The organism is Micromonospora phaseoli (genome assembly GCF_900109115.1).
GTDB lineage: Bacteria > Actinomycetota > Actinomycetes > Mycobacteriales > Micromonosporaceae > Micromonospora > Micromonospora phaseoli.
The window spans coordinates 112,706-228,048 of record NZ_FNYV01000004.1; the positions used below are offsets into that span (position 1 = coordinate 112,706).

A 115,343-nucleotide genomic window follows, 5' to 3' on the forward strand; every position below is an offset into this window, starting at 1 on the left:
CCGCTGCCGTCGCAGGCGCTCCTGCGCCGGCGTACGCCCGGTCATCCGCAACCTCCCGCGGTGTCGGTGTCGAAGGCGGCGCCCGCCAGCACCGCGGCGGGCACGGCCGTCGTCGGGCCCGCCGGGGTACTGGTGTCGGTACGCCAGGCGGCCAGGAAGTGATCGACCCGGTCGAGCCCCCAGAACCGGTGACGGCCCCAGCGCAGGTACGGGATGCCGAACACGTCGTCGTCGTACGCGGCGGCCAGGCAGTCGATCCCCTCCGCCCGGATCTCCGCGTCCTCCGGGGCGGCCTGGGCGGCTTCGGGGTCGACCCCGGCCACCACGGCGGCCCGGGCGATCACCTCCGGGGTGCAGATGTCCTCCCCGCGCTCCCAACGGGCCGCCACCAGCGCGTCGTAGAACGCCACCGCCCGTCCCTCGCGGCGGGCCCGCAGCCAGGCCAGGTGCGGCAGTTCCCACCACGGGTCCACGTCGATCGGCCAGGCCATCGCCAGGCCGGCCCGCTGGGCCAGCCGCTTGGTGTCCAGCAGGATGTAGCGGTGCTTGGCCCGGCTCATCTGCACGTAGTGCAGCTCCGCGCCGCGCTCCGCCAGCCCCGCGGTGGTCTTCGCGTCCGGATCCCAGTACGGATAGCAGTCGACCCGGTCGAGGATGTCGGGTACCTCGCGACGCAGTCGGTGCACGGTGAGCCAGCTGTACGGGCTGCGGAACGAGAAGTACAACCGGGGCCGACGCTTCACGCCACACCCCCGGACAACGCGCGCAGCACCTCGTCGTCGAACTCGGCCAGCTCACCGGCGTGCGGGCCGGCGCTGATCGCGTACCCGTGCAGGATGTTCGCGGTGGCGGTGTGCACCAACCGGTCGCCCCGGCGCACGTAGCAGTCCATCCGGGCGTCGAACATGACGCCTCGCAGGATTCCGGTGACGGTCAGCACGGTGTGCACCTCCTCCTCCATCTGGGCCGCCTCGACCAGCCGTACCCGGGCCCGGGAGACCACCGGGATCCAGGACCGCTCGCGAACCAGCCGGCCCACCGAGATGCCCCGGTCGGCCAGGAAGCGGTCCACCACCTCCTCCAGCGCCCGCACGTAGCCGGAGTGCTGCACCCGGTCGGAGAAGTGGCAGTAGAAGTACGGCGCCCGCCAGGTCCACAGGAACGCGTTCGACCCGACCGGGGCCAGCACGTCGGCGACCGTCTCGCCGGCGCCGATCGGCCGGTGGCCGGGTCGGGCGACCACCCCGGCCGCACCGACCGTCGGCACCACCAGGTCGGCCAGGTGCGCGGGCGCGGGCGCCGACGTCGTCGCTGCGGGCTCGGTCACCAACGCGACGCGTACCCGACCCCGCAGCACCACCTGGTCCCGGCCGTCCCGGTACACCGTCATCAGCACCGCCAGCCGGCCGCCGGACTCTCCGGTCACCTCCACCCGCACCTCGTCGTCGACCTCCAGCACCGCCGGCAGCTGCACCGAGCAGTCGACGAACTCCACGCCCAGGCCGTGGTCGTGGAAGAGGTCCCGGGCGCCGGGGCCCCGATCGCGCAGCCACTGCAGCACCGCCTCCTCCACCAGGTAGACGAAGTGCTTGAAGCCGATCCAGGTACGGATGTTGGCCCCCTCGTACCGGGGCCGCCCGACCAGGACGGTCAGCGGGGCGGTGGGTGCACTGGTCATCTGTCAGCTCCTGTCGTCAGGGACGTACCGTCACCCGGCTCGCCGCACCGACGAACCGGGCGGCCTGCTCCGCCACCTCGGCGGCGTGGCGTACATGGCAGAAGTGGTCGTAGTGCTCGTGCACGAGCAGGGTCGCCCGGGGCATGTCCCGGCCCAGGGTCGCCGCGGCGGCCGGAGAGAGGGTCGGGTCGGCCCCGCCGGCCAGGATCAACGTCGGGATGTCCACCGTGCTCAACGCGAGCCCGCCGCTGGCGACGAACTGGTCGAAGACGGTGAGGAAGCCGGCCGGACCGATCCGGTCGATGGCCTTGGCGATCATCGAGTCGAGCACGGCGACGTCCAGCGTGCGCAGCCGTTCACCGATGCGCAGCCGCAGCCCGTCGTGGATGTGCCGGTCGAAGGTGCGCCGGGCCCGGTCGAAGACCTGCCAGGTGATCGGCTGCTCCGGCGGGCAGTACAGCGGGCAGAGCAGCACCGTCGCGCGGGCCGGTCGCCGGCCGCCGGACATCAGCTCCAGGGTCGCGTTGGCTCCGAAGGAGTGCGCGACGATCGTGTCCGCCGGTCGGGGCAGTTGCGCCAGCCCGGCGGCCAGCCACTGCGCCACGCTGCCCTGGCGCCGCCACCGGTAGTCGTTGCCGGCCCGCCACGGCAGGTCCAGCGCCAGCACCCGCCAGCGGGGATCGAACGCCCGGGCGAGCGGCCGCCACGACTCCCAGGAGTCCTCCAGTCCGTGGGCGAGCACCACCAGGTCACCGCCGGACGATCCGGCAGCCAGCTCGTGCATCGCCGGCGCGGCGATCACCGGTCCGCTCCTCGCCCGCCGTCGAGGAGCGCCTCGCGCCGGCCGTCGGGGGCGGGTGCCTCGGCCGCGCCGCCGGCGTCCAGCAGCGCCTCGCGCCGGCCGTCGGTGTCGTCGCCGCAGGCGACGGCGATCGGACCGGCCACGCCGGCCGCCAGCAGCGCCGCGGCCAGCGCCAGGTTGACCACTCCGGCGGCGCCGTAACAGTCGCCCCAGCGCGTCGCCGGGTCGAAGCCCCCCGGGCCCAGCCGGCGCGCCGCCGGGTACCCGCCGCCGAGCGCCAGGACCGGACCCGCCGCCGCAGTCGGGGCGTCGCAGGTGAGCACCAGGCAGGCAGCGCCGGCGCGCAGCATGGAAGAAGCGCGGCCTGCCTGGTGCAGTCCGGTGGCCGTCTCGTCGGCCGGTTCGGCGCCCACCACCAGCACCCGCGCGGCCCGGCCGGCGCGCAGCAGCAGGGTCGCCGCGCGGACGGCGTCGAGCCCGGCGGTGGCACCCGAGCAGAACATCAGGTTCGCCGCGCCGAACCCGAACCACAGGGCGACCGTGCTGGACACCACGTTGCTGGAGGCGTTCGGCGCGGCGAGCGGGCTGACCGCGCGGCCCCCCTCGGCGCGGACGGTCCGGGCCAGGGCGGCGACGGTGGCCACGTTGCCGAGGTTGCCGGCGACGACCACGGCGGTCGCCGGATCCACGCCCGCCGGCCGGGTGCGACCGGGCGGCAGGCCGAGGGCGCGGTGCGCCGCGCAGAGCGCCAGCCGGGTCGCCGGCTCCTTGTACAGCAGACCCTTGCGGCCCAGCACCTCGTGGGCGCGGTCGGCCGGCACCGCGCCGGCCAGCGCCCCGGCCAGCCGGTCGACCGGCACCTGCCACCAGTCGGCCAGCTCGGCGGCGAGCGGGCCCGCCTCGGGCAGGTGCAGACTCCAGCCGGACACCCGCACCGTCGCGGTGACGTCGGGCACGGGCCGCCGGGCAGCCATGGCGGTCACGGCGCCTCCACCAGGGTGACCGCGTTGACGCCGCCGAACCCGAACGCGTCGCACTGGACCAGCCGCGGCGCGTACCCGGTGGTCGTGGTGGCAAAGCGCAGCCCCGTGCCCTCGGGTAGCGGACGGCGCAACCCCACCACCGGCGGCACCCGGCCGGCGGCCAGGCAGCGCTGGGCCACGTCGAGGTTGACCAGCGCGGCCGCGCCGGAGGTGTGCCCGGTCGCGCCCTTCACGGCGGTCACCAGGGGATCAGCGCCGCCGGCCACGAGCACCTGCCGGATCGCCTCGCACTCGGCCGGGTCGTTGAGCGCGGTGCCGGTGCCGTGCGCCACGACCAGGTCCACCTCGCTGGGGTTCCGGCCGCCACGGGTCAACGCGTCGCGCATCGCCCGGGCGATGCCCGACACGGACGGGGCGGTCTCGTGGTGGGCGTCGCAGGACAGGCCGGTGGCAACGATCCGAGCCAGGGCCGGGCGGGGGTCGTCGTCGGGTACCAGCACGACCGCGGCGGCGCCGTCACCGAGCAGCACGCCCTGCCGGTCGGCGTCGAACGGGCGCACCGCGTCGGTCGGACGGTCGACGACCCGGCCGATCATGGCCAGCATCGACTCGGTGGTCGCGTCGACGCCGCAGACCAGCACCGCCTCGGCGTCGCCGAGCGTGAGCAGATCCTCGGCGAGGGCCAGTGCGTGGCCACCCGCACTGCACGCGTTGCTGACCGTAACGACCTCGCTCAGGCCGGGCACGGCCGCGCGTACCGCGTCGCCGAAGTGCAGGCGGTGTGCCGGGACGGCGGGGCCGCCGGTGGCGTACGCCTCCACCGCCGCCAGTTCCCGCAGACCGGTACCGACCAGCGCCACCATCCGCCGCCGCCGTGGGTCGAGGCCGGCGGTGGCGATCGCCCGCCGGGCGCAGTCGGCGACCCAGCGGCTGGCCGCGAAGGCCCGGGCCGCGCCGTCGTCGAGGTGGTAGCCGTGGGTCACGTTGAGGGCGGACGGCTCGCCGTGCCGCAGGGCGCCGATCCCGCTGCGCCCGGTCAGCAGTGCCGCGAAGGTCTGCGGCCCGTCGCCGAGGCAGGTACGCAGCTCGCTAGCGGTCAGCCGGGCCGGCATCCGGCCACCCCCTGACGATGGCGACGGCGGTGCCGCCGTCCGGGCTGCGCGCGGTCAGCAGCGCCAGTCGCCCGGCGGCATCGGTCGGCGGCGCGGCGAGGAAGGTGGCCAGCGCGAGTCCTCCGGTGGCCGCGTCACAGCGCCCGAACAGCCGGCTGACCCGCATCCGGGCCGGGACGTGCCCGAGCGCCGCGCAGGCCGGTGCGAACTCGTCGGTGTCCTCCGGTCCCGTCTCGCCGGTGAAGACACAGGTGATCTCCGCCGGGTCGATGCCGGCACGGCGTACGGCCCGGGTCACGCAGCCGGTCAGCGCCCGGTCGGCCGCCGGGCCGCCACCGGGCCCGTACGCGGTGGCCAGGGCGAGCACCTCGGCCTCGCGGCGCGGGCCGACCCACCCGGACTGGTCGGCCCGGGCGAGCAGGAACACCGCGGCGGCCTCACCGGTCGGTACGGGTTGCCCGGTCAGCGAGGTGGTCCAGGCCCGGTGCGGGCTGAACTCCTCGACCGCGCCGACCAGCATCGCGTCGACGTAGCCCCGGGCGATGGCGTTGGTGCCGTAGCGCAGCGCGTCGAGGAAGGCCAGTGGGCCGGTCGCCACCGTGGCGTTGACCCCGCGCAGGCCGTGCCGGATGGCTGCCTGGCCGGCCGCGCAGTTCATCACGGTGTTGGGGAACAGCACCGGGTTGACCAGGTACGGCTTGTCCTGAACCAGGGTTTCCCGGGTGTAGTCGCTGGTGGAGCGGAAGCTGCCCAGCGAGGTGCCCAGCACCACACCGAGCCGGGCGCGGTTGCCGTCGTCCACCTGCACGGCCGCGTCGCGCAGCGCGTCCCCGCAGGCCACCACGGCCAGCGCCGTCGCCCGGTCGTAGAAGCTGGTGCCCTTGCGGCCCAGGTGGGCCCGGACGTCGAAGTCGACCAGCGCGTGCCCGGTCGTAGTGGGCAGCGGCTCGTCGGAGAGCGCCGTCACGTCGACCGGGGCGGCGGGCAGCGGCTCGACCGGCCAGCCACCACCGGCCGACGCGCCGACGGGAACCGTAGCTGCGGCGGGGACGGTTGCCACGGCGGGGACGGTGGCCGCCGCGGCGGCCAGGGCGGCGCGGCCCACCCCGGCCGGGCTTACCGTGCTCCACCCGGTGATCACCACGCCGGTCATCGCTGCACCTCCCGGAGCGCTCCGCCGGGGCGGTGGCCGGCGGCCGGGACACGAACACCACGCGGTCCAGGTGGGACAGGGTTCACTCGACCGCTCCGATCAGGACGATGGCGTTGTTGCCGCCGAAGGCGAATCCGTTGTTCTGCACCACCCGCACGCTGGCCTGCCGGGCGGTGTTCGGCACCGGGTCCAGCCCCACCAGCGCCGGATCCGGATTGGCCCAGTTGATGGTCGGCGGCAGGAAGCCGTGCGCGATGGCGAGCGTCCCGGCGATCGCGCCGAAACCGCTGGCCGCGCCCATGGTGTGCCCGATCATCGATTTGATCGAGCTGACCGGGGGCACCCGGTCGCCGAAGACGTCGAAGATGGCCTGCGCCTCCACCGAGTCGTTGGCCGGCGTTCCCGTGCCGTGGGCGCAGATGTAGTCCACGTCCTCCGGCTTGATGGAGGCGTTGCGGTGCGCCGCCCGCATGCAGGCGGCGATGCTGGCGCGGTCCGGCGCGACCGGGTGATTGGCATCGCAGTTGAGGCCGTAGCCGAGCACCTCGGCGTAGATGCGCGCGCCTCGGTGGCGGGCGTGCTCCAGCGTCTCCAGCATCAGGATCGCGCCGCCCTCGCCGGTGAGGATGCCGGAGCGGTCCCGGTCGAACGGTGAGCAGGCGTCGGCGGTGAGCGCCCCCAACCGGAAGAAGCCGGCGTGGGCCCACCGGCAGACCGAGTCGGCGCCACCGGCGAACATCACGTCCGCCTCACCGGTGGCGAGCGTGTCGTACGCGTAGCCGATCGCGTAGTTGCTGGCCGAGCAGGCGGTGGCCAGGGTCAGTGACTCCCCGGCCAACTCCAGTTCGGTGCTCACCGCGTGGGCGAGCCGGCCGGCCGGCACCTGCCTGAGCAGGTCCGGATCCATCCCGCCGAAACCGGCCTCGACCTGCTGGGCCGTCACCGCCTCGACCACCACCGACTCGCCGCTGGTGGTCCCGACCACGACACCGGCCCGGTCGACGGCCACCGTGGCCGGGTCGAGCCCGGAGTCGGCCAGGGCAAGCCGCGCCGCCGCCGCCGCGAACTGGCCGGACCGGCCCCACCGCGCCGGGTCGATCCGGCGCAGCAGGGCCTCGGGACGGAAGCCGGGCACCTCCCCCGCGTTGCGGTGGGGGAATCCGCTGGCGTCGAAGCTGCGGATCGGGGAAATGCCGGACCGGCCTTCCCGCAGGCCGTCGGTGAACGCGGAGACGCCGATCCCGATGCTGGACACCGGGCCGAGCCCGGTCACCACGACCCGGTTCACGGCTCAGGCCTGGCCGGCAGAGTGACGCACCACAGCGTCGTAGACCGCCTTGAGGTTGTTGAGCTGAGGCAGCTCCGACTGCGGAATCTCGATCTTGAACTTCTTGTCGAGGCGAGCGAGGATCTCGATCGCCCGCAGCGAGTCGGCCTGGTAGTCCTCGGCGAAGTCGCCGGTCTCGGTGAGCTCCTCCGGCTCCAGCTCCAGCACCTCCGCCACGATCTCGCGGAGTTCGGCCATGCGGGGGTCGGTCTGCGTCATGACAGGTCAGCCTTTCCAGCGGAGGATTGACGAAGCCGTGCCGCACCGTGCCGGGACGGACCCCGGTCGGTGGGGACACCGGCGGTTCTCGAGGTGGCGGTCTCGACCGTGAGCGCGGTACGCGGACGCCGGGCAGCCATCAGCGTGCCGACCCGGGCGATGCGACGGTCACCGACGTACGTCTCGCCGGTGGCGAAGGCGGTGTCGGCGATCACCCGTTCCAGGTGGACGGTGTGACGCAGTACGTCGCCCGGGTAGGCGGCGCCGTCGAAGGCGAAGTCCCGGGCCCCGACGAACATCAGTACGTGGTCGTCGCCGACCGGACCGTCGGCGTCGGCGAGCCAGAGCAGGGCGGCGGTCTGCCCGAGCGACTCCACCAGCAACGACGCCGGGTACGCGTAGTCGCCGGGCGGCGCGTCGTCGGTCAGGTCCCGGTAGCAGGGTTCGGTCGCGGTGACCGTCTTGACCGCCTCGATGCGGCTGCCGGGCGTCATCGTCAACACCCGGTCGACCAGCAGCAGCGGGTAGCGCTGCGGCAGCAGCGCGCGGATCTGGTGGTGCGCGAGCCCTCCCCCGGCGGCGCCGGTGGAGGGCTCGGTGCCGGTCGCCGTCGGCTCGTCGGCGTCGCCACCGTCGAAACGGGCGCGCAGCGTCACGGTCACCGTGCCGTCGTCACGGCGCCCCGAGGCCGTCACCGTCCACCGGTCGGGTCCGTCCCCGGTCGCGACGATGTCGAGGGTCAGCCGGTCCGGCGGCAGCAGTGGCGCGAGGAAGCGCACGGTGTCCACCGAGCACAGCCGCAGCCGGGGCCGGCCCGGGTTCCGCAACGCGATGTCGACCGCCTGGACCAGCGCCTCGACGATGAAGACGCCGGGGAAGACCGGGAAGCCGGGAAAGTGACCGCACAGGTTCGGGTCGTCGCGGCGGATCGGCACACCGGCGACCACCTCGACGTGGTCGCCGACGACACCGACCTGCAGGTCGTCCACCGCGGCCAGCGGGGCGGCGCCGGGCGGGCAGGGCTGGCCTTCGACCGTGCCCGGCGCGTTCACAGCGTGATCCCCCCGTCGACCTGGAAGACCTGGCCGGTGACGTACCCGGCACGTGTCGAGCAGAGGAATTCGACCAGGTCGGCGACGTCCTCGGGGCGACCGAAGCGGCCCAGCGGGATCTGCCCGAGCGCCTGCTCGCGCAGTTTGCCGGAGAGCGCGTCGGTCATGTCGGTCTCGATGAAGCCCGGCGCGACCACGTTGACCCGGATGCCGTAGCGGGCCACCTCCTTGGCCAGCGACCGGCTCAACCCGATGATCCCGGCCTTGCTGGCCGAGTACGCGGTCTGACCGGTGTTGCCGTAGACGCCGGCCACCGAGGACATGTTGACCACCACTCCGGAACGGCGCTTCATGAACCCGAAGGTCACCGTGCGGCAGAAGTTCCAGGTGCCGGTGAGGTTGGTGGACAGCACCGCCTGCCAGTCCGCCTCGGTGGCCAGCACCAGCGGACTGTCGCGGGTGATGCCGGCGTTGTTGACCAGGCAGTCGATCGGGCCGAGCGCCTCCTCGGCGGCACCGACGAACCGTTGGACCGCCGCCAGGTCGGTGACGTCGCAGGGCGCGAGGTACACCGGCACCCCGAAGGCTGCCACCTCCGCCCGGGTCTTGTCCGCCGCCTCGCTGGCGCTGCTGTAACAGCCGGCCACGGCGTAACCCTGCTCGGCGAGGCGGAGCGCGGTCGCCCGGCCGATACCCCGCGAGACGCCGGTAACCAGAGCTCGGAGCTGAGTGGTCAAAGCCAACCTCCCCTGTCGGACGCCTGCCGACTGGATGTAACACAACACAACACTGACGGGTGTGTCGTATCTTCTCCGCGCCAACATACTGGCTCATCGGCGACGCGGTCAGCAAGTGGTGTCGTATGTTTTCTTTGGTGTCCCGACGGATGCCGCGTCGATCTCGGCGAGCACCTGCGCGGTGTGCTGGCCGGGGGCCGGTGCGCCGTGCCGGACCCGGGTGGGCGTGCGGGAGAACTTCGCCGCCGGTCCGACGATCGGGGCGGTGCTGCCGTCGCTGAGCACGGTGGGCTGCAGCATCGACCGTTGGGCCAGGTACGGGTCGGCCACCACCTCGGCGACCGTGCGTACCCGGGAGACGGTCAGGCCCCGGCCGACCAGCTCGGCGACCGCGACGTCGGCGGGTCGGGCGGCGCACCAGTGCGCGACCACGGCGTCCACCTCGGCCCGGTTGGCCAGCCGGTCGGCCGCCCGGGCGAACCTCGGCGCGCGGGCCAGCTCCGGTCGGCCGATCGCCTCGGCCAGCTCCCGCCAGTGCCGGTCCAACGCGACGGCGAGGTAGACCTGCCCTTCGGCGCAGTCGTAGACGTTGGCGGGCACCACGAAGTCGGTCTGGTTGCCCCACCGCCCGGGCGGCCGGCCCGCCGCGGCGAGGGTGTGCAGCCCGGCGCTGCCGGCCAGCATCGTGTCGAACATCGCCACGTCGACGTGCTGCCCCTCGCCGGAGTGCCGGCGGTGCCAGAGGGCGGCCAGTGCGCCGATCGCACCGTGCAGGCCAGCCAGCTCGTCGGCGAGGAACGTCGGGGCCCGCACCGGGCCGCCGTCGGGATCACCGTTGAGCGACATCCATCCGCTGGCGGCCTGCACGATCGGGTCGTACGCCGCCTCGGCCCGCCGGTCGCCGTACTGGCCCCAGCCGGAGATGGAGACGAGAACCAGGTCGGGCCGGACCGCGCGGCACTGCGTCCAGCCCACTCCCCAGCCGTCGAGGGTGCCGGGCCGATAGTTCTCCACCACCACGTCGGCGGTGGCGACGAGCCGCAGGAACGCCTCCCGGCCGGACGGCTCGCGCAGGTCGAGCCCGACGCTGCGCTTGTTCCGGTTGACGGTCTGCCGGAACCAGGACAGCCCGGTGCCGGGGATCCGGGGCGGCACCTCGCCATCGCGACCGTGCGGCAGCTCCACCCGGATCACGTCGGCACCCAGATCGGCGAGGATAGCGCTGGTCAGCGGGCCGGACCAGACCTTCGTCACGTCCAGCACCCGGACGCCGTCCAGGGGCCCGGCCAGATCTTCGCGGGCCTCGCGGTAGAAGTCTGCGGCGTCGCGGTACGACGCGTGGCCGTCCACCGCAGATCACATCCGCTGCAGGATCGAGGCGGTGCCCAGCGCTCCGCCGCAGCACATCGTCACCAGGGCCAGTTCCCCCTCGGTGCGTTCCAGCTCATGCAGCGCGGTGACCAGCAGCCGGGTGCCGGAGGCGCCCAACGGGTGGCCCAGCGCGATGGCACCGCCATTGACGTTGACCCGGTCCGGGTCGGCGTCGTGTGCGGCCGTCCAGCCGAGCACGACGGCGGCGAACGCCTCGTTGACCTCGGCGAGATCGATGTCGGACAGTCGCATCCTCGCCCGACCGAGTATCTTCCGGGTCGCCACCACCGGCCCCTCCAGCAGCAGGTACGGGTCCGATCCGGTGACGACCTGGTGCAGCATCCGGGCCCGGGGACGCAGCCCCAGCGCGGCGGCGCGCTCGGCGGACATCCACAGGACGGCCGCCGCTCCGTCGGATATCTGCGAGGTGGTGCCGGCGGTGTGCACGCCGTCGTCGATCGTGGGCCGCAGCCCGGCCAGCCCCTGCGGGGAGGTCTCGCGCAGCCCCTGGTCCCGGGTCACCTCGACGGTGCCGCCGTCGGCCGTGGGCGCCCGCACCGTGACCACCTCGGCGTCGAACCGTCCCTGTGCCCAGGCCCGCGCCGCCCGCCGTTGGGAGCGCATCCCGTACGCGTCGGCGGCGGCCCGGTCGACGCCGTACCGGGCGGCGATGCGTTCCGCCCCGCCGAACTGCGCCTTCGGCGGATCGTCCCACGGGTAGTCGTCGGTCTTGTAGTGCCCGGGGCCCTGGTAGAGGTTGGTGCCCACCGGCACCCGGGACATGGACTCGACCCCGCAGGCGATGCCCACGTCGATCACCCCAGCGGTGATCAACGCGGCGACCAGGTGGTTGGCCTGCTGCGCGGAGCCACAGGAGACGTCCACCGTGGTGCAGGCCACCTCCGGATCCAGTCCGGTGGACAACCAGGCGTTGCGGGTGACGTTGAGACTCTGCTCGCCGACCTGGGTGACACAGCCGCCGATGATCTGGTCCACCTCCGACGGCGGCAGGCCGACCCGGTCGAGCACCTCCCGCTGGACGGTGCGTAGCAGCTCGACAGCCTTCAGTCCGCTGAGCCAGCCGTCCCGCCGGCCGATCGGGGTACGCGCCGCCGCGACGATCACCGCATCCGCCACGACACTCACTCCTCTCGCAGCGACAGGGCGAGCTTCGGGCAGCCGCGCACAGCCGTCTCCACCTGCGCCAACTGCTCCGCCGACGGCCGCTCGACCAGCACGTGCATCAGGTCGTCGTCCCGGATCTCGAACACCTCGGGCGCGCTGTCGGCGCAGATCCCGTGGCTGTCACACCGGTCGTAGTCCACGACTATCCACATCGTCTTCTCCCACGCTCCTGTCGGGTTCGCCGGGCACGCTCACGATAGATGACGCATGTAGGATTTGCCGACACGGAGAAGCAACAGACACTTGCGCCGAAGAAGACGTGTCGCATAGCGTCGGGCGGTCCGTTCCGGCGGAAGCTTCCCGTCCGGCACGCCGAGGAGGCCGACCATGCTGACCGGATGCGTACCCTGGCCCGACGAGCCCGCCCAGCGCTATCGCCAGGAGGGCATCTGGCGTGGCGAGGTGCTGGGTGACCTGCTGCGCCCATGGGCGGCCCGCGATCCCGACCGTACCGCCGTGGTCACCCGGCACGGCCGGCACAGCTATGCCGGGCTGGACAACCGCGCCGACCGGCTGGCGGCCGGGCTGGTCGCGCTGGGCATCGGCCCCGGCGACCGGGTCGTCGTGCAGCTGCCGAACACCCCGGACTTCGTCGTGACGTGTGTGGCGCTTTTTCGCGTCGGCGCGCTCCCGGTGCTCGCGCTGCCGGCCCACCGCCGGGCCGAGCTGGGCTATCTCGCCGAGTACGCCGGCGCGGCGGCGCTGGTGGTGCCCGACGTGCTGGCCGGCACCGACCATCGGGACCTGGCCCGGGCCGTCCGCCAGGCGGTACCCGGGCTCAAACACGTCCTGGTGGCCGGTGAGGCGCAGGAGCTGACCGCGCTGCGCGACGTGGACGCCGAACCGCTGGAACTGCCCGCACCCGACCCGTCGGAGGTGGCGTTCTTCCTGCTCTCCGGCGGCACCACCGGCCTGCCCAAGTTGATCCCCCGCACCCACGACGACTACGCCTTCCAGCTGCGGGCCACCGCCGAGGCGATGGGCTTCGACGAGCACGGCGCATACCTCGCCGCGCTGCCGGTGGCGCACAACGCCGCGCTCGGCTGCCCCGGCGTGCTGGGTGCGCTGCGCGCCGGTGGCCGGGCCGTGCTGGCCGCCAGCCCGGCCCCCGACGAGGTGTTTCCGCTGATCACCGCCGAGCAGGTCACCCTGACGACGCTGATGCCGGCGCTGCTGCCCGTGTGGACGGAGACCGCCGCCGTCTTCGGCGCCGACCTGTCGAAACTGGTCATCGAGGTCGGTGGCGCCACGCTCAGCCCGGAGGTGGCCCGCCGGGTACGACCCGCCACCGGTGCCACCCTCACCCACTGGTTCGGGATGGCCGAGGGGGTGCTCTGCTTCACCCGGCCCGGCGACGGCGACGAGGTCGCCGCCACCACCCAGGGCACACCGCTCAGCCCCGCCGACGAGCTGCGCGTGGTGGACGAGGCCGACCGGGACGTCCCCGCCGGCAAGGTCGGTGAGCTGCTGGCCCGGGGTCCGTGCACGCTGCGCGGCTACTACGCCGTGCCCGAGCACAACCGCACCGTCTTCACCGCAGACGGGTTCCTGCGCACCGGCGACCTGGTGCGCCGCGACGCCGCCGGGCGGCTGGTGGTGGTCGGCCGGATCAAGGACGTGGTGAACCGGGGCGGCGAGAAGATCTCCGTCGACGAGGTGGAGGCCCACCTGGTGGCCCATCCGGCGGTGCGTACCGCCGCTGTGGTGCCGGTGCCCGACCCCCGGCTGGGCGAGAAGACCTGCGCGGTCATCGTCGCGCGGGACGCGCCGCCCAGCCTCGCCGAGGTGCACGACTTCCTGCGCGCCCGCGGGCTGGCCGACTTCAAGCTGCCCGACCGGCTGCACGTCACGCCCCAGCTGCCGTACACCCCGGTCGGCAAGATCGACCGGCGGGCGCTGGCTCGCGAGGTGGTGGCGTGACCCGCCCGCCGCTGGCCACCCCCGCCACCGGCGTCGACCGGGTGCTCTGGCTCGACGGGCTGCCCGCCGACCAACTCGCCGCCCGACCGCCGCTGGACGGCGACACCACCGCCGACGTGGCCATCGTCGGCGCCGGCTACACCGGCCTGTGGACCGCCTACTACCTGAGCACCTTCCATCCAGACCTGGCGGTGGTGGTGGTCGACGCCGGACGGGCGGGGTTCGGCGCCTCCGGCCGCAACGGCGGTTGGTGCACCGCCGAGATGCCGGCGCTGCTGCCGAGCCTGGTCCGCCGGCACGGACCGATGGCCGCGATGCGGCTGTACCGGGCCGGCCGGCGCACCCTCGACGAGCTTCGCCGGGTGTTCGACGCGGAGGGGATCGACGCGCATTGGCGGCACGACGGCTCGCTCTACGTGGCGCGCAGCGCACCGCAGGTCGACCGCCTGCGCGGCTGGCACGACGTGCGGAACAGGCTCGGCATCGGCGGGCTCACCCTGACCGTCGGGGCGCAGGCCGCCGAGCAGGTCGGACTGACCGGCGTACGCGCCACCGCGTACACCCCGCACTGCGCCGCCGTGCAGCCGGCCCGCATCGCCCGCGGCCTGCTCGCCGCAGTCGAACGCCGGGGGGTACGCGTCGCCGAGGGCACCCGGGCGACCCGGATCGCCCCCGGGCTGCTGGTCACCGACCGCGGCACCGTCCGCGCCCGGTCGGTGCTGTGCGCCACCGAGGGCTACACCGGGAACCTTGCCGGGCACGCCCGCCGGGTGCTGCCGCTGCACTCCTACGCGCTGGCCACCGAGCCGCTGGACGCCGGCACCTGGCACCGTCTGGGCCTGCACGACCACCGGACGGTCGCCGAGTCCCGCTACCAGTTCGGCTACCTGCAGCGCACTCTCGACGACCGGCTGGTGCTCGGTGGACGCGGCGCCTACTACCGGTTCGGCTCCGCCACCGACCGGGGACCGGCCGCCGCCCGCCGGGCCTACGACCGGCTGCGCCGCACTCTGGCCGAGCTGCTGCCCGACCTCGCCGACGTGCCCGTGTCGCATCGATGGAACGGGGTGTACGGGTTGCACCGGCACACCGAGCCCGAAGTGGTCTACGACCGCGAGACCGGGCTGGGCCACGCGGGCGGCTACGGCGGCGAGGGGATCGCCCTGAGCAACCTCGCCGCCCGGTCGCTGGCCGCGCTGGTGGCCGGGATCAGCCGCCCGGAGACCCGGCTGTGCTGGGTGGACAACGCCTCACGCCGCTGGGAGCCGGAACCGCTGCGGTACCTCGGCGTGCGGGGGGTCAGCGCGGTCGCCACCGGGGCCGACCGCTACGAGCATCGCACCGATCGACCGGCGCCGCTGGCCCGGCTCGCCCTGCGCGCCATCGTGTGAGCCCCTGACCAACCCGACGAGGAGGCTGGTGTGGACGACCTGCAACGGATGCGCAAGGTCTGGGAGTTCATCTTCGGACAGTCGGTCGCCGACGACGCCGACTTCTTCACCGACCTCGACGGCGACTCGATGGCCGCCGCCGCCCTCGTGCACCACGTCGCCGAGGAGTTCGGCGTCTCGCTGCCGTTGTTCGAGGTGTTCGACCGCCCGACGCCGGCGGAACTGCTCGCGGCCGTCCGGGAACAGCTCTCGGTCGGCTGATCGCCGCCAATGCCAGCGAGGAGCACGATGGACCAGCTCACGGCGACCGGCTTCGGACTCAGCGACCTGCAACAGGCGTACCTGATCGGCGAGCTGGGCGACTTCCAGCTCGGCGGTCCCGCCCTGTTCTACGAGGAGTACGCCTGCCCGCCGTTCGACATCGAGGCGTTCACCGCGGCCGTGCGCACCCTGGTGCGCCGGCACCCGATGCTGCGCTGCGCCATCGGGGAGGACGGCCAGGTCCGGATCCTGGACGACCCGCCGGCATCGCTGACGGTGCGCTCGCTGCGGGGCGAGACCCCCCGGCGGCGCGCCGCGCTGCTGGCCGCCAGCCGCCGCGAGCTGTCCGAGGACGGGCCACCGCTGGCCGGTCCGGCCGCCTTCCGGATGGTCGTCTGGTGCGACGAGGCGGAGTTCCTGGTGCAGATGGCGGGCCGGCTGATCGTCTTCGACGGCCAGTCCGGGGAGGTCTTCGCCCAGGAGCTACGTACCCTGCTGGGCGGCGGCGACCTCGCGCCGCTGGACTTCACCTATGAGCGGTACCGCCGGGAACTGGAGCAGCGCCGCGACGGCCCGGAGTACGCGGCGGCCCGCCGCTACTGGACCGAACGGCTCGACGACCTGCCCGGCGCACCGGAGCTGCCGCTGCGCCGGGGCGGACGGCACGACGGCCCGCTGGTGCGGCGTACCTTCACGCTGCCCCCGGAGCTGACCGACGCGTTCACCGCGGCGCTGCGTCGCCGCCGGCTCACCCCGACGATGGCCGTCGCCGCCGCGTTCGCCCGGGTGCTGCGGCACTGGAGCCGCCAGCCCCGGTTCACCGTCAACATCATGTACGGCGAGCGGCTCAACCTGCACCCGGACGTGTCCCGGCTGATCGGCAGCTTCGCCAGCACCCTGCTGCTGGAGTGTTCGCCGGCGGGCGGACAGGACGACTTCGCCGCCGACGCGACCGCGATCCGCTCCCGGCTGCTGCGCGACATGGCCCACGGCGCGTTCAGCGGCGTATCGGTGATCCGGGAGCTGAACCGCCGCTCCGGCACCGTCTCCGGGGCCCGGATGCCGGTGGTCTTCACCAGCATGCTCGGGCTCGGCTCCGACACCGACCCGGTCTTCCTGGAGCTGCTCGGCTGGCAGCGCCGCGATTCGCTGGTCCGCACCCCACAGGTCGCCTTCGACCACCAGGTGTTCATGCGCGCCGGCGAGATGGTGTTCAGCTGGGACACCGCCGACGGCCTCTACCCGGCCGGTCTGGTCGACGACATGTTCGCCGCGTACCGGCGACTCCTGGTCGACCTGGCCACCGAGGACGGGGCCTGGACGTCGCCGGTGGGTGAGCGGTTGACGCCCGACCGGCAGCTGGCCGTGCGGGCGCAGGTCAACGACACCGTCGCCGAGGTGGCCCCGCAGACCCTGCACGACGGTTTCCTGACCTGGGCACGCCGCACCCCGGACGCCGAGGCCGTGCTCACCTCGACCGGCGCGACCACGTACCGGCAGCTGCGGAGCAGGGCCGGTGCGGTGGCCGCCGCGCTGCGCGCCGCCGGACGGGGTCCGGGCGACCTGGTCGCGGTCGTCGCCGAGCGGGGCGTCGACCAGATCGCGGCGCTGCTCGGGGTGCTGATGAGCGGCGCGGCCTACGTGCCGGTCTCGCCCGGCTGGCCGGTCCGGCGCCGGGCACAGATATTCGCCGGGGCGGCCGTGCGCGCGGTGCTCGGGCAGAGCGACGGCGACCTCGACGGCGCACCTACCGACGCCGTGCGGTGGCGCCTGGCCGACCTCGCCACGGGCGACCTGCCCGACACCGAGACGGCCGACGACCCGGAGGCGCTGGCGTACGTGATCTTCACGTCCGGCACCACCGGCACCCCCAAGGGTGTGATGATCCGCCATCAGAGCGCGGCGAACACCATCGTGGACATCAACGAGCGCTTCGGGGTCACCGCCGCCGACCGGGCGTTGGCGGTCTCCGAGTTCACCTTCGACCTCTCCGTGTACGACGTCTTCGGGTTGCTGGCCGTCGGCGGCACGGTGGTCGTACCCGATCCGGAGCAGGCCCGCGAGGTGGTGCACCTGCACGAGTTGGCCGACCGGACCGGCGTCACGGTGTGGAGTTCGGTCCCCGCCTACCTGGCGATGTACGTCGACTACGTCCGTGCGGCGGCCGACCGGGCACGGCCACGGACGCTGCGGCTGGCGATGGTCAGCGGCGACTGGGTGCCGCTGCCGCTGGGCCGCGAGCTGGCCGAGATCGCACCGGCCGCCCGGTGCGTCGCGCTCGGCGGGGCCACCGAGGCGTCGATCTGGTCGAACTGGTTCGACGTGCCGGCCCAGGTGCCGGCCGAGTGGACCAGCGTCCCGTACGGCTGGCCACTGCGCAACCAGCGCTTCCACGTCCTCGACGCACAGCTCGCCCACCGGCCCGACTGGGTGCCCGGAGGTCTGTACATCGCCGGACGAGGGCTCGCCGACGGCTACCTGCACGCACCGGAGCTGACCGCCGCCGCCTTCGTCACCCACCCGGTCACCGGGGAGCGGCTCTACCGCACCGGTGACGTGGGACGGTACCGGCCCGACGGGGTGATCGAGTTCCTCGGCCGCGACGACCCGCAAGTGAAGATCAACGGCTTCCGGGTGGAGCTCGGGGAGATCGAGGCAGCCCTGGTCGAGCAGCCCGGGGTCGCCGACGCCGTGGTCGTCGCCCGGCGCAGCGAGCGGGGTGCGTCGCTGGTCGCCTTCGTGGCGGCCGAGGCGACGCGGCCGACCACCGGCGACACGCTGCGCGGCGCGCTGCGCGCGGTGCTGCCCGGGTACCTGGTGCCGCCGGTGATCGAGGTCCGCGAGGCGCTGCCGCTGACCGGCAACGGCAAGGTGGACCGCGCCGCGCTGGCCGCCGCGGCCGCCGGTCTGGCCCCGGACACCGGCAAGTTCCGCGCCCCGCGTACCGCAACGCAGCGGCGGCTGGCCGCGCTCTGGTCGGAGCTGCTCGACGTGCCGTCGGTCGGCATCGACGACCCGTTCTTCGCCCTGGGCGGCAGCTCGCTTCAGGCAGCGCAGCTGATGAACCGCGTCGAGCGGGAGTTCGGCAGCCGGCTGCCGCTGGCCGCGCTGTACCAACACCGCACCGTGGCCGAGCTGGCCCGGCTGCTCGACACCCGTGACCGGCCCGCCGGGGCGTCGGCGGTGCAGTCGCTGGCCCCCGGTGACGGACCCCCGGTGGTGCTGGTCCACCCGGTCGGCGGCGACCTGCTCTGCTACCGCGAACTGGTCGACCGGCTGCGCGGGGACTGGTCGCTGCTCGGTCTCGCGTCACCGGCGCTGGACACCGCGGTCGCGGTGCCGCCGACGCTGACCGAGCTGGCCCGCGGCTACCTCGACGAGGTGCGCGCCGCGCTGCCGGCCGACACACCGGTACGGCTGGTCGGCTGGTCGCTGGGGGCGGTGCTGGCGTACGAGCTGGGCCGGCAGCTGACCGACGCGGGGCGGGCCTGCACGGCGGTGCTGATCGACCCGTGGGTCGGCCCGGCCGACGCGCCGGGCGAGCCGGCCGCCGAAGAGCTGGTCCGGGCCTTCCTGACCGACGTGACCCGGGGCGAGGTGTCCGCCGGATCAGCCATCGGTGGCGTCTGCACCGGCGAGGAGGCGCTGCGGGTGGCCTGGCCGGCCCTGACGGCCGACCGACCGGAGCTGACCTCGCTCGGTCTGGAAGCGGCGCAGCGGCTCTTCGGCGTCTTCGCCGCACACACCCGCGCCCTGCTCCGCTATCCGGCACCGGCGGCGCCGGGGCTGCGGGTGCACCTGCTGGAGGCGCAGACCGCGCTGGGTGGTGCGGCCGGCGGCTACCTGGTGCGGCTTGGCGACCGGCTGCCCGAGGGGGCCGTGACGACCCGGCTCCGGGTGCCCGGTGACCACTTCGCGGTGACCGATCCGGCCGGGGTGGCCGCGATCGCCGACGCGGTCGCCGATGGCCTCACCGAGCCCTGAGCGCCTCCGCCGCCGGCCGCGCGGCGCCGGTGCCAGCAGCACCCGACCCGGCCGCGCGGTAGGCGGCCCGGCCGGGCGGTAGCAGCGCCTGGCCCGGCCGCGCTGCCGGCGGTCGAGACTCAGCCCCGGTGCCGGCGGTCGAGGCTCAGCCCCGGTGCAGGCGGTCGAGCAGGTCGGCGCGGATGGCCGGACGGGTGCCGAACACGAGCAGGAACAGCGCCTCGCGCATCAGCCGCTCGGCCGGGCGGTGCCGCAGCACCGCCGCGCTGCCGGTGGTGGTGGCGAGCAGCCCGGCGGCACGCAGCGCGAGGGCGGCCGCGGCCGCCCGCGCCGACGGCAGCTCCGCCGGGCCGGCGGCGTCCAGGGTGGCCCGGCACTTGTCGATCGCCGTGTCCAGCGGGCCCGGCCCGATCAGCCTCGCGCACCGGGTGGCCACGCCCAGCGGCAGGGAGCCGTTGAACCGCAGGGTCGCCGGGTCGCGTTGCAGGTAGACCTCGTGCGCAACCGTGCCGGTGACCCGCTGCTCGGGTACGAAGTGCCGGGTGAAGGTGACCTGCACGGTGCGGCTGGCCCCGACGGCCACCATGTCGACCGGCGTGACGCTCAGCGTGTCGCTCTCCTTGGCGTCCAGCAGCGACCAGACCAGGGTGTCCGAGTCGTCCCGGGCGGCGGTGAAGAGGGTGTCGATCAGACCCCAGCCGGTCACCCACGGCGCGGAGCCGTGCAGCAGCCAACCACCGTCGACCGGTTCGGCGCGTACCGCCGGCGGCCCGGGTCGGGTGGCCGCGATGATGGCCAACCCGGCGCGGCGCTCACCCCGGCACAGCGGCTCCAGCCACTGCTCGGCGATGCCCGGACGCTGGCTGTGGGTGGCCGCCATCACCGCACTGTGGTGCTGCGCCCAGACGAAGGCGGTGTTGAGGCAGCCGCTGGCGATGATCTCCGTCACCCGGGCCGCGGTGGCGGTGTCCTCGGCGGACATCTCGCTGAATTCGGGCGGGCCGGCGACGCCGTAGCAGCCCTCTGCGGCGAGCAGGTCGAGATGGCTGGCCGGGACCGCGACACTGGCGTCGACCGTCTCCGCCGCCGGGAACAGCACCTCCTCGGCGATGCGCTCCGCGCGGTCCAGCACCTTGGCAGAGTTGCTCATCAGTCGGTCCACCGTCCGTTCCCTCGTCAGTCGGTGCGGGTTCTCGGACAGCCTAGCGAAGACGTCACCGACAACCTATAAGCTACATAGACTGTGTTGTGTCTGTCGGTTCGGCACTATGCTGAGACACGTCACGACACAGCGGGGAGGTCGGCTCGATGACCGAAGATCCAGCGGTGCGGTCCCAACGGGTCGGCACGTTCTACGACCTGATGGGCACCTTCCTCGACGCCGTCTACGGCGACAACCTGCACTACGGCTACTGGGTCGACGAGCACGACCAGGCCACGATGCCGCAGGCGCAGGAGCGACTCAACGACGAACTCGCCGGCCGGCTCGCCGTCGGCCCCGGCGAGCACCTGCTCGACATCGGCTGCGGCACGGGCGGGCCCGCCCGGCGGATCGCCCGGGTCACCGGCGCCGAGGCAACCGGCGTCTCGCTCAGCGGCTGGCAGGTCGAGCGGGCCGGCGAACTCGCGATCAAGGAGGGTCTGGCCGACCGGGTCCGCTTCACCCGGGCCGACGCCACCGCCCTGCCGTACCCGGCCGGGAGCTTCGACGCGGCGCTGGCCCTGGAGGTGCTGGTGCACGTACCGGACAAGGCCGCCGCGCTGGCCGAGGCGCACCGGGTGCTACGGCCCGGTGGTCGGCTGGTCCTCGCCGAGCTGACCCTGGCCCGCCCGATGGACGACGAGCAGCGGCGGATCTTCTCGGCGATGCCGATGTCGACACCGCCCACCGCGCAGGCGTACGTCGAGCAGGTTCGCGGGGCCGGTTTCGAGGTCGTCGACGCCTTCGACGCCAGCACGCACGTCCGTCGCTCACACCGGGCCACCCGGGAGTCGGTGGCGCGCGAACGCGAACGCCTGTCCGGCACGTACGGCCCACGGGTGCTGCGCCAGGTCGGCAACGCGGTGCTCGACCTGCAGTCGGTGGCCGAAGCCTGCCTCGGCTACCTGATGCTCACCGCGCGCCGACCCGACAAAGGCTGACCCGGCCGGTTCCCGCCCGGGGCGACCCGGGCCAGTTGAGGAGGACCCGTGTACCGACCCCGCACCGTCCACCGTGTCCTCACCCGGCTCACCGGTCGGTCCGCCGGTCGGGCCTGGCCGCGCAGCTTCGCCGACCGGCTGACCCATCCGGTGCCCGGCCCGGCGGCGGTCATGCGGTTGATGCGTGAGCGCGGCAACCGCCCCACCGGTCCGACCGTCGGCCGGGTACCGGTGGTCGACCAGGCGGTGCCGCTGGTCCGGCCCGGACAGGCCGCGGTGACCTGGATCGGGCACGCTACCTGCCTGGTGCAGCTCGGCGGCCGGGTGGTGCTGACCGACCCGGTCTTCGCCGAGAAGATACCGGGCACGCCGCGCCGGTACACGCCACCCGGGGTGGCCTGGGAGTCGTTGCCGCCGATCGACGTGGTGGTGATCAGCCACAACCACTTCGACCATCTCGACGAGCCGACCGTGCGCCGGCTGCCCCGGGACACCCCGGTACTGGTACCCGCCGGGCTGGCCTGGTGGTTCCAGGCACGGGGCTTCCGCCGGGTCGTCGAGTTGGACTGGTGGGAGTCGACCACGGTCGGCGGCGTACGGTTCGACTTCACGCCGGCGCACCACTGGAGCCGCCGGGGCCTGCTCGACACCTGCCAGAGTCTGTGGGGCGGGTGGCTGATGACCGCCGACGGTCCGGCCGCCCACCGGGTCTTCTTCGCCGGCGACTCGGCCTACGGCCCCGCGTTCGCCGAGATCGGCTCCCGGTTCCCGGACATCGACGTCGCCCTGCTGCCGGTGGGCGCGTTCCGGCCGCGCTGGTTCATGAAGCCCCTGCACATGGACCCGGCCGAGGCGGTGCGCGCCTGCGACGACCTGCGGGCGCAGCGGATGGTGACCATCCACTGGGGCACCTTCGCGCTCTCCGCCGAGCCGGTGCTGGCACCGGTGGAGCTGGCCCGCAAGGCCTGGGCGGAGTCGGGCCGGCCGGCCGGCACCCTCTGGGACCTCGCCGTCGGCGAGAGCCGGCTGCTCACCGCCGAGACGTCCCACTGACCCCGGTGCCCGGCCGGCGGCGACCGGCCGGGCGTCGGATCGTGCCGGGCGCCCGCGCGTCGTCCCCGGAGACCTTCGAGGCGGGTCAGCGGTCGGCGCCGGCGGCCACCCGGGCCCGGCGTGCCGCGCGGGCGGCGAAGAACGCCCGCGGCGCCAGCGCGGCCGAATGCGGCAGCAGCAGCGGCAGCCGATCGCCGGTCTCCTGCCGCCAGATGAACAGGTGCGCGCCCTTGTCACCCATGGCGCCCTTGGCGAACTTCGGCTGGTTCACGGTGACGAAAGCGAGGTCGGTGTACTCGGTCTCCCGGCGCAGCACCAGGTCGCGCAGGATCTTGCCGCCGGTGTGGCTGGGCGCGATCCCGTTGCCGGTGTAGCCGTGGCCGTAGACCAGACCGTCGCCGGTGCGGCCGAACTGGGGGATGAAGGTGCGGCTCCAGCCGATCGGCCCACCGAAGGCGTGGCTGAACCGCACGTCCCGCCAGGCTGGGAAGAACCGGGCGAAGGACTCGCGAAGCTCGGCGTGGGCGGCGTCGTTGCGCAGGTGCGCCCGGTCGGTGTCCCGCCCGTCGAAGTAGTACCACCGGCCGCCGGACCAGACGACCCGGTTGTCGGCGGTCAGCCGGGCCGCGTGGGCGAACGACAGCGAGTTGCTGACCCCCTCCCGGCCGGGCCAGGCGACCCGGTCCAGCTGCGCGTCGGTCAGCGGCTCGGTCACCATCAGGTAGTTCCACACCGGCATGACCTTGGTGTGCGTCTGGGCGAAGCTGTGCTGCCAGGCGTTGGTCGCCAGGACGACCTCGTTCGCGGTCACCGTGCCGGTCGGGGTGCTCACCCGGTAACGGTTACCCACCTTGCGTACCTCGGTGACCGGGGTGTGCTCGTGGATGTCGACACCCTGCTCCCGGACCACCCGGGCCAAGCCCTGCACCAGCCGGTGCGGGTTGACCAGCGCACCGGTCGTACGCAGCGCGCCCAGGACCTGCGGCGAGCCGATGCGCTGCTGGGCCTCGTCGCGGTCCAACAGCTTGAACGAGCCGCGCAGGCCGGTGCGCTCGCTGCGCTTGACCTGCAGTTCGAGCCGGGCCAACTGCTTGCGGTCGGTGACCACCTGGAGCATGCCGTTCATCGCGAAGTCGGCCTCGATGCCGTACTGGCGGCAGAACCTGCCCACGTCGATGATGGACCGGGCACCGGTGCGGTAGACCCCGGCGGCCTTCTCCCGGCCGTAGTACCACAACAGCCGTCGTAGCACCTTCCCGGCGGTCAGCCCGACGAACCCACCGTTGGCGCTGGACGCGCCGCTGCCCACCGTCTCGGCCTCCAACACCCGGATGTCGGCGGCGGGTTCGGCCTCGGCGAGAAAATGCGCCGCCCACAGGCCGGTGTACCCGGCGCCGACGATGCAGATGTCGCACGTCGCGTCACCGTCGAGGGGCTCACCGGCCTCGACCGGCTCGGTGTCGTGCCAGTAGACGCTGTTGCGGGTCTCTTCCACGTCGCTCTCCAAGTCGTCGTGAGGACGTCCGCACCCACTATCCATAGTGTGTGTTGTTTTCAGCAAGACCCAACAGTCAACGGGCGTCGTCGGCGGCCCGGGCCGCCCGCTCGGCCCGACGCTGCTGGCGCAGCCGGTTCATGAAGTAGTCGGCGTTCAGCCAGTAGAACTCCAACCAGATGTTGTCCGGATCCCGCAGCCAGATGCCGTAGCCGGCCTCCAGGAACAGTTCGCGGACTCCGGAGTGCTCGGCGCCGACGGCGTCCAGATGGTCGGCCCACTGGCCCAGGTCGGCCAGCTCCGGCACGTGGTAACCGAGGTGGTGCAGGCCGACCCGGCGCTCGTCGAAGGGGGCCGGATCCGGCTCGTTCGCCTGGCCGAGCACGATCGAGGAGAGCGAGCCCCGGTGCACCAACGTCCGGAAGGTGAAGCCGGACTCCGCGGGTGTCGCGTCCCGCACCGGGGTGAAGTCCATGACCCGGCAGTACCACTCGGTGCTGCGGTCCAGGTCGCGGACGGTCAGGTTGACGTGGTTTCTGCCATTGAGTCTGGGCACATGACGCATCATAGTTGCCGGACTCGCATCTTGGGTGTGGCGTGTTGTTGCCACCTACCGGTAGCGTGTCGTCACCTGGCAGCGTGGCTGCCCGTACCGGGCCGGAACGGATGTGAGGAACCGGGCATGCATCTGAACGTGTTCACCCAGTGCTCCCCGTCGCCCCAGTTCAAGGGCATGTGGCGGGTGCCCGGCGACCGCACCGCCACCGGCTACCGGTCCCTGGAGTACTGGATCTCCCGGGCCCGCCAGCTGGAGGCGGCCTGCATCGACGCCCTGTTCTTCGCCGACATCCACGGTGTCTACGACGTGTACCGGGGCTCCTGGGCGCCGGCGGTTCGGCACGCGGTGCAGATCCCGTCGATCGATCCGGCGCTGCTGCTCTCGGCCGCCGCGGCGGCCACCCGCCACCTCGGCTTCGCGATCACCTACTCCACCACCTACCACTCCCCCTACGAGTGCGCCCGGCTGTTCTCCTCGCTGGACCACCTCACCGGCGGACGGGTCGGCTGGAACATCGTCACCTCCTACCTGCGGTCGGCCACCGCCAACGGCCTCGGTGAGTACCTCGACCACGACGACCGCTACGACCGGGCCGACGAGTACGTCCAGGTCGCCCGCGCCCTCTGGGAGGACAGCTGGGACGCCGACGCGGTCGTCCGCGACGTCGAACGCGACATCTTCACCGACCCCGACCGGGTCCGCCAGGTCGACCACGAAGGCCGCTGGTTCACCGTGCGCGGCCCGCACCAGTGCGAGCCCTCACCGCAACGCACCCCCGTGCTGTACCAGGCGGGCTCCTCACCACGGGGCATCGAATTCGCCGCCCGGCACGCCGAGGTGGTCTTCCTGACCCTGGCCGACCCGGCCGCCGGCCGGGAACCGGTGGCCGCCCTACGCGCCGCCGCCGCCCGGCACGGGCGGGACCCCAGCATGGTCAAGGCGTTGCAGGGCACCATGGTCATGGTCGGCCGGGACCGGGCCGAGGCGAAGGCGAAGGCCGAGGCGTACAACACGCTGTGGAGCAGCGAGGGGCAGCTGGCCAAGTGGTGCGGCTGGATGGACATCGACCTGGCCGCCTTCCCCGACGACACCCCGGTCGACGAGATCCGCAGCCAGGCCAGCCAGTCCTTCCTCGGCTTCCTGCGCAAGCTCACCCCGGACCGCACCTGGACCGTGGGCGACGTGAAGTACCTCGTCTCCCGGCCCCGCCGGCCCCGGGTGGAGGCACCGGTGACGCTGTTCGGCACGCCGGAGCAGGTCGCCGACCGGATGGAGCAGTGGCTCACCGTCGCCGACGTGGACGGTTTCAACCTGATCCCCTGCCCGCCGTCGGACGGCATCGACGACATCTGCGACCTGCTCGTGCCCGAGCTGCAACGACGCGGGTTGTTCCGCACCGCCTACGACCCGGCGGAGGCCACCCTGCGCGAACGGTACTTCGGCACCGGCGTGCGCACCTACCGCGATCCGGCCCGCACCGTGGCCGCCCGGGAGGGCTGAGCGGTGCGGCTGCGCGACACCCCCGAGGAGGCCGCGTTCCGCGCCGGACTGCGCGCCTGGCTGGCCGAGCACGTGCCCCGGCACCGGGACGCGGGCGCACCGGGCGGGTGGACCAAGGCGTTGCACGCGGCCGGCTACACCGGACTGACCTGGCCGGCCGCCTACGGCGGACGTGGGCTGCCGCCGACCTACCAGGGCATCTACGCCGAGGAGAGCGCGCTGGCCGAGGCACCCGAGGGCGTCAACGTGATCGGCCTGGGCATGGTCGGACCGACCATCGTCTCGCACGGCACACCCGAACAGCAGAAACGCTTCCTGGAACCGATCCTCTCCGGCGAGTACGTCTTCTGCCAGGGCTTCTCCGAGCCCGACGCCGGCAGCGACCTGGCCGCCGTCCGTACCCGGGCGACCGCCACCGCCGGCGGGTGGCGGGTCACCGGGGAGAAGGTCTGGTCCTCGTACGCGCACCAGGCCGACTGGTGCCTGCTGCTGGCCCGCACCCAGCCCGGCTCCACCGCCCACACGGGACTGACCTGCCTGCTGGTGGACATGCGCAGCCCCGGCGTACGGGTGCTGCCGCTGCGACAGGCCACCGGCGACAGCGACTTCAACCAGATCGTGCTCACCGACGTGCCGGTCCCCCGCGACTGTGTGCTCGGGCCGGTCGGCGAGGGCTGGCGGATCGCGATGACCACCCTCGCCCACGAACGGGGCACCTTCGGCATCACCCTCACGGCACGGCTGGCCGTCGAGTTCGACCGGCTGCTGCGTACGGTGCACGACCTCGGGCTGGCCGACGACCCGGCGGTCCGCGCCGAGGTGGCCGAGCTGCACGTGCAGTTGCAGGGGTTGCGCTGGACCGGCCATCGGACGATGGCCGCGCTGGCCCGCACCGGCAAGCCGGGACCGGAGAGCTCCATTCTCAAGCTGCACTGGTCGATCACCAACCAGCGGCTGGCCGCGTTCGCGCTGCGTCTGCTCGGCCCGGCGGCGGTCCTGCACGGTCCGGACAGCCACGCGGCCGGCCACTGGCAGCACCTGAGACTACGTAGTCGGGCCAACTCGATCGAGGGCGGCACCTCGGAGATCCTGCGCGGCATCATCGCCGAACGCGTCCTCGGCCTGCCCCGGACCAGGTGAGCCGTTGCGGCCGGAGAGGAACATCATGGACTTCGCCCTCACCGACGAGGAACGCGACCTGTCGGCCGCCGCCGCCCGACTGCTCGCCGACCGGTACCCGGTCGAGCGGGTGGCCGCGCTCGCCGACGCCGATGGCGTCGATCCCGACACCTGGCCGCACCTGCGCCGGCAGGGCTGGTGCGACCCGGACCTGGGCATGGTGGAGAAGGGGCTGCTGGCCCAGGAGGGCGGCTACGCCCTGGCCGCCACGCCCTGGTGGAGCACGGTCGGCCTGGCCCACCCGATCCACCGGGCGGCGGGACGGGAACTCACCCCCGACCCGCTCACCGTCGCCTGGCAGGACGATCCGGCCGGCGGCGGCTGCCACGCCGTCCGGCAGGGCGGACGCTGGCGGCTGACCGGCCTGCGCGCCCTGGTCACCGACGCGACGTCGGCCACCGCCCTGGTGGTCGCCGCCGGCACCGACGCCGGGCTCGCGCTGTTCGCGGTGGCCTCGCCGGCCGACGGACTCACCGTCGAACCCCAACCCACCCTGGATCGGCTGCGCGGCGCCGCCCGGCTGCGCTTCGCCGACACCCCGGGCGAGCTGCTGGTCGCCCCGGACTCCGCCGGCCGGATACTGGCGCAGGCCCGCCGGCACGCCGGCACCCTGCTGGCCTGCGAGGCCGTGGGGGTGGCCCGGCGGGCCCTGGAGCTGGCCCGCCGGCACGCCGGTGACCGGGTGCAGTTCGGCCGGCCGATCGGGGCGTACCAGGCGGTGGCGCACCGGCTGGCCGACAGCTACGTGACGCTAGAACTGGCCACCTCGCTGGCGTTGCGGGCCTGCTGGCTCGCCGGCGCCGACGACACCGAGCCGGCCGAGGTCGCCCACGCGCACGCCGAGGCCGTGGTTGCCGGCCGGCAGGCGGCCGTGCGGGCCTGCGAGGACGCCCTGCAGGTCACCGGCGGGCTCGGCGCGACCTGGGAGTACCCCCTGCACTGGTGGTACCGGCGGGCGCTCTGGCTGGACAGCTTCGACACACCCACCGGCGGTCACCTCGCCACCCTCGCCGACCACCTGCTGGCCGGTCGGCCGGAGCCGGCCCGGCCGACCGCCTGACCGACCCAGTTGACAAGGAGCAGCGATGCTGACGAGACGACGTCCCGGGATCGACGTACCGGCAATCCTGCGGCTGATGGAGGTGGGTGACTACCTGCTGCCGTACACGATCCGGGCGGTCTGCCTGCTGCGGGTGGCCGACCGGCTCGCCGACGGGCCGTTGCCCGCCGCCGAACTGGCCCGGGTCTGTGCCGCCCACGAACCGTCGCTGACCAAGGCGTTGCGGTACCTGGCCACCCGGGACCTGTTCGCGGAGGTCACGCCGGGCGAGTTCGGCCTCACCCCGATGGCCGACCTGCTGCGCACCGACCACCCGTACTCGGCCCGGGACATCTTCCTCTCCCCCGTGGTGTGCACCCGGGCCATGGAAGGACTGGACCACACCCTGCGGACCGGCGAGGGCGCGTTCGACGCGGTGCACGGCGTCGGCATGTGGGACCACTTCGGTCAGCACCCCGGCGACGGGGAAGCCTTCGACAAGGTGATGAGCGGCGTCACCGGCATGGAGCTGATGGCGATCCTGCGCGCCTCGGACTGGTCGCGCTTCGGCACGGTGGTGGACGTCGGCGGCGGCAACGGCCGGTTCCTCGGCGACCTGCTGGCCCGCTTTCCCCGGATGCGGGGGGTGCTGTTCGACCTGCCCGGTGTGGTGGCGAACGCGCCGGAGACGTTCGCCGCAGCCGGCGTCGCCGACCGGGCCCGGGTGGTGCCGGGCAGCTTCCTCACCGACGACATCCCCACCGGCGGCGACGCGTACGTGCTCAAGCGGATCCTCTACAGCTGGAGCGACGAGGAGGCGACCGGCGTACTGCGGCGCATCCGGACCGCCATGTCCCCGCAGGGCCGGGTCTTCATCCTCGAGGCCGGGCGGCAGTCCGAGGCCGACAGCACACCGCTGGCCCGCCGGATGGACATGCTGATGCTGACGCTCAGCGCGGGCGGCGCGCGCAGCCTCGACGAACAACGGGCCCTGCTGGCCGGGGCCGGACTGGAGCTGGTCGAGGCGACCCCGACACCGATGTTCCCGGTGATCGAGGCCCGCCCGGCATGACCGGGCTGCTGTCCTGGCTGGACGACCCGCGCGCCGACCGGGGCATCCGGTTCTCCCGTCCGGACGGCGGTTGGCAGCGGTGGCCGTACGCCCGGCTGGCCCGGCTGGCCCGGGTGCATGCCGCCGGCCTCGCCGCGCGGGGGGTACGCCCCGGCGACGTGGTGGGGATCGTGCTGCCCACCGGCCCGGGGTTCGTCGGCACCCTGTTCGGCACGCTGCTGGCCGGCGCGACGGCATCGCCGCTCGCGCCGGCCGCCACCTTCGGCGACCCCGACCGGTACGCCGAACATCTGGCCGCCGCCCTGGCGGCGATGCGGCCCCGGCTGGTCGTGGTCGACGGCGCGCCCACCCCGACGCTCGCCCACGCGGCGGCCCGCGCCGGGGTGCCCACCGTCGACGTCGCGGAGCTGCCCGGTGAGCAACCGCGAGGCGCCGAGGCGGCGGTACCGGCCCGGCTGGCGCTGCTGCAGTTCACCTCGGGCACCACCGGTACGGTGCGCGGGGTACGGGTGCCCTACCCGGCGTTGGAGGCCAACGTCGCGGCCATCCGGGACTGGCTGGCGATGACGCCGGACGACCCCACCGCGTCCTGGCTGCCGGTGCACCACGACATGGGTCTGGTGGGTTGCCTGCTGGCGCCCATCGTCACCGGCGCCGACCTGTGGCTGCTCTCCCCGGCGGAGTTCGTCCGCCGACCCACCCGCTTCCTGGAGTGCTTCGGCCGGCACGGCGCCCGGCTGACCGCGATGCCCGGCTTCGGCCTGGCGCACGTGGTGCGCCGGGTCCGCGCCGAGCAGCTGGCCGGGCTGGACTTCCGCCGGTGGCGGGCGGTCATCGTCGGCGCCGAGCGGATCCAGCCCTCCACCCTGGCGGATTTCGCCGGGCTGCTCGCTCCGTACGGGCTGCGCCGGGAGGCGCTGCTGCCCGCGTACGGGCTGGCGGAGGCGACGCTGGCGGTCAGTGGGCTGCCGCTCGGCACCGGATGGCGACAGGCGCCCGGGCCGGACGGCGTGCCGGTGGTCGGTTGCGGCCATCCGCTGGCCGGCACCGGGGTGACGGTCGTCGGCGACGACGCCCGGCCGGTCGACGACGGCGTGGTCGGGGAGATCCTGGTCAGCGGGGCCGGGGTGACCGACGGCTACGCCGGCGGACCGGTGTTCGACGACGGCAGGGTCCGTACCGGCGACGCCGGTTTTGTGCGCGACGGCGAACTGTTCGTGCTGGGCCGTCTCGGCGACAGCCTGAAGGTGCACGGCCGGACGGTCTTCGCCGAGGACCTCGACGCGATGCTCGGCGCGGCCCTGGGCGCACCGCCCGGCCGGCTGGCCACCGTGCTCGGCCTGCGGTCCGGCCACCCGACTGTGGTGGTCCACCTGGAACATCCCCGCCCGGAGTGGCTGCCCCGGATCCCCGCCCTGGTGAGACCGCTGGTGCCGGAGGCGACGGTGCACGTCGTGCCGGTACCGGCGGGCACCGTACCCCGCACCACCAGCGGCAAGCCGAAGCGTCGCCTGCTGTGGCGCCGGCACCTCGCCGCTGCGGCGCCGACCGACGTCACGGCAGGCCGAGGCTCCGGATGACGCCGGCCAGCACCTTCGTCCGGTGCGGCACCAGGTAGAAGTGGTCGCCGTCGAATACGGTGAGGTCGAACGCCGCCCGGGTGTACCCCGCCCAGGCGGCCACCTCGTCCACCGCCGCCTCGGTGTCCACGTCACCGACCAGCGCGGAGATCGGCGTGACCAGCTGATCGCCCGCCACCGGCCGGTAGCTCTCGATCAGCTGGTAGTCCGCCCGCAGCGTCGGCAGCACCGCCGCCCGCAGCTGCGGATTGTCCAACGCCGCCGGATCGGTGCCGCCCAGCCTGCGCAGCTCCGCCCAGAGGACGTCGTCGGGGCCGAGGTGCTTGATGCCCGGCCGGTGGTGGCACGGCGCCGGACGACCCGAGACGAACAGGTGCGCCAGCGGCCCGCCCTGCCGCCGCTCCAACCGGCGGGCCACCTCGTACGCGACCGCGGCACCCATGCTGTGGCCGAACAGGGCGACCGGGAGGTCCCGCCGGGGGGCGAGCACCTCGGTGATCATGTCGGCGAGCAGGGCCATGGCGGTCAGCGGCGGTTCGCCGATGCGGTCCAGCCGGCCCGGGTACTGCACCGCCAGCAGCTCGACGCCGTCTGGCAGTTCCCGCGCCCAGCTGCGGTAGAACGGCGCGCTGCCGGTGGCGTGCGGAAAGCAGACCAGCCGTACCGTGGCCGCCGGCCGGGGGCGGTAGCAGCGCAGCCACCGGCGGGCGGTGGTGTCGACTCCGTTCACCCGGCCACCCCCACGCCGCCGCTCACCACCGGTTGCGGTGGGTTCGGCGGCAGCGCGGTGATGTCGGTCGCCGCGGCCTCACCGGCCGCCGCCAGGGCCGCCAGGTCGTCGGCCGCCAGCATCCGGGGCGGCTCGGCGCTGACCAGCTCCGGCGGACCGAGGATCAGCGTCAGCTCCTGCCAGAGCTGGCACAACGTCAGGTGGTACTGGCCCTGCCGCAGCGGGTCCTCGCCCCGCTCCACGGTGTCCCGCAGGGTCCACAGGGCCCGGCGGACCCCCTGCGGCCAGGTGGTGCCGAAGACGGTGTCGTAGTGCGGGACCTCGGCCGGTCCGAGGGTGACCGCGCTGGGGATGCTGGTGTCGCGGCTGGCGGCGAAGTGCGGGTCGGCGCCGATCCCGGCGACCTCCCGGGGGAAGTCGGGCCGGGCGGTCCAGACCGTCGGGCCGTGCGTGCCGACCAGGGTGAGGTTGCCGGCCTCGGTGCCGATGGTGATCCGGTGCATCAGGTGGGCGTAGTTGTCGGGGTCGGCCGGGTCCATCTGGTTCTGCACCCGCAGCGTGACCGGCACCCCGGCCAGTACTCCGTCCAGACTGCGGAACGGCAAATCCAGGCCGGTCGCCGTGGTGACCGACGTGGGCAGCGCCGGCAGCTCGGTGAACCGCCACGGCCGGAGGCCGCCGAGGGCCTGGCCGAGCAGGTCCAGCAGCGAGTACGCCAGCTGGAATCCGCAGGCCACGTCGAGGTAGCGCGGTGGCTGGCGGCGCAGCAGCTCGCCGGCCGCGCCGAGGAACCGGCGTACCGGCGTGATGTGCCGGTAGAACGGGTTGAGCTGGTACACCACCTTGTGCCGGCGGGCCTGCCGCAGGCAGCGGGCCAGCTCGTCGTGGTGCAGCGGGTGCTCCTGCAACACGTGCACGCCGCGCGCCATCAGCTCCATCGCCAGCTCGGAGCCCCGGCCACCGAGCAGACCGCCACGGATGACGACGCAGGCGACGTCGATGTCGTCGGGCAACTGCTCGACGGCCGTATACAGCTGCACCCCGTAGTGCGCGGCGCAGGCTCGGGAGCGGTCGCTGCCGCCGGCGAGGACGCCGGCGAGCTGGAAGCTCGGGTCCGCGTTGCGGAAGGACTCCAGGTAGACCTGGCCGAAGCGGGTGCCGCAGACGACCACCCGGGTGGGTCGGTTCAAATCACGTCCTCCTCGTAGCGGTCGACGGCGGCGACGTCCGCCACCACGGAGGCGAGCAGCACCCCCGGTGCCGCCGCCAGCTCGGTGAAGGTGGCGACCGGGTCGAGCACCTCGGCGGCGTGCCAGACGCCCGGCGGCACCGCGCCGGCCAGCACGGCCCGGACGGTCAACGCGGCCACCGTGCCGGTGAGATCGCTGGCCCCGGTGCCGTGCACCACGGCGGTGCGCTCGCCGCGCGACCCCGCCAGGGTGACCACCAGATTCTGGTACGGCCGCTGCCCGAACAGGTCCAGCTCCGCGGCCCGGCGCAGCCGCTCGCCGGCCTGACGCAGATCCGCGTCGCCGGTCTGGCGCGGGCCCGCGTCCTCGGGCCGGGGTGCGGCGCGCAGCGCGGTCAGCACCCGCTCGCCGGCGAAGACCGAGTACCAGTCGACCCGGCGCAGCCCCAACGCGGCGGCGACCCGGGCGGTCTCCGTGCCCAGGTAGGGCTGGGCGGTGACCGGCTCGGGAAACGACGGCACGGCCACCTCGTCGACCGGGCTCAGCGCGCGCTGCACCACCCGACCGTCCCGCCAGGCGGCGGCGGGCCAGCCGAAACTCTCGTCGGCCGCGACGTAGTCGACGGCCGCGGTCAGGGTGAACCGGTCCCGCCCGCCGACGTACCCGGTCAGCCGCTCGCCGTCGGGCAGGTGCGCGGCGAGCAGCCGGGGCAGCAGCCCGGACAGCCCCGGCATCATCCCCGCCGACACCACCGCGACCCGCGAGCCACCGCCGATGGCCGCCACGACCGAGGCGTACAGCGCGTCGTCGCCGGCCGCGTCCACGTAGTCGGCGTCGGCCGCGTCGCACGCCCGGGCCACCCGGTCGGCCAGGTCGACGGCCGGGCCGGCGCAGTTGAGCACCACCCGGGCGCCGGCGCAGAACCGGGCCAGGCCCGCCGGATCGTGGGCGTCGACGGCCACCCCGTCGACCCCGTCGATCTGCGGCCGACGTCGCGCGCCGGCCCGCAGCGGACCGACGCCCCAGGATCGCAGCAGATCCAGGGCTACCCGACCGACCGCGCCGGACGCACCGAGCACGGCGACGACCGTCACCGGGCCGGCTCCGGGTCGAGCGCCGCCAACGCCGCGCCGCCCGCTGCCCCCAGCACCGTGCGGTGGTCCCCGGCGACGTCGACGGTGCGGACGTCACCCAGGCACAGGTCGGCCCAGAACTCCAGCGCCTGCTCGTCGTAGGGCACCTCGCCGGTGGGCCGCAGCACGGTGAGGTCACCGGCGTACAGGGTCGGCTCGTGCCGGACCGTCGCGGACAGCCGCGCGCCGAAGCCCTCGTCGGGTTCCCCGCCGCCGGTCTCCACCCGGTACGCGGCAGCGGCGTCATCGGCGCTCGCCGGCCGCCACGGCGACACCAGCACCAGGGCGTCGACCTGCCCACCGGCCTCGGTCAGCGAGCGGGCCACCTCAAGGGCGAGGGTCGCGCCGAGGCCGTGCCCGACCAGCCGGACCGCCGGGTGACCGGCGGCGGTGATCAGCCGGGCCTGCTCGGCGGCGACCCGGGGCAGGTCGTCGGTCGCGTCCGTGGCCAGCCCCAGCACGGGACCGTTCACCGCGAGCGCCGGCACCAGCGCCGCGTACCCGTCGACCGTGGCGGCGCAGCCCGACACCAGCACCCACGGGGTACCGGGGACTCCCTCGTGCAGCACGGACAGCCCACCGGTGGTGGCCGGTGTGGCCGCACCGACCGGCGACGCCACGACCGGCGCGGCCGACTCCGCCTCGACGTGCGCGGCGAGCGCGGCGACCGTGGGCTGCTCCAGCACCTGACGCAGCAACTGGTCGAAGAAGAGCCCGGCCGCCTGCGGGATCTCCTCCAGGATCCGGCCGGTGATCTGGGCCGCGACCAGGGAGTCACCGCCGAGTTCGAAGAGGTTCTCGTCCCGACCCACCCGGGGCACCCGCAGCGCCTGCGCCCACACCGCCGCGATCCGCCGTTCCAGATCACTGCCGGCCGCGGGTGACGCGGCGGACGCCGTCGCTCCCCGGCGGGGCAGCCGGCGCCGCAGCGCCGCCCGGTCGACCTTGCCGTTGGCGTTGAGCGGGAAGGCGTCCACGACCTGCACCACCGCCGGGACCATGTACTGCGGCAGCCGCAGGGCCAGGTGTTCGGTGAGGTCGTCGCGGGAGATCGGCAGCCGGTCGGTCTTGAACCGGGCGGCCAGCACGCACATGCCCAGCTCGGCGATGAAGTCGTCCGGTTCGGGCAGGCACAGCGGCTGCGCCGCTCCCGCCGCGCCCAGCACCGCCAACCAGGACCGGCGGTCGAGGAACACCTGCTCGGTGCCCTGACGCAGGTCGGTGAAGTCGGCGGTGGCCTCGTCCACCCGGACCAGCAGCTCCAGCGAGGTCATGATCTGGTAGTGGTCGCGGGTCATCTCGCAGGCCACCAACCAGCCCTGCGGGGCGAGCACCTCGCGCAGCCGCTCCAGCGCCCGGCCGATGTCGGCGCTGGCGTGCAGCACGTCGCCGGCCACGATCACGTCGAAGGAGTTCGGGGCCAGGCCCTGCGCGGTGAGGTCCCGGTCGATGTCGACCGCCTGCAGCCGCAGGCCGGGCCGCTCACCGAAGCGGGTCCGCAGCTCGTTGACGAAGAACGGGGAAAGGTCGGTGGCCAGGTAGTCCACCTCGTGACCGGCCAGCGCGGCGAGCACCGCGGCGGTGGTGCCGCCGGCCCCCGCGCCGACCTCCAGCACCCGCAGCGCACCGGGCTCGATGCGCTGCTCGGCGATCCGGCGTACCAGGGTCGCCGCGGCCTCGTTGGCCCACCGGTTGAACAGGGTCCGCTCGTAGAGCCCCTGCGAGACGTCCACCCGGCCCTGCGGGAACAGCAGCGCCAGCGGGTCGTCCTCGCCGCGCAGCAGGGCGGGCAGCTGTGCGGTGCTGTTCCGGAAGTAGTCGAGCAGCTCCCGGTCCTCGGCGTCGGCGAGCTGCTCGACACCGCGCCAGCCGGTGGTGCTGTCCGCCGCCGCGCCCGCCGCGGTCAACCCGTACCGGCCGGAGTCGTCCCGGTCGAGCAGTCCCGCACCGGTCAGCGCCCGCAGCCAGCGCCGCACCAACCGGTGGTGGCGCGGGGCCACCCGGGCGGTGTCGAGCAGCTCGGCCAGCAGGTGCCGCTGGTCGCCGCTGGCGAAGAGGCCGGCCGCGCGGAACGCGTCGAGCATCGCCGGCAGCGCCACGTCGTCCAGCCCGTGGGCGTACGCCAGGTAGCGGTCCCGGTCGACGCCGGTGAGCGTGGCGTCGGCGTCGGCGCACGCGGCGTCGCCGAGCTGCCGGGCGACCACCGCGTCGTGCTCCGCCTGCGCCGTGCTGACCGCCCGGCCGGCCGGCTCGACGAACGCGGCCAGCCGACGCTCCAGCGGGGTGTCCCCGTCGACCACCACGACCGCGCCGGCCACCCCGGGGTGGGCACCCAGGGCCGCCTCGATCTCGGCCAGCTCGATCCGATAACCGCGGATCTTGACCTGAAGGTCCTCCCGACCGAGGAACTCGATGGTGCCGTCCGGCAGATACCGGCCGAGGTCACCGGTGCGGTACAGCACCTCGCCGGACTCCGGATGCACGACGAACCGCTCGGCGGTGCGCTCGCTGTCGTTGAGGTAGCCCAACGCCAGCCCGGCGCCGCCGATGTACAGCTCACCGCCGACCAGGTCCGGACGCGGTCGCAGCGCCGCGTCGAGCACGTGGAAGCTCTGGTTGGTCAGCGGGCGACCGTACGGGATGCTGCGCCACTGCGGGTCGACCTGCTCGATCGGGTACCAGATCGACCAGATCGACGCCTCGGTCGCCCCACCCAGGCTGACCACCCGCAGCCCGGGTACCCGGGCCCGGATCGCCTCGGGCAGGGCCACCGGGATCCAGTCGCCGGAGAGCATGGCCAGCCGCAACCCGTCCGGGGGTGCCCCGGCGGCGGTGAGCAGGTAGTCGTGCAGCATCTGCAGTTGGGCGGGCACGGAGTTCCACACCGTCACCGCGTACCCGGCGACCAGCTCGGCCCAGTGCGACGGGTCGCCGCGGCGCTCCGGGTCGGGCACGACCACCGCGCCGCCGACGGACAGCGGGCCGAAGATGTCGTAGACCGACAGGTCGAAGCCGAGGTTGGACAGGCCGAGCACCCGGTCCTCGGGACCGACGGCGAAGCGGTCGTTGATGTCGAGCACGGTGTTCAACGCGCCCCGGTGACTGATCATCACGCCCTTGGGCGTGCCGGTCGAGCCGGAGGTGTGGATGACGTACGCCAACTCCTCCGGGTCGCCGGAGCCCTCGACCGGGTGCGGCTCCCCCTCGGCGAGCAGATCGACGGCGAGCAACCGCAACCCCCCGGCCCAGCCCTGCTGGTCCACCCGGGACTGGGTGAGCACGCAGCGGACCCCGGCGTTGTCCAGGATGACGCGACGCCGGGCGGCCGGCGACGAGGTGTCCACCGGCACGTAGACACAGCCGGCGAGCAGCGCGCCCAGCACCGCGACGACCTGCTCCCAGCCCCGGTCCATGACCACCGCGACCAGCTCCTGCCGGCGGCAGCCGGCCGCGGTCAGCGCCTCGGCCACCCCGGCGGCCCGGCCCAGCAGCTCGCTGTAGCTGAGCGTACGGTCGGCGGCGATGACCGCCGGCCGGTCGGGGGTGCTCAACGCCTGCAGCACCACCCGGTCGTGCAGCATCCCGGCGGGCAGGGCGGAGTCCGTCCGGTTGGCCTCGGCCCGGCGCTCCATCGCCGCCTGCGGCGGCTCCGGGAGCCCGGTACGGGTCCACGCCGCGTCGTCGGCGGCCAGCCGGTGCAGCAGCGCGTCGTACGCGGCGAACATGTCGTCGACCACCCCGGATGGGAACACCTCCTCCCGCACGTCCCAGTTGGACACCAGGCCGCCGTCGCGCTCGATGTTCTGGCAGTCGATCCAGACCTGCGGGGTCTGACTGATCCCGTAACCCAGCTCCCCGAGCGGTGCGCCGTCGGCGGCGGCGCCGGCCGAGGTGATGCCGATCGCGCTGGTGAACACCACCGGGAACAGTGCCGCCTCGGCGCCCTGCCGGCGGGCGATCTCCCGCATCACCTCGATGCCGCTGAACGTACGGTGGTCCAGGTCCTCCCAGAGCTGCACCTGAAGATCCCGGGCCCGCTCGTCGAAGCGGCGGGTCGGGTCGGCGTCCACGGCCAGCAAATCCACCGAGGTGAAGTCGCCGACCAGCGCGTTGACCTGCTCGTGCAGCGGCGCCCGGTTGAGCAGCGTGATGTCCAGGGTGAACCGGGTTCGGCGGCTCCACGCGGCGATCGTGTCGGCGTACGCGGCCAGCACCGCACCGGACGGGCTGACGCCGTGCCGACCGGCGCGCTGCCGCAGCCCCTCCCAGACCTGCGACGACAGCCGGGTCTCCCAGCGGCGGAACCGCCCCTCGCTGTCGGCCGGGCGGGCCACCGTCGGCAGCTCCGGCGCGGCGGGCAGGTCGTCGACGCGCGCCAGCCACCACTGCCGGTCCCGCTCGTGGCGAGGGCTGTCCCGCACCGCCCGTTCGGCGAGTTGGTAGTCGCGGAAGGTGACCTCCAGCGGCGGCAACGGCTCGTCCGGCCGGTGGTAGAGCCGGTGCAGTTCGTCGAGCACCACCTGGACGCTGATGAAGTCGGCGATCAGGAAGTCGATCGACACGTGCAGCACGGCCCGGGTGTCGGCCAGGGTGATCCGGGCGGCGAACAGCGGCCACCGGTCGGGGGTGTGCACCAGATGGTCCATCTCCGCGCGGACCGCACCGACCCCGGCCTCGACCACCGCGTCGGGACGGCCGGTCAGGTCGATCACCGGTAGTTCGAAGGGTGGCACCTGCGGCAGGACCCGCTGCGCGCCGTCGGCCTCCACCACCGCGCGGAGCATGTCGTGCCGCTCGATCAGCGCCCGCCACGCGGCCGTCATCCGATCCGGATCGAGCGCCGGGTAGACCAGCTCGCCGTAGCCGTGGCAGGCGACGCCGCCGTAGGCGAACGTCTCCCCCCGGCCGAGCAGGTACGCCGCCTGCACGTCGGTGACCGGAAACGGATCGTGCCGATGCGCCGGGTCGGGTACCAGGGCGACGCCGCCACCGTTGTCGAGGTGGGCGACGATCTCGTCGCGGCGGGCGCGCAGCGCCTCCCGGCGGGTCGGCGTCATCGCTCCCTGCGGTGCGCGAAAGCGCAGCTGGCCGGCCTCCAACCAGACCCGCACCCCCGCGCTCTCCAACTCGGCGAGCAGGTCACCGGCGGACGACTGACTCATATGATGCCCTCCTCGAAGTCACCGGGATCCACCGCGCCGCGGTGGGTGTCGAAGACGTCTGCCAACTGCGCCACGGTCGGCGCCAGGAACAGCTGCCGCAGCGACAGTTCGATCCCGTGGCGCAGCCGCAGCGTCTCCACCAGCCGGGTGGCCAGCAGGCTGTCCCCGCCGAGGGCGAAGAAGCTCTGGTTACGGCCGATCCGGTCGCAGTCGAGCACCTCGGACCAGATTTCGGCGACGAGCTTCTCGCTGTCCCCGCGCGGGCTCTCGTCGGCTCTCTCGTCGGGCTCGGCGGTCACCTGGGCGGTCAACGCCCGGCGGTCCACCTTGCCGTTGGCGGTCAGCGGCAGGTCCACCACGCCGACCACCCGCTCCGGAACCATGTAGCTGGGCAGCCGTTGTGCCAGGAAGCCGAGCAGCGCCAGGTCGTCTACCTGCTCGTCGTCGGCCACGACGGCCAGCGCGAGCCGACGGTGCGCACCCTCGCCGACGGTGAGCGCGACGGCCCCGGCCACCCCCGGGTGCGCCTGCGCCGCCGCCTCGATCTCCCCCAGCTCGATCCGGTGTCCACGGATCTTGACCTGGAAGTCGACCCGACCGAGGAATTCCAGCGTGCCGTCGGGCCAGTACCGGCCGAGGTCGCCGGTGCGGTACCACCGCTGTCCGTCCACGGTGACGAACTGTCGGGCGGTGGTCTCCGGGTCCCCCCGGTAGCCGCGGGCCACCCCGACGCCGCCGATCCACAGCTCACCGGGCACCCAGTCGGGACAGTCCCGGCCACGTGGATCGACCACCCGGTAGCGCTGGTTGCGCAGCGGCCGGCCGTAGGGCACCGACCGCCAGTGCGCGGGTACCTCGTCGACCTCGCAGGCGTTGGACCAGATCGCCGCCTCGGTGGCGCCGCCGAGAGCCACGAACCGGGCCTGCGGGCACCGGTCACGCAACCGACCGGGTAGGTCCAGCCCGACCCAGTCACCGGAGAGCAGCACCAGGCGCAGCCCGTCGGGCAGTCCCTCGGCCTCGGCCGCGACCAGCAGCATGTCCAGCAGCGCCGGCACGGAGTTCCAGACGGTGACACCGCCGCGCCGGGCCGCCGCGGCCCAGCTGCGGGCCTCTCGCCGGTCGGTGTCGGCGACGCAGACCAGCGCGCCGCCCGCGCCGAGCAGCCCGAATATGTCGTACACGGACAGGTCGAAGTCGAGCGCCGAGACCGCGAGGACCCGGTCGGCGGGGCCCACCCCGTAACGGGTGGTGATGTCGTCGACGGTGTTCAGCGCCGCCCGGTGGGTGATCTCGACGCCCTTCGGCTCGCCGGTGGAGCCCGAGGTGAAGATGACGTAGGCCAGCTGGTCCGGGTCGAGATCTACGGGCGCCGGCAGCGGGGCGGCGGTGCTGTCCGGCGCGACGACCGGATGCGCCGTGGCCAGATCGGCGCGCGCCAGCACGACCCGCGCCCCGGCGCGGGCGTAGATGCGGTCGCGCCGTTCGGCCGGCTGGTCGACACCGACCGGCACGTAGTGCCCGCCCACGGCGAGCACGCCGAGCACGGCGGCGATCTGGTCGACGCCACGGGGCAGGGTCACCGCGACCGCGTCACCGGGGTGGACGCCGTGCGCGCTCAGCGCCGCGCCGATGCGCAGCGCCCGGGAGGCGAGGTCGCCGTAGCCGACCGTCTCGCCCTCGGCGGTGATCACCGCCGGTGCGTCCGGCGTGGCGGCGGCGTGGGCGAAGAAGCCGGTGTGCAGCAGCCCGGGCGGCAGCGGCCCGGCGGTGTCGTTGACCGCGTCACGGGTGCGCCGTTGCGCCGCCGACAGCGGCGGTGGCGCGGCGGCGGACCAGTCCGCCGTGGTCAGCCAACGCAGCAGCTCGCGGTACGCGTCGAACATCGCGTCGAGCAGCCCGGCCGGGAAGAGTTCCTCGACCGAGTCCCAGTTGTAGACCAGACCGCCGTCGCGCTCCATCACCTGGTTGTCGAGCCACACCTGCGGGGTCTGCGAGATGCCCCAGACCAGCTCGCCGAAGGGGAAGGACATCTCGCTCATGCCCCCGGCGACGCCGAGCGCGCTGGTGAACACGACGGGCATGCTCACCGTGCCGCCCTGCTGGCGGCGGGCGAGTTCACGCAGCACCCACAGCGCGGACGCCGAGTCGTGGGCCATCCCCTCCCAGACCTGCTCCTGGGTACGCCGGACCAGGTCCAGCCAGCTGTCGCCCGCCCCGGCCCGGTACGCGACCAGCAGCAACGAGGTGAAGTCACCGAGGATGTGGTTGATGTCGGGGTGCACGTCGCGCCGGTTGAACAGGGTGAAGTTGACGGTCAGTTCGCCGCGTCCGCTCCACGCCGAGAGCACCTCGGCGAAGGCGGCGGCCAGGACGCTGGCCGGGGTCACCCCGTGCCGGCGGGCCTGCTCGGTCAGCCGACGCCACTGCGTGGGATCGAGCCGGTCCTCCCGACGGTGGAAGCGCGGGGCGATGACGGTGGCCGGGTCCACGGCCAGTGGCAGCGGTGGACCGGGGGGCAGGCTGTCCAGCCGGTCCCGCCAGTACTGCTGGTCGGCGGCGACGAGCTGCGGGTCGGCGGGGGCGGCGAGCAGGTAGTCGCGGAAGGTCACCCCGACGGGGCGCAGCGCCGCCGCCGGGTCCCGGTAGAGCGCGGTCAGCTCGTCGAAGAAGATCACGATGCTGAGCGCGTCGAGCACGATGTAGTCGAAGCTGAAGCCGATCCGTGCCCGGCCGTCCGCGTACCGCACCGCGCCGATCTCCAGCAGCGGCCACCGGCCCGGATCGGGGATCCGGTGGGACATCCGCTCGCGCAGCTCGCCCAGTGCCTCGTCGCCACCGGCGCGTACCGCGATCCGGAACCGGTCGGTCTCGGCCAGCACCCGCTGGTCGCCGTTGTCGTCGAAGACCGCGCGCAGCATGTCGTGTCGGGCGACGAGCAGGTTGACGGCGTCCTCCAGCCGGTCGAGGTCGACGTCGGTCCCGTCGAACTCCCAGTACCAGTGCGAGCCGACGCCGCCCAGCGCGAAGTCGCTGCTGCGCCCCAACCAGTACGCCCGCTGCACGTCGGTAGGGGGGAACGGCGCGTACCGGTTCGCCGGGTCCGGGCGCAGTACCGCGGCGGCGGGCCGATCCCGGCCGGCGCGGCGCAGGGTGGCGGCGAAGTCGGCCAGCACCGGGGTGGCGAAGAGTTGCCGCAGGTTGGCTCCGTCCAGTCCGGCCTCGGCGAGCAGCGCCATCGACCGGGTGGCGACCAGGCTGTCCCCGCCGGCGGCGAAGAAGCTCTGCCGCCGGCCCACCGCCGGCACGTCGAGCAGCTGCGCCCAGATCCGGGCTACGTCGCGCTCGATGTCGCCGACCGGCGTCTCGATCTCCTCCGGTCCGGGCCGGGCCGCCTGGACGAGGCCGACCACCGCCCGCCGGTCGATCTTCGCGTTGGCGGACAACGGCAGCTGGTCGGTGAGCACCAGCTGATCCGGAACCATGTACCCGGGCACCTGCCCGGCCAGCCAGTCACGTAGTGCCTCCGGGTCCACCTCGGTCGCGGCGGTCACGGCGGCGGCCAGCCGTCGGGGCGTACCGAGGGCCACCGCCACGGCCCGGCGGACCGCCGGGTGGCGTTCCAGGGCGGTCTCGATCTCGCCCAACTCGATCCGGTGCCCCCGGATCTTGACCTGGGCGTCGGCCCGGCCCAGGAACTCGACCACGCCCTGCGGGTGGTAGCGGGCCAGGTCACCGGTGCGGTACCAGCGCACCCCGTCGATCTCGCGGAACTGTGCGGCGGTGCGCTCGGGGTCACCGCGGTAGCCATCGGCCACCGATGCCCCGCCGATCCACAGTTCACCGGGAACCCAGTCCGGCCGGTCCCGGCCGGCGGGATCCACCACGCGCATGAGCTGGTTGGCCAGGGGCACGCCGTACGGCACCGAACGCCAGGTGGCGGGCACCGGCACCGGCACCACCTGCAGGGTGGAGTGGATCGCGGTCTCGGTGGTGCCGCCCAGCGCCACCAGCGTCGCGCCGGTGGCCTGCGCGTCCAGCCGGGCGGCCAGGTCGAGCCCGACCCAGTCGCCACCGAGCAGCGCCAGCCGCAGCGGCAGGTCCGCGTCGTCGCCCGCGCTCAGCAGCATGTCCAGCAGTGCCGGCACGGACTGCCAGACGCTGACCCGGTGCCGGCGTACCAGCTCCCGCCAGCGACCGGCGTCGCGCCGCTCGTCCTCGGCGACGCAGACCACCGCGCCGCCGACACCGAGCAGACCGAAGATGTCGTACACCGACAGGTCGAAGTCGAGGGCCGACACCGCGAGAACCCGGTCGGTGGGGCCGACCCCGAACCGCCGGTCGATGTCGTCGATGGTGTTGACCGCCGCCCGGTGCGGCACCTGCACCCCTTTCGGCTCGCCGGTGGAGCCGGAGGTGAACAGCAGGTAGGCCGGTTCGTCGTCGGCACCGTCGACCGGGGTGACCGGCGGGAACGACCGGTCCGCCACGTCCACCACGCACAGCCCGGTGGGTAGCTCGGGAGGCGGGTCACCGACCACCACGTGCCGCACCCCGGCCACCGCGTGGATCCGGGCCCGCCGGGCGGCCGGCTGGTCGACCCCGACGGGGACGTACACCCCGCCGGCCCGCAGCACGCCCAGTACGGCGACGACCTGTTCGGGACCCTTCTCGACGGTGACCGCGACCGCGTCGCCCCGGCGTACCCCGCCCGCGACCAGTGCGCCGGCGAGCCGGTCGGCCCGGTCGGCGAGTTCGCCGTAGCTGAGTCGCCCGTCGGCCCCCCAGAGCAGCGCCGGGCGGTCCGGCTCGGTGCGGGCCAGGGCGAAGAAGTCCTCGTGCAGCCGGCGACGGCGGACCGGACGGGCGGTGTCGTTGGCCGTCGCCCGGATCTGCCGGGTCGGCTGCGGCAGCAGCTCCGGCGGGCTCGCGGTCCAGTCCGCGTCGTCGTCCAGCAGCCAATCGAGAACCGTGAGGTACGCCTCGAACATCTGCGCGACCAGGCCGGGCGGGAAGAGTTCCTCGACGCAGTCCCAGTTGACGAACAGGCCGTGTTCACGCTCGGTGACCTGGACGTCCAGCCACACCTGCGGGGTCTGCGACATCGTCCAGCCGGGTGTGCCGAAGCTGTCGCGCACCTCGGCGTCGAACAGCTCGCCCAGGCTGAGCGCGCTGGTGAACACCACCGGAGCGCCGACCGGTGTGCCGCCACGCTGGCGGGTCACGTCACGCAGCACGTCCACTCCGGTGTAGCCGGGGTGGGCGGCGTCGGCGCGCAGGCGCTCCTGCACCGTCCGGGCGAACTCCACGAAGTCGCGCTCGGTGCCGGTGTCGACCTCCAGCAGCAGCAGGTTGGTGAAGTCACCGACCAGGTGCGCGACGTCGGGATGGACCGGCTGGCGGTCGTAGAGGGGCAGGTTCAGCAGGAAGCGCCCGGTGGCGCTCCAGCGGCCGAGCACCTGCCCGAAGGCGGCCAGGAACAGCACCGGCAGGGTCAGTCCGTGCGACCGGGCCCGCCGGGTCAACCGCTCGACCTGCCCGGCGGGAACCCAGTGGTGGTGCCGGACCACCCGCTGGCCGCTGACCTGCTGCGGGTCGACCGCCAGTGGCAGCTCCGGCGGGCCGGGCAGCTCGGGCAGCCGCGCCTGCCAGTAGGCCCGGTCGGCCTCGCGCTCGTCGTCGCGCCGGGTGCGCAGGGTCGCCAGGTAGGTCGGGTAGTCCAACCCGATCGGAGGCAACTCGACGCCGGGGTTCCGGTAGTGCCGGGCCAGCTCCGACATCAGGATGCGGAAGCTGTGTGCGTCGGCCACCAGCATCTCGATGTGTACGTGAGCGCGGGTGCCGCCGCCGGGCAGCAGCGACAGCTGCACGTCGAAGACCTCGCCCCGGGACACGTCCAGCCGCCGGTGCGACAGTTGGTCGCGCAGCCGCAGCAGCGTCCGTTCGGCCGTCTCCGGATCGTCGTCGCGCAGGTCGTGCACGGTGAGGCCGGGCCAGGGGCTGTCGGCCAGGATCTGCTGCCGGCCGTCGTCGTCGAAGCGGGCGCGCAGCATCCCGTGCCGGCGCAACAGCGCACGGACGGCGGCCTCCAGTCGGGCCGGGTCCACCGCGGTGCCGTCGAACTCGTTGTAGAAGTGGGCGCCGACGCCTCCGAGGGCCTGGCCGTCACCCCGGCCGACCCAGTACGCGTGCTGCATGGGTGCCAGGTCGAACGGTTCGGTGCCGTCGACGACGGCCAGGGTTGGTTCGTCCACCGCCGCCGCCCCGCGGGGCACCCGGTCGACCACCAGCTGCCACCAGTCGTCGAGGGTGCGGCCCTCGATCAGCTCCGCGAAGCTCACCGTCACGCCCCGCTGGTGCCAGCGGCCGACCAGCCGCATCACGCCGATCGAGTCGAGACCGAGTTGGAGGAGGTCGGCGTCGTCCGCGACGGTGCCGGGTGGTTCGCCGAGGACCGCCGCGATGTCGTCGCGCATGCCGTCCCGGGTGAAGGGTCGCGTGTGTTCGGCCTCAACGCCCAATCTGGGTCTCCCCTGTCCGACGGAGCTCTCGCGTCGCTACCACACGACGGGTCTGTGCCGACGCCAAGGTAACAAGCGGGCTCGGATACGTACAGTAGAAAGAACAAGCTACTTGCAATAGGCTCCACATACAACGGCCCGACCACCGGCCGCGCCCCGCTGGCGACCGGCAGAAAGGGTGGCATCCACGATGGCGACCGGCCTGCCCGCCGAGGGCACCTGTCAGCTGTGGTGGGCCCGGACCGCGCCGCCGGACGACCGGGACCTGCTCGCCCTGCTCGCCGACGGGGAACGTCGCCGGCACGCGGAGTTCACTGATCGAGGCGGCCGCGCGGCGCACCTCACCGCGCGGGCGTTGACCCGCCTGGTGCTCGCCGGCATGCTCGGCGTCCCGGCGTCCGGACTGCGTTTCGAGGCCGTCTGCCGGGGCTGCGGCGGGCCGCACGGCAAGCCGGTGCTGCGCTCACCGCCGTCGCCGGTGACGTTCTCCGTCTCACACTCCGGGCAGTGGTGCGTGGTGGCGTTCGCCACCGGGACCGAGGTCGGTGTCGACATCGAGCGGCTCGCGCTGCGCGGCACCCGGCTTCCGCTGCGCGCCCTGGCCGCGACCGAACGCGCGGTGCTCACCGGCACCGGGGTCCGCGACCGGACGGCCGCCTTCGTCCGGTACTGGACCAGGAAGGAGGCGCTGCTCAAGGCGACCGGAGACGGGCTGACCATCGACCCGGCAGCGCTCACCGTGACCGGGCCGGACCAGCCTGCCGCCCTGCTGAGCTGGGACGCCGTACCAGCACCGACCGAAACGCCACACCTGGTCGATCTGGCCGCGCCGACCGGGTACGGCGGCGCGCTGGCCACTCTCGGCCGGGCGCTTGTCGTGTCCTACCACGACGGTGGATCTCTCCTCGATCAGATTCGCACCGGTGCGGCGGTTCCTGAGCGACACACATTTCCAATAAGGTGCTGACCTAGCGCAACCACCTGATCTCCTTCCGTTGCCGGCACGCGGGGCTCACCGTCCGGCGGGGCGAGGAGTCCACGCAGGCGGCCACCCACCCACGCAATGTCCGTTGAGCCCTCAGGAAAGGGATCCGATGTCTGACGACAGCCGCACGTCGTCCGGTGCCGACACCAGCACGGTGCAGGCACCGGCCGCGGCACCACCCGACGAGTTCGTCCCCCCGATCACCGGCCGCAAACGCACCCTCGCCCTCGTCGTCGTACTCACCGGGTTCGTGCTGGACCTGCTCGACATCACCATCGTGAACGTGGCGCTGCCGTCGATCCGCGACGGCATCAACGCCACCGCCTCCACGATGCAGTGGCTGGTGGCCGGGTACGCGCTCGCCTTCGCGTCGATGCTGATCATCGCCGGCCGACTCGGCGACATCGTCGGCGTACGCCGGATGTTCCTGATCGGTGTCGCCGGCTTCACCTCCGTCTCGCTGCTCGCCGGCCTCGCCCAGACACCCGAGCAGCTGATCGTGCTGCGCTTCCTGCAGGGCGCGATGGGCGCGGTGATGGTGCCTCAGGTCTACACCCTCATCCAGCTGCTCTACGCGCCGAAGGAACGCGGCCGGGCGTTCGCCGCGATGAGCGCCGCGCTCGCCTTCGGCACGGTCGGCGGCCCACTGGTCGGCGCGCTGCTGACCACCGCCGACGTGGCGGGCCTGGGTTGGCGGACCATCTTCCTGGTCAACGTCCCGATCGGCATCGCGGCCTTCTTCGCCGCGAAGGCGTTGCTGCCCGAGTCGACGCCGAACCGCCGGGAACGGCTCGACCTGGTCGGCGCGACCCTGATCACGGCGGCGGTGCTGCTGATCGTCTACCCGCTGGTGCAGGGCCGCGAGCAGGACTGGCCGGCCTGGACGTACGCGAGCATGGCCGGCGGCCTGGCCGTCTTCGCGCTGTTCGTGGTGCACCAGCGGTCCCGTACCGAGTCGCCACTGGTGCCGATGTCGCTCTTCCGGCACCGCTCCTTCAACTCGGGCCTGGTGGTGGTCTTCCTCTTCCAGGGCGCGGTGATGTCGTTCTTCCTGATCATCACCATCTACCTGCAGATCGGCGTCGGATACAGCATCCTGCGCGCCGGGCTGTCCGGGCTGCCGTGGGACATCGCCGTGCCGCTGCTCGGGTGGCTCTCCGCCCGCGCGATCACGCCGAAGCTCGGCCGGTTGGGCCTACAGGCCGGGCTGGTGCTGCTGATCGCCAGCATGTTCTGGTTCATGTGGGTCATCGACAGCACGCCCCAGGTGACCATCTGGCAACTGCTCGTCCCGATGTTCATCGGCGGCGCCGGCATGGGTATGACCTTCCCGCCGCTGATGGGCTACTCGCTGCATGACGTGCCAGGTCACCAGGCCGGCTCCGCCTCGGGGGTGGTCAACGCGAACTACCAGATAGGCGTGACGCTCGGCATCGCCGCCTGCGGCACGCTCTTCTTCAGCCTGCTCGCCAGCCAGGCGCCGGCGGCGGTCGACGACGTGACTCCCCGGCTGCGCGCCGACCTGGTCGCCACGGGCGTCTCCGACGGACAGGCCGGGCAGATCAGCGACCGGTTCCGCGACTGTGTCACCACCCAACTCGACGCGGCGGACCCGACACTCCCGCCGCCCGGCTGTGATGCCACGAGTCTGGCCGCCGGCAGTGGCGGCACCGCCGCCGGGGTCATCGAGCAGCGCGCCTTCGAGACCAGCCAGATCAGCTTCCAGCGGGCGATGGTCGGCACCCTCTGGTTCAGTGTGATCAGCTTCGCCCTGGCCCTGCTGGGCAGCTTCCTGCTACCCCGACGGTAGCGAGCCGGACGCGGTGCGGGGCGACCCTCCGCCAGGGCCGCCCCGCACCAGCCACAGCGGCCCCGGTCCCGCCGTCCGGACGGCGGGACCGGGGCCGCGTGTCGTCGCGGTGGGCGCAGCTCAGCCGAGCGCGGTCCGGTAGGTCGCGAAGGTCCAGACGTGGCCCTGCGGGTCCCGGCAGGTGAACTCGTACGAGTCGTGCGGCTTGCTCTCGGGAGCCAACAGGATCTCGGCGCCGGCGGCCACGGCCCGGCCGTGGATGTCGTCCACCTCGGTGTCGGTCTCCACTCGGACGAAGGTGCCGGCGGTGGCGGCACCGAGCGCCAACGGCTCGCCGAGGCGCAAGCCGTCGTTCGCCGGATTGATCATGATCAACCCGTGCTCGCCGATCCGAAGCTCGGCGTGGTAGACGTTCCCGGCGCCGTCGTCGAAGACGCCCAGCGTGGTGAAGCCGAAAGTGTTCACCAGCCATTCGATGGCCTTCGCCGGATTCTGGTAGGCGATGTAGGGGGCGACGGTGGGCGGGACCGAGGAATCGGCCATGGGTCACTCCTCAGAGTCGATGCTGCGAACGGGTCAGGACGAACAATCACTCTATGTGCTCTTTGTGTCCTACCGACGAAAAAGAGCGGACGTTCTGTCGGCAACCGGTCAGTCGAGCTTCGGGGCGTAGCTACCGAAGCCCCACAGGTGTCCCTCGATGTCCCGGACGACGTACTCCCGCGAGCCGTAGTCCGTGTCGGTCAACGGCATGACCACCTCCGCGCCCGCCGCGACCGCGCGGTCGTGGTGCGCGTCGACGGCGTCCCCGACGTACACGTACACACCCTGGCTCGTCAGGGGCAGGTCACGCGGACTGGCCATGGGCAGCGTGGACGACCCGGCCGGGCCAAGCTGGAAGGTGCCGATGCCCCACCGCAGCTCGGCGTGCACCACCTGCCCCTCGCCGCCGGTCGTGGTCTCCAGCACCTCGAAGCCGAAGGCCGAGCAGAGCCAGTCGATCGCGGCGCGCGGGTCCTGGTAACGCAGGAAGGGAATGACGGGTGCCACCACATCGGACATGAAGATCCTCCAGGTGTCGACAGAAGACACCACACCCTACCCGCCGGTCACCGGCACCGGGCAGAGCCGACACACCGCCGCTCAGCGGGCCCGCACCAGCAGTGGCAACTGGTCGTACGAACGCAGGCTGGCATGCCGGCGCCGGACCGGCGGCCCCGCGGGTCCGAGGATCTCCACCGCGCCCACCAGGCGCTCGAAGACGACCACCGACATCAGCCGCGCCAGGGCGGTGCCGAGGCAGTGGTGCAGGCCCCCGCCGAACCCGAGATGTGGGTTGGGATCCCGCCCGACGTCGAGACGCTCGGCGTCATCGAAGACCGCGGCGTCCCGGTTGGCCGCGCCGAGCAGCAGCAGCACGGTCCGCCCGGCCCGAATCTTCACACCGGCCACCTCGACGGGCTCACGGGCGACCCGGATGACGTTCTGGATCGGGGCGTCGTACCGCAGGAACTCCTCCACCGCCGACGGGACCAGGGCCGGGTCGGCCCGCAGCCGGCGCAGCTGTTCCGGATGGGCGAGCAGCGCGGCGACCCCGTTGGAGACCAGGCCCATGGTCGTCTCGAACCCGGCGTGGAACAGGAAGAGCATGTTGTCCGCGAAGTCCGCAATGGCCAGCCGGTCGGTGGCCGACTCCTCCCAGTACATCCCGGCCAGCGTCGGGCCGCCCGGCTGCTCCCGGCGACGCGACAGCAGCTCGGCGAGGTAGTCGTGCAGCCAGGGCAGCGCGGCGTTGATGTCGTGCAGGTCGCCGGGGGTGAGATTGGCCGCGTCGAAGACCTTGGCCAGCGAGACGACCCGGGTCAGCACCTCCGGCCGGTCCGGGATCGGAATGCCGATCAGATCGCACACCACGCCGACCGGCAGCGGCACCGCCAGGTCGGTCACCACGTCGAGCCGGCCGCGTTGCAGGGCGGGGTCGAGCAGCGTGTCGGCCGCGGCGCCGATGTGTCCGGTCAGCCGGCGCACCACCGGGGTGCCCAGTGCCCGGCCGATGAACCGCCGCAGTCGGGTGTGGTCCGGCGGGGTACGGGTCAACACGATCCGGTCCAGGAACTCGGCACCCGGGCCGTCGCCGAGGGTGAGCCGGGTGTACTCCGCCGGCATCCGGCTCTCCAGCCGGTTGTCGCGCAGCAGGGTGGAGACCACGGAGTGCCCGGTCACCAGCCACTGGCCCAGCTCCGCCCGGGACAACGGGCCCCGGGCGCGCAGCTGCGCGTAGGCCGGGTACGGGTCGTCCTGGGTCGCCAGGAACGCCGCGGACAGGTGGGGACGCGCGGTGTCGGCTCGCATACAGAGCACTATCCGGCAGGACTACCGGGCCGGCAAGACCCGACATACGTCATCGCCCGGTCGCCCTGCCGACACTGTCGACACTCGTCGCATCGTGTTCTAGGCTCACCACTGTGCGCGAGGAACCCGCTTCCGTCGGTCAACGTCTGCTGGCTCTCATGGACCACTACCGGGGAGGCGACAGCGCCCTCAACGAACAGGTGCTGTGGCACCTTCGGGGCCCGTACGACCACCAGGCGATGACCCGGGCGGTGGCCGCCCTGTCCGCCCGGCACGAGCCGCTTCGGACCACCTACCCGCGCGGCCGGCGGCTGCGCCAGCTGATCCACGAGCCGCAGCCGGTGCCGGTACCGCTGACCGACGTGTCCGGCGAGGCCGAGCCGGCCGCCGCCGCCCGCCGGATCGTCGCCGCGGAGGTGTCCACCAGCATCGACGCCTCGGTGTGGCCACTGCGGACACGGGTGCTCCGGCTCGGCGCGGAGCACCACCTGGTCGTGCTCACCCTGCACCACTACTGCTCCGACGACTACTCCAACGCGCTGCTGGCCAGAGACCTGCGCGCCCTGTACGGCGGTGAGATCGGTGAACCCGTCGACCTGCCCGCACCACAGTGGCAGTACGCGCAGTGGGCCCGGTGGCAGGCGGAACAGCTCTCCGGGGCGAACCGGGAACGACTCACCGGGTACTGGACGGGCAAGCTCGCCGGCGCGCGGCTGGTGGAGCTGCCCGCCCGCGGCCGGCGTCCGGTGCCCGACGGCGAGCCGCCCTGGATCTCCGTCGAGCACTACGTGGACGCGCAGACCACCGCGGCGCTGCGACAGCTCGCCCGCCGGCACCGCACCACGTTGTTCCCGGTCACCCTGGCGGTGTTCTACGCGCTGCTGCACGCCGAGACCGCCGCTGGCGACCTCACGGTGGCCTCGCTCTTCGCCAACCGCGGGCAGCCGCAGGTGCGCGACACCGTGGGCTTCTTCGCCAGCATGGTGCTGCTCCGGGAACGCTTCACCCCGGACACCACACTGGCCGAGCTGATCGGGCAGACCCGGACCACCGTGATGGACGCGATGCGCCATCAGGACCTCCCCCATCAGCTGCTGCCGCCGGACACCGTGACCGGCGGCACCGGCCGCACCGACGACGTGCTGTTCCAGTTGCTCGGCAGCCTGATGACCCGGGCCGACATGGCCGGAGAGGAGCTGGACGACATGGAGGCCCAGTTGGAGCGGCGGCGTTTCGCGCTGGAGTTCGTCGTCGTGCCGCAGGGCGACGTGCTGTCCGCGCTGCTGTTGTGCTCCCGGGCCGAGTTCGATCCGGCCTGGGCCGACGCGTTCGTCCGCGACTACGTCACCCTGATCCGGCGGGCGGTCGCCGACGCCGACGTTCCGATCGCCGAGCTGCGCGCCGCGCCGGTGACCTGACCCGGCCGCACTCCGCCATTTGATTGAGTCCGCAATAATCGACGCCGCACAGGATAGGCATATGCAGAGGTTTCTCTGGGCTCGCTACTTGAGTTCCAGCCGAAACGCAAATTGCAGCGGCCCGAACAGGCGGCGACAATCCGGTTAAGTGTTCTGAACCGGACCGATTCGACCATACCCATTGAACCCTTTTCAACCGCCACCCGCGATCCGACGACCATCGGCTCAAGGCGACGCACAAGCGCCACACGATCCAGGATGAAAGGATGATTGTTCCCGACCCGACCGCCCCCCGCGGCCACGAACACTGCGTGGGCGGTCAACCGCGGTTGCGTCCCGCCAGCGGGCCCGGGCACCAGCGCACCACCCGCGCCTCCGCCACCGCCGGGCGGGACCGGCGTCGGCGCACCACGAACTTGAGATGCAGGCGCAGCATCCGCCCGATCTGCTCCGAGGCCACACCGCGGCCGCAGCGGTGCCGCTCCAGCATGGCACGCTCCGCGCCGCACCGCACGACCACTGCGGCGCCGGCCGCGCTGGCACCGGCGGCCACGTCGACCAGAGAGGTGAAGCCCACCTCGTCGACACCGGTCACCTCGGTCAGATCCAACTCGACGCGCTCCGGCCGCGAGTCGACATGGTCCAGCATGTACTCGGCGACCCGGGTGACATAACCGGCAGTACTCCGGTCGACGCTGCCGCTGACGGAAATCGCAACAGCGGTTCGGCTCACCCTCCGGGCTTTGACCATCGGCAACACAATTCCCCCCTCCTGCTGGTGTCACACCCTAGAACGCATCCGCGCGGCATGGGAATGACCGATCGGCTTCAATACTGTGACATCCGCGTTCTATCTCCGCCGATGATTCTGATAAGCGACAATGCATGTGACTATCTGTGCCGAGACAGGAGGATCTTCGGCTTGCCCCCGGCGGTCCGGGCCGCCCGCCCGCGACTGTGCGGTGGTCAGCCACTGCCCGGCCGGGGCGCGCAACACCCCAGGCCCGGGGCAGGTGGAGCGCGCTCCGACACGGCCGGCGCCGACCGACGCGGATCTGACACTGGGGAGTAACAACGCGTGACCACATCCGCGCCGGTTGCCGAAGATCCGACAAAAGTCATCGGAAACCTTGACCCTGTCCGGATCGGACTTCCGGTCGTCCCACCAAGTGTGTTGCATGTACCGGCCGGCCCTTGCCCGCATGGCGAACCCAACAGACACTAGAAGCATGAGTGCACCGTCCCTGGCACCGCGGTTCGACGCTTTGGACCCGAACGTCGTCGACAACCCCTACCCCGAGTACGCCCGCCTGCGCGACGCCGGGCCACTGTGCCGGATCGGACCCGGCAGCTGGGGCGTCACGCGTCACGCCGACGTCGCGGCTCTGCAGCACGATCCTCGGCTGGGCAGCGAGTTTCCCGCCGGATACCACGAGGTGTCGGTGGGCGACGGACCGGCGAGCGCGTTCTTCCAACGGATCATGCTCTACCGGGACCCGCCGGACCACGTCCGACTGCGGCGGCTGATGAGCCGGGCGTTCAGCCCCGCGGTCGTCCGCCAGCTACGCTCGTACGTCGAGGAACTCGTCGACGAGCTGCTCGTGCCGGCCGTGGAGAACGGCCGGATGGACCTGGTCGGTGAGTTGGCCTACCCGCTGCCGGTCCGGGTGGTCTGCCGGCTGATGGGCATCCCCCCGGAGTCCACCGAGGAGGTGCGCCGGCACGCGATGAACCTCGGCCGGGCCTTCACCGCAGTGGTCGGCGAGCACGCCCGCGCCGAGGCCGACGTGGCCGTGCGCTGGCTGCGCGAGCACATCGGCGAACTGCTCGACCAGCGCCGGGCACGTCGCGGTGACGACCTGCTCTCCCGGTTGCTCGACGCCGAGGAGTCGGGTGACACCCTGAGCCACGACGAGATCGTCGACAACACCGTCTTCTCGTTCTTTGCCGGCTTCGAGACGACCGTACACATGATCACCACCGGCGCCGCCGCCCTGCTGGGCCATCCCGACCAGCTCGCCCGGCTGCGGGCCGATCGTTCGCTGGTCGGCACCGCCGTCGACGAGTTCCTGCGCTGGGACGCCCCGATCCAGGGCACCGCCCGCTACGTCCACGAACCCATCGAGATCGGCGGGCGTACCGTACGACGAGGTCGGGTGCTGGTGCTGATGGTCGGTTCGGCCAACCACGACGAGCGCCGCTTCTCCCGGCCCGACCGGCTGGACGTGGGCCGTACGGACAACCCGCACCTCGCCTTCGGCGGCGGTGCCCACCTTTGCCTTGGTGCGTTCCTGGCCCGGATGGAGGGGGCCGTCGTCTTCGACCGGTTGGCCCGCCTCGCCGTTTTCGAGGCAGCCGGACCGACCGTGCGCGAACGCGACACCCCCTTCCGGGCGTACGCCTCGGTCCCGGTCCGGATCGGCTGACCGGCCGCCGTGCCGGCGGCCCACAGCGGGCGCGGTGCCGGCGGACCGCAGCGGGCGCGGTGCCGGCGGACCCGACCCGGCTCAGCCGGCCGGCAGGGCCTCCAACACGGTCAGGGTGGGCGTGCCGACCACCTGGGTCAGCCGCAGACCGACCCGCTCCAGCAGCCGGGCGGTCTCGTCGGCGCTGCGGTGTGCGCCGCCGGTGAGCACCATCGCGTGCACGTCGAACAGCTTCGCCATGTCGAACGCGTCGCCGGGCGGCAGCACGGCCTCCAGCAGCACCAGGCGTGAATCGGGCCGCATGGCGCTGCGGACGTTACCGAGGATGCGGGCGGCGTCGTCGTCGTCGAAACCCGGCAGCACCGTCTTGAGCAGGTAGCCGTCGCCGCCGGCGGGCACCTCGGCGAAGGCGTCACCCGGCACCACCTCACAACGCTCGGACACGCCTGCCTCGGCCAGCACCTCCGGCGCGCCCGACACCACGTGCGGCAGGTCGAACAGCACGCCGCGGACCGCGGGGAAGCGGGTGAGCAGGCCGGCCAGAAACCCACCGGTGCCGCCACCGACGTCGACCAGGGTGCCGAACCGGCGCCACGGGTACGCCCCGAGCACCGTGCGCAGGTGCAGCCGGTTGACGCTGCGCATCCAGTCGTCGACCCGGGTGCTCTCCTGCGGATGGTCGGCGAGGTAGGCCCAGTAGTCCTGGCCGTGCACGTACGCGAAGGCCGGATCGCCGGTGCGCAGGGTGTGCCCGATCGCGCCCCAGGCACGCACGTCGGAGTCGAGCAGGGTGAAGCTGTCACGCAGGGACATCGGATGGTCGCCGCGCAGCGGTTCGGCCAGCGCGGTGAGGGCGAACGTGGCGTCGGCGACCTCGGTGAAGATGCCCCGGGCGGCCAGTGCCCGCAGCAGGCGCAGCAGCGCGCCGGGGTGCGCGCCGGCCGTGCCGGCCAGCTCCGCCACGGTACGCGGGCCGCCGACGAGCAGGTCGGCGATGCGCAGGTCGCAGGCGGCCCGCAGGGCGAACGGAGTGATCTGGTCGCCCAGCTCACCGAGCCGGATCACGGCGGGCAGGTCGAGGTGCTGCCGGGTGGCTGCCATGTCAACGCCCCTTCTGTCGGCGCAGCCGCTCGCCGGCGAACTGCAGCAGACCCAGTTTGTCCAAGCCGGTGCGGACCTGGTCGGTCATCAGGCCGATCTGGCCGAGCGCGACCGCCACCCGGGAGAAGACCGCCTGCCGATACTTGATCATGAGATCGTGGTTGGTGGCGAAGGCCACCCCGTCGGCGCGGTCCACCTCCAGACGCTGCCAGATGTCGTCGAGCAGGAAGCGCTGACGGATCAGCGCCGCGGCGTCCAGGACCAGCTCCTCCCGTTCCGCCCGCTCGGCCGTGGTGAGCTGGTCGTAGAGCCCGGTGAGGGAGAGCACCCCGAACGTCACGTGCCGGGCCTCGTCGCGGGCCACCAGGTGGGTCAGTTCCTTGATCAGTGGATCGTGGAAGCTGCTGTTGGACAGCCGGAACGAGGCCATCGCGATCGCCTCGACCATGATCTGCATGCCGAGCGCGGTGAGGTCCCACCGCGAGTCGGACAGGATGTCGGTGAGCAGTTCCCGCAACGGCGGGGACACCTCGTACGGTTCGGGGATCTTCTCCCGCAGGTACCGGGAGAAGACCTCGACGTGCCGGGCCTCGTCGACGGCCTGGGTGGCCGCGAAGAACTTGCTGTCCAGGTCCGGCACCGTCTCGACCAGCCGGGCCGCGACGACCATGGCCGCCTGCTCGCCGTGCAGGAACTGGCTGACCATCCACGACTGGAACTCCCACCGGAACGTGTCCCAGGCGCGGCGACCGCGCGGGGCCAGCGGCGAGTCGGCGAACGCCGCCATGGCGAAGGCGGAGTCGTCGGGCAGCGGCGCGCCGAACGGCACGTGCATCGACCAGTCCACGTCCGAGACCCGCCACTGCGCGGCCTTGGCGCGTTCGTAGAGCGCCACCAGCCGGGGATCGGAGGCTTCGTAGTCCCAGGTAAGTGTGGTGTCGACACGAGCCGGCACGACAAAGCTCATACAACACAACGTACCCAGTGAGACGACCGATGCCAATGGATAGGCGCTATCGTCCCGCCATGGACATACAACACACGCCAGCCTCCGTCGCCCAGCGTCTGCTCTGGATGATCAAGCACTACCGCACCGACTTCGGCGCGCTGAGCTGCCCGGTGCTGTGCCGGCTGACCGGCGAGGTGGACGCCGACGCCCTGGACGCCGCGCTGGCCGCGCTCACCGCCCGGCACGAGTCACTGCGTACCACCTTCACCGGTCGGGGTGCCCGGCTCGCCCAGGTGGTGCATCCGCCGGCACCCGCCGGCACCCGCCGGGTGGACCTGTCCGACCAGCCGAACCCGGCCGCCGCCGCCGACCAGGCGGTCCGCGCCGAGTTACGCACCGCGATCGACCCGACCGAATGGCCATCCCGGACCACCCTGTGGCGGCTGGCGCCACGCGAACACATCCTCTGCCTGAACCTGCACCACCTGGTCACCGACGCCTGGTCGACCGGAATCCTCTTCCGCGACCTCGGCACCCTCTACGCCCGGGCCACCGGGGCGTTGGCGCAACCGCCTCCCACCGGATGGCAGTACGCGTCGTTCGTCCGCTGGCAGCAGGAGCTGCTCGACTCCGACGGGCTGCGCCGGCACCGGGAGTACTGGCGCCGGCAACTGGCCGGCAGCCAGCTCCCCGCACTGGGCTCCCCCACCGGCGATCCCGCCGGCACCGACCAGAGCGCATCCGCAGGTCGGACCAGCTCCGAGGACGCTCCGGCGACCTCGGACGTGGCGATCGACCTCGACCGCGAGACGGTCGCCCGGCTGCGTGCCCTGGCCCGCACGCAACACACCACCCTCTTCTCCGTGCTGCTGGCCGTGTTCTACCAACACCTGCACCGGATCACCGGCCAGGACGACCTCGCGGTGGCCTCGATGTTCGCCAACCGGTCCCGCCCCGAGCTGCGCGAGACCGTCGGCCTGCTGGCCAACATGGTGCTGCTGCGAGCCCGGGTCGGGCAGGCCACCACCTTCGCCGAACTGATCGGACAGGCCCACGCCGCCGCGATCGGGGCCTTCACCTACCAGGACCTGCCGTACCAGATGCTTCCGCTGGACGTGGTGCAGACCGGCGGACGGCGCGCCGACGACGTGCTGTTCAACGTGATGGCCGAGGTGCGCCACCGGACGGTGGCGGCCGGCGTCGGCTTCGAACTGCTGGTGCCGCCCGGGCTGGGCAGCAGGTTCCGGTTCGAGCTGGCCGTCGCCCCGGTCGGCCCGGCGGACCTGCGCGCGGTCTTCTACCACCGCACAGCCGCGTACCCCGGTGCCCAGGCGAGCGAGTTCGTGTCCGGCTATGCCGAGCTGGCGGCCCGGCTGGCGGCGGAGCCGAGCGCTCCGCTGCGTACCGGGCGACCCGGCTGATCGACGCCAACAAACGCCAGACAATACGACACTGGCGTCACACACTCTTGACACCGCATCCGGCTGCTGGGAGGCTTCGACCAGCCCTACCTGGTAACGCGCAGGGAGCGGACGGTGCCTCCACCCGCACCGCTCACACGATCGATGCTGTGACAGGAAGGTCCACATGCCACTTCACCTGCACTGGTTCCTCCCGTCCCACGGTGACGGCCGTGAGGTGGCGAAGACCCCGCAGGGCGCGCCCGTCGACCCGACGGAGAACATCCGGCGCGCGCCGGACATCGACTACCTCGGCCAGGTCGCCGCCGCCGCCGACCGGCTCGGCTTCACCGGCGCCCTGGTGCCGACCGGGCTGTTCTGTGAGGACCCCTGGCTGGTGTCGGCCGCCCTCGCCGGCCGGACGAGCCGGCTGCGGTTCATGGTCGCGACACGTCCCGGTTCGGTGTCCCCGGCGGTGGCCGCGCAGATGGCCGCCACCCTGCAACGACTCTCCGGCGGACGACTGCTGCTCAACGTGGTCACCGGCGGCGACCGCGACGAGCAGCTGCGCTACGGCGACTGGCTCGACCACGACCAGCGCTACGCCCGCGCCGAGGAGTTCCTCGACGTCTTCGCCCGCGCCTGGTCGGGCCAGCCGTACGACTTCGAAGGGGCCCACTACCGGATCCGGGCCGGTCGGCTGACCCGGGGCCACCCGGTAACCCCGCCGATCTTCCTCGGCGGTTCGTCGGCCGCCGCGCACCAGGTCGCCGCCCGCCACGCCGACGTCTATCTCGCCTGGGGTGAGCCACCCGAACCGCTGGCGGCGCTGGTGAAGAAGGTCCGCGACCGGGCCGACGCGCAGGGCCGCGAACTGTCCTACGGCTCCCGCTTCCACGTGATCAGCCGGGACACCGCCGAGGAGGCCTGGGATGTCGCGCGCCGGCTGGTGGCCGGCATGCACCCCGACACCATCGCCGCCGCCCAGCAGCGGTTCCGCCGGACCGAGTCCGAGGGGCAGCGCCGGATGGCCGCCCTGCACCAGGGCCGGACCGACGACCTGGAGGTGCATCCGAACGTCTGGGCCGGCTACGGGCTGGTCCGGCCCGGTGCCGGCGTCGCCCTGGTCGGCAGCCATGTCGAGGTGGCCGAACGGATCGAGGAGTACCACGCCCTCGGGCTGGACCACCTGATCCTCTCCGGCCAGCCACACCTGGAGGAGGCGTACACCTTCGGTGAGGGTGTCCTGCCGATTCTGCGGCGCCGTGGGCTGCTGGCCGACCCGGAAGGAGACCGGTGACCGACCTGTGGCAACACACTCCTGAGCGGATGGGTCCTGCGGCGGAGCTCCGGCCGGTGCCGGCCACCGTGCTGGTCGGCAACCCCCGCCGCGGCTCGCGTACCCTCACCGTCGCCCGGCACCTGGCCGACGCGCTGCGCACCGGCCTCGCCGGCCTCGACGTTCATCTCGGCGACCCGCACCTGGTCGACCTGGCCGAACTCGGGCCGGACCTGCCCGCCCGGCTGATCGCCGGCACCGCCGCGCACGCACCACTGGAACGGGTGCTCGCCCGGGTCCGTGGCCCCGGCCTGCTGGTGGTGGTGAGCCCGACCTTCAAGGGCTCCTACACCGGCCTGCTGAAGCTCTTCCTCGACATGCTCCCCCGCGAAGGGCTGTCTCCGGGCACCGTCGCGGTGCCGGTGATGACCGCCGGCTGGGCCCAGCACCGCTTCGTCTCCGACGCCCGGCTGCGGCCGCTGCTGGTGGAGCTGGGCGCGGTGGTCCCGGTACGCGGGCTCGCGGTGTTGGAGGAGGAGTTCGGCGACCTCGACACCGCGGTCGCCGGCTGGACCACGGCCGCGGTGCCGGTGCTCGCCGCCGTGCTGCGCAGTTACCAGACCCCGTCGGTGGGCCCGCCCCGCCCCGCGGAATCCGTACCCGTCCATCAACCCGCACAGCTCCGGTGAGCCGGGCGATCCGGAAGGAAGAAGCGACATGAGTGAGCAGACCCCGACGGTCGTGGGGCAGAAGCAGTTCGACGAGCAGATTCGCGCCCAGGTCCAGGCCATCGTGCTCGACCTGGCGCCCAACCCCGACGGCCTGCGCGACGCGGAGACGGCCCTGGTCCAGGACCTCGGCTTCCACTCGCTGGCCCTGATGGAACTCGCCTTCGCGCTGGAGGACGAGTTCGACCTCGAACCCATCGACGAGAAGACCGCCAGGTCGATCACCACCCTCGGCGCGGTGCAGACGCACGTGCTGCGCCGCATCGCCGAGCGCGACGCCGGGGCCTGACCTTCCGAGCGTCGCCGGGTCGGGTCGGGCGGCTGCGGCCCCGCCGGGCGGCTGCGGCCCCGCCGGGCGGCTGCGGCCCCGCCGGGCGGCTGCGGCCCCGCCGGGCGGCTGCGGTCCCGGAGGCCGCCGCCGCCCGCCGCCGTGGCGGTCAGCCGATCAGCCGGTAGAGCCGGTGGAACCGGTCGTCGATCGGCAGTTGGGTGACGGCGGCGAAGCCCGCCTCGACCGCCAGTTCCCGTACCGTCTGTGGGCGCAGCACCGTGCCGGTGCCGGCGGACGGCTGCTGGCTGAGGCAGGCTGGCAGGCAGTGCAGCACGCTGGTCGCATACTGAAACCGCTCGATCTCGTCGGCGGGTGCGGTGAACCGCTCCGCCACCCGCGCGTCCAGCACCAGCACGCTGCCGCCGTCGGCGCACAGCCGCCGGCAGGCCCGCAGCACCTCCACCGGCCGGGAAATCTCGTGCAGGGCGTCGAAGAGGCAGACCAGGTCGTAGCCGCCGGCCAACTCCGGGTCCGCGGCGTCCCGGGCGAAGAAGGACACCCGGTCGGTCAGGCCGGCGTCCGCGGCGTGTCCCCGGGCGTCGTCGATCACGTCGGCGTCGATGTCGTACCCGTCGACGGCGATACCGGGAAACGCCCGGGCCAGACCGATGCCCGCCCAGCCCGCGCCGCACGCGACATCCGCCACCCGCGCCGGCGCACCGCTCAGTCGGGCGTGTACGTCCGGGGCGTGCCGACGCAGCCAGCCGGCCAACTGGTGGGTGAACATGGAGCGGTTGGCGCCCGCATGCCCCTCCCGCCAGTCGACGCCGTAGACCGCGTCGGACACCCCGTCCCCGCTGCGGTAGGCCTCCAGCAGCGCCGGCAGCGCCGCCGCCACGCCGCCCAGCGGCAGCACGGCCAGCGCCGCCATCGACACCGGGCTGTCCGAGACCGTCAACACCTCGGCATGCGCGGCGGGCAGCGCGAACACCCGTGTCTCGGCCGACCGGGCCGCATCGTCGACGGTGAGGATGCCGGCCACCGCCTGCTGCTCCAGCCACTCCCGGGCGTAGCGCGGGTCGACGCCGGTGCGCTGGGCGATCTCCTCCACCGTGCCCGGCCCCTTGGCCGCGAGGTCGTCGTAGAGGCCGAGGCGGACACCGAGGTACGTCGACAGCAGCTCCTGGGTGGCCAGCAGCGAGGTCCACATCCGGACCGCGAAGACCCGGGCCCGGGTGTCGGTGGGAGTCGTCATCGGTGTCCTCCAGGCGACGCAGGGCATGAGTGTGTTGTTTTTTCCACCCTCCACGCTAACGCGGCGCGCCCGCCATGGACAGCACCCTACGGTGGGAGATAGCGTCCGCACACGACACACCAGACACAGGAGGAGCGGACGTGAACCCAACGCTGGCCCGGGTACGCGAGCTTGCGTCCCGCGTGGCGAAGCGGGCCGAGGAGATCGAACAGCGGCGCGGTCTCCCCGACGACCTGGTCGACGACCTCCGCGACGCCGGCTGCTTCCGGATGTTCGCCCCGGCCAGCCACGGTGGCGACCAGCTCGACCTGCCCGACGTGCTCGCCGTGCTGGACGAACTCGCCCGCGCTGACGCCGCGACCTCGTGGACGGTCGGCCAGGTGGCGCTCTCCCACCTGATCGTCCGCTGCGGACCGACCGCGGCGCTGGACGACGTCTTCGCCGACGGCGCGGACACTCTCGTCGCCGGGGCGGTGGCCCCCAAGGGCCGGGCCCGCACCGGCGACGGCGGCTGGCGGGTCACCGGTCAGTGGCCGTTCGTCACCGGCTGCCCCCGGGCGGCCTGGTTCTACCTGAACTGCGTGCTGGTCTCCGGCCGCAGCATTCCGGTCGGTACGGACGGGGTGCCGGCGACCCGCATCCTGTTCGTGCCGGCGGCCGACGTTCGGATCGTGGACACCTGGCGGGTGCTGGGACTGCGCGGCACCGCCAGCCACGACGTGGTGGTCGAGGACGCGCGGGTACCGGAGCACCGTGCGGTCGCCGCGCGGGACGAGGCCGCCGTGCACCGCATCGCCCAGTCCAGCCTGATCATCGGCGCGGTCGCGGTGGGGTTGGCCGACGGGGCGCTGACCGACCTGGTCCGGCTGGCCACCGACGGTAAACGACCGGCGCTGAGCGCACGCCGGCTCGCCGCCTCGACGGTCTTCCAGGACCGGCTCGGCGAGGCGCAGACGATGCACCGCGCGGCGCGTGCCCTGCTCTACGCCGAGGCCGCCGAGGCGCAGGCGGCCACCGACGCCTCGACGCCGCTGCGCCGGGCCCGGCTACGCGCGGCGGCGGCGCAGGTGACCAGCCTGTGCGCGCAGGTCGTGGACGTCGCGCACACCCTGGCCGGTGGCACCGCCGTGTACGAGACCTCGCCGCTGCAACGGCGGCTACGCGACATGCGTACGGCCACTCAGCACTTCGTGGCCGGCCGCGACTCGTACGCCACTCTCGGCGCGCTCGCCGTGGGCGAGGAGGCGGGCTCGGGGTAGGCGACGTCGTGTCCGGCGTCGTACGGTAGCGAAGCATATCGTTTGTGGAGGTTGTCATGAGTGAGCTGTTTTCGGTGACGGGCAAGGTGGCACTGGTCACGGGCGGCACCCAGGGGATCGGGCGGATGATCGCCCAGGGGTTCGTCGAGGCGGGCGCTCGGGTCTACCTCACCGCCCGGACCAAGTCCGACTGCGAGGACGTGGCCCAGGAGCTGTCGGCCGGCGGCGGCGAGTGCGTGGCCATCCCGGCGGACCTCTCCGACGAGCAGGAATGCGTCCGGTTGGCCCGGGAGATCGCCGATCGTGAGTCAGGGCTGCACATCCTGGTCAACAACGCCGGCACCGCCTGGACGGCGCCGGTCGAGCAGTTCCCGGCCAGCGCCTGGGACAGCGTCCTCGACCTCGGCCTCAAGGCCCCGCTGTTCCTGGTGCGGGAGCTGGCCCCACTGCTGCGGGCCGCCGGCACCGCCGAGGACCCGGCCCGGATCGTCAACATCGGCAGCGCCGACGCCCTGCGGGTGCCGGAGATGCCGACCTACTCCGCCGCCGCGGCGAAGGCGGCCATCCACCACATCACCCGGATGCTCGCGCACGACTTCGCACCGACGGTGACCGCGAACGTGATCGCGCCGGGCAGCTTCCCGTCCCGGATGATGGCCGGCGTGCTCGACGCGATGGGCGAGGAGATCGCCGCGGTGACGCCGTTGCAGCGGATCGGCCGGCCGGACGACATCGTCGGCACCGCGATCTACCTGTGCAGCCGTGCCGGCTCGTACGTGACCGGGTCGGTGCTGGCCGTCGACGGTGGCCTCGCCACCGCCCGGACCGGCTTCGTGCCGGGCCGTTTTCTCACCGACGCACAGTAGGCCCCGGCGACGCCCGGACCGGCGGCTGCGGCGGATTCCCTGGCTCGACCGGAGACGCCGCCCGCGACAACACCGGTGCCGCGCACCTCGTGGGTGCGCGGCACCGGTCGTACGTTCAGTCCTTCGGCCTCGGCGGCACGTGCAGACCGAAGGCGAGGCCCTGGTTGTCCCGGCACTCGACGAACGTGCCCCACTGCTCGGTCGGCGGACGCATCGGCTCCACCTCGCCACCGAGCTCCACCACCCGCTTCATCGCCACCTCGATGTCGTCGACGGCGAAGTAGAGGTAGTGCTGCGGCGGGCCAGGGTCACGGTGCAGCCCGCCGGGTACCGCCGGCGTCCCGGGCGCCGCCTCCCCGGGGTCGATCGACCCGCCGTGCTCCTGCGCCTGCACCTTCCAGCCGAACAACTCGGCGTAGAAACGGCTGGCCACCGCCACGTCGGGTGTCCCGAACTCGAAGTACGACAGATGTCCTGCCACGACCGACCTCCTCTGTCATCGATCCGGCGATCCGCCACCACCCCTTCGGGCAGGGCTGCCTAACGCAACAAACTACACTAGGATTCGACCCAACATACTCCGCTGATCGCACGCCATCAGGTGGCGTGCCGAGCCGGAAGAGGTCGCCACGTGCCCGTCACCGCCGCCCCGACCGAACTCATCCCGGATACCGGTGTCCTCATCGGCGCCACCCGCACGGCGTCCACCACCGGCGGAGTCCACCACCACGTCTACCCGGGCGACGGGCGGGCCACCGCGGCCGTGCCGTTGGGCGGCGAGGCAGAGATGGACGCGGCGGTCCGCGCCGCCGGCACGGCGCTCGTCGGGTGGCGCGCCACCGCCGGCAACGTACGCCGTGACCTGCTGCTGCACCTGGCGGAACTGGTCGAGCGCCACGCCACCGAGCTGAGCGGGCTGCAGACGCTGGAGAACGGCTGCCCACGGCAGTTCGCCTCGGTGATGCCCACGGTGGCGGTCGACCATCTGCGCTACAACGCCGGATGGGCCGACAAGATCGGCGGTGCGGTCGTCCCGACCTGGCCGGTCCGGGCCGTCGACTACACCCTCGACGAACCGTACGGCGTGGTCGCGGTGATCATTCCGTGGAACGGACCGCTGGTCTCCGTCGCGCAGATGCTCGCCCCGGCGCTCGCCGCCGGCAACACGGTCGTGCTCAAGCCCTCGGAGCTGGCGCCGTTCACCGCGCTGCGCCTCGGCGAGCTGGCCCTGGAGGCGGGTTTCCCGCCCGGTGTGGTCAACGTGGTACCGGGCGGGGCGGCCGGCGGTGCGGCGCTCGTCCGGCACCCGGGCGTCGACAAGGTGCACTTCACCGGCGGCGGGGTGACCGCCCGGAAGATCCTCGCCGACGCCGCGGAACGGCTGCTCCCGGTCGGTCTGGAGCTGGGCGGCAAGTCCGCGCACATCATCTTCGGCGACGCGGACGTGCGGATGGCGGCGCGGTTGGCGATGACCGGCGTGGTGGCGCTGAGCGGTCAGGGCTGCGCCAACGGCACCCGGGTGCTGGCGCACTCGTCGGTCTACGACGAGGTGCTGCGCACCCTTGCCGCACGGCTGGCCCGGGTGCCGCTCGGTGACCCCGCCGACGAGCGCACGTTGATGGGCCCGGTGGTCAGCGAGAGCGCCTGCCACCGCATCCTCGCCGTGGTCGAACGCGCCCGCGACCAGGGAGACGGCCGGTTGGTGACCGGCGGCGTACGGCTCGGCGGCGACCTCGGCGACGGCTACTTCATCGCACCGACGGTCTTCGCCGAGGTCGACCCGGCCAGCGAACTCGCGCAGGAGGAGATCTTCGGGCCGGTGCTGGCGGTCACCGCGTTCGACACCGAGGAGGAGGCGATCCGACTGGCCAACGGCACCCGCTACGGCCTCGGCGCGTACCTGCACACCACCGACCTGCGCACGGCGCACCGGGTGAGCCGGGCGGTCGCGGCGGGCAGCGTCTGGGTCAACGGGGTGCCCGGCGTGCTGCCGTCGGCGCCCTTCGGTGGCGTCCGGCAGAGCGGCTGGGGCCGGATCGGCGGCGAGGCCGGGGTACGGGAGTTCCTCCGGCCGAAGAACGTCTGGATCGCCACCTGACCAACCGGCGTCCGTCCGCAGCACGAACCGGGCGGACGCCGCGCCCTACAGCCGCCAGGAGCGGGCTGCCTCCTGCTCGGCCCACATCCGCGCGTAGCGGCCCTGCCGAGCCAGCAGCTCGTCGTGCCGTCCCACCTCCACCACCATGCCGTCGTCCAGCACCACGATGCGGTCGGCGTGCCGGACCGTACCCAGCCGGTGCGCCACGACCAGCACCGTGCGCTCCCGGATCAGGCCGGACAGCGCCTGCTGCACATGCCGCTCGTTGGTGGCGTCCATCGCCGCTGTCGGCTCGTCGAGCAGCACGATCGGGGCGTCCTTGAGGATGGCCCGGGCCAGCGACAACCGCTGCCGTTCACCACCGGAGAGGGTGGCGCCGCCCTCCCCCACCGGGGTGTCCCCGCCCTGCGGCAGTCGGGCCACGATCTCGTCCACCCGGGCCTGCGCCGCGGCCCGCCGCACCTGCTCGTCGCTGGCGTCGGGCCGGCCGAACCTGATGTTGTCCCAGACCGACTCGCTGAACAGGTAGCTGTCCTGGAAGACCACGGTCACCGCGTCGAAGAGGGTGTCGCTGTCCAGTTCCCGGATGTCGACCCCGCCGACCCGGATGGTGCCGGAGTCGGGGGTGAAGAACTGGGCCAGCAGGTGCAGGCAGGTGGTCTTGCCGGCGCCGCTGCTGCCGACCAGGGCGGTGACCGTACCCGCCGGGGCCTCGAAGCTGACGTCGCGCAGCGCGGGTCGGGTCGCCCCGGGATAGGTGTAGGAGACGCCCTCGAACGCGACGTCGTGGCCCTGCGGGGCCACGCCGGTGCGGACCTCCGCCGGCACCGGCTCGGCGAGCAGGGCACCGAGCCGGTCGACGGCCGCCTCACCGATCCGCAGGCTCTCGGTCTGCTCGCCCATCGCCCGCAGCGGGCCGTGGATGCGCAGCGACAGCACCGCGAAGACCAGGAAGGTGGCCGGCGCCAGATCCCCGCCGATCAGCAGGAAGGCCCCGACCAGGAGTACCACGGGCAGCCCCAGCTCGATCACGGTGAGGAAGAGCACCAGCGGCACCACCAGGCGGCTCACCAGCCCGGTGCTGGCCTGCCGGTGCCGTAGCAGGGCATGGGCGAGCCGTCCGGCCCGGTCACCGGTGGCACCGTGCGCGCGGGCCACGGCGATGCCCGAGACGTACTCCTGGAAGCGGGCCGCGGCCTGGCCGCTGGCCTGCGCCCGCTCCGCGGCGAGTCGGGCGAAGGTGCGCTGTGACCACGCGTAGACCAGCATCGCCAGGGGGATCGTGGCCAGCGCGGCCAGCCCCATCCGCCAGTCCTCCAGCAGCAGACCGACCGCGATGACGAGGGGCAGCAGGGCCGCCCCGATGATGGTGGGGATCGCGCCGAAGACCACCGGCTCCAGCTCGCTGAGGTGGTGCGTGACGAGTGCGGTGAGGTCGCCGCTCTGTCGCTTGGTGTGGTAGCCCAACGGCAGCCGGCGCAGGTGTTCCAGGGCGCGCAGGCGCAGCTCCCCGAGAAGCTCGAAGGAGGCCACCCAGCTCTGCCGCTGGGCGAGCAGGTCGAAGCCGAACTGGCCGAGCACCGCGGCCACCACGCCGAGGCTCCACCACAGCACCTCGCCCTGACTGATCGGCGGGCCGCCGAGGTTGGCCTCGCGCAGCCGTTGCAGGACCACGACGAGCAGCCAGATCGGCACCGCGGTGCAGACCGCCGCCGCCATCCGGGCGGCGATGCCCCACAGCTGCTGGCGGCGCAGCCGGGGGTCGGACAGCGACCACAGTCGCCCGATGAGGGCGAGGGTACGCCCGGCCACCGTCCCGGTCGGCGGGGTGGTCGGGTCGGCGGCCGGCGCCGAGGTCAGGGTCGTCATGTGTGGGCTCCGCTCCGCTCGCCGCTGACGCCGAGGCTCCAGCGGGCGCTGGTGGTCGCGTCGGCCCAGAGCCGGGCGTACGTGCCGTCGGCGCGCAGCAGCTCGTCGTGGCGGCCACTCTCGGCCACCCGGCCGTCGGTCATCACCACGATCCGGTCGGCGTCGCGAACGGTGGTGAGCCGGTGGGCGATGACCAGCAGGGTGCGCCCGGCGGCGAGATTCGCCACCGCCTCCTGGATCCAGACCTCGTTCTCCGGGTCGGTGGAGGCGGTGGCCTCGTCGAGCACCACCACGGGCGCGTCCTTGAGCAACGCCCGGGCGATGGAGATGCGCTGGCGTTCGCCGCCGGAGAGGGTCGCGCCCCGTTCGCCGACCACTGTGTCGTACCCCTGCGGCAGGGCGAGAATGAAGTCGTGGCAGCGGGCGGCGCGGGCGGCCTGGTGCACGGCTTCGTCGTCCAGGTCGGGCCGGCCCAGGGTGAGGTTCGCCCGGATGGTGTCGTGGAAGAGGAACGGATCCTGGAACACCACCGCGACGGTGTCCATCAGCTGGTCGACCGCCATGTCCCGGACGTCGACGCCACCCACCCGCACCTGGCCGGCGGAGACGTCGAAGAACCGGGACACCAGGCGCGCGACGGTGGTCTTGCCCGAACCGCTCGGGCCGACGATGGCGGTGACCCTGCCTGCCTCGGCGTGGATCCGCACCCCGTCGAGGACCCGCCGGTCGGGGTGGTAGCCGAACTCGACATCGGTCAGCTCGACCGAGGCCGGGCCCAGCGGCACCCGGCGGCCGGTGTCCGGCAGCGCGGGGGTGTCCAGTAGGGCGGCGATCTCGTCGGTGCCGAACCGCACCTGGCGCAGCTGCGAGCCGTAGCCGGTGAGTTTGGTCAGCGGCGCGGTGTATCCGAGAGCCAGCAGCAGGAACAGCAGCAGGGTGGGCAGGTCGACGGCGCCGTCGCGGTAGAGCCAGAGGCCCACCGGCACGACGACCACGACGTTCGCGGCCATCACCGTGAAGTACGCCGCGCCGCCGGGCAGGAAGGCCGTCCCCCAGCGCGTCTCCGCGTCGACGTAGCGGCGTACCGCGTCGGTTGCCCGGGCGACCGTGTCGGTCTGCCGGTTGAACACCTTGACGGCCTTGATGCCCTGCAGGAACTCGGTGACCGTCTGGTTCATCGCCATGCCCGCGCCGTGCCACTGCGCCACCCAGGCGCCCGACCCGCGGGTGGCGTGCCGCATGGCGAGCATCGCCAGCGGCACGACCGCCACGGCCGCCAGGGCCAGTCGCCAGTCGACGACGAACAGCCAGACCGTGGTGGCGGCAACCACGGTCAGCGCGGCGACCGCGTCCGGCAGCATGTGCGCGATGAAGACCTCGATCCGTTCGACGTCCTCCATCGCGAGCTTGCCGATCCGGCCACTGCCGCGACGGGTCACCTCGCCGAGCGGCAGCACCGCGAGCCGTTCGGCGATGCGCTGACGCAGCCGATGGAGCAGCCAGTACGCGCAGACATGGCTGATGGCCAGGGCACCGCCCATCAGCGCGGTGCCGGCCGCGATGGCGACCAGCGCGATGACGGCGTACCGGATCAGGACGCCGCCGTCGGGGGACGCCTGGGTGACCAGCTCGACGGCGACCAGGTAGGCCATCAGATACGGCACCAGCTGGCACGCCACCGCCGCGACGGCGAGCAGCACGGCGGCGCAGAGTCGCCGTCGTTGCGAACGGACCAGTGAGCGGAGCAGTTCCCGACCACCGTGCCCGGCGGCCGGATCGGTCTCGGCGGCCATCGCCCACCTCGTTTCGTCGGCGGTCGGTTGGCCCCCTCTGGACCCGCCACGGAGGTGTAATGGTAGTCGTTGTCGAAGGCTGGGGACAGGCTCCACCTAGGAACGTGTCGCCGACGGTAGGCGGACCGACCGCCGAGGGTCACCATCTGCCCCGGAAGGTCAGGGGTCAGTCCGCCACAGAGCCGAAGGTCGGCGTGCCCGCGCTGTGGTAGGTCAGCATCGCCACCCCGCTACCGGAGGTCCGGCTGTCCACCAGCCGCAGGGCGGCCGGCGGCACACCGTCGGCGAACAGCCGCCGCCCGCGCCCCAGCACTACCGGGAAGACCAGCAGGTGGTACGTGTCGATCAGCCCCTCGCGCATCAGGGAAACGGCGAGCCTGCCGCTGCCGTGCACCTGCAGCTCCCGGCCGGGTCGGCTCTTGAGTTCGGTGACGGCCGTGACCAGGTCGCCGTCCAGCCGCTGCGACCCGGACCAGGCCAACTCGTCGGTACGGCTGGTGGCGACGTGCTTGGGCAGCCGGTTCAACGCGTCCGCGATCGGGTCGGTGGGGTCGCCGTGCCGGGGCCACCAGGCGGCGAAGATGTCGTACGTGTGCCGGCCGAGCAGAAACGCCTCGGCGCGCTCGAAGACGCCGGTCATCTGGGCACCCACCGCCTCGTCGAAGTACGGCGACAGCCAGCCGCCCAGCTCGAATCCGCCGCCGCGGTCCTCGTCCGGTGCGCCCGGCCCCTGCATGACGCCGTCGAGGGTCAGGAACGTGGTGAGCGTGAGTCGCATGGTGGCTGCCTCTCCTCCGGGCGACACCGCGCCGCCCTCCACTGAGCCGACGACCGGCCGGACGACGAATCGACCGTTTCGCCGAACATGTGACCCACACCACAGCACTGAACGGCACCCACAGAATCGGAGGATCGCCGGCGCCCGATTGAACCGATCCAGCACCACCGCCGTACCTCATGCCGAAGGGAGTGGCCCATGAAGCGCCTGACCCCGTTGCTCACCCTCCTGTCGGGGGCGATGACGGCTGCCGTGCTGTTCACGATGAGTGCCCAGGCATCTCCACCGGGTACCCAGCCCGTGGCCGGCGGCGGTCCACCGGCCGCCGCCCCGTCCGCCGAAGCTGACGCCGAGGCCGACGTCGACGCCGAGGTTCCGACCGAGGAGGAGTCGGCGGACCTCGACGACGAACGACCGGGGGTCACCTCACCGCCGACGGATCCCGACGCGTCGTCGGCCGGAACCGAGGTCGCATCGGTCGAACAGAACTGGATCGGTGAACTGGAGAACGGCGCCACCATCGCGATCAGCGTCAAGGACGGCAAGGCCGAGGCCTACGTCTGCGACGGCCAGAGCATGGAGCTGTGGCTCTCCGGTACGGTCAAGGACGGAAAGATCGAGCTGACCGGAGAAGACGCGAAGCTGTCCGGCGTCATCCGGGGGGACAGCGCCAGCGGCGAGATGGTCGTCGGTGTACGCCGGTGGAAGTTCACCGCCAGGCCCGACGACACGGCGCCGGAGGACGCGGTCGTGAAGTCCGGCTCGGGCACCGCGGCGGCGATCTACCGGGTGACCGACGAGACCCGCAAGGCCGGCTTCGACGGCGGCTGGATCATGTTGCCGGACGGTACCCAGATCGGCATCGTCACCTGGAACGGCACACCGATCACCGCACCGCCGCTGGACCCCGCCTTCAACAGCACCATGGTCAACGGACTCACCATCACCGCCGAGCCGGTCATCCCCGGGGCGCGGTGATGTCCCAGCACCGCCACGGCGGGGCACGTACGGTGCCCCGCCGGCCGCCTGAGCCGATGGTCGAGGTGACGCGCGACTTCGGTGGCCCGCCCCCGAGCGCCAGGAGGCGGTCGCCCTCGCTGCTGGTGCCGCTGGCCGTCGGGGCGGCAGTGGCGGTGGCGCTCGGCGTCTACGGCCGCACCCACACCCCGACCGGGATCGCGGTCAACGTGGCCGGCTTCTCCTCGCCGCTGACGGTGAAGGTGTGGCTGGGCACCGGCGCGGCGTTCTTCGCCGTCATCCAGCTGCTCTCCGCCCTGTCCATGTGGGGGCGCCTCGGTGGGTTCTCCCCGTCCTGGGCCGGGTCGGCGCACCGCTGGTCGGGCCGGATCGCGTTCCTGCTCACCGTCCCGGTCGCCGTGCACTGCCTGTACGCGCTCGGCTTCGCCGACTACGACACCCGTACGCTGGCGCACTCCGTGCTGGGCTGCTTCTTCTTCGGCGCCTTCGCCACGAAGATGCTCACGCTGCCCAAGCGTGGCCTCGCCGGCTGGGTGCTGCCGGTGATCGGCGGAGCCGTGTTCGTCGCACTGATCGGCATCTTCCTGACCTCGTCGGTCTGGTACTTCACCACGTTCGGCATCCAGTTCTGACCCTCGGAGAGGCAAGGCACCGACAGATGAACCACGAGCAGGCCGGCTGCTGCCGGTCGCGACGAGCCCTGCTGGCCGGCACCGGCGCGGTGGGGGTGGCCGCGTTGACCGGCTGCGCGACGTACGGCCAGCCGCAGCCGGCGGCTCCCCCGCCACCCGCCGCCGCACCGGGCTCCAGCACCGACCCCTCCGGCACCGCCACTCCGGGTGCCGACGGGGAGCCGGGCCCTCCGGCGCTGGCCACGCTGGCCGACATCCCGGTCGGCGGTGGGGCGATCTTCGCCGACGCCGGCGTGGTGCTGACCCAGCCGACCGAGGGGACCATCAAGGCGTACTCCGCGACCTGCACCCACCAGGGCTGCACCGTCACCTCGGTCGCCGACGGCACCATCGTCTGCGCCTGCCACAACAGCGTGTTCGACATCGCCGATGGCTCGGTACGCAGCGGCCCGGCCGGTGCCCCGCTGCCCGCCGCCAACGTCACCGTCGACGGGGACGCCATCCGGCTGGCCTGACCCCTCGCGGCTGGCGATGCGAACTCGATGACGCGGCCCACCCCAGGCCCGGGCCGCGCGGGGCCGTCCGGGGTGCGTCGTGACACCGGACGGCCCCTGCCCCACCCGGGGGCGGGTGGGGCAGGGGTCCCGGGCATGGTCAGGGCGCGACGCAGGCCAGGTTGGAGATCGCCCCCGACCCGCCGCCGGTCAGCCCGAATGTGGTGCTGGTCCCGGCGGCCAACTGCCCGTTGTACGGCTCGTTGCGCACCGTGACCGTCGAACCGGAGACGGTCAGCCGGCCGTTCCACAGCGACGAGACGGTGGTGCCGGCAGACAGCGTCCAGCCGACCGTCCAGCCGGTCGTCGCCGCCGTGCCGGTGTTGCGGACGGTCACCTCCGCCTGGTAGCCGCCCTGCCAGGAACTGATCACCCGGTACGTCGCGGCACAGCCCGCGTCGCCACTGCCGTTGTCGGCCGGGGTGGTCAGGGTCAGCGGCGGCGACGCGGTCGAGACGTTGCCGGCCGCGTCCCGCGCCCGGACCGTGAAGGTGTAGGCGGTCGAGGCGGTGAGGTTGGTGGCGCGGTAGGTGGTGCCGGAGACCGTGCCGATAACGGAGGCCGCCCCCGACCCGGTGGCGCGCAGCACCTCGTACGAGGTGACGCCCACGTCGTCGGTCGACGCCGTCCAGCTCAGGGCCGCGGCGGTGGCGGTCACCTCGGTGGCGGTCGGCCGACCCGGCGCGGTCGGCGCGGTGGTGTCACCGGGGCCGGGGCCGCCCGCGTAACGCTCGGCCAGGCTGATCCCGGTGCTGGAGTTGGCGCCGCCGAGCCGCACCTGGTGGTCGAGTCCGACGAACTTGCCGTTGTGCTGCCAGAGCGCCGGCTTGAGCATCTGGTTGTACTTCGTCTCGTCCCAGCTGGCCCAGTCGTCCAGCAGCAGGCCGCCGGTGTCACCGGAGTTGGGGTTGAGGCACCAGAACGTGTGGTGGATCCCGTTCTCCACCATCAGGTCGCGCAGCGCGGCCATCCAGCGATCCTGCCGGGCGTCCTGGCCCAACCGGCCACCCCACTCGCCGACCAGCAGCGGCGCGATGTTCTGCTCGTGGATGTAGAACCAGTTCGGCCGCCACACGTCGTCGGTCAGCGAGTCCTTGTCGAAGTCACCGGCGAACCAGGGCTGCTCGTAGACCAGCGGCCCGTAGTCGTGCGGTGAGTAGACCAGCTGGTCCTGTTGCGCGCCGAGGTCGACCGGGTGCTCGGCGACACCACGCAGGTTGCCGCCCCACCAGTTGTAGTGGTAGTTGGGGCTGCGGTCGGGGTTGGTGTTGGGCGAGTTCCAGGTGGCCCCGGCGCGCGGGTAGATCTCGATGCCCTCGCAGAGGATCAGCAGGTTCGGGTTGATCGCCAGGATCCGCCGGCCCGCCGTCTCGCACGCGTACTTGAAGTTGTCCTGGTCGGTGCTGGAGTCCCACTTGGCCCGCTGCGGATCGTTCGGGGTGCCGTGCGGCTCGTTCTTGATGTCCATCGCGACGATGGTGTCGTTCGTCCGGTAGCGGGTCGTGATCCACTCCCAGCCCTGGTAGAAGAGTTCGGGAGTGATGCTCCCCTTCCACCACACCGGATAGACGTGCCCGGAGTTGTCGGCGTCGGCGCTGTGCACGTCGAGCATCACCTTCAGGCCGTACCTCTCGCACAGGGCGAGCCAGTGGTCGAAGATCTGCAGGTTGTTCAGACCTTCGAGGTCCGGGTTGACGTACGTGTTGACGTTCGGCCGGGCCGTCGTCTGGCCGGCCTTCCACTCCAGCAGCAGTTGGGTGGAGATGGGGACCCGGACGATGTTGATGCCACGCTCGGCCATCTGGCGGGTGATCGACTCGAGGTTGCCCGACCACAGGCCGTGGAAGACCCGCTCGCTGGCGTTGAAGCCGAACCAGTTGGCCCCGGTGAGCCAGACCTGGTTGCCGGCCTCGTCGACGATCCTGTTGCCGTCGGTGTGCAGCCAGTCGGCGGTCGGCGCGGCGGCGACCGCCGACCCCGCCGTGGGTGCCGCGGTGGCCGCGGGCGCGGCGGCCAGGCTGAGCAGGACGATCGCCGCCGTGGCGGCGGCCCTGAGTTTCGTACGTGCGGACATGCGACTTCCTCTGGTGGTGGGTGAGGGAGCTGGCACGTCGACGAACGGTCCTGCCCAGCGGACCGTGGGAGCGCTTCCACGCACACCTTAGGCGGTCCTGGGTCGGCTGCGGAAGACGTCAGACCGAGAGGGCCTCCCGGACGCTGTGTTCCGCCGTGGCGCCACCGTCTCCGGCGGAGGTGACCCGGCCCGACTCGAGCACGTGGTAGCGGTCCGCCACCCGCAGCGCGAACCCGAGGTGCTGCTCGACCAGGAGCACGCTGAAGCCGGTCTGCGCGATCAGTGCCACGATCCGGTCCTGGATCTCGGCGACGACGGACGGCTGGATGCCCTCGGTCGGCTCGTCGAGCATCAGCAGCCGGGGACGGGTGATCAGCGCCCGGGCGATGGCCAGTTGCTGGCGCTGGCCGCCGGAGAGCAGCCCGGCCCGCCGGCGCAGCAACGGACGCAGCGCCGGGAAGAGGTCGAGCACCTCGGCGGTGGCCGCCGGCCCGTCCCGACGACCGTCGGCGACCAGGCGCAGGTTCTCCGCGGCCGTCAGGTGCGGAAAGCACTGCTGGCCCTGTGGTACGTACGCGACTCCCCGGGCCACCCGTTGGTGCGGGGCGAACCGGGTGATGTCCTCGCCGTCGAGTTCGACCCGGCCGGCGCTCGGGCGCAGCAGGCCGGCGGCCACCCGCAACAGGGTGGACTTGCCGGCGCCGTTGTGGCCGAGCACCGTGGCGACCCCGTCGCCGGGCACCGAGACGTCGACGCCGTGCAGCACCCGGCTGCGCCCGTAGCCGGCGTGCACGCCGCGCATGGTGAGCATCATGCCTCCGTAGGCGTCGGGGCCGTCCCGGCATCGACCGGGTGGCCGAGATAGACCTCCTGCACGCGCGGGTCGGCCTGCACCTGCGCCACGGTGCCCTCGCTGAGCACCTTGCCGGCGTGCAGCACGGTGACGGTACGCGCGAAGCGCCGCAGGAAGTCCATGTCGTGCTCGATCACCACCACCGTGCGGTCCCGGCTGACCTTCTCCAGCAACTGCCCGGTGGCGTCACGTTCCTCGTGACTCATCCCGGCGACCGGCTCGTCGAGCAGCAGCAGCCGGGCGTCCTGGACGAGCAGCATGCCGATCTCCAGCCACTGTTTCTGCCCGTGCGCGAGAGTGCCGGCCAGTTGGTCGGCCCGGCTGGCCAGGCCGATGATCTCCAGTGCCTCGGCGACCTCGTCGGGGGTGCCGTGCCGTCGGCGCAGCAACGTCGCCCAACCACGACGCGCGCCGGCCGCGATGTCGAGGTTCTGCAGGACGGTCAGCTCCTCGAAGACCGTCGAGGTCTGGAAGGTGCGACCGACACCGAGGCGGCTGATCCGGTGCACCGGCCGGCCGAGCAGCTCCCGGTCGCCGAAGCGTACCGAGCCGGTGGCCCGGACCAGCCCGGTGACCGCGTCGACCAGGGTGGTCTTGCCGGCGCCGTTGGGTCCGATGAGGAACCGGATGTCGCCGGGCGCGACGTCCAGGGACACCCCGTCGACCGCCGTGAACCCGTCGAAGCTCACCCGCAGGTCACGCACGTAGAGCCCGTGCAGCTGCTCGGTCATGCCGCCTCCCGGCGTCGTCTCAGTCGCGCGAACAGGCCGGCCGGTGGGTCAGCGTCGGCCGGCTCGCGGTCGCGGCGGCGGGCCAGTCCGATCAGCGACGCCAGGCCGCCGGGCAGGAACGCGACCACCACCACGAACAGCAGGCCCTGCAGGTACGTCCAGGTGCCCGGGAACCGCTCCGACAGGGCGGTACGCGCCCACGCCACCGCGACCGCGCCGAGAACCGGACCGAGCAGCGTGGCCCGGCCGCCGATGGCGACGCCGATGACGAACTCGATCGACGGGACGATCCCGATCAGCGCCGGCGAGATGATGCCCACCGCGGGGACGAAGAGCGCACCGGCCAGCCCGGCCATGCCGGCGGCGACCACGTACGCGACCAGCTTGACGGTGGCCGGGTCGTAGCCGAGGAAGCGGACCCGCTCCTCGGAGTCGCGCACGGCCACCAGCAGTTCGCCGTAGCGGCTCTGCATCAGGTGCCGGGTCAGGGCCAGCAGCGCCAGCAGGGTGCCGGCGATGATGAAGTACACCATCCGCTGGTTGACCGGGTCGTCCAGGTCGTAGCCGAAGAAGCCCTGGATGTCGGTGAGGCCGTTGGTGCCGCCGGTGGTGCCCTGCTGGCCGATCAGCAGGATCACCATGGCGGCGGCGAGGGCCTGGCTGAGGATGGCGAAGTAGGCGCCCCGGACCCGGCGGCGGAAGACCAGCGAGCCGAGCACGAAGGCGACCGCCATCGGCAGCAGCACCGTGGCGGGCAGCGCGAACCACGGACTCGCGAACGGCCGCCACCACAGTGGCAGCTCGTCGAGCTGCCCGTACAGCAGCATGAAGTCGGGCATGTTGCCCGGCCCCGCGTCGGCGAGCTTGAGGTGCATGGCCATCGCGTAGCCGCCGAGGCCGAAGAAGACCCCCTGCCCGAGGGCCAGCATGCCGCCGCGCCCCCAGGCCAGGCCGATGCCGACGGCGACCATGGCCACACAGAGATACTTGGCCAGTAGGGAGAGCCGGAAGTCCGACAGCATCAGCGGGGCGACGGCGAAGAGCAGCGCGGCACCGAAGGCGAAGCCCACGGCGGCCCGGAACCGGTGCCGGGACGGCCCGGCCGCCGGTTTCGTCGGCGGCGGCTCGGGATCGGCGGCGGTGACGGGATCTCTGGCGACGGTGGTCATGCCAAACTCCGGGTTCGCAGGGTGAACATGCCCTGGGGCCGCCACTGGAGGAACGCGACGATGGCGATGAAGACCATCACCTTGGCGACACTGAGGGTGGTGAGGTACTCGCCGGACGCCTGGAGCACGCCCAGCGCGAAGGCGACGATCACGGTGCCCTTGAGCTGGCCGATCCCGCCGACCACGACGACCAGGAAGGCGTCGATGATCAGGTTGGTGCCCATGGTGGGTCCGATCGGCCCGAGCAGGGTGAGGGCGACCCCGGCGATGCCGGCCAGGCCGGAGCCGATGAAGAACGTCATCCGGTCGACCCGAGCGGTGGCGATGCCGGAGACGGCGGCCAGGTCCCGGTTCTGTACGACGGCCCGGATGCGGCGGCCCAACGGGGTGACCCGCAGGGCGACGGTCAGCGCGACGACCGCGCTGGCGGCCAGGGCGAGGATGAACAGCCGGTTGTTGGCCACGGTGATCCCACCGGGCAACGCGATGTTGCCGGTGAGCAGATCCGGGGCCCGGGTCTGCACGTTGGGGCTGCCGAAGATGTCCCGGGCCAGCTGCTGCAGGATCAGCGATACCCCCCAGGTGACCAGCAGCGTGTCCAACGGTCGGGCGTAGAGGCGGCGGATCAGCAGGAACTCCAGCAGGACGCCCATCGCGCCGGCCACCACGAAGGCGACCGGCAGGGCGACCAGCAGCGACCAGCCGGCCGCGCTGATGGTCTGCTGAAGGACGTAGGTCGTGTAGGCGCCGGCCATGATGAACTCGCCGTGCGCCATGTTGATCACACCCATCTGGCCGAACGTGAGAGCCAGGCCGAGCGCGATGAGCAGCAGCACCGCGCCGATGCTGACGCCGGTGAAGAGCTGGCCGATGAGAACTGTCACGGTGCGTACTCCGAACTGCTGGTGGGGCGGCTCGGGCGGGACGTGGGGTCCCGCCCGAGCCTGGATTTCACCCGGCTCTGCCCAGGTGGTCGGCTAGCTCAGGCCGCCGGCCCACGGGTAGCTCTTGAGGAACGGGTCGGGGGTGATCGGCTGCCCCGAGTTCCACACCTCGGCGATCAGCCCGTCCGCGCCGACCTTGCCGACCCGGGCCGTCTTGGCGATGTGCTGGGTCTCGCCGTCCACAGTGACCAGTCCCTCGGGCGCCTCGAAGGTGATGCCGTCGGAGGCCTCCCGGACCTTCTCCACGTCGAAGCTGCCGGCCTTCTCCACCATCGCCTTCCACAGGTAGACCGAGACGTACGCCGCTTCCATCGGGTCACTGGTCGGCTTGTCCGCGCCGAACTTGGCCTTGTACGCGGCCACGAACTTCTCGTTCGCCGCCCCCGGGGTGGTCTGGTAGTAGTTCCAGGCGGTCAGCTGGCCCTCGAGGTACTGGGTGCCGATGCTCTTGACCTCCTCCTCGGCGATCGACACCGACACCACCGGCATGCTGGTGGCGGTCAGCCCGGCGGACTTGTACTCCTTGAAGAACGCCACGTTGCTGTCACCGTTGAGGGTGTTGAAGACCGCGTCCGCGCCGGAGGACTTCACCTTGTTGGTGATCGTGCCGAACTCGGTGGAGCCCAGCGGGGCGTAGTCCTCCCCCAGCACCGTCATTCCGTTGGCCTCGGCGTACGCCTTGATGATCTTGTTCGCGGTACGCGGGAAGACGTAGTCGGAGCCGACCAGGTAGAGCGTCTTGGCACCCTGCGCCTTCAGGTAGTCGAGGCCGGGGACGATCTGCTGGTTGGTCGTGGCACCGGTGTAGAAGATGTACGGCGACTGCTCCAGGCCCTCGTACTGCACCGGGTAGAACAGCAGCGCCTTGTTCTTCTCGAACACCGGCTTCACGGCCTTGCGGCTGGCCGAGGTCCAGCAGCCGAAGACCGCGGCCACCCGGTCCTCCCGGATCAGTTTCTCGGCCTTCTCGGCGAAGGTCGGCCAGTCCGAGGCGCCGTCCTCGCCGACAGGTTCGATCTTCTTGCCGAGTACCCCGCCGGCAGCGTTGATCTCCTCGACCGCCAGCATGATCGAGTCGCGGACGGTCACCTCGCTGATCGCCATCGTGCCGGAGAGGGAGTTGAGCAGGCCCACCTTGACGGTGTCGCCGGAGACGTCGGCGCTGACGCCCGCGGCGGTGTTCTCGTCGGTGGTCTTGCTGCCGCACGCGGCCAGAGCGGCCACGGCGACCAGGGTCATGGCACCCGCCAGGATGCGGCGGCCCCGGAACAGTGTCATCAAATCTCCCTGCGTCGCGGTATGCGTCAAACAGTGGCGGGAACGAACGTCGGTCCCGAGTTGAGGAGTGCGGATCTGCGGATTTGCGGTGCGGTCCGTCGGAACATTGCTCGTCACCGGCACGGCGGGTGGACGCCGGCCGGGCACGATTCGAATATCGGGCAGGGAAAGCTTCGATCCGCTTCGTTGCGCGGATGTTTCCCAATCCTCAATAGACTGTTTCCACTGGCCGGACCACGCTTGAAACCGACACAGAAATGCCGATGCCACGCCGACGATAATCGGCGAAATGGCACCGGCATATGATTGTTGGCCGCAGTGGACGGCATTTCCCGTCCACCGTTGGACGGCTGGCGGAATCCAGCACCAGGGCCGGATGCTTCACGCAGGAAGTATCTTATGTGGCCGGACGGCCGAGATGTCAAGGCACGGTCAGGTCACGCCCGAGGTGGGCGGGTCACAGCTCGGCGAGAACGGTGAAGTCCAGGCCGTCCGCCTCGGCGAGATAGATGCGCTGCCGGACGTGCCGGCGGCGCAACCGCAGCTCACCGCGCGGCCCGTCGTACGACACCACGTCGGCGGATGCCTCCACGGCCCGCACGTCCAGCGTGCCGGCCTTGGTGATCAGCGCGGCGAGCAGCATCACACCCTCGTAGCAGGACTCCCCCAGGCTGCCCAGCGGTGGCGCCTCCAACCCGAACCGGCGGGCGAACATGCCGTGGAAGTCCAGGTTCTCCTGGGTGATCAGGCCGGCGAAGAAGCCCGCCGTGCTGAACAACCGCCGGGTGTTCGTCGCACCACTGGCCAGCAGCATGTTCTCGTCCATCAGGGTGCTCAACCGCAGACACCGCTGATCGAGCCCGGACCGCGCGAAGGCCCGGTTGAACCGGACCGCGTCCGCGCCGACCAGCAGCATCAACACCCCGTCGGCGTCACTGCGCTCGATCCGGCGCAACACCTCGGCGTAGTCGTGCGTCTCCAACGGCAGGAAGTGCTGCCCGACCACCCGACCACCGCTGCGCAGCGCGTACCGGTAGGCGGCCCGGGCGCTCCGGCGGGGCCAGACGTAGTCGTTGCCCACCACGAACCAGCGCCGTACCCCCTCCTCGCCGGCGAGCGCCCGCATCGCCGGCCACAGCTGTGCCTGCGGCGTCTCGCTGGTCATGAAGACACCCTCGGTACGCTCACCGCCCTCGTACAGTGCGGTGTAGACGTACGGCACCCGGTGCGCGATGCGCGGGGCCACCGCCTGGCGCACCGAGGAGATGTGCCAGCCGGTGACGCCCTGCACCGCGCCCACCGCCACCAGCGCCTCGACCTCGGCGGCCACCTCCGCCGGTGGCGCACCGCCGTCGACCGGCACCAGCCGCAGCTCCCGACCCAGCACCCCGCCCCGGCGGTTGAGCTCCTCCACCGCCAACTGTGCACACAGCTCGCAGCTCGGACCGAACATGCCGGCCGGCCCGCGCATCGGGTACACCAGAGCGATGCTGACCACACCGCGGTCGACGGTGAGCCAGGACGCCCCGGCGGCGATGCTCTCCCCTGCCTGCGGGCGCCCGTACCCCGGTGCCGGCGCGGACATGAACACATGGTGGCCGCAGCCGGAGGTGATGACCAGACCTCCCCACCAAGCGGGACGTCTCGGTACGATGACCCGGCAACCGCCAGGCGGGAGTGCCATGTCAGACCTTCCCGGCTCCGCAGCCGACCTGCTGCCCCTGCTCACCCGCGCCGAGCGACTGCTCTCCCGCCGGGTCGGCGGGGTGCTCGCCGTCGAGTCACTCACCATCGAGGGGTGGCGGGTGCTCTGCCTGCTCGCCGACGGCCTGGGCCACCCGATGAGCGAGGTGGCCACCGAGGCGTCCCTGCCGCCCGGCACCCTGACCAAGCTGGTCGACCACCTCGTCGACCGCAACCTCGTCTTCCGCCGGGTCGACCCGATCGACCGCCGCCGCATCCGGGCATACCTGACCGACCGGGGTCGGCGGGAGCAGGCTCGCCTCGCCGCGCAGATCCACGCCGACCTGGCCGCTTCGAGCGCGCCGGAGGACGCCGACCTGGCCGGGTTGATCGACGGCCTGATCGGACGGTTGGACCCGCAGGGCAGCCGGGTGCCGAGCCCGGCCCGGGCCTGACCACCGCCCGGCCCGGTCAGCGGCGGATCAGCGCGAAGACTCCCCAGCCCAGGTACTCGCGCTCGTAACGGACGTGGCGCAGCGGGTCCTCGGTCAACTCCTGGCGCAACTCGCCGGCCAGCGGGTCGCCCGGATTGGCGTCCAGCCAGCGCCGCAGGTTGAGCCAGTGCGCCGCCGCGTAGCGGTCCCAGCTGTCCTGGTCGGCCAGCACCATCTCGACCAGGTCCCACCCCTGGTCGCCGAAGAGACGGACCAGCCCGGGCAGGTCCCGGAAGTCCTCCCGGGTCGCCGCGTGACAGCCCTCGACGGTCGTCTGGTCGGGTGGGTCGATCCGCCAGTACGGCTCACCGACCAGCGCGATGCCACCCGGACGCAGCCCCCGCTGCAGGATCTCCAGGGTGCCGGCGACACCCCCGCCGATCCAGGTGGCACCGACGCAGGCCGCCACGTCGACCGGCTCGTCGGGTACGTACGACGCGGCGTCGCCGTGCACGAACCGGACCCGCTCCGCCACACCCAACTCGACCGCCCGGGCCCGGGCGGCCTCGGTGAAGGCGGTGCTGATGTCGACGCCGGTGCCGACCACTGCGTGGTCCCGGGCCCAGGTGCAGAGCAGCTCACCCTTGCCGCTGCACAGGTCGAGGATCGAGGTGCCCGGCCGCAGCTTCAGTGCCCGCCCCAGGGTGGCCAGCTTGCCGGCGTCGAACGGATTGAGGATACGGAGGTCACCCTCGCGGATGACAAAGCTGCGTGGCAGGTCCATGAACCCGGCACGCTAGTCACCCGCGCCGAGCCGACCAACCGCTTTTCTACCCTCCGCCGGCGGCCGATCTGGGACGAAGTACGGACACTCGGTCCTGTCCGCCGATGCCCCCAAAAGGGAGCGCGCCACGCCGTGGCATGACGTTGCCGAGCAGACACACAGAGTTGCAGAATGCGCCCCTGGAACGTCGCGGGCATAGAGGGTGGGCGATGATGAATCGGGCCGTGATGATGGCCATGACCGAGGCTGGCGAGACGGCCGACAGCCTCGCCGGTCAGATCGGGGTGGACCCGAAGACCGCGCAGCGTTGGGTGAGCCAGGGGCGCGTTCCGCAGCCCCGGCACCGGGCCAAGGTCGCCGAGATCCTCCGCCGGGAGATCACCGACCTGTGGCCGGACGTGTACAAGCGCCGCGAGCCCGCCTGGTTCCGCCCCTGGGCCGAGATCGAACGCGAAGCACTCGGCCTGCGCTGGTACGAATCGTCCGTCCTACCCGGCCTCCTCCAGACCGAGGCGTATGCGCAGGCCGTCATGGCGAGCGGACCACTGATGGCAGATGCCGACATGTACGTCGACTCGCGGCTGCGACGACAGGAGGCAGTCCTGGGGCGCCCGCGACCGCCACTGACGGTGTTCGTGATCGACGAGGCGGCGCTGCACCGCGGAGACCGGGAGATCCTGGAACCGCAGTTCAACCATCTCATCGCGTTGGCTGGCCGTCCGACCGTCATGGTCCATGTGTTGCCACTGCGCGCCGGTCTACATCCAGGGCAGGCCGGGCCTTTCATCATCGCCACGACGCCCGACGGCGAGGAGGTCGGATACCTGGACGATCAGGCGGCAGGACGCGTCACAAACGACGTCGCTGCACTGTGGGCGGTCTGGGATAGCCTCAGATCGGTCGCGCTACCGCGCGATCAGACGATTGACTTCCTGAGGGCGCGAGCATGGTTGACCTGACCGGTGCCAAGTGGCGCACCAGCACCCGCAGCAGTTCCAACGGCGGCGCTTGCGTCGAAGTCGCCGGCAATCTTCCGGCGGTCATCGCCGTCCGCGACTCCAAGGACCCGAGCGGGCCGGCACTGACCTTCGCGCCCACCGCCTGGCGGGCGTTCCTGACCGGCGTGACCGCGCGGGGCTGACTCCGGCTCAGCCACGATGGCGGTGACCCGTCCGTCGGCACGCCGCCACTGCCACCGAACGACGACTCAGCCGGGACCCGCCTCTTTTTCCTGGCGCTGGCCGGCGGGTGCCGGGGGCAGGCGGACCACGTCGGGTACGACGTGCAGGCCCAGCTCCGTCTGCTCCAGCCAGTCCAGCCGCACCGCGTTCTGCTCGGCCCGATCCGCCAGTTGCAGCCGCACGCTCCATACGGCCAGCAGCAGGGCCTGTAGGGAGTCCACCCCGAACGCCTGCTCGACCGAATCATCGCCCAGGCCGTGGATCTGGAACGGGCAGCACCAGTCGCCGTTCGTCGACAACGGGTCGGGGTGCGGCTTCCCGAACCGGACGATCACCTCCGACGTGTCGCCGGCCCGGCCCGTCACCGCGATCCGTCGCTCCGCGATGATCTCACCCAACTCGGACAACCTCGGTCCCCTCCCCCTCGGCCGAATTCGTGATCCTATCCGGTGCCGTCGGCACTTCCCCGCCGTCCGGTTCGAGGAGTGCGCGCAGGGTGTGCGCGTCCGGCGCGGTGGCGGTCCACAGGGTCGCGGGGCCGCCGGCAAGCGGCAGTCGGGCGACGGTCTGCTGCACCACGGGCGGTTCGACGAGCCGGGTAGGGTCGACCACCAGCAGCGAGCCGGTGGCCGGTGCGCCGCCGAGCACCGCCGGGCCGGACCAGCCGGGGGCGTTCGGGCCGACCGCCAGGCACTGCCGCAGCAGGGGTCGACCGTCGAGGTCGACCCAGGTGTTGACCTCGGCGTCACCGGGTCGCTCATGGTGGCGGCCACAGATCAGCTCGTCCCGCCAGTGCAGGATTGCCCCCTCGGCGACGTCCACCTGGGAGTCGGCGACGTGTGCGCAGCCCGCCGCCGCGACCAGTTGCTCGGGCAACCAGTGCAGGGTGGCGCCCTCGGACACGGTCGCCCGGACCAGCATCCGGGAGACCGCGCCAGGGTGCCCGGGCAGGGCGATCGAGGCGGCCACGGTGTGCACGCGTAACACCGCGCCGGGACCGACCTCGACGTCCAGCCGCAGGTCGTCGCCGGCCAGCGGCCCGGCCGCGCCGCCGACGACGTACACCGTGACGCCACCGTCCCGGCCCGGGACCTGACGCAGCAGTAGCGGGCTCTCGCCGCGCAGCTCGGCCAGGGTGGTGCGACCGTGCCGGTCGGCGCGGGCGACCAGCCGGGCGGTGGCCCGCATCAGCCCCTCCCGGCCGACACCGCGACGGCCGGCGCGGCCGTGGCGGTACGGTGCTCGGCCAGTTCGTGGCGGATCCAGGCGGCGACCCGGGTGGCGAGGGGGTCCTCGGTGATGGACTGGAACACCGTCGGCAGGTCGCCGCGCCGGGCGCGGGCGTCCCGGTCCATCACGGACAGGTCGGCGCCGACCATCGGCGCCAGGTCGGTCTTGTTGATGACCAGCAGGTCGGCGGCGGTCACCCCCGGCCCACCCTTGCGCGGCACCTTGTCCCCGCCGGCCACGTCGACCACGAAGATCTGCCGGTCGACCAGGCCCCGGCTGAAGGTGGCGGTCAGGTTGTCCCCACCGCTCTCCACCAACACCAGGTCCAGCGGGCCCAACGCCTCGGCCAGTTCGTCGATCGCGTCGAGGTTGGCGCCGATGTCGTCGCGGATCGCGGTGTGCGGGCAACAACCGGTCTCCACGGCGCGGATCCGGCCCGGGTCGAGCACGCCGGCCCGCTTGAGGAAGTCGGCGTCCTCGGTGGTGTAGATGTCGTTGGTCACCACGGCGAGTCGCAGTTCGTCGGCGAAGGCCCGGCAGAGCGCGGCGACCAGCGCGGTCTTGCCGGAACCGACCGGCCCGCCGATGCCGACCCGCAGCGCCCGGGCGGCGGACGGCAGCGGCGCGTGCGGGTCGACCCCGGGCTCGGGGTGGGTGTGGGGAACGGACTCGTCGTGGTCGATTTCAGGACGCAAAGAGACGCACCTCCCAGGTGGCGTGTGCTTCGGCGTGGATATCGGCGAGTGGTGCGGCGGCGGCGGGTAGCCGCTGCGGTGGTTGTTCGGCGGCCCGCGCCGCCTGGGCCGCGGTGGCGTCGCAGGCGGCGGCGAGCCGCACCAGCAGGGCCTGCACCCGATAAGGGTCGAGGCCGAGCAGTCGTACGGCGGCACTGGCCGACCCGGTCACCGTCGCGTGGGCGGCGACCATCGCGACCTGCGCCGGGTCGAGCCCGGCGGCGGCACCGACCAGCCCGAGCACGAGCGGTTGATGCGGACCACCGGAGGTGGCGGGCAGCTCGTCGAAGCTGCCGCCGGGCCAGATTTCGCGGCCGGCCCGCAGCAGCGCCCGGCCCTGCCGACGGGACACCGCCCGCTGGGCCGGCGAGGCGGTACGCGCGTCCAACTCGGCGTCGAGCTGGGCGAGCGTGGCCCGCCGCCCGTTCGACCAGGCCGCGCGGCGGGCCGCTGCCGCGAAGGCCGCCGCGACCAGCCCGGCGGTGGCCAACCGGCCGCGCAGGTACTCGCCCAGCGTGACCAGGTCGGTGACCCGCCCGGCGGCGACAGCGGCCTCCAGCCCGGCCGAATGGGCGTGCGCCCCGGCCGGGAAACGCCCGTCGGCGAGAAGCAGCAGCATGGTCGGGGTGGCCATCAGAACAGGAAGTACCGCTGGGCCAGCGGCAGTTCGGTCACCGGATCGGGTTCCACCACCACGCCGTCGATCCGGACGGTGAAAGTGTCCGGATCGACCTCGATGTGCGGCAGCGCCCCGTTTTCCGGCAGGTCGGCCTTGCCCCGCGACCGTACGTCGGTCACCGGCACCACCCGACGTCGCACGTCGAGGCGCAGCCCGGCGTCGAACGCGGCCGGCGCGACGAACGTCAGGCTGGTGGCGGCCGCCGCGCCGCCGTACGCGCCGAACATCGGCCGGGGCAGCATGGGCTGCGGGGTGGGGATGGAGGCGTTCGCGTCACCCATCTGGGCGTACGCGATCATGCCGCCCTTGATGACCAGGTGCGGGCGTACCCCGAAGAAGGCCGGCTCCCACAGCACCAGGTCGGCGAGCTTGCCCGGCTCCACCGACCCGATCTCGTGGTCGAGGCCGTTGGCCATCGCGGCGCAGATGGTGTACTTCGCGACGTACCGCCGGGCCCGGTGGTTGTCCGCCGCGCCGTCGCCGGGCAGCGCGCCCACCCGGGCCTTCATCACGTGCGCGCTCTGCCAGGTGCGCAGCACGACCTCACCGACACGGCCCATCGCCTGCGAGTCGGAGCCGATAATGGAGATCGCCCCGATGTCGTGCAGCAGATCCTCGGCGGCCATCGTGGACGGCCGGATCCGGCTCTCGGCGAAGGCCAGGTCCTCCGGTACGGCCGGGTTGAGATGGTGGCAGACCATCAGCATGTCGAGATGCTCGGCCAGGGTGTTACGGGTGTACGGGCGAGTCGGGTTGGTCGACGAGGGCAGCACGTTCGGCTCACCGGCGACGGTGATGATGTCCGGCGCGTGCCCGCCGCCGGCCCCCTCGGTGTGGTACGAGTGGATCGCCCGGCCGCCGATGGCACGCAGCGTGTCCGCGACGAACCCGGCCTCGTTGAGGGTGTCGGTGTGGATGGAGACCTGCACGCCGGAGGAATCGGCGACGCGCAGGCAGGCGTCGATCGCCGCCGGCGTGGTGCCCCAGTCCTCGTGCAGCTTGAACCCGCCCGCCCCGGCCCGTAGCTGCTCCCACATCGCCTCCTCCGAGACCGTGTTGCCCTTGCCGAGCAGCAGCACGTTGACCGGGAACGTGTCGAGGGCCTCGTGCATCCGGGCCAGGTGCCAGGCGTTCGGGGTGACCGTGGTGGCCCGGGTGCCCTCGGCCGGTCCGGTGCCGCCGCCGACCAGGGTGGTGACCCCGCTGGCCAGAGCCTCGGCGACCAGTTGCGGACAGATGAAGTGCACGTGGGTGTCGACCGCCCCGGCGGTCAGGATCCGGCCGTTGCCGGCGATCACCTCGGTGACCGGGCCGATGACCAGGTCCGGGTGGACGCCGTCCATGGTGTCCGGGTTGCCGGCCCGGCCCAGCGCGACGATCCGGCCGTCACGCAGCCCCACATCGGCCTTGACCACTCCCCAGTGGTCCAGGACGACCGCCCCGGTGATGACGGTGTCCAGCGCCCCCTCGGCCCGGGTCGCCCGGGACTGGCCCATCGACTCGCGGATCACCTTGCCGCCGCCGAACACCGCCTCGTCGCCGCCGACACAGTGGTCGTGCTCGACCTCGATGAGCAGGTTCGTGTCGGCCAGGCGGATCCGGTCGCCGGTGCTCGGCCCGTACAGGGCGACGTAACGATCGCGTTCAACGCTGCTCATGCGTCGTACCCTCCGTCCGGCGGATTCGTGCCGGCCGTCACCGCGGCGGACCGGTTGTCCAATGCTCCGGCGCACTCGCCGCGCAGGCCGGGCACGATCCGGGCGCCGCCCAGCGGCACCAGGTCGACGCTGCGGCTCACCCCCGGCTCGAAGCGCACCGACGTGCCCGCCGGTACGGCCAGCCGCTGCCCCCAGGCGGCGGAGCGGTCGAAGTCCAGCGCCGGGTTGGCCTCGGCGAAGTGGTAGTGCGAGCCGACCTGCACCGGTCGGTCACCGGTGTTGACCACCAGCAGCACGGTCACCGGGCGACCGGCGTTGATCTCCACCGGTCCGGCGGCCGGCAGGATCTCCCCCGGGATCACGGGATCGGGTGGTGCACCGTCACCAACTTGGTGCCGTCCGGGAACGTCGCCTCCACCTGCACCTCCCTCAACAACTCGGGGATGCCGTCCTGCACGTCGTCGCGGGTCAGCACGGTGCGGCCGGCGGCCATCAGGTCGACCACGGACTCCCCGTCGCGCGCCCCTTCGAGGAGGAAGGCGGTGAGCACCGCGACGGCTTCCGGGTAGTTGAGGCGCAGGCCGCGTTCGCGGCGGCGCCGGGCGACGTCGGCCGCCACATGGACGAGCAGGCGGTCCTGCTCGTGGGGGGTGAGATACAAGGGTGGCTCCCGGTGGGTTTCCGCGCCCCCGTCCACCACCGGCACGGCGCCTCGACGCGCCGCCCGTAGGTCGGGGCTCGACCGCCGGCTCACCATCACGCGCCTGGGGCCCGGGATTCCACCATCCCGACCCACGTGACGGAGCACCGGCGGTGTCTTCTCGGACGCGGACCGCACCGCTCACCGCTGAGCAGACCGTAGAGGATCACGCGGCCCGCCGGCAACACCCGCCGGCCGCCCAGGGTGAGGGTGGTCATAACAGGTGGACGCCGCCCCGTCACCGGCTGCTAGCCTCGGCGGCAGGTCATGAGTGCCAGCGTCAAGCCCCGGCTCGCTGGCCGGCAACCCTCCTCCGCGTAGGGGTGCCCCGGGTGAGGACCAGGCACCGGAGCTGTCTCCGGTGCAAACGTGGCCTGGTTCCCCAGGTCATCACGACCTTGAGGAGAACCATGTCGTACCGCAGTCGACCCGCTTTCGCCGTGGCCCGCCCGGGCCTGACCCGGCGTCGCCACGTCGACATGATGCGGGTGTGCAGCGCCGCGTGTAGCTGACCGCGTCGCCGCCGGTCATCGACCCCTGACGGGGTCCTTTCCGCTCTGCCATCTATCCCATCCCAGCGGTCCGCCCTGCGGCGGACCGTCGGTGCGGCACGTCCGTGCCCGCCGCAGCTCAACCAGGAGACACCTGTGCGATTCCTTCCTGCCCTGACCCGCGCCGCCGCCGTCGGTGTCGCCGCGATCCTCGGCGCCGCCACCCTTACCGCCTGCGGCTCGGATTCTGCCGGCAGCGCGGCTGACAACCCGTACGGCCTGTTGCAGCCGGGGGTGCTGCGTGCCGGCACGCTCACCGACGCCCCACCGAACGTGTACCTCAAGGACGGCACGTTCACCGGCTTCGACAACGACCTGCTGGTCGCCGCCGCCGACAAGCTCGGCCTGAAGGTGGAGTTCGTCGGCACCGACTTTTCGGGGCTGCTCGCCCAGGTCAACAACCGGAAGTTCGACGTCGGCAGCTCCTCGATCACCATCACCGAGGCGCGGAAGAAGACCGTCGACTTCGGCAACGGCTACGACTTCGGCTACTTCGGCCTCGACGTGCCCGCCGGGTCGGCGTTGCGCAGCTTCGATGAGCTGCCCGGCAAGCGGGTCGTGGTCGTGCAGGGCACCGTCCAGGACGACTACGCCACCGGCAAGGGCCTGGATCCGGTCCGCGTGCCCGACTACAACGGCGCGATCAACCAGCTCAAGGCCGGTACCGCCGACGCCTGGATCGCTCCCGCCGAGATCGGCGAGAAAACCGCCGCGGACAGCGGCGGCAAGATCACGGTCGCGGCGAAGGAACTCAGCCCGGCCCCGACCGCGTACGCCTTCGCCAAGGGCAACGACGCGCTGCGCGAGGCGCTGAACAAGGCGCTCGACGAGGTGATCGCCGACGGCACCTGGACCCGCCTTCAGGAGCAGTACTACCCGGGCCGGCCGATCCCGGCCGACTTCACCCCGGGCAGCGGCGAGGTGACCGCACCGTCGGCGTCCCCGTCGGCGGCTTCCTGACTCAGGACGACGAGCGAGCAGGACGGAGGTTGACCGTGGATCCGTTGCGCACCCTGTGGGAGACGTTCTTCGACTGGGAGTCGATGCGTGAGGCGCTACCCGAGATGCTCACCGTCGGGTTGCCGAACACGCTGATCCTGGCGGTCACCGCCGCCCTGCTCGGCTCGGCGCTGGGCATCGTTCTGGCTGTGGCGGGCATCTCGCGTACCCGCTGGTTGCGCTGGCCGGCGCGGGTCTACACCGACGTGTTCCGGGGCCTGCCGGCCGCGGCGACGATCCTGCTGATCGGGGTCGGCCTGGCCCCGCTCGGCATGCAGGTGTGGGGGCCCAACCCGTACCCGCTGGGGATCCTGGCGCTGTCGCTGATCGCCTCGGCGTACCTCGGGGAGATCTTCCGCTCCGGCATCCAGTCGGTGGAGGCAACCCAGTTGGAGGCGGCCCGCGCGCTGGGCTTCTCCTGGCGCGAGGCGATGCGGAGAGTGATCATCCCGCAGGGCATCCGGCGGATCCTGCCGGCCTGGGTGAACCAGCTCATCGCCCTGATCAAGGATTCCAGCCTGGTCTACTTCCTCGGTCTGCTGGCCAGCCAGCGGGAGCTGTTCCGGATCGGGCAGGACTACGCGGCAAACACCGGCAACCAATCGGCGCTGCTGCTGGCCGGGCTGTGCTATCTGGTGCTGACGGTGCCGCTGACGCACGTCGTCAACTGGATCGACCAGCGGCTGCGGCACGGCCGGCCGGCGACCGGACCGGCCGGCGACGACCCCGACGACCTCGATCTGGCGCTGCCCGGCGCCGCCGGAGGCAACCAACGATGAGTACCTCGGTCAGCCTGAGCCTGCGCGACGTGCACCTGGCCTTCGGGAGTCACCAGGTGCTGCGCGGGGTGGACCTGGACGTGGCGCGGGGCGGCACCGCGTGCGTGATCGGCCCCTCCGGGTCGGGGAAGTCCACCCTGCTGCGGACCGTCAACCGGCTCCTCGAACCGGACCGTGGGGACGTGCTGCTGGACGGACGCAGCGTGCTGCGCGACGACCCGGACGCCCTGCGGCAGCGGATCGGCATGGTGTTCCAGCAGTTCAACCTCTTCCCGCACATGAGCGTGGAACGCAACATCACCCTGCCGTTGCGCCGGATCCGCAAGCTCGGCGAGGACGAGGCGGTGGCCCGGGCCCGGGCCGAACTCGACCGGGTCGGCCTGGCCGCGAAGGCCGACGCCCGGCCGGCGCACCTGTCCGGCGGGCAGCAGCAGCGGGTGGCCATCGCCCGGGCGCTGGCCATGCAGCCGCAGGTGATGCTCTTCGACGAGGCCACCTCGGCGCTGGACCCGGAGCTGGTCAAAGGCGTCCTGGCGCTGATGGCCGAGTTGTCCACCCAGGGCATGACGATGGTGGTGGTGACCCACGAGATGGGCTTCGCCCGGGAGGTCGCCGACACCGTCGCCTTCATGGACGCCGGGGTGGTGCTGGAGGCCGGCGAGCCGGCCGCGATCTTCGAGTCGGCCCGGCACCCGCGCCTGCGCCGGTTCCTGTCCCAGGTGCTCTGAGGGCCTCGCTTGCCGGGGCCTCGCTTGCCAGGGCCTCGCTTGCCAGGGCCTCGCTTGCCAGGGCCTCGCTTGCCAGGGCCTCGCTTGCCAGGGCCTCGCTCGCCTGGTCGCAGGGCTCGCTCAGGTCTCGTGCAGCGGCGACCGCCGCCCGGGGTCATCGTGGGTCAGGGCCGGCGGCTGGCGAGAATCGCCAAGGTTTCCCGGCGTACCTCGTCGGGTTCACACACGAGGCGGCGGTGGGCGAACCGGACCACCAGGATTCCGACGGTGGCCAGCAGCGCGTCGCGGCGCAGATCGATCTCGCGCTGACGCGGATCGCCGTGCGAGGCGGCACCGTCCAACTCGATGTCGACCCGCTCCCGCTCGGCGAACAGGTCGAGATACATAGTCCGCGTTCCCACCCGGACACGCACCTGGCGACGCAGGATCGGCATCCCCGGGCCGGTGAAGACCCGGTCGTGGCCCCAGATCTCGAGCGCGCTGCGGCAGCCGGCCCCGAGGCGATCGACGAGTGCGGACAGAGGTCCTCGTCCGGTCAGCTTCGGAGCAGACGCCACAGCGCCACCGAGCCGGTGCGGCGTGGTCATGCCGTCGTTGACCGCCCGGATCACCGGACCGGTTCGATCCGCCTCGGGTAACAACGGCCACGATTGGACCAACGCCTCCTCCAGCCGGATCACCGGGACGCCTCGGCGCACCATCACGCAGGGTGGCTCAACCATGAACCTGGTCCGGTGCCGCACCACCAGGTGCGGCGGTCTGCTGCGCAGCCCGGCCATGGCCGGCACGTCGACATGCACCGGCTCACCCGGCCGCTGACGACGCACTCCGTGCACCTCCAACGCGGTCAGCGAGCTGAACGCGGCCCGGCCGTCGGCGTACGCGAGCACGGCCCGCCGAGCGACCTCGGGCGCCAGCGCGCCGAGTGGGCTGTCCGGGACTCCGCCGGGAAGCAGCTGCCGGTCGACGTAGACCGCCGGCAGCACCCGGCACAGCGCGCCGCTGCGGTACGCCTGCCGCAGCGTCCACGGTGGCACCACTTCCAGGGCGCGTGCCCGGCTCACCACGCCGCCACCGCCATCCACCAGCGATCGGAGTACGGAATCCACCCACCACACGCTGCCCCGCCCGCACCAACCCCGCTGCCACCTGTGCACAACCCACCCCCCTGTGCACAACCCCGACCCGGCCCGCCGGCTGTGCTATGGGGATCCTTGATCGTCTGCAGTTGAGTGACAGGTTTGACGGCGTGTCGAGTCACTGACCTGCAGACGATCATGGGCGCTCCGGAAGCACCTCAGGTGGGGGTGTCGCGGCGGCGAAAGGTGAGCAGGCCCGTGGCGAGCAGTGCGGCGGCGACGGCGGTGAGGGCCACCAGCGGCAGCACCGTGACGTCGACGGCGGGTACCGAGGGCACGTGGCTGTAGGGCGAGAGGTTCAGCGCGGCCTGGGGCAGATCGAGCACCGCGCCCAACTGCCCGAGCAGCAGAAACGCGATCAACGCCGTCCAGCTCAGCGCGACCGACCAGCGCGGTACCGCCCCGAACAGGGCCGTCACCACCCCGGCGACCACCAGCAGGGCCGGCAGCCGCAGCAGCCCGGCCCAGCCCAGCTCGACGGTCCAGGCGACCGGGTCACCGGTGGCCAGGCCGTACCCCAGGCCGGTGGTGACGCCGGCCAGCAGCATCAGCGCCGACGCTCCGAACACGGCGCCGAGCACCTGCGTGCCGAGCCACCGGGTGCGGCTGACCGCCGTGGCCAGCAACGGCTCGAGTATGCCGTCGGACTCGTCCGCCCGGATGCGCAGCAGGGCCTGCACCACGTACGCGCCGATGGTCAGCGCGAACAGCCCGAGCATCGCGGCGAGGTAGGCGTCGACCAGCTCAGACCCGCCACCGAGCTGGGCGATCGCCTCGGCCGCCGCCGGATTCTCGGCGATCATGGCGTCGACCTCGTGACCGGCCACACCCATGGAGAGACCGAGCACCGCCACCGCGACCGCCCAGCCGGCCAGCGCGCCGCGCTGTAGCCGCCAGCTCAGCCCGGTCGGGCTGAGCAGCCCCGACGCCGCACGGGCCGGACCACGCCGCGCGGCCAGCAGACCGGCGCCGACATCGCGCCGTTCGGCCAGCGAGTACGCCACGGCGACCCCGACGACCAGCAGCGCGACCGGCAACGCGAGGACCCACCACCGTTCCGCGGCGAAGGCACCCACCTGCGTGCCCCAACCCAGCGGCGAGAGCCAGGTCGGCCAGGCGCTCTCCAGCCGCACCCCGTCGATCTCGCGCTCACCGAGCACGTCACCGGCGGCCCGCAGCAGGAAGGCCACGCCCACCGCGGCGGCGGCCAGTGCGTTCGCGCCCCGGGAGGTCACCGACAGCTGGGCGGTGACGGCGGCCACGCCGGTGAAGGCGACACCCACCCCACCGATCGCCGCCGCGGCGGCCACCGAGCCGGCGATCGGCAGCCCGGCACCGGCGAAGGCGACCGCGAGCAGCGCGGCGGCGAGCACGTTGGCTCCCACCACGACCACCAGGGCCGCGGTGAGCAGCGCGTACCGGCCGATGGCGGCGGCACCGAGCAGCTCCGCCCGCCCGGTCTCCTCGTTCTGACGGGTGTGCCGGACGACGGCGAAGGTGCTCAACAGCGCGGCGAGCAGCGCCAGGGTCAGGTAGGTCTCGGTGACCACCACGGCACCGAGGTCGGTACCGGCGATCGGGCCGTTGAAAGCGCGGGCGACAACGCTGGTGACAGCGGTCTCGGCGTACCCGAGGCGGGTCTGCTCGTCGGGGTAGAGGCCGGCGACGCTCTCGGCGAGGGCGTAGCCGATCAGGGACGTGCCGCCGACCCAGATGGCCAGCCGGATCCGGTCCCGTCGCAGGGCCAGCCGGGCGAGCCGGACGGTACCGGTGAAGCTGCTCATCGGGCACCTCCGGCGAGCGCGGACCGCCCGTTGTCGGCGCTGTCGCCGTAGTGCCGCAGGAACAACTCCTCCAGGGTGGGCGGCGCGCTGGTCAGCGCCCGGACCTCGAAGCGGACCAGGTGACCGAGCAGCCGGTCGAGGTGTTCGGGTTCGACCTCCAGCCGGACCCGCCCGTCGACCGGCCGGACCTCGTGCACACCCGGCAGCTCCGCCAGGCCGGTCACCGGCCGCGCGGTTTCGACGGTGACCGTGGTCCGGGCCAGGTGCCGCAGCTCGGAGAGGCTGCCGGACTCGACGACACGGCCTTCCCGGATGATGCTGACCCGATCGCAGAGCGCCTCGACCTCGGCCAGCACGTGGCTGGAGAGCAGGACGCTGGCACCGGCACCGGTGAGGTTGCGGACCTCCTCCTGGAACACCGCCTCCATCAGCGGATCCAGTCCGGAGGTGGGCTCGTCGAGCACGTATAACTCGACGTCGGAAGCGAACGCGGCGACGATGGCGACCTTCTGCCGGTTGCCCTTGGAGTAGGTCCGGCACTTCTTCGTCGGGTCCAGGTCGAAACGTCGCAGCAGCTCGTCGCGGCGGCCCTGGTCCAGCCCGCCCCGCAGTGCGCCGAACAGGTCGATCGCCTCGCCTCCGGAGAGGTTGGGCCAGAGGTTGACGTCGCCCGGCACGTAGGCCAGTCGCCGGTGCAGGGCGACCGCGTCGCGCCACGGATCACCGTCGAGGATGCGCACCTGCCCGGAGTCCCGCCGCAGCAGGCCGAGCAGGATCCGGATGGTGGTGGACTTGCCGGAGCCGTTGGGGCCCAGGAAGCCGTGCACCTCCCCCTGTTCCACCCGCAGGTCGAGCCCGTCGAGCGCGCGTACGCCGCCGAAGGTCTTGACGAGGTTCTCGATGGAGATCACGGACATGGTGCCTCCCGCCGCACGGTACCTACCGGACCACTGTACTGACCGATGGTAAGGGATCGGCGTAGCAGCCCCGTCCCCTGGTCAGGAACGGTTACGCTGAACGCCATGACCTGGGAGGAGAACGACGGCACCCGGAGCCGGATCCTGCGTGCCGCGCTCGACCTCTTCGCCGCACAGGGCTATCAGCGGACCTCGCTGCGGCAGATCGCCGAGCGGCTGCGCCTGACCAAGGCCGCGATCCTGTACCACTTCCCCAGCAAGGCACATCTGCTCAGCGCACTGGCCGAACCGCTGCTGTTCGACCTGGAGTCCCTGTTGGACGATGCGGGGGCACTGCCGCCACAACGGGCCAGATGGACCCTGCTGGAGGGCTGGGTGGACACCATGCTCGCCCATCGTGGCTCGCTCGGCATGCTCTACCACGACCTCGCACTGGTCGAACGGGGCAGCACCTATCACCGGCTGGTGCGGATCGCGATGCGGGCCAACGAGATCGTCGCCGGCCCGGACGCCGGTCGGCGGGAGCGGGTACGCGGCGTGCAGGCGATCGCCATGTGCAGCGACCCGGTGGTGTTCCTGCTGGACGTACCCGCGCCGGTGCTTCGGGCGGACATGCTCGACGGCGTCCGCCGCCTGCTGGTCGAGCCGGCCCCCGCCGCCGGCGCGACGCCCACCGCCGGCGCGACGGCAGTCGACGGCGCGACGCCCACCGACAGCGAGACACCCACCGACGGCGGGGGCTCTGCGTCGACGGCCCGGGTGGGCCGACGACGGCCGGGCCGACCACGGTCGATGAGCCCGGAACAGGTACGGGCCGCCCGGGTCATGCACCTGGCCGGCACCCATTCGGCCGACGAGATCGCCACCGAGTTCGGCGTGTCGAGGGCGACGCTCTACCGACACCTCGAAACGTCAGACAATAACGAGACGGTTTTAAGATAATTTCAAGACGGTTGCCGGGGGGTGCCGCCGCCCCGCGCCGGTACTCAGCGGATCAGGCCGAGGTCGGGGTACGAGCGGCCGTACGCCGGGAAGTTCTCGTCGGTGTGCGGCGCGTAGATCCAGGTACGCAGCGAGTCCGCCGCCGTGTCGACCTCGACCAGCCGGACCGGGTTGGTGCGGCGGGAGTGGAAGGTCTGCAGGAAGGAGTGGATCCGGTTGCCGTGCTCCCCGGTGTCCACCCGGGACGCCGCGGTACCGGTGTGTCCGGAAAAGACGAACCGGATGTTGGGATAGCGTCGCACCAGGTTGTCGAAGAGGTACTGCGGGCTGGTGGAGCCGTAGCCCGGACCCTGACCGATGGTGGCGTCGCTCTCAAGATAGTGATGGGTGACGATGAGCACGTTGTGCTGCGGGTGGGCGGCGACCACCCGCTGCGCCCACGCGACGGCAGCCCGGCGGGGCCACAGTTCCAGGGTCAGCACCAGCCACCGGAGCCCACCGGCGGTATAGGTGGCGTATCCGTTGTCCACCTTGCCGGCCTCGAACTGACCCCGCACCGCCCCGAACCGCCCCGCGGTGAAGTACCGGTTGAAGACCGTGGTGTCGCGCAGCAACTGGCCGGCGGGGCTGCGCAGCTCTCCCTCGGGGCCGGCGGCCTGGGTGTCGTGGTTGCCGACGGCCAGCGTGTACGGCACACCGGCCGCCTCCAGCGGGCGCAACGCGGTACGAGCACGCTCGTACTGCACATGGTCGGGTGTGTCGTAGTTGACGACGTCGCCGACGTGCGCGACGAAACGCAGGTCGAGCACGCTCCGCTGGGCGACCAGCCAGTCGACGCGCTGGCGTAGTCGGGTGTCCGTCGCGCTGAGCACCTCCTCCTGGGTGTCCGGCACCACGGCGAAACCGAACGTGGTGTCGACCGGCGACAGCGGCTGCATCCGGGCGTACGCCAGGTGCGCGTTGCGGTCGCACTCGCTCGTGTACCGGTCGTTCACCAGCTCGATCCGGATGTCGTACCGGCCCTCGGCGAGCTGCGGGCCCAGGGCGTAACCGCCGTAGTCGGTGCCGCTGGTGATGGTGACCTCACCGATCGGGCCGCCGGTCGTGCTCACCCGGATGGTGGGCCAGCCGTCGCAGTGCTCGCCGATCGCCCCGATCACCAGTCGGCCGGCGCCCCGCACGGTGGTGGTGGCGTAGCTGGCGTTGTGCCACAGGGTGGCGTGGGTGCCCGACGGCGGCTCCGGCGTACCGGTCGACGGTTGGATCGACCCGTTGACCACGACGAACGGTGACGCCTCGCGCGCCGCCCCCGCCAGCACGCCGGCCGACAGCACCACCATCGCCATGATCACGCGGGTGATCCGCATGGCCGCCCCTCCCCTGCCCACCGCCGGCCGATGCCGGACATCGGCATGCTAAAGCAGACCGACCGGACATCCCGGGAGCGAGCAGGTAGCCGCACGGTGACGGCGTGTCCACGAGACGTGGTCGCATCACGACCGTCCTGGGTGCCCGCCACGACAGCTCCACGGCACCGCACCGCGGACGTCGACCGTTCGCGGTGCGGCGTCAGTCGACGTCGACCCAGTCGAGTGTGCGCCGCACCGCCTTCTGCCAGCCGGCGTAGCCGTCCGCGCGCTGCTCCGACGACCAGGACGGCTGCCAGCGCCGGCTCTCGTTCCAGTTCTCCCGTAGCTCGTCGGTGTCCCGCCAGAAGTCGACGGCCAGTCCGGCGGCGTAGGCCGCGCCGAGGGCGGTGGTCTCCGCGACCACCGGCCGGCTGACCGGCACACCGAGGATGTCCGCCTGCAACTGCATGCACAGGTCGTTGACCGTGACGCCGCCGTCGACCTTGAGGCACTCCAGGCGTACGCCGGAGTCCTGCGCCATGGCCTCGGCCACGTCCCGGCTCTGGTAGCAGATCGCCTCCAGGGTGGCGCGGGCGATGTGCGCGTCGGTGTTGTAGCGGGACAGACCGACGATGGCGCCCCGGGCGTCGGAGCGCCAGTAGGGGGCGAACAGGCCGGAGAAGGCGGGCACGAAGTAGACCCCGCCGTTGTCGGCGACCTGGCGGGCGAGATCCTCGCTCTGCCCGGCACTGCTGATGATCTTCAGTTGGTCACGCAGCCACTGCACCGCCGAGCCGGTGACCGCGATGGAGCCCTCGAGGGCGTACACCGGCGGTTGACCGGCGAACTGGTAGCAGACGGTGGTGAGCAGCCCGGCCTTCGACCGGACGATCTCAGGGCCGGTGTTGAGCAGCATGAAGTTGCCCGTACCGTAGGTGTTCTTCGCCTCGCCCGGCGCGAAGCAGACCTGCCCGACGGTGGCGGCCTGCTGGTCACCCAGATCGCCGGTGATCCGGACCGGGCCGGCGAACGGGCCGTTCGGCAGGGTGACGCCGTAGGCCAACGGGTCGGACGACGGGACGATCCGCGGCAGCATCACGCGGGGGATGTCGAAGAAGGACAGCAGTTCGTCGTCCCAGTCCAGCGTCTCCAGGTTCATCAACATGGTGCGGCTGGCGTTGGTGGGATCGGTGACGTGGGCGCCGCCGTCGCTGCCGCCGGTGAGGTGCCACAGCAGCCAGGTGTCGGTGTTGCCGAAGACCGCCTCGCCGCGCTCGGCGGCCTCCCGCACCCCGTCGACGTTCTCCAGAATCCACTGGATCTTGCCGCCGGAGAAGTAGGTCGCCGGCGGTAGTCCCGCCTTACGCCGGATGACCTCGCCACGACCGTCGCGCTCCAGCGCCGAGGCGATCCGGTCGGTGCGGGTGTCCTGCCAGACGATGGCGTTGTAGTAGGGCCGGCCGGTACGCCGGTTCCACACCACCGTCGTCTCGCGCTGGTTGGTGATGCCGAGCGCCGCCAGGTCGGACGCGGCCAGGCTGTGCGTGTTCAGCGCGGTACGCACGACGGTCTGGGTCCGTTCCCAGATCTCCAGGGGGTTGTGCTCGACCCACCCGGCCCGCGGCAGGATCTGCTGGTGTTCGAGCTGGTGGCGACCGACCTCGTTGCCACCGTGGTCGAAGATCATGAATCGGGTGCTGGTGGTGCCCTGGTCCACGGCGCCGACGAAGTCAGCCATGCGGGGGTCTCCTTGTCGTGGTCGTCGGGTCGATCCTCTCCGATAGGCAACCCGATGTCCGCCACGGATGCCATGCCGAACGGCACCGGCTACCGTTGGCGGCTGCGCGGCGACCGTCCCCGCCCACCACCATGTGCGTCACCGTCACCATCGGTGGCGCAGACCGCGACCACCTGGAGCGCGCCGATGCGGTATGACCTTCGCGGCCGGACCATCCTGATCACCGGCGCCGCCCGAGGCATCGGCGCCGAACTCGCCCGGGCCGCCGCCGCGCGTGGTGCCCGGGTCGCTGTGGTCGGCCTGGAACCGGTGCTGCTGCGACAGCTCGCCGCCGACCTGGACGGGCACTGGTACGAGTGCGACGTCACCGACCAGGCCGGGCTGGACGACGCGGTCGCCTCCACTGTGCAGCGGTACGGCGGCGTCGACGTGGTGGTGGCCAACGCGGGCATCGCCAATCTCGGCACCGTCGCGGGCGGCCCGGTCGAGGCGCTGGTCCGCACCATCGAGGTGAACCTCACCGGCGTGGTCCGCACCGTCAGCGCGGCACTGCCGCAGCTGCTCGCCGCCCGCGGTCACGTGCTGATCGTGTCGTCGGCGGCGGCCTTCGCCGCCATGCCGGGGATGGCCGCGTACTGCGCGTCGAAGGCGGGTGTCGAGCAGTTCGGCAACGTGCTGCGCCTGGAGAACCGCCGGCGCGGGCTCACCGTCGGCACCGCCCACCCGATCTGGATCGACACCGACCTGGTCCGGGACATCCGCGACGACCTCGCGTCCTTCCGGGCCGCCCAGCGCAAACTGCCCTGGCCGCTGAACACCGTGGTCAGCGTGCAGCGGTGCGCCGAGGCGCTGCTGCGCGGCATCGAGCGGCGCCGACGCAAGGTTTACGTGCCGCGCTCGATCGCCCTGGTCCAGGCCCTACGACCGGTGGTGACCAGCGGCTTCTCCGACGCGTTGATCACCCGGTTCGGCGGCGCCGAGCTGGCCGACCAGATGGAGGAGGAGGTACGTCACCTCGGGCGTTCCTTCGGTCGGAGGTCGGTGGAGGGCGGCGGATGTGACGGTGGCCCGCCCGGCGGCGCTGGACGCTGATCGGGCCCGGGCCGACGCACTCGCCCTGCGCCGCCGCACCGGGTTCGGCCCGGTCGGCCGGGCCGCAGCGCCGGATCGTTGCCCCTCGGCAAAGGTCGCGGATGCCGGCGGACGACGTAACCTGCCTGCATGAGCAACCTCGGCCCGCCGGACGCCCGGGGCCCCAGCGGCCCGTTTTCCGGCGGCGGAGAGGTGACTTCCCTGCTGTCCGAGGCGTTCACCGCCCAGACGGTGACCGCGTTGCGGCACCTGCTCGCCGCTCGGATCGCCGCCGCAGGTCTGACCGGCGACACCGCCGAGGATCTCGTCCTGGCCGTGCATGAGCTGGTCACCAACGCCGTGCTGCACGGCGGGGGCCACGGCCGGCTCGAGCTGTTCCGGCAGGCCGACCTGCTCGTCTGCGAGGTGACCGATCACGGCCGCCAACACGACGCGGACCTGGCGGTCAACCTGCCGGCGACGAACACGCCGGGCGGGCGGGGGCTCTGGCTCGCCCACCACCTGACCGGAGCGTTGACGCTCACCCGCCGGCACGACGGCATGACCGCGACCGTCACCGCCAGTCTGATCACGGGAGCGGCCGGCCCGCCCGAGCCGCCCGGGGCCAGCCCGCACCGGCCGCCGCAGCGGTAGGCCCTGTGTCGAAGTCCTCGGCCCAGCCGAGGACTTCGACCAGATGCCCGAAGCGTCACCAACGTCCATGGACAGGACACCCAGGGCGGTTGCGGCGGTCGGCCTGGCGTCAGCGGTTCTGCCGCTGCTGACAGGGCACGCAGAATCGGGCGTGCGGCAGGATCTCCAGGCGCTCCCGCGGGATCGCCGTGCCGCACTTCTCGCAGCTGCCGTAGCTGCCGGTGCTCAGGCGCCGCAGCGCCCCGGAGATCTGGTCGAGGCTCTGCCGGGTGGCGGCGATCATCGCCGCGTTGGTGTGCGCCTCCGCCGGATCGCCGGTGTCGGCCGTCAACTGGGTCAGTCGAGCCGTCTGAGCCTTGAACTCGTCGGTCAGCGTCACCTGGAGTTCGGTGAGCCACTGCTGGTCGTAGATGCCGGTACCGGTACTCATCTCGGATCCCTTCGGAAAAAGAAAAGGGCCGAAGCTATCCGCTTCGCCCCTGGCCGTCCCTGTTCGATGGACGGATTCCGGAGGGCTCCGGCCGGCGGGGCGCGGCTGGCCGTGACCGGCCCGCGCCAGGATCCGACCCGATCGGGTCGCCGCGGAGCCCGGGGCGGCCGACGTCGCGGTGGCGACGGCGGCGCGGGCGAGCAGCGCGGCGGTAGGCATCGAACAACCATAGGCGGGCACCCGCCGGAAACCAACGGCAATCTGTCCGGGCCGGGGAATCCGGGACAGGTTCAATATCCCGGTCGAATGCGGGTAGGCCGACGCATGACCGACGCACTCGTGGTGGGGGCCGGGTTCTCCGGCCTCGCCGCCGCGCTGAGCCTCGTCCGGGCCGGCAGGCGGGTGCGGGTGCTGGAGGCCCGGGACCGGGTCGGTGGGCGGGCGTTGACCCGGTGGCTCGACGACGGCACCCAGCTCGATCTGGGCGCGCAGTGGATCGGCCCCGGTCAGGACCGGGTCAACGCCCTCGTACGGCGGTACGCGCTGGGCACGTTTCCGTCCCCCGCGTACGGCGGCTCGACGGTGATCTGGGACGGTGCGCGGCGGGACGCGGCGCCGGAGCCGACGGCCCGGGTCGTCGAACTGCTGGACGGCTACGCCGCACGGCTGGACCCGGCCGCGCCGTGGACCGCGCCGGAGGCGGTCCGTTGGGATCGGATCACCCTGGGCGGCTGGCTGGCGGCGACCGCGCCGGATCCGGTCACCGCCCGCTACCTCGGCCGGCTGCTCGCCGGTGGGCTGCTGGCCACCTCCGCGGACGAGGTGTCCGTCCTGCAGATGGCCTTCTACCTGCGTAGCGGCGGTGGGTCCGGTGCGCTGCTGCGAATGGCCGGCGGAGCGCAGCAGGATCGGATCGTCGGCGGACCGGCCGCCCTGGCCGAGGCGATGGCCGCCGCGCTCGGGCCGGACGTGGTCCGGCTGGCCGCGCCGGTGGTCGCGATCGAGCAGGACCGGGCGGCAGTGGTGGTGTACACCGACGCCGAACGCTTCGACGCCGCGGCCGTGGTGGTCGCGGTGCCACCGACCCTGGCCGGTCGCATCCGGTACGCCCCGGCGCTGCCCGCGCTGCGCGACGGGCTGACCCAGCGGATGCCGATGGGGTCGGCGTTCAAGGTGCACGCGGTCTACCCGGAGCCGTTCTGGCGGGCCGACGGCCGGTCCGGCGTGGCCACCTGCTCCGACGGGCCGGTCGTGGAGACCGTCGACAACAGCACGCCCACCTCGTCGCGCGGCGTGCTGACCGCGTTCAGCTACGGCGTGGAGGCGAACGCGCTGCGTGCCATGACGCCGCCGGCCCGCAGGGCGGCCCTGCTCGACGCGCTGACCGTGATCGTCGGCCCGGCCGCGCGGCATGCCGAGGAGGTCATCGAGTACGACTGGTCGGCCGATCCGTGGACCCGGGGCTGCTTCTGCGGCGCGCTGACCCCCGGCTCCTGGCGGCAGTACGGGCCGTGGCTGCGCCCGGCGGTGGGTCGAATCCACTGGGCCGGTACGGAGACCGCGACCCGCTGGACCGGCTACCTCGACGGGGCGATCGAGGCGGGCGAACGCGCCGCCGCCGAGGTGTTGGGGAGACTACCCACCGGCGCACCCTGAGAGCACCTGAAAAGGTTCTTACTGCCGCAGATCAGTATGAGAACGAATCAAAGCCACTAAAGTTCGGCGGAGGGCAAGCTGCACCGGCGCTGCGGCCACGTCGGGTCGGCCGCCGGTACCAGCCCCGTCAGCCGGGTGCGGACCGGTAGGAGGTGGTGCGGTGTCGGCTGCGGTAGGCGACTTCTTCGACGGTCTCGCCAGAGGCGGAGGGCGGATGCTGCGCCAGGTCTCCGGCAGCGTCCGCTTCGACCTGCATTACCCCGACCGGGTGGACCACTGGCTGGTCACCATCGACAGGGGCCTGATCGAAGTGTCCCGCGGCGGCGCGGACGACGCGGACACCGTGATCTACACCGACGAGGCACTCTTCCTCCGGATGGCGCACGGCGACGTGAAGCCGCTGCCGGCCTGGCTGCGTAACGACTTCACCGCCGATGGCGAGTTCCGTTTCGTGATCATGCTGGAGCGACTGTTCGCGCCACCGCCCGGAGCCCGTCATCCTCGGACCGTCGCCAGCAACCGGAGATCGGCCACGGATGGGGAGCCACGGTGAAGAAGCTGGTCCGCATCCTCGACGGGAACATCTTCGCGCTCAGCGAGGACAACGGGGACATGGCCTTCAGCCTCAGGAATCCGAGTGGCTTCTTCGCCTTCGACACCCGCTTCCTGTCCACCTGGCGGCTGAGACTCGACGGCGAGCGGCTGCACCCGCTGGCCGTGCACGAGCCGAGCTGCAACCAGATCCGCTTCTTCCTGGTCCCCGGCAGTCCGACCCACTACGTGGACGCGAAGGTCTCGGTGATCCGCGACCGGTGGATCTCCGGCAGCGCCTTCATCGAACGCCTCACCCTGCTCAACCACACCGACGAGCCCGTCGACCATGTCCTGCGGATCGACGCCGACAGCGACTTCGCCCCCGTCTACCAGGTGGTCTGGCCACGGGATTCGACCCTGCGGGGCTACCGGGAGGTGTCCGACGACTGCCTGCGGCTGGGCTACCGGAGGGACAAGTTCCACCGGGTCACCGACATCTCCACCAGCGAGCCGGCCGATCTCGACGAGCGGGGGCTGACCTTCCGGGTCCGGCTGGACCGGCAGGGAAAATGGGGCACGACGCTCCAGGTCAAGAGCATGGTGCTGCGCCCGGACGGGCAGGACGTGCGGAGCCGGTTACGGCATCCGCAGGGCCAGGCAACGATGCAACTGCGCCATGACCTGGGGCAGTGGCTCGACGAAGCGCCCCGGTTGCACTGCGACTGGGAGCCGTTGACCATGACGTACCGGCGGGGACTGGTCGACCTCGCCGGTCTACGCTTCTCCCCGCTGGCACTGCCGCACGAGACCATGCTCGCGGCGGGGCTGCCCTGGTCGGCCACCATCATCGGCCGGGACAACATTCTCACCTGCTTCCAGACGCTGCCCTTCGTCCCCCGGATGGCGGCCACCACGCTGCGCCTGCTCGCCCTCGATCAGGGCACGGTGCTCGACGACTTCCGGGACGAGGAACCCGGCAAGATGCTCAACGAGTTCCGGTACGGCGAGATGGCCGCCTTCGAGGAGCGACCCCAGTCGCCGTACTTCGGCGGGGCGGACGTGACACCGCTGTTCCTGGTGTTGCTCGACGAGTACGAACGCTGGACCGGCGACGCCGCACTGGTCCGCGACCTGGAGGAGGCGAGCCGCGCGGCGCTGCACTGGATCGACGAGTACGGCGACCTGCGCGGCGATGGCTACCTCTGGTACCAGCCGCGCAACGAGCGCAGTGGGGCGCAGAACCACGGCTGGAAGGACTCACCGGAGGCGATCTGCTACCGCGACGGCCGGCTGCCCGGGCTGCCGCGCGCCACCTGCGAGTTGCAGGGCTACGCGTACGACGCCAAGCTGCGCGGCGCCCGGTTGGCCCGCCAGTTCTGGGGCGACCCGGCGTACGCCGACCGGTTGGAGCGCGAGGCGGCGCAGCTCAAGGAGCGGTTCAACCGGGACTTCTGGATCGACGGCAGCGAATACTACGCACTGGCGCTCGGCCCCGACGGTGACCAGGTGGACGCGCTGGCGTCGAACATGGGCCACCTGTTGTGGAGCGGGATCGTGGACGAGTCACGGGCCGCGGCGGTCGCCGCCCATCTGCTCGGGCCGCGGCTCTTCTCCGGCTGGGGGGTGCGGACGCTGGCGACCGGCCAGGTCCGCTACAACCCGCTCGGCTACCACGTGGGCACCGTGTGGCCGTTCGACAACTCGCTGATCGCCCTCGGACTGCGGCGGTACGGCTTCGTCAAGGAGGCGGGGATCATCGCCGAGGCCCTCATCGGGGCGGCCCCGCACTTTGCCGGCCGGATGCCGGAGGCCTTCGCCGGCTACGACCGGGACCTGACCCGCTACCCCGTGCCGTACCCGGCGGCGAACAGCCCGCAGGCGGCCGCGACCGGCGCCACCTTCCTGCTGCTGCGGACCCTGCTCGGCATGGAGCCCTACGGCGAGCATCTGGTGGTGCAACCGGCGATCCCGCCGCGCTTCGGCCGGATCGAACTGCTCGACATCCCGGGCCGCTGGGGCCGCAAGGACGCGATCGGCAACGCCCGGGCCGCAACACCCTGATCATATGCCAGCCCTTGCTTATATAAGCTGCTGCTGACATAATCGGCGTGTGCATGCCTTCGACGTGCTCGGCGACCCGGTCCGGCGGCGGATCTTGGAGCTGCTCGCCGACGGTGAGCTGACCTCGGGCGGCATCAGCGACGTGATCCGGGCCGAGTTCGGCATCTCGCAGCCCGCCGTCTCCCAACACCTGAAGGTGCTGCGGGACAACGGCTTCGCCACCGTCCGGCCGGCGGGGACGCGCCGGCTCTACGCCGTGGACCCGCGCCCGCTACGGGAGGTCGACCAGTGGCTCGACGGCTTCCGCAGGTTCTGGACACCACCGCTGCACGCTCTCGCCACCGAGCTCGCCCGAGGCAAGCGCGAACGACGCGACCAGGCACAGTGATCGAGAAACAGGAGACCGCCATGATCGATGCCACCGCCCAGATCAGCGCCGTTGCGCGCCAGCTCGGCAGCCGTACGCTGGCTGCGGGTGAGGCGCGGGTGATGACCATCAGCCAGACCTACGACGCGCCCCTGGACGACATCTGGGACGCCTGCACCAACCCCGAGCGGCTGCCCCGGTGGTTCTCACCCGTCTCCGGTGAGCTGAGACTGCACGGCCGTTACCAGGTGGAGGGCAACGCGAGCGGCACCGTCGAGCGGTGCGACCCACCGAAGTCGTTCGCCGCCACCTGGGAGTTCGGCGGCGAGATCAGCTGGATCGAGGTCCGCCTGGACCCGACCGACGACGGGCGCACCCGGTTCCAGTTGGAGCACGTGGCCCACGTCAACGACGACTTCTGGCGCCAGTTCGGTCCCGGCGCTGCCGGCGTCGGCTGGGACGTGACGCTGCTCGGCCTCGCCGCCGAACTGGCCGGCGAGGGCGGCGGGGTCCCGCCCGAGCAGAATCCCGACTGGATGGGCTCCGAGAGCAGTCGTCAGTTCATGGCGGCCAGCAGCGAGCGATGGTACGAGGTGAACCTCGCCGCCGGCACCAGCGCCGACGAGGCCCGCGCCGCCGCCGACCGGACGACGGCCTTCTACACCGCCGCACCGCAGGGCTGATCCCGCGCCGCCACGTCGACCGGCGGCGCTGGGCGTCCGCCGGGTAACGTGCTGGCGCATGACCGGCGTGGCGCACTCACACTGCTCGTACTGCGGCTCGGCCTATCCGGCGGAGGCCACCTGGCCTCGCGCCTGCCCGACCTGCGGCGGCACGGTCTGGCGCAACCCGCTGCCGGTGGCGGTGGCGGTGGCGCCGGTGCGGACGGCCACCGGCCTCGGCGTGGTCGTGGTCCGGCGGGACATCGAGCCGGCGCGCGGGCTGCTCGCGCTGCCCGGCGGCTTCATCGAGTACGGCGAGGAGTGGCGGGACGCGCTGGTCCGCGAGCTGCGCGAGGAGACCGGGCTGCACGCCGATGCGGCCGGAGCCGAACTGATCGCGGTGCACAGCGCGCCGGCTGGCGGCACCATAATGATCTTCGGAATGCTACCGGTACGCCCGGCAGACGAGCTGCCGCCGTCGGCGCCGACGGCGGAGGCCACCGAATGGCTGGTGCTGACCGAGCCGACCGAGCTGGCGTTCTCCACCCACACCCAGGTACTGGACGACTTCTTCGCCCGCCAGCGGGACTGAGCGGGTCAGCCGGGTCCAGCTCCACCGGCCGCCCCTTCCGGTCCGTGCGATCCGTCCGGCAGGCGTGTCCGGCCTCGGGCCGGGTAGACGGGTACGCCGGAGCCGGGCCGGCGGCGGGCACGAGGCGGTCGCGGCGGTCTGGCGGGCGGGCCGGTGCCGGCGAGCAGACACCTTTCGGGGGGCCGATGACCAGTGGGCCGGGGACGTCGGACGACGTCGTGGAGTTGCGGGTGCACGGCGTGTCCGGCGCCGGAGCGGAGCAGATCCTGGACCGCCCGCACAGCCACCAGGTCGCCGGTGACCGCAACGGCGGGTTCTACCGCCCACGTCCCGGCTACCCGGACACCCAAGGCCCGAGCGGTGTGACCATGGAGGCGTACCGGTGGAGTGACCTGCCCTCCGGCACCATCTCCCGCACCTTGTCCCTGGTCTTTCTGCTCCCCTTCATGCTCTGCAACGTGGCGATCTGGATGCGCCCGCCATATCGGGGCACCGCCGGTGCGGGGCTCAAGGCGGTGTGTCGGCTGCTCGCCCTCACCCTGACCATGCTGTACGTCCTCGCGGCAATGGGCGTGTCACTCGATCTGATCGCCTGGCGGTGTCTGCCCAATCCGCACTGCCTGGCCGGCCGCCCATACCTGTCCTGGCTCGGTGACCGCCCCACCGGTCTGACCCTGGCGGTGTTCGCGCTGCTGCCAGCCGCCGCGCTCGGCCTACTCTGGCGCCTCGCCGCTCGGCCGGCCCACAACTTCGCCGCCTTTCGCACGCCCACCACCACCTCGGGCGCGCACCAGCTCAGCGCGGTCGGCCAGTGGGATGGTGCACCGACGGTGAGCCGCCTGTGCGCGCTGCACGTCGCCGCCGGCTTCGCCACGCTCAGTCTCGGACTGCTCATCGCCCGGATCGTCTCGGGCCCGTCGACCGTCAGCGTCGCGCTGGCCGCGTTCGCCGCACTGGTGCTGATCGCCTGTACGGCCCTGCTCTGCGCGCACCCGTTGATCGACACGCCGGCGCCCCATCCACTGGTGGACCGGCTGGCGGGCGGGCTGCGCAGCACCGCCGTCGCGCTCACCCCACTGGTGCTGGCCGCCGTGACCCTCGACCCCACGCCCTGGCGGGTACGTGACGGACTGCCCGGCTACGCCATGCTGGTCGGCCTGATCATCCTCGTCCAGGCGGTGCTGCTGGTCGTACTCGGTACGGTGGCGCTGGCCAGCCGCAGCCGGCGCCGCACCGGCACCGGCACCGGCTCGTTGCGGGGGCTTGGTGCCCCGGTCATCGCCGCCGCCGCCACCGGGCTGGCGGTCGCGATCTCCGCCGACCTCGTGTACAAGGTCGCCGACCTGCTCAACCGGCGCGCCGCCGCCGACTCGGAGTCGGAGATCGGCCCCCCGCTGGGCTACAAGTGGGCCATCTTCGTCTTCCTCGTGGCCGCCGCCTGCACACTGGCAGCGGCGGTCGTCGTCACCCTGGCCACCCGCCCCGGGCGGATCCGAATCGCACGCGCCATCGTGGCGCGCGACCACCCCGACGCTCCGCCACAGGCCCAGTACCGGTTGCGCCAGGTCGAGCGGATGATCGCCCGAGCCCGGCTCACCGAACGCGTGGAGGTGGTCGCCGTGGTGTACGGCTGCGTCGTCGGCGCGGGCATGCCCACCAGCCTGCTCGGAATGCTTCGGCTGGCACCGCCGACGGTGGTCGAACGATTGACCGGGATACCGGCGGCGGCGACCGTGTTCGGCCTCCAGGTGGGCAGCCTGCTCATCTCGGCGGTGGTACTCGCCCTGCTCGTCGGCGGCATCTTCGCCTACCGCACGGCGGCGTTCCGCCGGCACGTCGGCATCCTCTGGGACCTGGGCACCTTCTGGCCACGGGCCGCCCACCCCTTCGCGCCGCCCTGTTATGCCGAGCGGGCGGTACCGGAGCTGAGCCGGCGCATCGTCCACCTCACCGAGCAGGGTCACGGGGTACTCCTGACCGGGCACAGCCACGGCTCGGTGCTGCTCGCCGCCACCGTGCTCCAGCTGCCACCCGAGGTGTGCGGTCGACTGGCCCTGCTGACGTACGGCTCACCGCTGCGCCGGCTCTACGCGCGGCTCTTCCCGGCGTTCATCGACGAGAAGGTGCTGCGCGAGGTCGGCGAGCGGGTCAACTGGCGGTGGCTGAACCTGTGGCGCGACACCGACCCGATCGGCGGCTGGGTCTTCTCACCACACCGAGCGGGCCGGCGGCCGGCGACGCCCGATCCGGCTCTCACCGTCGACCGCCGGCTGCGCGACCCGTGGGACGTCGTGCCCCCACCGGGAGACAGCGTCCCGCCCGAGATCGTCGGGCACTGGCCCGGCGAGTCCGATCCTCGGTTCGAGGCCGCGGTAGCTGATCTGGCCGGCCGGCTGCGCGACAGGCCGCCGGAACCGGGCGGTCCCGGGTGAGCCTGTCCCGCCCGCAGCGGCACGGGATATCCTTCGCCGGATGGGCACCTCCCGCGACGCCGAGCGGACACTGATCGCCTCGAACCGCAAGGCCCGCCACGACTACACGGTCCTCAAGACCTACGAGGCGGGGATCGTGCTGGCCGGCACCGAGGTCAAGTCGCTGCGCGAGGGCCGGGTCTCGCTGGTGGACGCCTTCGCCCAGGAACGCGACGGGGAGATCATGCTGTACGGGCTGCACATCGCGGAGTACGGCTACGGCACCTGGACCAACCACGCGCCCCGGCGTACCCGCAAGCTGCTGCTTCGCCGGGTGGAGATCGCCCGCATCCTGGCGCAGACCCGCGAGGGCGGCATCACCCTGGTGCCGTTGTCGATGTACTTCTCCGGCGGCTGGGCGAAGCTCGAACTTGGCCTGGCCAGGGGCCGCCGGTCGTATGACAAACGGCAGGCGCTCGCCGAACGCGACGCCAACCGGGAAATCGCCCGCGAGCTGGGCCGCCGGCTCAAGGGACGGTACGGGCGCGGCTGAGCCGGCCGCCGGGCGGGCGGGTGGGAGCGGATCGCCGGGCAGGTGATGGCCTCGGGCGGCACCGAAGGCCTCACGGCGCGGTCGGCACCAGGCCGGCGCAGCGCGGATCCGGGGACCCGACCGGGCGGCGGGGCATCGACCAGTCCAGCGCGGTGTCCTCCGCCGGCCAGCCGGCCACCTCGATCCGGCTCGTTGGCGTCCGCCCGGCGTCGGGGCACAGCACCTGCCCCCGGACCGTGTCGTTGGGCAGGAACCGGACCGCGCCGGAACGGTCCAGCACAATGGTCATCTTGTCGGTCACCGTCACCGCCTCACCCAGGACGATCTCCCGGGTGACCGGTTCGCCGACCTCGACGGCCACCGCCGGCAGCAGCGGCACCCGCAGGAACACCGCCCCCATCACGAACGGCATCAGCGCGCCGGCCGTGTAGGTGAGCGTGCGGGTCACCGTCGGGGCGATCCGGGTCGGCACCGGCCCGGTCAGCACCAGCGCGCCGGTCGGCGGGAGCGCCAGCAACACGGCGGTGGCCAGTTCACCGTGGCTCACGGCCGCCCAGATGGCCGGGCCGAACCAGGCGTAGCAGGCCGCGGCGACGGCCACCGGCAGGATCACGCCGGTGGCCGTCAACAGCCGCGGCCGGTCCGGGAACCGGGTGCGGGTGTGCAGGGCGACCAGCCACACCAGCAGCATCGCCAGCGCCGGCAGGAATCGCAGCTGCCAGGTGAGGGCGGCGAGGACGGCCGTCGCCACCAGCACCCAGTCCGGTGTACGCGAGGTGGCGTAGGCCAACAGCGAACGCTCGGGGTCGAACCGGTCGGGTGCGCTGACCTGCAGCAGTCGGCCGAGCACGGCGGGCACCAGCACCACCAGCGGCACCGCCCAGACCAGGGCGATGAGCAGAGCGCTGAGCAGCCCCAGCGGGCTGACGTACTGCACCAGCAGCAACATCGTCGACATGTCCTGCCGGCTGAGCCGCCACAGCCGCAGCACCAGCAGCAGCACCGGGAAGGCGGGCAGCAGGGTCAGCAGCCACTGCTGCGCCTGGCGCGCCCCCGGGCGGCGGCGGGCGGCGGCCCCGGCCGTGGTCGGTGCGGGTACGGCAGTGCGAACCTCTCCCACGGCCACTGCCGCACCTCCACCTCATCCTCCGGCCACGGCTCCGGCTGCCGATCGACCGCGACCTGCTGCGGGTCGTTGTAACGTTGCGCGGAGGCGAAGTACTTCTCGAAGGCCGCCCGCCATCGCATGCCGTTGCGACCGGTCCGCGACTCCTGTAGCGACAGGTTGACGAGATCTCGCATCGCCGGCTTGGGGCCGGTGTTCACGCCCCACAGCTCGTCGCCGTCGGCGCCGAGGTCCGAGTGGCGCAACGGCTGGGGATCCGTCAGCTCGATCATCGGCGACGAGTCCGCACCGGGCAGGCGGGGTGCCACGAAGCCAGCCAGAATGGCCGCATCGCTGGTCACCGCGTCGACCTCGCCGTCGTACAGCTCCTGGATGCACTCGCTGATCCGATTGCGGCCGTGGGCAAGCGCGCCGGCCTCCTCCAGGTTGCGCTCCGCTGTCGAGGTGGCAAGGGTGCAGACCTTCCGCCCGGCGAGATCACGGAAGCTGGTCGGCTCAAGATCGCTCTCGGCAAGGGAGACCACCGACTGTTCGGTCTGCAGGTACGGCGCGGAGAAGATCACGCCCTGCTCACGGCGCTGCTTGGTGATGCTGTAGGAGGCGACGACCAGATCGACGCTGACGAACCTGCCGTCGGCGGTGCGCGCCTGTCGTCGGGCGCGGTCCTCGCTCTCGATGGGCAGGAAGGTCACCCTCGACGCGTCGAAGCCGAGATCTTCGGCGATCATGTAGGCGATCTCGATGTCGAAGCCCTCGAAGGCGCCGTTCTTCAGCCGTTGCGACACACCGGGCTGGTCGTCCTTCACCCCGATGAACAGCTCCTGCTTGCCGGTAAGACCGGCCTGTTCGCGCAGCTGCTCCCGGCTGGGCGGTCCGACGACGGCGACCACCCGGACCACCGCGACAACGAGCACCACCAGCAGCAGGAGCAACGCGGCGAGGCGCAACCGCCGCGCCCGTGCGGTCGTGCCCGATACGCCGGCCCGCTCAGGGATCGGTGCCTCGGCACGTTCACCGGACTCGCTCATCGATACCCCCGTCCACCACTCAGCGCGAGTGCTCCATTGTGGCGGACCAGACCCACAGGGTGACCCACAGTTACCCAAGCGTGACCCGGGCTACCTGGCCGCCAGGCCGGGTGCGCCCACAGCGGGCGCGGCCACGTCGGACGCTCCGCCGAGACGGCCCGGCCCTCAGCCGGCGAGCAGGTCCGCGTGGGCCGCGCGCAGACGAGCCAGCGCGGGATCGCCGGGCGCGACCCGTCGATCCAACTCGGCCCACACCTCGGCGAGCGCGGCGGCCACCACGCGCAGCTCTGCGGCGTGTCGACGACCGCTCTGCTCACGCAGCGCCTCAAGGCGCCGGGCCCATCCAGCGGTGACCTCGGCAAGCCGCTCGGTGTCGGCACGGGCCTGGGCGACGGAGCGGGCGGCGCCCGCCGGCACGATAGCGGCAACCGGTCGGGAGTCGCCGTCGCGGGTGACGACGGTGACCGTGTCGGTCAGCTCAGCCATGGCGACGAGCTGACTGAGTCGGGTACGCGCCTCGCGTAGGGGCAGCGAGCGCGCCGGGGCGTTTCGCGGGTTGAGTGCGGGGACAGCCATGAATACATCGTCGGTGTCGGGTACGACACTTTCCGCAACCGTCCACGATGGAAGTCGACCGCCGCCCGTGCACGGCAGCCCGGCTACCCGAGTTCCACAGCCAACGGCCCGACGGACCGAGCCGGCCCTGGACATCGACAGTAAACAAACTTAATAATTGCTCATCCGTCGATCGACGGCCTTCGTCCCCGGGAGGTCCGGATGCGTCGCCCCGCCCGACATCTGCTGCTGGCCGCCCTCGCGGCCCTGACCACCGCCGCCGCCGGCACGCTCGTGCTGGCCACACCGGCGAGAGCCGCCGGCCCTACCGCCGGCTTCGTCAAGACCGCCGACTGGGGCACCGGCTGGGAGGGCAGATACACCATCACCAACGGTGGTGCCAGCACCATAACCTCCTGGCAGGTCGCCTTCAGCCTGCCCGCCGGGACCACTCTCGGCACCTACTGGGACGCCACCGTCAGCAGCGCCGGCCAGCGGCACACCTTCACCAACCGGTCGTGGAACGGCACGCTCACACCCGGCTCGTCGGTCTCGTTCGGCTTCCTGGCGACCGGACCGGGCTCACCCACCGACTGCCAGCTCAACGGCGCGCCGTGCGGTGGCGGCACCCCGACCAGCCCGCCGACCACCACGCCACCGACCACAGCCCCGCCGACCACAGCCCCGCCGACCACGGCCCCGCCGACCACAGCCCCGCCGACCACGCCGCCGGCCGGCGGCATCCCCCGCCGTGCCCTCATCGGTTACCTGCACGCCAGCTTCGCCAACGGCTCCGGTTACCTGCGGATGGCCGACGTACCGGCAGACTGGGACATCATCAACCTCGCCTTCGGCGAGCCGACCTCGGTGACCTCCGGCGACATCCGGTTCCAGCTCTGCCCGGTCAGCGAATGCCCAGGCGTGGAAACCGAGGCCGAATTCATCGCGGCGATCCGCGCCAAGCAGCAGCAGGGCAAGAAGGTGCTGCTCTCCATCGGCGGCCAGAACGGGCAGGTCCAGCTGACCACGACCGCCGCCCGGGACACGTTCGTAAGCTCGGTGTCGGCCATCGTCGACCGGTACGGACTGAACGGGCTGGACATCGACTTCGAGGGCCACTCTCTCTACCTCAACGCCGGCGACACCGACTTCCGCAATCCGAGCACTCCAGTGGTGGTCAACCTGATCGCCGCGATCCGGACACTCAAGCAGCGCTACGGCCCGAACTTCGTGCTCACCATGGCGCCGGAGACCTTCTTCGTCCAACTCGGCTACCAGTTCTACGGGCCGGGCCCGTGGGGCGGGCAGGACCCGCGCGCCGGTTCGTACCTGCCGGTCATCCACGCGTTGCGCGACGACCTGACCGTGCTGCACGTGCAGAACTACAACTCCGGTCCGATCATGGGCCTGGACAACCAGTACCACACGATGGGCAGTGCCGACTTCCACGTCGCGATGACGGACATGCTGCTCGCCGGCTTCCCGGTCGCCGGCAACCCGGATCGGATCTTCCCCGCGTTGCGGGAGAACCAGGTCGCCTTCGGTGCGCCGTCCTCGGTCAGCGCCGGCAACGGCTACCTCGCTCCCGCCGGGATCCAGTCAGCGGTGATCTGCCTGGTCCGGGGGCAGAACTGCGGCAGCTACACCCCGCGCAGCGGCACCAGTCCCGACTTTCGAGGGCTGATGACCTGGTCGATCAACTGGGACCGGTACTACCAGTGGGAGTTCGGCCGCAGCCACGGCCCATTCCTCAAGGCCCTGTCCTGAGCTGAGCCGGCGCGGGTGCCTCGGCGGTCGCCAGCCGGCCGAGGCACCCGCGCGCCACCGGTCAGCGCGGCGGGTGGTCCCGGCGGGACGGAAACTGGGCACCGGGGCGGGCCAGGGTGGACCGGGCCCGCAGCCCCACCGGGTCGGGCGCGGTCACGTCGGGCGGCCCGGCGGCGGTCGGCGTCTGGCGGGCGTCGAGGTACGCGGCCGCGGCGCGGTCCTCGTCGGTGGGCGCGGCGAGCAGGGCGTAGACCAGCCCCACCACGCCGAAGATCACCAACAGCACGATCGGGATCAGCAGCGTGCCCACCCCCGCGCCGACGATCTCGCCGCGCTCCTCGTGCAGGTGCACCGACAGGGCGCTCATCCCGGTGAAGTGCATCCCGTTGACCGCCACCCCCATGACCAGCGCCGACCCGAGGATCGCCAGCCCACGGCGGACGGTCACCGCAAGCCAGAGCGCGACGGTGGCCGCGACCACGGCGAT

General features: G+C 72.5%; 101 protein-coding genes and 1 riboswitch (2 of these 102 running past the window's edge). Of the genes, 43 read left to right on the forward strand and 58 right to left on the reverse strand.

Translation table 11 applies throughout. The features are described from left to right. The 14 genes from BMY89_RS12055 to BMY89_RS12125 form a co-directional block, all read right to left on the reverse strand. A protein-coding gene (locus tag BMY89_RS12055; protein WP_092379619.1) for a class II aldolase/adducin family protein crosses the window boundary here: on the reverse strand, positions 1–45 show its 5' portion. The gene continues 690 nt to the left of window position 1, outside the view; only the first 45 of its 735 coding nucleotides appear in the window; its start codon is at positions 43–45; its stop codon lies off the left edge, out of view. Then, entirely contained in the window at positions 42–743 is a 702-nt protein-coding gene (locus BMY89_RS12060; protein ID WP_092379621.1) for a 2-hydroxychromene-2-carboxylate isomerase, read from the reverse strand. Before BMY89_RS12060 ends, BMY89_RS12055 begins: the two co-directional genes overlap by 4 nt. After that, positions 740–1,678 (reverse strand): thioesterase family protein, encoded by a 939-nt coding sequence (locus tag BMY89_RS12065; RefSeq protein ID WP_092379624.1) that lies wholly within the window; start codon positions 1,676–1,678, stop codon positions 740–742. Before BMY89_RS12065 ends, BMY89_RS12060 begins: the two co-directional genes overlap by 4 nt. A 16-nt stretch (positions 1,679–1,694) precedes the next feature. Next, the gene (locus BMY89_RS12070; protein WP_092380317.1) at positions 1,695–2,462 is read right to left on the reverse strand and encodes an alpha/beta fold hydrolase; all 768 of its coding nucleotides are present in this window, start codon (positions 2,460–2,462) and stop codon (positions 1,695–1,697) included. A gap of 14 nt (positions 2,463–2,476) precedes the next feature. Continuing rightward, complete coding sequence (locus tag BMY89_RS12075) at positions 2,477–3,454, reverse strand: beta-ketoacyl synthase N-terminal-like domain-containing protein (RefSeq protein ID WP_092380315.1); 978 nt, start codon at positions 3,452–3,454, stop codon at positions 2,477–2,479. Between the two features lie 5 nt (positions 3,455–3,459). Next, entirely contained in the window at positions 3,460–4,575 is a 1,116-nt protein-coding gene (locus tag BMY89_RS12080; RefSeq protein ID WP_092379627.1) for a beta-ketoacyl synthase N-terminal-like domain-containing protein, read from the reverse strand. Further along, positions 4,553–5,728 carry a beta-ketoacyl synthase N-terminal-like domain-containing protein gene (locus BMY89_RS12085; protein ID WP_092379629.1) on the reverse strand — a complete coding sequence of 392 codons (1,176 nt, stop codon included), beginning with the start codon at positions 5,726–5,728 and terminating at the stop codon, positions 4,553–4,555. Before BMY89_RS12085 ends, BMY89_RS12080 begins: the two co-directional genes overlap by 23 nt. Before the next feature lie 82 nt (positions 5,729–5,810). Further along, positions 5,811–7,016 carry a beta-ketoacyl-[acyl-carrier-protein] synthase family protein gene (locus BMY89_RS12090; protein WP_092379631.1) on the reverse strand — a complete coding sequence of 402 codons (1,206 nt, stop codon included), beginning with the start codon at positions 7,014–7,016 and terminating at the stop codon, positions 5,811–5,813. A 3-nt stretch (positions 7,017–7,019) separates the two neighbouring features. Next, complete coding sequence (locus BMY89_RS12095) at positions 7,020–7,274, reverse strand: acyl carrier protein (protein ID WP_092379634.1); 255 nt, start codon at positions 7,272–7,274, stop codon at positions 7,020–7,022. Continuing rightward, positions 7,271–8,326 (reverse strand): 3-hydroxyacyl-ACP dehydratase FabZ family protein, encoded by a 1,056-nt coding sequence (locus tag BMY89_RS30865; protein ID WP_232521252.1) that lies wholly within the window; start codon positions 8,324–8,326, stop codon positions 7,271–7,273. Before BMY89_RS30865 ends, BMY89_RS12095 begins: the two co-directional genes overlap by 4 nt. Next, positions 8,323–9,063, reverse strand: a complete 741-nt coding sequence (fabG, locus tag BMY89_RS12110; protein WP_092379637.1) for a 3-oxoacyl-[acyl-carrier-protein] reductase — start codon at positions 9,061–9,063, stop codon at positions 8,323–8,325. Before fabG ends, BMY89_RS30865 begins: the two co-directional genes overlap by 4 nt. A 108-nt stretch (positions 9,064–9,171) precedes the next feature. Next, complete coding sequence (locus BMY89_RS12115) at positions 9,172–10,413, reverse strand: CaiB/BaiF CoA transferase family protein (protein WP_092379639.1); 1,242 nt, start codon at positions 10,411–10,413, stop codon at positions 9,172–9,174. Positions 10,414–10,419: 6 nt separating this feature from the next. Further along, a complete protein-coding gene (locus tag BMY89_RS12120) occupies positions 10,420–11,571 on the reverse strand; it encodes a steroid 3-ketoacyl-CoA thiolase (protein ID WP_092380320.1) in 1,152 nt (383 codons plus the stop codon). A gap of 5 nt (positions 11,572–11,576) precedes the next feature. Further along, a complete protein-coding gene (locus tag BMY89_RS12125) occupies positions 11,577–11,771 on the reverse strand; it encodes a ferredoxin (RefSeq protein ID WP_092379642.1) in 195 nt (64 codons plus the stop codon). A gap of 175 nt (positions 11,772–11,946) precedes the next feature. On the opposite strand from BMY89_RS12125, the gene BMY89_RS12130 reads away from it, so the two are divergent. From BMY89_RS12130 to BMY89_RS12145, 4 genes are read left to right on the forward strand one after another with little or no spacing between them, the layout of a single operon-like run. Next, positions 11,947–13,539 (forward strand): (2,3-dihydroxybenzoyl)adenylate synthase, encoded by a 1,593-nt coding sequence (locus BMY89_RS12130; RefSeq protein WP_092379645.1) that lies wholly within the window; start codon positions 11,947–11,949, stop codon positions 13,537–13,539. Then, positions 13,536–14,930 (forward strand): NAD(P)/FAD-dependent oxidoreductase, encoded by a 1,395-nt coding sequence (locus BMY89_RS12135; RefSeq protein WP_092379648.1) that lies wholly within the window; start codon positions 13,536–13,538, stop codon positions 14,928–14,930. Before BMY89_RS12130 ends, BMY89_RS12135 begins: the two co-directional genes overlap by 4 nt. 30 nt (positions 14,931–14,960) lie before the next feature. Beyond that, complete coding sequence (locus tag BMY89_RS12140; protein ID WP_092379651.1) at positions 14,961–15,191, forward strand: acyl carrier protein; 231 nt, start codon at positions 14,961–14,963, stop codon at positions 15,189–15,191. 27 nt (positions 15,192–15,218) lie between these two features. Continuing rightward, positions 15,219–19,175: a non-ribosomal peptide synthetase gene (locus BMY89_RS12145; protein ID WP_092379654.1), complete on the forward strand. Its 3,957-nt coding sequence runs from the start codon at positions 15,219–15,221 to the stop codon at positions 19,173–19,175. A gap of 145 nt (positions 19,176–19,320) precedes the next feature. Here the strand turns inward: BMY89_RS12145 and BMY89_RS12150 are convergent, their stop codons facing one another. Further along, positions 19,321–20,325 carry an acyl-CoA dehydrogenase family protein gene (locus BMY89_RS12150; RefSeq protein WP_092380322.1) on the reverse strand — a complete coding sequence of 335 codons (1,005 nt, stop codon included), beginning with the start codon at positions 20,323–20,325 and terminating at the stop codon, positions 19,321–19,323. Positions 20,326–20,483: 158 nt separating this feature from the next. Here BMY89_RS12150 and BMY89_RS12155 point away from each other — a divergent pair, with 158 nt between their 5' ends. Both BMY89_RS12155 and BMY89_RS12160 read left to right on the forward strand, forming a co-directional pair. Then, on the forward strand, positions 20,484–21,317 hold the full coding sequence (locus BMY89_RS12155; protein WP_092379657.1) for an SAM-dependent methyltransferase: 834 nt from the start codon (positions 20,484–20,486) through the stop codon (positions 21,315–21,317). Positions 21,318–21,365: 48 nt separating this feature from the next. Next, positions 21,366–22,370 (forward strand): MBL fold metallo-hydrolase, encoded by a 1,005-nt coding sequence (locus tag BMY89_RS12160; protein WP_092379660.1) that lies wholly within the window; start codon positions 21,366–21,368, stop codon positions 22,368–22,370. An 85-nt stretch (positions 22,371–22,455) separates the two neighbouring features. On the opposite strand, the gene BMY89_RS12165 is transcribed toward BMY89_RS12160, so the two are convergent. Beyond that, positions 22,456–23,865: an NAD(P)/FAD-dependent oxidoreductase gene (locus BMY89_RS12165; RefSeq protein ID WP_232521254.1), complete on the reverse strand. Its 1,410-nt coding sequence runs from the start codon at positions 23,863–23,865 to the stop codon at positions 22,456–22,458. A gap of 76 nt (positions 23,866–23,941) precedes the next feature. After that, on the reverse strand, positions 23,942–24,430 hold the full coding sequence (locus tag BMY89_RS12170; protein WP_232521312.1) for a VOC family protein: 489 nt from the start codon (positions 24,428–24,430) through the stop codon (positions 23,942–23,944). A gap of 117 nt (positions 24,431–24,547) precedes the next feature. On the opposite strand from BMY89_RS12170, the gene BMY89_RS12175 reads away from it, so the two are divergent. From BMY89_RS12175 to BMY89_RS12195, 5 genes are read left to right on the forward strand one after another with little or no spacing between them, the layout of a single operon-like run. After that, positions 24,548–25,924 carry an LLM class flavin-dependent oxidoreductase gene (locus BMY89_RS12175; RefSeq protein ID WP_092379668.1) on the forward strand — a complete coding sequence of 459 codons (1,377 nt, stop codon included), beginning with the start codon at positions 24,548–24,550 and terminating at the stop codon, positions 25,922–25,924. A 3-nt stretch (positions 25,925–25,927) separates the two neighbouring features. Next, positions 25,928–27,064: an acyl-CoA dehydrogenase family protein gene (locus tag BMY89_RS12180; RefSeq protein WP_092379671.1), complete on the forward strand. Its 1,137-nt coding sequence runs from the start codon at positions 25,928–25,930 to the stop codon at positions 27,062–27,064. Between the two features lie 25 nt (positions 27,065–27,089). Then, positions 27,090–28,163, forward strand: a complete 1,074-nt coding sequence (locus tag BMY89_RS12185; protein ID WP_092379674.1) for an acyl-CoA dehydrogenase family protein — start codon at positions 27,090–27,092, stop codon at positions 28,161–28,163. A gap of 25 nt (positions 28,164–28,188) precedes the next feature. Then, positions 28,189–29,214 carry a methyltransferase gene (locus BMY89_RS12190; protein WP_092379679.1) on the forward strand — a complete coding sequence of 342 codons (1,026 nt, stop codon included), beginning with the start codon at positions 28,189–28,191 and terminating at the stop codon, positions 29,212–29,214. Continuing rightward, on the forward strand, positions 29,211–30,794 hold the full coding sequence (locus tag BMY89_RS12195) for an AMP-binding protein (protein ID WP_092379682.1): 1,584 nt from the start codon (positions 29,211–29,213) through the stop codon (positions 30,792–30,794). Before BMY89_RS12190 ends, BMY89_RS12195 begins: the two co-directional genes overlap by 4 nt. Here BMY89_RS12195 and BMY89_RS12200 read toward each other — a convergent pair. From BMY89_RS12200 to BMY89_RS12220, 5 genes are read right to left on the reverse strand one after another with little or no spacing between them, the layout of a single operon-like run. Continuing rightward, positions 30,769–31,524, reverse strand: coding sequence for a thioesterase II family protein (locus BMY89_RS12200; protein ID WP_092379686.1), 756 nt, complete (start codon positions 31,522–31,524; stop codon positions 30,769–30,771). The two genes, BMY89_RS12195 and BMY89_RS12200, sit on opposite strands and share 26 nt — an antisense overlap. After that, positions 31,521–32,714, reverse strand: a complete 1,194-nt coding sequence (locus BMY89_RS12205) for a Gfo/Idh/MocA family oxidoreductase (RefSeq protein WP_092379689.1) — start codon at positions 32,712–32,714, stop codon at positions 31,521–31,523. Before BMY89_RS12205 ends, BMY89_RS12200 begins: the two co-directional genes overlap by 4 nt. Then, the gene (locus tag BMY89_RS12210) at positions 32,711–33,808 is read right to left on the reverse strand and encodes a saccharopine dehydrogenase family protein (protein ID WP_092379692.1); all 1,098 of its coding nucleotides are present in this window, start codon (positions 33,806–33,808) and stop codon (positions 32,711–32,713) included. Before BMY89_RS12210 ends, BMY89_RS12205 begins: the two co-directional genes overlap by 4 nt. Continuing rightward, positions 33,805–39,009, reverse strand: coding sequence for a non-ribosomal peptide synthetase (locus BMY89_RS12215; protein ID WP_092379694.1), 5,205 nt, complete (start codon positions 39,007–39,009; stop codon positions 33,805–33,807). Before BMY89_RS12215 ends, BMY89_RS12210 begins: the two co-directional genes overlap by 4 nt. After that, entirely contained in the window at positions 39,006–45,485 is a 6,480-nt protein-coding gene (locus tag BMY89_RS12220) for a non-ribosomal peptide synthetase (protein ID WP_175510356.1), read from the reverse strand. Before BMY89_RS12220 ends, BMY89_RS12215 begins: the two co-directional genes overlap by 4 nt. 235 nt (positions 45,486–45,720) lie before the next feature. Between BMY89_RS12220 and BMY89_RS12225 the strand changes: the two genes are divergently transcribed. Together BMY89_RS12225 and BMY89_RS12230 are read left to right on the forward strand one after the other, a co-directional pair. Beyond that, positions 45,721–46,497, forward strand: coding sequence for a 4'-phosphopantetheinyl transferase family protein (locus BMY89_RS12225; protein WP_092379697.1), 777 nt, complete (start codon positions 45,721–45,723; stop codon positions 46,495–46,497). A gap of 127 nt (positions 46,498–46,624) precedes the next feature. Beyond that, positions 46,625–48,325, forward strand: coding sequence for an MFS transporter (locus BMY89_RS12230; protein ID WP_092379699.1), 1,701 nt, complete (start codon positions 46,625–46,627; stop codon positions 48,323–48,325). 120 nt (positions 48,326–48,445) lie between these two features. On the opposite strand, the gene BMY89_RS12235 is transcribed toward BMY89_RS12230, so the two are convergent. The 3 genes from BMY89_RS12235 to BMY89_RS12245 all read right to left on the reverse strand — a co-directional run bounded on the left by BMY89_RS12235 (position 48,446) and on the right by BMY89_RS12245 (position 50,677). Further along, the gene (locus BMY89_RS12235; RefSeq protein WP_092379700.1) at positions 48,446–48,868 is read right to left on the reverse strand and encodes a VOC family protein; all 423 of its coding nucleotides are present in this window, start codon (positions 48,866–48,868) and stop codon (positions 48,446–48,448) included. Between the two features lie 108 nt (positions 48,869–48,976). Continuing rightward, positions 48,977–49,387, reverse strand: a complete 411-nt coding sequence (locus BMY89_RS12240) for a VOC family protein (RefSeq protein ID WP_092379702.1) — start codon at positions 49,385–49,387, stop codon at positions 48,977–48,979. 81 nt (positions 49,388–49,468) lie between these two features. Beyond that, positions 49,469–50,677: a cytochrome P450 gene (locus BMY89_RS12245; RefSeq protein WP_092379704.1), complete on the reverse strand. Its 1,209-nt coding sequence runs from the start codon at positions 50,675–50,677 to the stop codon at positions 49,469–49,471. Positions 50,678–50,835: 158 nt separating this feature from the next. Between BMY89_RS12245 and BMY89_RS12250 the strand changes: the two genes are divergently transcribed. Then, positions 50,836–52,095: a condensation domain-containing protein gene (locus tag BMY89_RS12250; RefSeq protein WP_092379706.1), complete on the forward strand. Its 1,260-nt coding sequence runs from the start codon at positions 50,836–50,838 to the stop codon at positions 52,093–52,095. 319 nt (positions 52,096–52,414) lie between these two features. Here BMY89_RS12250 and BMY89_RS12255 read toward each other — a convergent pair whose 3' ends face one another. Further along, positions 52,415–52,828 carry a hypothetical protein gene (locus BMY89_RS12255; RefSeq protein WP_232521258.1) on the reverse strand — a complete coding sequence of 138 codons (414 nt, stop codon included), beginning with the start codon at positions 52,826–52,828 and terminating at the stop codon, positions 52,415–52,417. A gap of 496 nt (positions 52,829–53,324) precedes the next feature. Between BMY89_RS12255 and BMY89_RS12260 the strand changes: the two genes are divergently transcribed. Next, complete coding sequence (locus BMY89_RS12260; protein WP_092379710.1) at positions 53,325–54,521, forward strand: cytochrome P450; 1,197 nt, start codon at positions 53,325–53,327, stop codon at positions 54,519–54,521. An 81-nt stretch (positions 54,522–54,602) separates the two neighbouring features. On the opposite strand, the gene BMY89_RS12265 is transcribed toward BMY89_RS12260, so the two are convergent. After that, the gene (locus BMY89_RS12265; protein WP_092379712.1) at positions 54,603–55,622 is read right to left on the reverse strand and encodes a methyltransferase; all 1,020 of its coding nucleotides are present in this window, start codon (positions 55,620–55,622) and stop codon (positions 54,603–54,605) included. Position 55,623: 1 nt separating this feature from the next. After that, positions 55,624–56,589 carry a ferritin-like domain-containing protein gene (locus BMY89_RS12270; protein WP_092379713.1) on the reverse strand — a complete coding sequence of 322 codons (966 nt, stop codon included), beginning with the start codon at positions 56,587–56,589 and terminating at the stop codon, positions 55,624–55,626. Positions 56,590–56,648: 59 nt separating this feature from the next. On the opposite strand from BMY89_RS12270, the gene BMY89_RS12275 reads away from it, so the two are divergent. From BMY89_RS12275 to BMY89_RS12290, 4 genes are all read left to right on the forward strand, one after another. Beyond that, positions 56,649–57,992 carry a condensation domain-containing protein gene (locus tag BMY89_RS12275; RefSeq protein WP_092379715.1) on the forward strand — a complete coding sequence of 448 codons (1,344 nt, stop codon included), beginning with the start codon at positions 56,649–56,651 and terminating at the stop codon, positions 57,990–57,992. A 166-nt stretch (positions 57,993–58,158) separates the two neighbouring features. Beyond that, entirely contained in the window at positions 58,159–59,271 is a 1,113-nt protein-coding gene (locus tag BMY89_RS12280; protein WP_092379717.1) for an LLM class flavin-dependent oxidoreductase, read from the forward strand. Continuing rightward, positions 59,268–59,939 carry an NADPH-dependent FMN reductase gene (locus BMY89_RS12285; protein ID WP_232521260.1) on the forward strand — a complete coding sequence of 224 codons (672 nt, stop codon included), beginning with the start codon at positions 59,268–59,270 and terminating at the stop codon, positions 59,937–59,939. Before BMY89_RS12280 ends, BMY89_RS12285 begins: the two co-directional genes overlap by 4 nt. A gap of 28 nt (positions 59,940–59,967) precedes the next feature. Beyond that, positions 59,968–60,267 (forward strand): acyl carrier protein, encoded by a 300-nt coding sequence (locus BMY89_RS12290; protein ID WP_092379720.1) that lies wholly within the window; start codon positions 59,968–59,970, stop codon positions 60,265–60,267. A 148-nt stretch (positions 60,268–60,415) separates the two neighbouring features. Here the strand turns inward: BMY89_RS12290 and BMY89_RS12295 are convergent, their stop codons facing one another. Next, positions 60,416–61,504: a class I SAM-dependent methyltransferase gene (locus BMY89_RS12295; RefSeq protein ID WP_092379721.1), complete on the reverse strand. Its 1,089-nt coding sequence runs from the start codon at positions 61,502–61,504 to the stop codon at positions 60,416–60,418. A gap of 74 nt (positions 61,505–61,578) precedes the next feature. Here BMY89_RS12295 and BMY89_RS12300 point away from each other — a divergent pair, with 74 nt between their 5' ends. After that, positions 61,579–62,763, forward strand: a complete 1,185-nt coding sequence (locus BMY89_RS12300; RefSeq protein ID WP_092379722.1) for an acyl-CoA dehydrogenase family protein — start codon at positions 61,579–61,581, stop codon at positions 62,761–62,763. Positions 62,764–62,819: 56 nt separating this feature from the next. Then, on the forward strand, positions 62,820–63,629 hold the full coding sequence (locus BMY89_RS12305; protein WP_092379724.1) for an SDR family oxidoreductase: 810 nt from the start codon (positions 62,820–62,822) through the stop codon (positions 63,627–63,629). Between the two features lie 115 nt (positions 63,630–63,744). On the opposite strand, the gene BMY89_RS12310 is transcribed toward BMY89_RS12305, so the two are convergent. After that, a complete protein-coding gene (locus BMY89_RS12310; protein ID WP_092379726.1) occupies positions 63,745–64,110 on the reverse strand; it encodes a VOC family protein in 366 nt (121 codons plus the stop codon). A gap of 150 nt (positions 64,111–64,260) precedes the next feature. Here BMY89_RS12310 and BMY89_RS12315 point away from each other — a divergent pair, with 150 nt between their 5' ends. Next, positions 64,261–65,727, forward strand: a complete 1,467-nt coding sequence (locus tag BMY89_RS12315; RefSeq protein WP_092379728.1) for an aldehyde dehydrogenase family protein — start codon at positions 64,261–64,263, stop codon at positions 65,725–65,727. A gap of 45 nt (positions 65,728–65,772) precedes the next feature. On the opposite strand, the gene BMY89_RS12320 is transcribed toward BMY89_RS12315, so the two are convergent. The 3 genes from BMY89_RS12320 to BMY89_RS12330 all read right to left on the reverse strand — a co-directional run bounded on the left by BMY89_RS12320 (position 65,773) and on the right by BMY89_RS12330 (position 70,167). After that, positions 65,773–67,596 (reverse strand): ABC transporter ATP-binding protein, encoded by a 1,824-nt coding sequence (locus tag BMY89_RS12320; RefSeq protein ID WP_175510357.1) that lies wholly within the window; start codon positions 67,594–67,596, stop codon positions 65,773–65,775. After that, positions 67,593–69,389: an ABC transporter ATP-binding protein gene (locus tag BMY89_RS12325; RefSeq protein ID WP_092379730.1), complete on the reverse strand. Its 1,797-nt coding sequence runs from the start codon at positions 69,387–69,389 to the stop codon at positions 67,593–67,595. Before BMY89_RS12325 ends, BMY89_RS12320 begins: the two co-directional genes overlap by 4 nt. A 166-nt stretch (positions 69,390–69,555) precedes the next feature. Further along, entirely contained in the window at positions 69,556–70,167 is a 612-nt protein-coding gene (locus BMY89_RS12330) for a dihydrofolate reductase family protein (RefSeq protein WP_092380324.1), read from the reverse strand. A 198-nt stretch (positions 70,168–70,365) separates the two neighbouring features. Here BMY89_RS12330 and BMY89_RS12335 point away from each other — a divergent pair, with 198 nt between their 5' ends. The 3 genes from BMY89_RS12335 to BMY89_RS12345 are packed head-to-tail and all read left to right on the forward strand — an operon-like array spanning position 70,366 to position 72,292. Next, positions 70,366–71,145, forward strand: a complete 780-nt coding sequence (locus tag BMY89_RS12335; RefSeq protein ID WP_092379732.1) for a hypothetical protein — start codon at positions 70,366–70,368, stop codon at positions 71,143–71,145. A gap of 56 nt (positions 71,146–71,201) precedes the next feature. Continuing rightward, positions 71,202–71,777, forward strand: a complete 576-nt coding sequence (locus BMY89_RS12340) for a DUF6529 family protein (protein ID WP_170147646.1) — start codon at positions 71,202–71,204, stop codon at positions 71,775–71,777. 26 nt (positions 71,778–71,803) lie between these two features. After that, positions 71,804–72,292: a Rieske (2Fe-2S) protein gene (locus tag BMY89_RS12345; RefSeq protein WP_092379735.1), complete on the forward strand. Its 489-nt coding sequence runs from the start codon at positions 71,804–71,806 to the stop codon at positions 72,290–72,292. A 139-nt stretch (positions 72,293–72,431) separates the two neighbouring features. Here BMY89_RS12345 and BMY89_RS12350 read toward each other — a convergent pair whose 3' ends face one another. The 7 genes from BMY89_RS12350 to BMY89_RS12380 all read right to left on the reverse strand — a co-directional run bounded on the left by BMY89_RS12350 (position 72,432) and on the right by BMY89_RS12380 (position 80,965). Beyond that, complete coding sequence (locus tag BMY89_RS12350) at positions 72,432–74,405, reverse strand: cellulase family glycosylhydrolase (RefSeq protein WP_092379736.1); 1,974 nt, start codon at positions 74,403–74,405, stop codon at positions 72,432–72,434. A 118-nt stretch (positions 74,406–74,523) separates the two neighbouring features. Next, positions 74,524–75,207: an urea ABC transporter ATP-binding subunit UrtE gene (gene urtE, locus BMY89_RS12355; protein WP_232521263.1), complete on the reverse strand. Its 684-nt coding sequence runs from the start codon at positions 75,205–75,207 to the stop codon at positions 74,524–74,526. Positions 75,208–75,215: 8 nt separating this feature from the next. Next, a complete protein-coding gene (gene urtD / locus BMY89_RS12360; RefSeq protein ID WP_092379738.1) occupies positions 75,216–75,989 on the reverse strand; it encodes an urea ABC transporter ATP-binding protein UrtD in 774 nt (257 codons plus the stop codon). After that, positions 75,986–77,158 (reverse strand): urea ABC transporter permease subunit UrtC, encoded by a 1,173-nt coding sequence (gene urtC, locus BMY89_RS12365; RefSeq protein ID WP_232521265.1) that lies wholly within the window; start codon positions 77,156–77,158, stop codon positions 75,986–75,988. The genes urtD and urtC overlap by 4 nt, the downstream gene beginning before the upstream one ends. Then, positions 77,155–78,042 (reverse strand): urea ABC transporter permease subunit UrtB, encoded by an 888-nt coding sequence (urtB, locus tag BMY89_RS12370; protein ID WP_092379739.1) that lies wholly within the window; start codon positions 78,040–78,042, stop codon positions 77,155–77,157. The genes urtC and urtB overlap by 4 nt, the downstream gene beginning before the upstream one ends. 93 nt (positions 78,043–78,135) lie before the next feature. Continuing rightward, a complete protein-coding gene (gene urtA / locus BMY89_RS12375) occupies positions 78,136–79,380 on the reverse strand; it encodes an urea ABC transporter substrate-binding protein (protein ID WP_092379741.1) in 1,245 nt (414 codons plus the stop codon). Between the two features lie 457 nt (positions 79,381–79,837). After that, the gene (locus tag BMY89_RS12380; protein ID WP_232521267.1) at positions 79,838–80,965 is read right to left on the reverse strand and encodes a substrate-binding domain-containing protein; all 1,128 of its coding nucleotides are present in this window, start codon (positions 80,963–80,965) and stop codon (positions 79,838–79,840) included. Positions 80,966–81,062: 97 nt separating this feature from the next. Between BMY89_RS12380 and BMY89_RS12385 the strand changes: the two genes are divergently transcribed. Continuing rightward, positions 81,063–81,518 carry a MarR family winged helix-turn-helix transcriptional regulator gene (locus BMY89_RS12385; protein WP_092379743.1) on the forward strand — a complete coding sequence of 152 codons (456 nt, stop codon included), beginning with the start codon at positions 81,063–81,065 and terminating at the stop codon, positions 81,516–81,518. Positions 81,519–81,534: 16 nt separating this feature from the next. Here BMY89_RS12385 and BMY89_RS12390 read toward each other — a convergent pair whose 3' ends face one another. Then, positions 81,535–82,281 carry an SAM-dependent methyltransferase gene (locus BMY89_RS12390; RefSeq protein ID WP_092379744.1) on the reverse strand — a complete coding sequence of 249 codons (747 nt, stop codon included), beginning with the start codon at positions 82,279–82,281 and terminating at the stop codon, positions 81,535–81,537. A 212-nt stretch (positions 82,282–82,493) separates the two neighbouring features. Here BMY89_RS12390 and BMY89_RS12395 point away from each other — a divergent pair, with 212 nt between their 5' ends. After that, positions 82,494–83,240, forward strand: coding sequence for a DUF5753 domain-containing protein (locus BMY89_RS12395; RefSeq protein ID WP_092380329.1), 747 nt, complete (start codon positions 82,494–82,496; stop codon positions 83,238–83,240). Beyond that, positions 83,228–83,422, forward strand: a complete 195-nt coding sequence (locus tag BMY89_RS12400; RefSeq protein WP_092379745.1) for a DUF397 domain-containing protein — start codon at positions 83,228–83,230, stop codon at positions 83,420–83,422. Before BMY89_RS12395 ends, BMY89_RS12400 begins: the two co-directional genes overlap by 13 nt. 66 nt (positions 83,423–83,488) lie before the next feature. Here the strand turns inward: BMY89_RS12400 and BMY89_RS30350 are convergent, their stop codons facing one another. From BMY89_RS30350 to BMY89_RS12435, 7 genes are read right to left on the reverse strand one after another with little or no spacing between them, the layout of a single operon-like run. Beyond that, the gene (locus BMY89_RS30350; protein ID WP_175510358.1) at positions 83,489–83,860 is read right to left on the reverse strand and encodes a DUF6968 family protein; all 372 of its coding nucleotides are present in this window, start codon (positions 83,858–83,860) and stop codon (positions 83,489–83,491) included. Further along, positions 83,853–84,650 (reverse strand): urease accessory protein UreD, encoded by a 798-nt coding sequence (locus BMY89_RS12410; protein WP_092379747.1) that lies wholly within the window; start codon positions 84,648–84,650, stop codon positions 83,853–83,855. Before BMY89_RS12410 ends, BMY89_RS30350 begins: the two co-directional genes overlap by 8 nt. Further along, positions 84,650–85,387, reverse strand: coding sequence for an urease accessory protein UreG (ureG, locus tag BMY89_RS12415; RefSeq protein WP_092379748.1), 738 nt, complete (start codon positions 85,385–85,387; stop codon positions 84,650–84,652). Before ureG ends, BMY89_RS12410 begins: the two co-directional genes overlap by 1 nt. Continuing rightward, positions 85,377–86,060 carry an urease accessory protein UreF gene (locus tag BMY89_RS12420; RefSeq protein WP_092379750.1) on the reverse strand — a complete coding sequence of 228 codons (684 nt, stop codon included), beginning with the start codon at positions 86,058–86,060 and terminating at the stop codon, positions 85,377–85,379. The genes ureG and BMY89_RS12420 overlap by 11 nt, the downstream gene beginning before the upstream one ends. Continuing rightward, positions 86,060–87,763, reverse strand: coding sequence for an urease subunit alpha (locus BMY89_RS12425; protein ID WP_092379751.1), 1,704 nt, complete (start codon positions 87,761–87,763; stop codon positions 86,060–86,062). The genes BMY89_RS12420 and BMY89_RS12425 overlap by 1 nt, the downstream gene beginning before the upstream one ends. Then, positions 87,760–88,125 (reverse strand): urease subunit beta, encoded by a 366-nt coding sequence (locus BMY89_RS12430; protein WP_092379753.1) that lies wholly within the window; start codon positions 88,123–88,125, stop codon positions 87,760–87,762. The genes BMY89_RS12425 and BMY89_RS12430 overlap by 4 nt, the downstream gene beginning before the upstream one ends. After that, entirely contained in the window at positions 88,122–88,424 is a 303-nt protein-coding gene (locus BMY89_RS12435) for an urease subunit gamma (RefSeq protein WP_092380331.1), read from the reverse strand. The genes BMY89_RS12430 and BMY89_RS12435 overlap by 4 nt, the downstream gene beginning before the upstream one ends. Before the next feature lie 302 nt (positions 88,425–88,726). Continuing rightward, a riboswitch (SAM riboswitch) is annotated at positions 88,727–88,839 on the forward strand. 271 nt (positions 88,840–89,110) lie between these two features. On the opposite strand from BMY89_RS12435, the gene BMY89_RS12440 reads away from it, so the two are divergent. From BMY89_RS12440 to BMY89_RS12450, 3 genes are read left to right on the forward strand one after another with little or no spacing between them, the layout of a single operon-like run. Beyond that, positions 89,111–89,974 (forward strand): ABC transporter substrate-binding protein, encoded by an 864-nt coding sequence (locus BMY89_RS12440; RefSeq protein WP_092379755.1) that lies wholly within the window; start codon positions 89,111–89,113, stop codon positions 89,972–89,974. A 35-nt stretch (positions 89,975–90,009) separates the two neighbouring features. Continuing rightward, positions 90,010–90,792, forward strand: a complete 783-nt coding sequence (locus tag BMY89_RS12445; protein ID WP_092379756.1) for an amino acid ABC transporter permease — start codon at positions 90,010–90,012, stop codon at positions 90,790–90,792. After that, a complete protein-coding gene (locus BMY89_RS12450; protein ID WP_092379759.1) occupies positions 90,789–91,520 on the forward strand; it encodes an amino acid ABC transporter ATP-binding protein in 732 nt (243 codons plus the stop codon). Before BMY89_RS12445 ends, BMY89_RS12450 begins: the two co-directional genes overlap by 4 nt. Positions 91,521–91,684: 164 nt before the next feature. On the opposite strand, the gene BMY89_RS12455 is transcribed toward BMY89_RS12450, so the two are convergent. From BMY89_RS12455 to BMY89_RS12465, 3 genes are all read right to left on the reverse strand, one after another. Then, positions 91,685–92,629, reverse strand: a complete 945-nt coding sequence (locus tag BMY89_RS12455) for a DUF559 domain-containing protein (protein ID WP_092380332.1) — start codon at positions 92,627–92,629, stop codon at positions 91,685–91,687. Between the two features lie 188 nt (positions 92,630–92,817). After that, a complete protein-coding gene (locus BMY89_RS12460) occupies positions 92,818–94,443 on the reverse strand; it encodes an ABC transporter permease (RefSeq protein WP_092379760.1) in 1,626 nt (541 codons plus the stop codon). Continuing rightward, the gene (locus BMY89_RS12465) at positions 94,440–95,360 is read right to left on the reverse strand and encodes an ABC transporter ATP-binding protein (protein ID WP_092379762.1); all 921 of its coding nucleotides are present in this window, start codon (positions 95,358–95,360) and stop codon (positions 94,440–94,442) included. Before BMY89_RS12465 ends, BMY89_RS12460 begins: the two co-directional genes overlap by 4 nt. A gap of 105 nt (positions 95,361–95,465) precedes the next feature. Between BMY89_RS12465 and BMY89_RS12470 the strand changes: the two genes are divergently transcribed. Then, the gene (locus tag BMY89_RS12470; RefSeq protein ID WP_092379764.1) at positions 95,466–96,302 is read left to right on the forward strand and encodes a TetR family transcriptional regulator; all 837 of its coding nucleotides are present in this window, start codon (positions 95,466–95,468) and stop codon (positions 96,300–96,302) included. Between the two features lie 44 nt (positions 96,303–96,346). Here the strand turns inward: BMY89_RS12470 and BMY89_RS12475 are convergent, their stop codons facing one another. Further along, the gene (locus BMY89_RS12475; protein ID WP_092379766.1) at positions 96,347–97,669 is read right to left on the reverse strand and encodes a metallophosphoesterase; all 1,323 of its coding nucleotides are present in this window, start codon (positions 97,667–97,669) and stop codon (positions 96,347–96,349) included. Positions 97,670–97,871: 202 nt separating this feature from the next. Next, complete coding sequence (gene glpK / locus BMY89_RS12480; protein ID WP_092379768.1) at positions 97,872–99,389, reverse strand: glycerol kinase GlpK; 1,518 nt, start codon at positions 99,387–99,389, stop codon at positions 97,872–97,874. A gap of 153 nt (positions 99,390–99,542) precedes the next feature. Between glpK and BMY89_RS12485 the strand changes: the two genes are divergently transcribed. Continuing rightward, a complete protein-coding gene (locus BMY89_RS12485; protein ID WP_232521269.1) occupies positions 99,543–100,481 on the forward strand; it encodes an SDR family oxidoreductase in 939 nt (312 codons plus the stop codon). A 129-nt stretch (positions 100,482–100,610) separates the two neighbouring features. Beyond that, positions 100,611–101,114, forward strand: coding sequence for an ATP-binding protein (locus tag BMY89_RS12490; RefSeq protein WP_092379770.1), 504 nt, complete (start codon positions 100,611–100,613; stop codon positions 101,112–101,114). Positions 101,115–101,223: 109 nt separating this feature from the next. On the opposite strand, the gene BMY89_RS30355 is transcribed toward BMY89_RS12490, so the two are convergent. Next, a complete protein-coding gene (locus BMY89_RS30355; RefSeq protein ID WP_175510359.1) occupies positions 101,224–101,544 on the reverse strand; it encodes a TraR/DksA family transcriptional regulator in 321 nt (106 codons plus the stop codon). A 324-nt stretch (positions 101,545–101,868) separates the two neighbouring features. On the opposite strand from BMY89_RS30355, the gene BMY89_RS12500 reads away from it, so the two are divergent. The 8 genes from BMY89_RS12500 (at position 101,869) to smpB (ending at position 110,380) form a co-directional block, all read left to right on the forward strand. After that, positions 101,869–103,200: a flavin monoamine oxidase family protein gene (locus BMY89_RS12500; RefSeq protein WP_092379772.1), complete on the forward strand. Its 1,332-nt coding sequence runs from the start codon at positions 101,869–101,871 to the stop codon at positions 103,198–103,200. Positions 103,201–103,360: 160 nt separating this feature from the next. Then, positions 103,361–103,753, forward strand: coding sequence for an SCP2 sterol-binding domain-containing protein (locus BMY89_RS12505; RefSeq protein ID WP_139217935.1), 393 nt, complete (start codon positions 103,361–103,363; stop codon positions 103,751–103,753). Then, positions 103,750–105,795 carry an amylo-alpha-1,6-glucosidase gene (locus tag BMY89_RS12510; protein WP_092379776.1) on the forward strand — a complete coding sequence of 682 codons (2,046 nt, stop codon included), beginning with the start codon at positions 103,750–103,752 and terminating at the stop codon, positions 105,793–105,795. The genes BMY89_RS12505 and BMY89_RS12510 overlap by 4 nt, the downstream gene beginning before the upstream one ends. A 49-nt stretch (positions 105,796–105,844) precedes the next feature. Beyond that, positions 105,845–106,183, forward strand: a complete 339-nt coding sequence (locus BMY89_RS12515; protein WP_092379777.1) for an ArsR/SmtB family transcription factor — start codon at positions 105,845–105,847, stop codon at positions 106,181–106,183. A 20-nt stretch (positions 106,184–106,203) separates the two neighbouring features. Continuing rightward, a complete protein-coding gene (locus tag BMY89_RS12520; protein WP_092380339.1) occupies positions 106,204–106,845 on the forward strand; it encodes an SRPBCC family protein in 642 nt (213 codons plus the stop codon). A 58-nt stretch (positions 106,846–106,903) separates the two neighbouring features. Then, positions 106,904–107,416, forward strand: coding sequence for an NUDIX domain-containing protein (locus tag BMY89_RS12525; protein ID WP_092379779.1), 513 nt, complete (start codon positions 106,904–106,906; stop codon positions 107,414–107,416). Positions 107,417–107,601: 185 nt separating this feature from the next. Then, positions 107,602–109,848: a hypothetical protein gene (locus tag BMY89_RS12530; RefSeq protein ID WP_092379780.1), complete on the forward strand. Its 2,247-nt coding sequence runs from the start codon at positions 107,602–107,604 to the stop codon at positions 109,846–109,848. Positions 109,849–109,888: 40 nt separating this feature from the next. Further along, on the forward strand, positions 109,889–110,380 hold the full coding sequence (gene smpB / locus BMY89_RS12535) for an SsrA-binding protein SmpB (RefSeq protein WP_092379782.1): 492 nt from the start codon (positions 109,889–109,891) through the stop codon (positions 110,378–110,380). A gap of 70 nt (positions 110,381–110,450) precedes the next feature. Here smpB and BMY89_RS12540 read toward each other — a convergent pair whose 3' ends face one another. From BMY89_RS12540 to BMY89_RS12550, 3 genes are all read right to left on the reverse strand, one after another. After that, on the reverse strand, positions 110,451–111,500 hold the full coding sequence (locus BMY89_RS12540; protein WP_092380341.1) for a hypothetical protein: 1,050 nt from the start codon (positions 111,498–111,500) through the stop codon (positions 110,451–110,453). Beyond that, complete coding sequence (locus BMY89_RS12545) at positions 111,404–112,534, reverse strand: transporter substrate-binding domain-containing protein (RefSeq protein ID WP_092379783.1); 1,131 nt, start codon at positions 112,532–112,534, stop codon at positions 111,404–111,406. Before BMY89_RS12545 ends, BMY89_RS12540 begins: the two co-directional genes overlap by 97 nt. A gap of 165 nt (positions 112,535–112,699) precedes the next feature. Next, on the reverse strand, positions 112,700–113,110 hold the full coding sequence (locus BMY89_RS12550) for a type II toxin-antitoxin system Phd/YefM family antitoxin (RefSeq protein ID WP_092379785.1): 411 nt from the start codon (positions 113,108–113,110) through the stop codon (positions 112,700–112,702). A gap of 222 nt (positions 113,111–113,332) precedes the next feature. On the opposite strand from BMY89_RS12550, the gene BMY89_RS12555 reads away from it, so the two are divergent. Beyond that, positions 113,333–114,856, forward strand: coding sequence for a chitinase (locus tag BMY89_RS12555; protein WP_092380342.1), 1,524 nt, complete (start codon positions 113,333–113,335; stop codon positions 114,854–114,856). 61 nt (positions 114,857–114,917) lie between these two features. Here the strand turns inward: BMY89_RS12555 and BMY89_RS12560 are convergent, their stop codons facing one another. Next, positions 114,918–115,343, reverse strand: partial view of an MHYT domain-containing protein gene (locus BMY89_RS12560; protein ID WP_092379786.1) — the 3' end only. 459 nt of this gene lie beyond the right edge of the window; 426 of the gene's 885 nt are visible here — the last part of the coding sequence; the start codon falls outside the window, past its right edge — the gene reads right to left on this strand; it ends in the stop codon at positions 114,918–114,920.

Coding starts and splice junctions, on each gene's coding strand:
- BMY89_RS12065 (WP_092379624.1), bottom strand. CDS start 1,678: ATGACCAGTGCACCCACCGCCCCGCTGACCGTCCTGGTCGGGCGGCCC.
- BMY89_RS12070 (WP_092380317.1), bottom strand. CDS start 2,462: ATGCACGAGCTGGCTGCCGGATCGTCCGGCGGTGACCTGGTGGTGCTC.
- BMY89_RS12075 (WP_092380315.1), bottom strand. CDS start 3,454: ATGGCTGCCCGGCGGCCCGTGCCCGACGTCACCGCGACGGTGCGGGTG.
- BMY89_RS12080 (WP_092379627.1), bottom strand. CDS start 4,575: ATGCCGGCCCGGCTGACCGCTAGCGAGCTGCGTACCTGCCTCGGCGAC.
- BMY89_RS12085 (WP_092379629.1), bottom strand. CDS start 5,728: ATGACCGGCGTGGTGATCACCGGGTGGAGCACGGTAAGCCCGGCCGGG.
- BMY89_RS12095 (WP_092379634.1), bottom strand. CDS start 7,274: ATGACGCAGACCGACCCCCGCATGGCCGAACTCCGCGAGATCGTGGCG.
- BMY89_RS12125 (WP_092379642.1), bottom strand. CDS start 11,771: ATGTGGATAGTCGTGGACTACGACCGGTGTGACAGCCACGGGATCTGC.
- BMY89_RS12130 (WP_092379645.1), top strand. CDS start 11,947: ATGCTGACCGGATGCGTACCCTGGCCCGACGAGCCCGCCCAGCGCTAT.
- BMY89_RS12145 (WP_092379654.1), top strand. CDS start 15,219: ATGGACCAGCTCACGGCGACCGGCTTCGGACTCAGCGACCTGCAACAG.
- BMY89_RS12150 (WP_092380322.1), bottom strand. CDS start 20,325: ATGAGCAACTCTGCCAAGGTGCTGGACCGCGCGGAGCGCATCGCCGAG.
- BMY89_RS12155 (WP_092379657.1), top strand. CDS start 20,484: ATGACCGAAGATCCAGCGGTGCGGTCCCAACGGGTCGGCACGTTCTAC.
- BMY89_RS12170 (WP_232521312.1), bottom strand. CDS start 24,430: ATGCGTCATGTGCCCAGACTCAATGGCAGAAACCACGTCAACCTGACC.
- BMY89_RS12175 (WP_092379668.1), top strand. CDS start 24,548: ATGCATCTGAACGTGTTCACCCAGTGCTCCCCGTCGCCCCAGTTCAAG.
- BMY89_RS12185 (WP_092379674.1), top strand. CDS start 27,090: ATGGACTTCGCCCTCACCGACGAGGAACGCGACCTGTCGGCCGCCGCC.
- BMY89_RS12190 (WP_092379679.1), top strand. CDS start 28,189: ATGCTGACGAGACGACGTCCCGGGATCGACGTACCGGCAATCCTGCGG.
- BMY89_RS12195 (WP_092379682.1), top strand. CDS start 29,211: ATGACCGGGCTGCTGTCCTGGCTGGACGACCCGCGCGCCGACCGGGGC.
- BMY89_RS12215 (WP_092379694.1), bottom strand. CDS start 39,009: ATGAGTCAGTCGTCCGCCGGTGACCTGCTCGCCGAGTTGGAGAGCGCG.
- BMY89_RS12220 (WP_175510356.1), bottom strand. CDS start 45,485: ATGCGCGACGACATCGCGGCGGTCCTCGGCGAACCACCCGGCACCGTC.
- BMY89_RS12225 (WP_092379697.1), top strand. CDS start 45,721: ATGGCGACCGGCCTGCCCGCCGAGGGCACCTGTCAGCTGTGGTGGGCC.
- BMY89_RS12230 (WP_092379699.1), top strand. CDS start 46,625: ATGTCTGACGACAGCCGCACGTCGTCCGGTGCCGACACCAGCACGGTG.
- BMY89_RS12235 (WP_092379700.1), bottom strand. CDS start 48,868: ATGGCCGATTCCTCGGTCCCGCCCACCGTCGCCCCCTACATCGCCTAC.
- BMY89_RS12240 (WP_092379702.1), bottom strand. CDS start 49,387: ATGTCCGATGTGGTGGCACCCGTCATTCCCTTCCTGCGTTACCAGGAC.
- BMY89_RS12245 (WP_092379704.1), bottom strand. CDS start 50,677: ATGCGAGCCGACACCGCGCGTCCCCACCTGTCCGCGGCGTTCCTGGCG.
- BMY89_RS12250 (WP_092379706.1), top strand. CDS start 50,836: ATGGACCACTACCGGGGAGGCGACAGCGCCCTCAACGAACAGGTGCTG.
- BMY89_RS12260 (WP_092379710.1), top strand. CDS start 53,325: ATGAGTGCACCGTCCCTGGCACCGCGGTTCGACGCTTTGGACCCGAAC.
- BMY89_RS12265 (WP_092379712.1), bottom strand. CDS start 55,622: ATGGCAGCCACCCGGCAGCACCTCGACCTGCCCGCCGTGATCCGGCTC.
- BMY89_RS12270 (WP_092379713.1), bottom strand. CDS start 56,589: ATGAGCTTTGTCGTGCCGGCTCGTGTCGACACCACACTTACCTGGGAC.
- BMY89_RS12275 (WP_092379715.1), top strand. CDS start 56,649: ATGGACATACAACACACGCCAGCCTCCGTCGCCCAGCGTCTGCTCTGG.
- BMY89_RS12280 (WP_092379717.1), top strand. CDS start 58,159: ATGCCACTTCACCTGCACTGGTTCCTCCCGTCCCACGGTGACGGCCGT.
- BMY89_RS12290 (WP_092379720.1), top strand. CDS start 59,968: ATGAGTGAGCAGACCCCGACGGTCGTGGGGCAGAAGCAGTTCGACGAG.
- BMY89_RS12295 (WP_092379721.1), bottom strand. CDS start 61,504: ATGACGACTCCCACCGACACCCGGGCCCGGGTCTTCGCGGTCCGGATG.
- BMY89_RS12300 (WP_092379722.1), top strand. CDS start 61,579: ATGGACAGCACCCTACGGTGGGAGATAGCGTCCGCACACGACACACCA.
- BMY89_RS12305 (WP_092379724.1), top strand. CDS start 62,820: ATGAGTGAGCTGTTTTCGGTGACGGGCAAGGTGGCACTGGTCACGGGC.
- BMY89_RS12320 (WP_175510357.1), bottom strand. CDS start 67,596: ATGACGACCCTGACCTCGGCGCCGGCCGCCGACCCGACCACCCCGCCG.
- BMY89_RS12325 (WP_092379730.1), bottom strand. CDS start 69,389: ATGGCCGCCGAGACCGATCCGGCCGCCGGGCACGGTGGTCGGGAACTG.
- BMY89_RS12330 (WP_092380324.1), bottom strand. CDS start 70,167: ATGCGACTCACGCTCACCACGTTCCTGACCCTCGACGGCGTCATGCAG.
- BMY89_RS12335 (WP_092379732.1), top strand. CDS start 70,366: ATGAAGCGCCTGACCCCGTTGCTCACCCTCCTGTCGGGGGCGATGACG.
- BMY89_RS12340 (WP_170147646.1), top strand. CDS start 71,202: ATGGTCGAGGTGACGCGCGACTTCGGTGGCCCGCCCCCGAGCGCCAGG.
- BMY89_RS12345 (WP_092379735.1), top strand. CDS start 71,804: ATGAACCACGAGCAGGCCGGCTGCTGCCGGTCGCGACGAGCCCTGCTG.
- BMY89_RS12350 (WP_092379736.1), bottom strand. CDS start 74,405: ATGTCCGCACGTACGAAACTCAGGGCCGCCGCCACGGCGGCGATCGTC.
- urtE (WP_232521263.1), bottom strand. CDS start 75,207: ATGCGCGGCGTGCACGCCGGCTACGGGCGCAGCCGGGTGCTGCACGGC.
- urtD (WP_092379738.1), bottom strand. CDS start 75,989: ATGACCGAGCAGCTGCACGGGCTCTACGTGCGTGACCTGCGGGTGAGC.
- urtC (WP_232521265.1), bottom strand. CDS start 77,158: ATGACCACCGTCGCCAGAGATCCCGTCACCGCCGCCGATCCCGAGCCG.
- urtA (WP_092379741.1), bottom strand. CDS start 79,380: ATGACACTGTTCCGGGGCCGCCGCATCCTGGCGGGTGCCATGACCCTG.
- BMY89_RS12380 (WP_232521267.1), bottom strand. CDS start 80,965: ATGTCCGCGCCGGCACCGGGGTACGGGCGCCCGCAGGCAGGGGAGAGC.
- BMY89_RS12385 (WP_092379743.1), top strand. CDS start 81,063: ATGTCAGACCTTCCCGGCTCCGCAGCCGACCTGCTGCCCCTGCTCACC.
- BMY89_RS12390 (WP_092379744.1), bottom strand. CDS start 82,281: ATGGACCTGCCACGCAGCTTTGTCATCCGCGAGGGTGACCTCCGTATC.
- BMY89_RS12395 (WP_092380329.1), top strand. CDS start 82,494: ATGAATCGGGCCGTGATGATGGCCATGACCGAGGCTGGCGAGACGGCC.
- BMY89_RS12400 (WP_092379745.1), top strand. CDS start 83,228: ATGGTTGACCTGACCGGTGCCAAGTGGCGCACCAGCACCCGCAGCAGT.
- BMY89_RS12410 (WP_092379747.1), bottom strand. CDS start 84,650: ATGCGGGCCACCGCCCGGCTGGTCGCCCGCGCCGACCGGCACGGTCGC.
- BMY89_RS12420 (WP_092379750.1), bottom strand. CDS start 86,060: ATGGCCACCCCGACCATGCTGCTGCTTCTCGCCGACGGGCGTTTCCCG.
- BMY89_RS12425 (WP_092379751.1), bottom strand. CDS start 87,763: ATGAGCAGCGTTGAACGCGATCGTTACGTCGCCCTGTACGGGCCGAGC.
- BMY89_RS12450 (WP_092379759.1), top strand. CDS start 90,789: ATGAGTACCTCGGTCAGCCTGAGCCTGCGCGACGTGCACCTGGCCTTC.
- BMY89_RS12460 (WP_092379760.1), bottom strand. CDS start 94,443: ATGAGCAGCTTCACCGGTACCGTCCGGCTCGCCCGGCTGGCCCTGCGA.
- BMY89_RS12465 (WP_092379762.1), bottom strand. CDS start 95,360: ATGTCCGTGATCTCCATCGAGAACCTCGTCAAGACCTTCGGCGGCGTA.
- BMY89_RS12470 (WP_092379764.1), top strand. CDS start 95,466: ATGACCTGGGAGGAGAACGACGGCACCCGGAGCCGGATCCTGCGTGCC.
- BMY89_RS12475 (WP_092379766.1), bottom strand. CDS start 97,669: ATGCGGATCACCCGCGTGATCATGGCGATGGTGGTGCTGTCGGCCGGC.
- glpK (WP_092379768.1), bottom strand. CDS start 99,389: ATGGCTGACTTCGTCGGCGCCGTGGACCAGGGCACCACCAGCACCCGA.
- BMY89_RS12490 (WP_092379770.1), top strand. CDS start 100,611: ATGAGCAACCTCGGCCCGCCGGACGCCCGGGGCCCCAGCGGCCCGTTT.
- BMY89_RS30355 (WP_175510359.1), bottom strand. CDS start 101,544: ATGAGTACCGGTACCGGCATCTACGACCAGCAGTGGCTCACCGAACTC.
- BMY89_RS12500 (WP_092379772.1), top strand. CDS start 101,869: ATGACCGACGCACTCGTGGTGGGGGCCGGGTTCTCCGGCCTCGCCGCC.
- BMY89_RS12520 (WP_092380339.1), top strand. CDS start 106,204: ATGATCGATGCCACCGCCCAGATCAGCGCCGTTGCGCGCCAGCTCGGC.
- BMY89_RS12525 (WP_092379779.1), top strand. CDS start 106,904: ATGACCGGCGTGGCGCACTCACACTGCTCGTACTGCGGCTCGGCCTAT.
- BMY89_RS12530 (WP_092379780.1), top strand. CDS start 107,602: ATGACCAGTGGGCCGGGGACGTCGGACGACGTCGTGGAGTTGCGGGTG.
- smpB (WP_092379782.1), top strand. CDS start 109,889: ATGGGCACCTCCCGCGACGCCGAGCGGACACTGATCGCCTCGAACCGC.
- BMY89_RS12545 (WP_092379783.1), bottom strand. CDS start 112,534: ATGAGCGAGTCCGGTGAACGTGCCGAGGCACCGATCCCTGAGCGGGCC.
- BMY89_RS12550 (WP_092379785.1), bottom strand. CDS start 113,110: ATGGCTGTCCCCGCACTCAACCCGCGAAACGCCCCGGCGCGCTCGCTG.